The organism is Algoriphagus sp. SE2 (assembly GCF_039563885.1).
GTDB lineage: Bacteria > Bacteroidota > Bacteroidia > Cytophagales > Cyclobacteriaceae > Algoriphagus.
Genome location: NZ_JBCLWJ010000007.1, coordinates 1 through 115,343 on the forward strand (window position 1 = coordinate 1; position 115,343 = coordinate 115,343).

97 protein-coding genes, 2 pseudogenes and 1 riboswitch (1 of these 100 running past the window's edge) are annotated in these 115,343 nt (G+C 36.1%); of the genes and pseudogenes, 58 read left to right on the forward strand and 41 right to left on the reverse strand.

What is annotated here, in order from left to right; translation table 11 throughout:
* The 7 genes from AAGF08_RS10065 to AAGF08_RS10095 all read left to right on the forward strand — a co-directional run.
* On the forward strand, positions 1-998 hold a 998-nt coding region (locus tag AAGF08_RS10065; protein WP_343511032.1), incomplete at its 5' end, for a glycoside hydrolase family 99-like domain-containing protein.
* 407 nt (positions 999-1,405) lie between these two features.
* Positions 1,406-2,392 (forward strand): DUF6090 family protein, encoded by a 987-nt coding sequence (locus tag AAGF08_RS10070; RefSeq protein WP_343511033.1) that lies wholly within the window; start codon positions 1,406-1,408, stop codon positions 2,390-2,392.
* Between the two features lie 313 nt (positions 2,393-2,705).
* Entirely contained in the window at positions 2,706-5,927 is a 3,222-nt protein-coding gene (locus AAGF08_RS10075; RefSeq protein ID WP_343511034.1) for a PDZ domain-containing protein, read from the forward strand.
* Positions 5,928-6,160: 233 nt separating this feature from the next.
* Entirely contained in the window at positions 6,161-6,661 is a 501-nt protein-coding gene (locus tag AAGF08_RS10080) for a hypothetical protein (RefSeq protein ID WP_343511035.1), read from the forward strand.
* 11 nt (positions 6,662-6,672) lie between these two features.
* The gene (locus AAGF08_RS10085; RefSeq protein WP_343511036.1) at positions 6,673-7,068 is read left to right on the forward strand and encodes a hypothetical protein; all 396 of its coding nucleotides are present in this window, start codon (positions 6,673-6,675) and stop codon (positions 7,066-7,068) included.
* The gene (locus tag AAGF08_RS10090) at positions 7,065-7,454 is read left to right on the forward strand and encodes a hypothetical protein (protein ID WP_343511037.1); all 390 of its coding nucleotides are present in this window, start codon (positions 7,065-7,067) and stop codon (positions 7,452-7,454) included. Before AAGF08_RS10085 ends, AAGF08_RS10090 begins: the two co-directional genes overlap by 4 nt.
* A gap of 63 nt (positions 7,455-7,517) precedes the next feature.
* Positions 7,518-8,927: a glycoside hydrolase family 30 beta sandwich domain-containing protein gene (locus tag AAGF08_RS10095; RefSeq protein ID WP_343511038.1), complete on the forward strand. Its 1,410-nt coding sequence runs from the start codon at positions 7,518-7,520 to the stop codon at positions 8,925-8,927.
* A gap of 9 nt (positions 8,928-8,936) precedes the next feature.
* Here the strand turns inward: AAGF08_RS10095 and AAGF08_RS10100 are convergent, their stop codons facing one another.
* A complete protein-coding gene (locus tag AAGF08_RS10100; RefSeq protein ID WP_343511039.1) occupies positions 8,937-10,193 on the reverse strand; it encodes a M14 family metallopeptidase in 1,257 nt (418 codons plus the stop codon).
* A gap of 205 nt (positions 10,194-10,398) precedes the next feature.
* Between AAGF08_RS10100 and AAGF08_RS10105 the strand changes: the two genes are divergently transcribed.
* Positions 10,399-12,246: a prolipoprotein diacylglyceryl transferase family protein gene (locus AAGF08_RS10105; RefSeq protein ID WP_343511040.1), complete on the forward strand. Its 1,848-nt coding sequence runs from the start codon at positions 10,399-10,401 to the stop codon at positions 12,244-12,246.
* Between the two features lie 52 nt (positions 12,247-12,298).
* Here AAGF08_RS10105 and AAGF08_RS10110 read toward each other — a convergent pair whose 3' ends face one another.
* Both AAGF08_RS10110 and AAGF08_RS10115 read right to left on the reverse strand, forming a co-directional pair.
* Positions 12,299-13,639 carry a Gfo/Idh/MocA family oxidoreductase gene (locus tag AAGF08_RS10110; RefSeq protein WP_343511041.1) on the reverse strand — a complete coding sequence of 447 codons (1,341 nt, stop codon included), beginning with the start codon at positions 13,637-13,639 and terminating at the stop codon, positions 12,299-12,301.
* Between the two features lie 73 nt (positions 13,640-13,712).
* The gene (locus AAGF08_RS10115; RefSeq protein ID WP_343511042.1) at positions 13,713-14,480 is read right to left on the reverse strand and encodes a DUF1080 domain-containing protein; all 768 of its coding nucleotides are present in this window, start codon (positions 14,478-14,480) and stop codon (positions 13,713-13,715) included.
* Positions 14,481-14,609: 129 nt separating this feature from the next.
* Between AAGF08_RS10115 and AAGF08_RS10120 the strand changes: the two genes are divergently transcribed.
* Positions 14,610-17,150 carry a M14 metallopeptidase family protein gene (locus AAGF08_RS10120; RefSeq protein WP_343511043.1) on the forward strand — a complete coding sequence of 847 codons (2,541 nt, stop codon included), beginning with the start codon at positions 14,610-14,612 and terminating at the stop codon, positions 17,148-17,150.
* Positions 17,151-17,256: 106 nt separating this feature from the next.
* On the opposite strand, the gene AAGF08_RS10125 is transcribed toward AAGF08_RS10120, so the two are convergent.
* From AAGF08_RS10125 to AAGF08_RS10150, 6 genes and pseudogenes are all read right to left on the reverse strand, one after another.
* On the reverse strand, positions 17,257-18,480 hold the full coding sequence (locus AAGF08_RS10125; RefSeq protein WP_343511044.1) for a M56 family metallopeptidase: 1,224 nt from the start codon (positions 18,478-18,480) through the stop codon (positions 17,257-17,259).
* Positions 18,481-18,485: 5 nt separating this feature from the next.
* On the reverse strand, positions 18,486-18,851 hold the full coding sequence (locus tag AAGF08_RS10130; RefSeq protein ID WP_343511045.1) for a BlaI/MecI/CopY family transcriptional regulator: 366 nt from the start codon (positions 18,849-18,851) through the stop codon (positions 18,486-18,488).
* Positions 18,852-18,983: 132 nt separating this feature from the next.
* Positions 18,984-19,388, reverse strand: a complete 405-nt coding sequence (locus AAGF08_RS10135; protein WP_343511046.1) for an energy transducer TonB — start codon at positions 19,386-19,388, stop codon at positions 18,984-18,986.
* 84 nt (positions 19,389-19,472) lie between these two features.
* Positions 19,473-19,781 (reverse strand): annotated as a pseudogene (locus tag AAGF08_RS10140) (energy transducer TonB); the annotation flags it as partial.
* Positions 19,782-20,030: 249 nt separating this feature from the next.
* Positions 20,031-20,768: pseudogene (locus AAGF08_RS10145) on the reverse strand (M56 family metallopeptidase); the annotation flags it as partial.
* The gene (locus tag AAGF08_RS10150) at positions 20,765-21,139 is read right to left on the reverse strand and encodes a BlaI/MecI/CopY family transcriptional regulator (protein WP_343511047.1); all 375 of its coding nucleotides are present in this window, start codon (positions 21,137-21,139) and stop codon (positions 20,765-20,767) included. The pseudogene AAGF08_RS10145 and the gene AAGF08_RS10150, both read right to left, overlap by 4 nt.
* Positions 21,140-21,787: 648 nt before the next feature.
* Here AAGF08_RS10150 and AAGF08_RS10155 point away from each other — a divergent pair.
* Both AAGF08_RS10155 and AAGF08_RS10160 read left to right on the forward strand, forming a co-directional pair.
* Positions 21,788-25,492: an ATP-binding protein gene (locus tag AAGF08_RS10155; RefSeq protein WP_343511048.1), complete on the forward strand. Its 3,705-nt coding sequence runs from the start codon at positions 21,788-21,790 to the stop codon at positions 25,490-25,492.
* A gap of 3 nt (positions 25,493-25,495) precedes the next feature.
* Entirely contained in the window at positions 25,496-25,867 is a 372-nt protein-coding gene (locus tag AAGF08_RS10160; protein WP_343511049.1) for a response regulator, read from the forward strand.
* Between the two features lie 25 nt (positions 25,868-25,892).
* On the opposite strand, the gene AAGF08_RS10165 is transcribed toward AAGF08_RS10160, so the two are convergent.
* From AAGF08_RS10165 to AAGF08_RS10185, 5 genes are read right to left on the reverse strand one after another with little or no spacing between them, the layout of a single operon-like run.
* Complete coding sequence (locus tag AAGF08_RS10165; RefSeq protein ID WP_343511050.1) at positions 25,893-26,516, reverse strand: protein-tyrosine-phosphatase; 624 nt, start codon at positions 26,514-26,516, stop codon at positions 25,893-25,895.
* Between the two features lie 8 nt (positions 26,517-26,524).
* Entirely contained in the window at positions 26,525-26,998 is a 474-nt protein-coding gene (locus AAGF08_RS10170) for a DUF6428 family protein (protein ID WP_343511051.1), read from the reverse strand.
* Between the two features lie 38 nt (positions 26,999-27,036).
* A complete protein-coding gene (locus AAGF08_RS10175; RefSeq protein WP_343511052.1) occupies positions 27,037-27,375 on the reverse strand; it encodes a metalloregulator ArsR/SmtB family transcription factor in 339 nt (112 codons plus the stop codon).
* Between the two features lie 46 nt (positions 27,376-27,421).
* Positions 27,422-28,252, reverse strand: coding sequence for a DUF4249 family protein (locus tag AAGF08_RS10180; protein WP_343511053.1), 831 nt, complete (start codon positions 28,250-28,252; stop codon positions 27,422-27,424).
* 1 nt (position 28,253) lies between these two features.
* Positions 28,254-30,659: a TonB-dependent receptor gene (locus tag AAGF08_RS10185; RefSeq protein WP_343511054.1), complete on the reverse strand. Its 2,406-nt coding sequence runs from the start codon at positions 30,657-30,659 to the stop codon at positions 28,254-28,256.
* A 143-nt stretch (positions 30,660-30,802) separates the two neighbouring features.
* On the opposite strand from AAGF08_RS10185, the gene AAGF08_RS10190 reads away from it, so the two are divergent.
* The 13 genes from AAGF08_RS10190 to dprA all read left to right on the forward strand — a co-directional run bounded on the left by AAGF08_RS10190 (position 30,803) and on the right by dprA (position 42,834).
* Positions 30,803-31,768 carry a VWA domain-containing protein gene (locus AAGF08_RS10190; RefSeq protein WP_343511055.1) on the forward strand — a complete coding sequence of 322 codons (966 nt, stop codon included), beginning with the start codon at positions 30,803-30,805 and terminating at the stop codon, positions 31,766-31,768.
* Position 31,769: 1 nt separating this feature from the next.
* Positions 31,770-32,414, forward strand: coding sequence for a hypothetical protein (locus tag AAGF08_RS10195; protein WP_343511056.1), 645 nt, complete (start codon positions 31,770-31,772; stop codon positions 32,412-32,414).
* The gene (locus tag AAGF08_RS10200; protein WP_343511057.1) at positions 32,404-33,030 is read left to right on the forward strand and encodes a hypothetical protein; all 627 of its coding nucleotides are present in this window, start codon (positions 32,404-32,406) and stop codon (positions 33,028-33,030) included. The genes AAGF08_RS10195 and AAGF08_RS10200 overlap by 11 nt, the downstream gene beginning before the upstream one ends.
* 116 nt (positions 33,031-33,146) lie before the next feature.
* Positions 33,147-34,325 carry an acetyl-CoA C-acyltransferase gene (locus AAGF08_RS10205; protein WP_343511210.1) on the forward strand — a complete coding sequence of 393 codons (1,179 nt, stop codon included), beginning with the start codon at positions 33,147-33,149 and terminating at the stop codon, positions 34,323-34,325.
* A gap of 57 nt (positions 34,326-34,382) precedes the next feature.
* A complete protein-coding gene (locus AAGF08_RS10210) occupies positions 34,383-35,465 on the forward strand; it encodes a hypothetical protein (RefSeq protein WP_343511058.1) in 1,083 nt (360 codons plus the stop codon).
* A gap of 63 nt (positions 35,466-35,528) precedes the next feature.
* Positions 35,529-36,467: a phosphoribosylaminoimidazolesuccinocarboxamide synthase gene (locus tag AAGF08_RS10215; RefSeq protein WP_343511059.1), complete on the forward strand. Its 939-nt coding sequence runs from the start codon at positions 35,529-35,531 to the stop codon at positions 36,465-36,467.
* A gap of 14 nt (positions 36,468-36,481) precedes the next feature.
* Positions 36,482-36,865: an STAS domain-containing protein gene (locus AAGF08_RS10220; RefSeq protein WP_343511060.1), complete on the forward strand. Its 384-nt coding sequence runs from the start codon at positions 36,482-36,484 to the stop codon at positions 36,863-36,865.
* Entirely contained in the window at positions 36,862-37,791 is a 930-nt protein-coding gene (locus AAGF08_RS10225) for a ribonuclease Z (RefSeq protein WP_343511061.1), read from the forward strand. The genes AAGF08_RS10220 and AAGF08_RS10225 overlap by 4 nt, the downstream gene beginning before the upstream one ends.
* The gene (locus AAGF08_RS10230) at positions 37,788-38,579 is read left to right on the forward strand and encodes a queuosine precursor transporter (RefSeq protein ID WP_343511062.1); all 792 of its coding nucleotides are present in this window, start codon (positions 37,788-37,790) and stop codon (positions 38,577-38,579) included. The genes AAGF08_RS10225 and AAGF08_RS10230 overlap by 4 nt, the downstream gene beginning before the upstream one ends.
* A gap of 204 nt (positions 38,580-38,783) precedes the next feature.
* A complete protein-coding gene (locus AAGF08_RS10235; RefSeq protein ID WP_343511063.1) occupies positions 38,784-40,505 on the forward strand; it encodes a DEAD/DEAH box helicase in 1,722 nt (573 codons plus the stop codon).
* 85 nt (positions 40,506-40,590) lie between these two features.
* Positions 40,591-41,295, forward strand: a complete 705-nt coding sequence (locus AAGF08_RS10240; RefSeq protein ID WP_343511064.1) for a 16S rRNA (uracil(1498)-N(3))-methyltransferase — start codon at positions 40,591-40,593, stop codon at positions 41,293-41,295.
* 86 nt (positions 41,296-41,381) lie between these two features.
* The gene (locus AAGF08_RS10245) at positions 41,382-41,735 is read left to right on the forward strand and encodes a MerR family transcriptional regulator (protein ID WP_343511065.1); all 354 of its coding nucleotides are present in this window, start codon (positions 41,382-41,384) and stop codon (positions 41,733-41,735) included.
* Positions 41,716-42,834 carry a DNA-processing protein DprA gene (dprA, locus tag AAGF08_RS10250; protein WP_343511066.1) on the forward strand — a complete coding sequence of 373 codons (1,119 nt, stop codon included), beginning with the start codon at positions 41,716-41,718 and terminating at the stop codon, positions 42,832-42,834. Before AAGF08_RS10245 ends, dprA begins: the two co-directional genes overlap by 20 nt.
* Here the strand turns inward: dprA and AAGF08_RS10255 are convergent.
* The 7 genes from AAGF08_RS10255 to AAGF08_RS10285 form a co-directional block, all read right to left on the reverse strand.
* Positions 42,831-43,382 (reverse strand): PepSY domain-containing protein, encoded by a 552-nt coding sequence (locus AAGF08_RS10255; protein ID WP_343511067.1) that lies wholly within the window; start codon positions 43,380-43,382, stop codon positions 42,831-42,833. The genes dprA and AAGF08_RS10255 overlap by 4 nt on opposite strands.
* Positions 43,383-44,237, reverse strand: coding sequence for a hydroxymethylglutaryl-CoA lyase (locus AAGF08_RS10260; RefSeq protein WP_343511068.1), 855 nt, complete (start codon positions 44,235-44,237; stop codon positions 43,383-43,385).
* A 133-nt stretch (positions 44,238-44,370) separates the two neighbouring features.
* A complete protein-coding gene (gene metF / locus AAGF08_RS10265; protein WP_343511069.1) occupies positions 44,371-45,324 on the reverse strand; it encodes a methylenetetrahydrofolate reductase [NAD(P)H] in 954 nt (317 codons plus the stop codon).
* The gene (metH, locus tag AAGF08_RS10270; protein ID WP_343511070.1) at positions 45,321-47,999 is read right to left on the reverse strand and encodes a methionine synthase; all 2,679 of its coding nucleotides are present in this window, start codon (positions 47,997-47,999) and stop codon (positions 45,321-45,323) included. The genes metF and metH overlap by 4 nt, the downstream gene beginning before the upstream one ends.
* A gap of 22 nt (positions 48,000-48,021) precedes the next feature.
* A complete protein-coding gene (locus AAGF08_RS10275) occupies positions 48,022-49,071 on the reverse strand; it encodes a homocysteine S-methyltransferase family protein (RefSeq protein ID WP_343511071.1) in 1,050 nt (349 codons plus the stop codon).
* 61 nt (positions 49,072-49,132) lie between these two features.
* Positions 49,133-49,231, reverse strand: a riboswitch (SAM riboswitch).
* A gap of 83 nt (positions 49,232-49,314) precedes the next feature.
* Complete coding sequence (locus tag AAGF08_RS10280; RefSeq protein ID WP_343511072.1) at positions 49,315-50,631, reverse strand: hypothetical protein; 1,317 nt, start codon at positions 50,629-50,631, stop codon at positions 49,315-49,317.
* A gap of 59 nt (positions 50,632-50,690) precedes the next feature.
* On the reverse strand, positions 50,691-54,986 hold the full coding sequence (locus AAGF08_RS10285; RefSeq protein WP_343511073.1) for a PAS domain S-box protein: 4,296 nt from the start codon (positions 54,984-54,986) through the stop codon (positions 50,691-50,693).
* Between the two features lie 230 nt (positions 54,987-55,216).
* On the opposite strand from AAGF08_RS10285, the gene AAGF08_RS10290 reads away from it, so the two are divergent.
* The gene (locus tag AAGF08_RS10290) at positions 55,217-55,537 is read left to right on the forward strand and encodes a YbjQ family protein (RefSeq protein WP_343511074.1); all 321 of its coding nucleotides are present in this window, start codon (positions 55,217-55,219) and stop codon (positions 55,535-55,537) included.
* A gap of 18 nt (positions 55,538-55,555) precedes the next feature.
* Here the strand turns inward: AAGF08_RS10290 and AAGF08_RS10295 are convergent, their stop codons facing one another.
* From AAGF08_RS10295 to AAGF08_RS10310, 4 genes are all read right to left on the reverse strand, one after another.
* Positions 55,556-55,798 (reverse strand): (2Fe-2S) ferredoxin domain-containing protein, encoded by a 243-nt coding sequence (locus AAGF08_RS10295; protein WP_343511075.1) that lies wholly within the window; start codon positions 55,796-55,798, stop codon positions 55,556-55,558.
* The gene (locus tag AAGF08_RS10300) at positions 55,799-57,052 is read right to left on the reverse strand and encodes a DUF819 family protein (protein ID WP_343511076.1); all 1,254 of its coding nucleotides are present in this window, start codon (positions 57,050-57,052) and stop codon (positions 55,799-55,801) included.
* A 64-nt stretch (positions 57,053-57,116) separates the two neighbouring features.
* Positions 57,117-57,752: a CoA pyrophosphatase gene (locus tag AAGF08_RS10305; protein WP_343511077.1), complete on the reverse strand. Its 636-nt coding sequence runs from the start codon at positions 57,750-57,752 to the stop codon at positions 57,117-57,119.
* A complete protein-coding gene (locus AAGF08_RS10310) occupies positions 57,742-58,437 on the reverse strand; it encodes a hypothetical protein (protein WP_343511078.1) in 696 nt (231 codons plus the stop codon). Before AAGF08_RS10310 ends, AAGF08_RS10305 begins: the two co-directional genes overlap by 11 nt.
* 316 nt (positions 58,438-58,753) lie before the next feature.
* Here AAGF08_RS10310 and aceK point away from each other — a divergent pair, with 316 nt between their 5' ends.
* From aceK to AAGF08_RS10330, 4 genes are all read left to right on the forward strand, one after another.
* Positions 58,754-60,481, forward strand: coding sequence for a bifunctional isocitrate dehydrogenase kinase/phosphatase (gene aceK / locus AAGF08_RS10315; protein ID WP_343511079.1), 1,728 nt, complete (start codon positions 58,754-58,756; stop codon positions 60,479-60,481).
* 78 nt (positions 60,482-60,559) lie between these two features.
* On the forward strand, positions 60,560-61,687 hold the full coding sequence (locus AAGF08_RS10320; protein WP_343511080.1) for an alpha/beta hydrolase-fold protein: 1,128 nt from the start codon (positions 60,560-60,562) through the stop codon (positions 61,685-61,687).
* 1 nt (position 61,688) lies between these two features.
* Positions 61,689-63,107, forward strand: a complete 1,419-nt coding sequence (locus AAGF08_RS10325; RefSeq protein WP_343511081.1) for a leucyl aminopeptidase family protein — start codon at positions 61,689-61,691, stop codon at positions 63,105-63,107.
* Positions 63,108-63,109: 2 nt separating this feature from the next.
* Positions 63,110-64,327: an ATP-grasp domain-containing protein gene (locus AAGF08_RS10330; protein ID WP_343511082.1), complete on the forward strand. Its 1,218-nt coding sequence runs from the start codon at positions 63,110-63,112 to the stop codon at positions 64,325-64,327.
* Here the strand turns inward: AAGF08_RS10330 and AAGF08_RS10335 are convergent.
* The 3 genes from AAGF08_RS10335 to AAGF08_RS10345 form a co-directional block, all read right to left on the reverse strand.
* The gene (locus tag AAGF08_RS10335) at positions 64,324-65,091 is read right to left on the reverse strand and encodes a TIGR02757 family protein (protein ID WP_343511083.1); all 768 of its coding nucleotides are present in this window, start codon (positions 65,089-65,091) and stop codon (positions 64,324-64,326) included. The two genes, AAGF08_RS10330 and AAGF08_RS10335, sit on opposite strands and share 4 nt — an antisense overlap.
* Positions 65,091-65,645: a hypothetical protein gene (locus AAGF08_RS10340; RefSeq protein ID WP_343511084.1), complete on the reverse strand. Its 555-nt coding sequence runs from the start codon at positions 65,643-65,645 to the stop codon at positions 65,091-65,093. Before AAGF08_RS10340 ends, AAGF08_RS10335 begins: the two co-directional genes overlap by 1 nt.
* A 118-nt stretch (positions 65,646-65,763) precedes the next feature.
* The gene (locus tag AAGF08_RS10345) at positions 65,764-66,939 is read right to left on the reverse strand and encodes a LysM peptidoglycan-binding domain-containing protein (RefSeq protein WP_343511085.1); all 1,176 of its coding nucleotides are present in this window, start codon (positions 66,937-66,939) and stop codon (positions 65,764-65,766) included.
* A gap of 206 nt (positions 66,940-67,145) precedes the next feature.
* Between AAGF08_RS10345 and AAGF08_RS10350 the strand changes: the two genes are divergently transcribed.
* The 11 genes from AAGF08_RS10350 to AAGF08_RS10400 all read left to right on the forward strand — a co-directional run bounded on the left by AAGF08_RS10350 (position 67,146) and on the right by AAGF08_RS10400 (position 78,195).
* Positions 67,146-68,495: an NfeD family protein gene (locus AAGF08_RS10350; RefSeq protein WP_343511086.1), complete on the forward strand. Its 1,350-nt coding sequence runs from the start codon at positions 67,146-67,148 to the stop codon at positions 68,493-68,495.
* Between the two features lie 28 nt (positions 68,496-68,523).
* Positions 68,524-68,901, forward strand: a complete 378-nt coding sequence (locus tag AAGF08_RS10355) for a cyanoglobin (protein ID WP_343511087.1) — start codon at positions 68,524-68,526, stop codon at positions 68,899-68,901.
* Positions 68,894-69,634 carry a lysophospholipid acyltransferase family protein gene (locus AAGF08_RS10360; RefSeq protein ID WP_343511088.1) on the forward strand — a complete coding sequence of 247 codons (741 nt, stop codon included), beginning with the start codon at positions 68,894-68,896 and terminating at the stop codon, positions 69,632-69,634. Before AAGF08_RS10355 ends, AAGF08_RS10360 begins: the two co-directional genes overlap by 8 nt.
* Positions 69,621-69,908 (forward strand): Asp-tRNA(Asn)/Glu-tRNA(Gln) amidotransferase subunit GatC, encoded by a 288-nt coding sequence (gene gatC / locus AAGF08_RS10365; RefSeq protein WP_343511089.1) that lies wholly within the window; start codon positions 69,621-69,623, stop codon positions 69,906-69,908. Before AAGF08_RS10360 ends, gatC begins: the two co-directional genes overlap by 14 nt.
* Complete coding sequence (locus AAGF08_RS10370) at positions 69,908-72,691, forward strand: hypothetical protein (RefSeq protein WP_343511090.1); 2,784 nt, start codon at positions 69,908-69,910, stop codon at positions 72,689-72,691. The genes gatC and AAGF08_RS10370 overlap by 1 nt, the downstream gene beginning before the upstream one ends.
* Before the next feature lie 86 nt (positions 72,692-72,777).
* A complete protein-coding gene (locus tag AAGF08_RS10375; RefSeq protein WP_343511091.1) occupies positions 72,778-73,494 on the forward strand; it encodes an ABC transporter ATP-binding protein in 717 nt (238 codons plus the stop codon).
* 57 nt (positions 73,495-73,551) lie between these two features.
* The gene (locus AAGF08_RS10380) at positions 73,552-74,100 is read left to right on the forward strand and encodes a cob(I)yrinic acid a,c-diamide adenosyltransferase (RefSeq protein ID WP_343511092.1); all 549 of its coding nucleotides are present in this window, start codon (positions 73,552-73,554) and stop codon (positions 74,098-74,100) included.
* A gap of 44 nt (positions 74,101-74,144) precedes the next feature.
* Positions 74,145-75,212, forward strand: coding sequence for a branched-chain amino acid aminotransferase (locus tag AAGF08_RS10385; protein WP_343511094.1), 1,068 nt, complete (start codon positions 74,145-74,147; stop codon positions 75,210-75,212).
* An 81-nt stretch (positions 75,213-75,293) separates the two neighbouring features.
* A complete protein-coding gene (locus tag AAGF08_RS10390) occupies positions 75,294-75,800 on the forward strand; it encodes a hypothetical protein (protein ID WP_343511095.1) in 507 nt (168 codons plus the stop codon).
* Positions 75,801-75,868: 68 nt separating this feature from the next.
* Positions 75,869-76,970, forward strand: a protein-coding gene (prfB, locus tag AAGF08_RS10395) for a peptide chain release factor 2 (RefSeq protein ID WP_343511096.1) whose coding sequence is annotated in 2 segments (ribosomal slippage) — positions 75,869-75,928 and positions 75,930-76,970 — 1,101 coding nt in all. Because the reading frame shifts where the segments join, the coding sequence is not laid out codon by codon here.
* Between the two features lie 43 nt (positions 76,971-77,013).
* Complete coding sequence (locus tag AAGF08_RS10400; protein ID WP_343511097.1) at positions 77,014-78,195, forward strand: MFS transporter; 1,182 nt, start codon at positions 77,014-77,016, stop codon at positions 78,193-78,195.
* On the opposite strand, the gene AAGF08_RS10405 is transcribed toward AAGF08_RS10400, so the two are convergent.
* From AAGF08_RS10405 to AAGF08_RS10425, 5 genes are all read right to left on the reverse strand, one after another.
* Entirely contained in the window at positions 78,189-79,541 is a 1,353-nt protein-coding gene (locus AAGF08_RS10405) for a M24 family metallopeptidase (protein WP_343511098.1), read from the reverse strand. The two genes, AAGF08_RS10400 and AAGF08_RS10405, sit on opposite strands and share 7 nt — an antisense overlap.
* Positions 79,542-79,609: 68 nt before the next feature.
* The gene (locus tag AAGF08_RS10410; RefSeq protein ID WP_343511099.1) at positions 79,610-80,968 is read right to left on the reverse strand and encodes an MATE family efflux transporter; all 1,359 of its coding nucleotides are present in this window, start codon (positions 80,966-80,968) and stop codon (positions 79,610-79,612) included.
* Positions 80,969-80,971: 3 nt separating this feature from the next.
* The gene (locus AAGF08_RS10415) at positions 80,972-81,514 is read right to left on the reverse strand and encodes an NUDIX hydrolase (RefSeq protein ID WP_343511100.1); all 543 of its coding nucleotides are present in this window, start codon (positions 81,512-81,514) and stop codon (positions 80,972-80,974) included.
* A gap of 57 nt (positions 81,515-81,571) precedes the next feature.
* Positions 81,572-82,054: an Lrp/AsnC family transcriptional regulator gene (locus AAGF08_RS10420; protein ID WP_343511101.1), complete on the reverse strand. Its 483-nt coding sequence runs from the start codon at positions 82,052-82,054 to the stop codon at positions 81,572-81,574.
* A 209-nt stretch (positions 82,055-82,263) separates the two neighbouring features.
* A complete protein-coding gene (locus AAGF08_RS10425; RefSeq protein WP_343511102.1) occupies positions 82,264-83,463 on the reverse strand; it encodes a tol-pal system protein YbgF in 1,200 nt (399 codons plus the stop codon).
* A 74-nt stretch (positions 83,464-83,537) separates the two neighbouring features.
* Here AAGF08_RS10425 and AAGF08_RS10430 point away from each other — a divergent pair, with 74 nt between their 5' ends.
* Positions 83,538-84,188: a sulfate ABC transporter permease gene (locus tag AAGF08_RS10430; protein WP_343511103.1), complete on the forward strand. Its 651-nt coding sequence runs from the start codon at positions 83,538-83,540 to the stop codon at positions 84,186-84,188.
* A gap of 56 nt (positions 84,189-84,244) precedes the next feature.
* On the opposite strand, the gene AAGF08_RS10435 is transcribed toward AAGF08_RS10430, so the two are convergent.
* Both AAGF08_RS10435 and AAGF08_RS10440 read right to left on the reverse strand, forming a co-directional pair.
* Positions 84,245-84,589, reverse strand: a complete 345-nt coding sequence (locus AAGF08_RS10435) for a rhodanese-like domain-containing protein (RefSeq protein WP_343511104.1) — start codon at positions 84,587-84,589, stop codon at positions 84,245-84,247.
* 32 nt (positions 84,590-84,621) lie between these two features.
* On the reverse strand, positions 84,622-85,428 hold the full coding sequence (locus AAGF08_RS10440; protein ID WP_343511105.1) for a sulfite exporter TauE/SafE family protein: 807 nt from the start codon (positions 85,426-85,428) through the stop codon (positions 84,622-84,624).
* A gap of 221 nt (positions 85,429-85,649) precedes the next feature.
* Between AAGF08_RS10440 and AAGF08_RS10445 the strand changes: the two genes are divergently transcribed.
* Entirely contained in the window at positions 85,650-86,453 is an 804-nt protein-coding gene (locus tag AAGF08_RS10445; protein ID WP_343511106.1) for a universal stress protein, read from the forward strand.
* Here AAGF08_RS10445 and AAGF08_RS10450 read toward each other — a convergent pair whose 3' ends face one another.
* Entirely contained in the window at positions 86,454-87,110 is a 657-nt protein-coding gene (locus AAGF08_RS10450) for a Crp/Fnr family transcriptional regulator (protein ID WP_343511107.1), read from the reverse strand. It lies immediately after the preceding gene.
* Positions 87,111-87,687: 577 nt separating this feature from the next.
* Between AAGF08_RS10450 and AAGF08_RS10455 the strand changes: the two genes are divergently transcribed.
* The 10 genes from AAGF08_RS10455 (at position 87,688) to AAGF08_RS10500 (ending at position 99,184) form a co-directional block, all read left to right on the forward strand.
* Positions 87,688-88,950 carry an FAD/NAD(P)-binding oxidoreductase gene (locus tag AAGF08_RS10455; protein ID WP_343511108.1) on the forward strand — a complete coding sequence of 421 codons (1,263 nt, stop codon included), beginning with the start codon at positions 87,688-87,690 and terminating at the stop codon, positions 88,948-88,950.
* Between the two features lie 145 nt (positions 88,951-89,095).
* Positions 89,096-91,510, forward strand: a complete 2,415-nt coding sequence (locus tag AAGF08_RS10460) for a TonB-dependent receptor (protein WP_343511109.1) — start codon at positions 89,096-89,098, stop codon at positions 91,508-91,510.
* Between the two features lie 73 nt (positions 91,511-91,583).
* Positions 91,584-92,210 (forward strand): hypothetical protein, encoded by a 627-nt coding sequence (locus tag AAGF08_RS10465; RefSeq protein ID WP_343511110.1) that lies wholly within the window; start codon positions 91,584-91,586, stop codon positions 92,208-92,210.
* A 78-nt stretch (positions 92,211-92,288) separates the two neighbouring features.
* Entirely contained in the window at positions 92,289-92,540 is a 252-nt protein-coding gene (locus AAGF08_RS10470; RefSeq protein WP_343511111.1) for a FeoA family protein, read from the forward strand.
* A 6-nt stretch (positions 92,541-92,546) separates the two neighbouring features.
* Positions 92,547-94,673: a ferrous iron transport protein B gene (gene feoB / locus AAGF08_RS10475; RefSeq protein ID WP_343511112.1), complete on the forward strand. Its 2,127-nt coding sequence runs from the start codon at positions 92,547-92,549 to the stop codon at positions 94,671-94,673.
* Between the two features lie 170 nt (positions 94,674-94,843).
* Positions 94,844-96,319, forward strand: a complete 1,476-nt coding sequence (locus AAGF08_RS10480; RefSeq protein ID WP_343511113.1) for a polysaccharide biosynthesis C-terminal domain-containing protein — start codon at positions 94,844-94,846, stop codon at positions 96,317-96,319.
* Positions 96,320-96,760: 441 nt separating this feature from the next.
* A complete protein-coding gene (locus AAGF08_RS10485; RefSeq protein ID WP_343511114.1) occupies positions 96,761-97,687 on the forward strand; it encodes a universal stress protein in 927 nt (308 codons plus the stop codon).
* Between the two features lie 120 nt (positions 97,688-97,807).
* Entirely contained in the window at positions 97,808-98,356 is a 549-nt protein-coding gene (locus tag AAGF08_RS10490; protein ID WP_343511115.1) for a sigma-70 family RNA polymerase sigma factor, read from the forward strand.
* Positions 98,357-98,389: 33 nt separating this feature from the next.
* The gene (locus AAGF08_RS10495; protein ID WP_343511116.1) at positions 98,390-98,746 is read left to right on the forward strand and encodes a hypothetical protein; all 357 of its coding nucleotides are present in this window, start codon (positions 98,390-98,392) and stop codon (positions 98,744-98,746) included.
* Positions 98,747-98,749: 3 nt separating this feature from the next.
* On the forward strand, positions 98,750-99,184 hold the full coding sequence (locus AAGF08_RS10500) for a hypothetical protein (RefSeq protein WP_343511117.1): 435 nt from the start codon (positions 98,750-98,752) through the stop codon (positions 99,182-99,184).
* A 55-nt stretch (positions 99,185-99,239) separates the two neighbouring features.
* Here AAGF08_RS10500 and mscL read toward each other — a convergent pair whose 3' ends face one another.
* Positions 99,240-99,662: a large-conductance mechanosensitive channel protein MscL gene (mscL, locus tag AAGF08_RS10505; RefSeq protein ID WP_343511118.1), complete on the reverse strand. Its 423-nt coding sequence runs from the start codon at positions 99,660-99,662 to the stop codon at positions 99,240-99,242.
* Positions 99,663-99,848: 186 nt separating this feature from the next.
* Between mscL and AAGF08_RS10510 the strand changes: the two genes are divergently transcribed.
* The 3 genes from AAGF08_RS10510 (at position 99,849) to pfkA (ending at position 103,381) form a co-directional block, all read left to right on the forward strand.
* Positions 99,849-101,921 carry a S9 family peptidase gene (locus AAGF08_RS10510; RefSeq protein ID WP_343511119.1) on the forward strand — a complete coding sequence of 691 codons (2,073 nt, stop codon included), beginning with the start codon at positions 99,849-99,851 and terminating at the stop codon, positions 101,919-101,921.
* 98 nt (positions 101,922-102,019) lie between these two features.
* On the forward strand, positions 102,020-102,382 hold the full coding sequence (locus AAGF08_RS10515) for a methylglyoxal synthase (RefSeq protein ID WP_343511120.1): 363 nt from the start codon (positions 102,020-102,022) through the stop codon (positions 102,380-102,382).
* A 12-nt stretch (positions 102,383-102,394) separates the two neighbouring features.
* Entirely contained in the window at positions 102,395-103,381 is a 987-nt protein-coding gene (gene pfkA / locus AAGF08_RS10520; RefSeq protein WP_343511121.1) for a 6-phosphofructokinase, read from the forward strand.
* A gap of 29 nt (positions 103,382-103,410) precedes the next feature.
* Here the strand turns inward: pfkA and AAGF08_RS10525 are convergent, their stop codons facing one another.
* The 4 genes from AAGF08_RS10525 to AAGF08_RS10540 form a co-directional block, all read right to left on the reverse strand.
* Positions 103,411-104,916 carry an alpha-amylase family glycosyl hydrolase gene (locus AAGF08_RS10525; RefSeq protein WP_343511211.1) on the reverse strand — a complete coding sequence of 502 codons (1,506 nt, stop codon included), beginning with the start codon at positions 104,914-104,916 and terminating at the stop codon, positions 103,411-103,413.
* A 109-nt stretch (positions 104,917-105,025) separates the two neighbouring features.
* Positions 105,026-106,087 (reverse strand): class II fructose-bisphosphate aldolase, encoded by a 1,062-nt coding sequence (fbaA, locus tag AAGF08_RS10530; RefSeq protein ID WP_343511122.1) that lies wholly within the window; start codon positions 106,085-106,087, stop codon positions 105,026-105,028.
* A gap of 17 nt (positions 106,088-106,104) precedes the next feature.
* A complete protein-coding gene (locus tag AAGF08_RS10535; RefSeq protein ID WP_343511123.1) occupies positions 106,105-108,906 on the reverse strand; it encodes an alpha-amylase family glycosyl hydrolase in 2,802 nt (933 codons plus the stop codon).
* Positions 108,907-108,986: 80 nt separating this feature from the next.
* Complete coding sequence (locus AAGF08_RS10540; protein ID WP_343511124.1) at positions 108,987-110,030, reverse strand: SusE domain-containing protein; 1,044 nt, start codon at positions 110,028-110,030, stop codon at positions 108,987-108,989.
* Between the two features lie 341 nt (positions 110,031-110,371).
* Between AAGF08_RS10540 and AAGF08_RS10545 the strand changes: the two genes are divergently transcribed.
* The 3 genes from AAGF08_RS10545 to AAGF08_RS10555 form a co-directional block, all read left to right on the forward strand.
* A complete protein-coding gene (locus AAGF08_RS10545; RefSeq protein WP_343511125.1) occupies positions 110,372-111,406 on the forward strand; it encodes a LacI family DNA-binding transcriptional regulator in 1,035 nt (344 codons plus the stop codon).
* Between the two features lie 184 nt (positions 111,407-111,590).
* On the forward strand, positions 111,591-114,020 hold the full coding sequence (locus AAGF08_RS10550) for a TIM-barrel domain-containing protein (protein ID WP_343511126.1): 2,430 nt from the start codon (positions 111,591-111,593) through the stop codon (positions 114,018-114,020).
* Positions 114,021-114,056: 36 nt separating this feature from the next.
* Positions 114,057-115,343 carry the 5' portion of an MFS transporter gene (locus AAGF08_RS10555; protein ID WP_343511127.1) on the forward strand. Its footprint extends 33 nt past the window's final position, so the window shows 1,287 of its 1,320 coding nt (coding positions 1-1,287); it begins with the start codon at positions 114,057-114,059; its stop codon lies beyond the right edge, outside the window.

Sequence of the window (115,343 nt, forward strand, 5' to 3'; positions counted from 1 at the left end):
GATTAGTGGAATGGGGAGATCAGCTTAAGGTACTGATGGAAGAAAACGCCAAGCTTCCAAAAGAAAAACAGATGAAATGGGCGATCAATTGGTGTGATGATAGCAATGAACGCTGGATGCATTGGTTAGAAATAGGATCTCCTGATGCGAAAGCAAGAAAAGCTAATTATGAAGGAGAAGAACCAGATAAAACCCTTTATCTCAAGGTTCATGAAAAAATAACCCAACTCTGGATTGATGAATATTTTTCGAGAGATGATTATCTCAAAGAAAAAGACGGTAGACCTATAGTGTATTTCTATTTTCCTCAAGATGCTGAATCCCGAGCTGCATTTTATGGTTTAAAATTGAAGGACCTTTTGGATCTTTCTCAAGCCACGGCTAAGAAATCGGGGTTAGCCGGGATTAAATTTATTGCTGTTACCGCAGGTCCAATGCTTGAAAGGGAAAGATTGTATGGCTTACCTACCCAATGGAAACCCAACAACCCTAATAAGCCTTGGGAAGGTGGAGAATATCTGAATAAACAGTTACTTCAAGAATATGTACCAAGATTGAAAAGCATGGGTTTTGAAGGAATGACAGCGTACGTTTATCATAACTTCATGGAAAAGGATAACAAGTCCTATGCAGATATGAGAGAAACTTATAGAGGTCATTGGAATATGTGGTCTGAGAAATTTAAGAGTGATCCGAATTTCGAATATCAAGTTCCGGTAGCAATGGGATGGGATATGCGTCCGGCGGGTGGCACCTGGCCACAACAAACCGGTTTCCCAAGTGAACCTCAAAAAGATAAAGTACATAGTACGAAGGCAACTTTTTCGGCAAAGCTTCGTGATGCACAGCAAGTATCAAGAAAATACAGACCTAGTAACGGGAACACTGTCATGATTTGCTGTTGGAATGAATATTTAGAAGGGAATTACATCGAACCTACTGAAGGTCATGGATTTGATTATTTAGAGTCTATCCGAGATGTTTTTGGTAAAAAATAGTCTATGCCATTTGTCAAATTTAACTATTGGAATCCATTGAAAAGCTTCTTTAGATTCCACTAAAGAAGTCTTGATTTTTTTGAACGACCATGAGCCTCTAGTCTTAATTCACTATCTCAGACTTTGAAACTTTAAAAAGTAAAAGAATTCACCTTTTTAATTTCATATTCTTGTATTCGTGGAAAAGTAATTGAAGATTAAATATTTTCAATGAGCACCAATAGTTTATCATCAGGTTTTGGCTTAATCCAGTGATGTATCATCTTATTTTCAGATGGTAGGGTTTATCCTTTCTAAATTGCCTGCCCAAAGGAAAGTAAACGAGTAATTTTTATATTTATAATCATCTGTGAATTTTACCTACCCCAGTCTGATGAAAAACGATAATGCTTAGATTCTTTAGAAAAATGCGACAGAACCTGATATCTCAGGGACGCACAGGGAAGTTCATGAAATATGCCGTTGGAGAAATAATTCTCATTACCCTAGGTGTTATGATTGCGGTTCAGATTAATAACTGGAATCAGAAGCGGGTTATTGAGAATGAAGCCATCGTCACGTTGAACAACCTCGCAGACAATTTGCAGGAAGAAGTTTTTTATAATGGCCTGGAAAATGCAGCAGAACGGGTTCTGTTAACGGATTCGCTTTTGAATAATCAACTTACGGTTTCCGATTTTAGACGCGATCAACGCTTATCCGATTTGCTATCTAACTATTTCAGAAGCGAGGTAATGGAGGAAAATATTGAAACAATCCTGATACAGGAAAGTATTGTTCCAAAAAAATACCGATCACTTATTACTTGGATTAAGAACCATAAACTGTATATGGATAATTACACTCGAATCAGGAATGGAATTTCAGAACAGGTTAGGAGAAACGAGATTATAATGGAAGATAACTTTCCGTGGTATTCTTTAGATGACAGCCTTTCTAATGAGCATAAATATCAATTCTACCTGAAGAATCCTTATTTCAGAAACAGGCTGATGAATTTACAAAAAGTTAATAAAAGACTGATTTCAATTTACAGCATTTCAATCTCCCAGAAAGCAGACATTGCGGGAGAAATCAAATTATTAAATGAAAATTTTGGACTGGATGAACTAATAATTTTTTTTAACGAAATGCGCTTAACACGTGCTGAGATGATTGATTGTAGTGCGGGGGACGAAGGGGTCTATCCTTTTTTATTGAGTCACCTGTTTTATAATAATACGATGGATACTTTAACATACACACCAAAACAGTCAAGCGGAGGCAGTGTGAAAATATTACCGAAGCAGCTCGGATTTATTACCCGCACAGATGAAGAATACATTCAATTTTTTTCCGATAATGGCTGTATAAATTTTAAGGTTGAATTAAACGACTATATCATAATAGAATAGTGATTTATGCTCGTTAAATTTTAGTTAAAGCAGCATTACAATCAAAAAAATATTTACCAAACCGATCAAACCCGTTGGGATGCGTATCAAAAAAGCAATGGATTTTCTTTAATGACTATGAGCCTCTTATCTTAATTCACTATCTCAGATTTTGAAACTTTAAAAAGTAAAAGAATTCACCTTTTTAAATTCATATTTTTTTCTGAGCTTGAAAGATCGAAATTTACTCCTCTAGAAATCCAATTGATTATTTTACAGTCAATTTTCATTCATTTTCAGGATTTAAAAACATGACTCCTTATCTCTTATTTTCATGAAAAAAACACTTCTCTTTTTAGCTGCTTCTCTCATGAGCTGGGCTGCTTTTCCTCAGGGTACCCAACTCCTTCGCCAACCTAGTTTAAGTCAAAGCGAGATAGTCTTTGTTTATGCCAACGATCTTTGGAAAGCACCTCGAGCAGGAGGCAATGCCATTCGGATGACGAGCAATGAGGGTGAAGAAAGCTTACCTCATTTCTCACCAGATGGCAATTGGGTTGCATTTACGGGAGAATATGATGGAAATACCGATGTGTATTTGATTCCTGCCAAAGGAGGCGAACCCAAACGATTAACTTGGCATCCGGGTGCTGATTTAGTTACCGGCTGGAGTCCTGATGGCTCAAAAGTCATTTTTTCATCTGGAAGAGAAGGCCATGCAACCCAGGAATCTAAAATTTTTGAGATAAGTGTGGATGGTGGAATGCCAAGTCCAATGATCGTTCCTCGGGCAGTCAATGGTGAAATCTCGCCTGACGGAAATCATGTGGCCTATCAACAAATTTCTTTTTGGGATCCAGAATGGAGAAATCATAGAGGAGGACAGGCAAAACCAATTTGGATTTTAGACCTTAAAAATTATTCCTTGGAAATGACACCTCAAACGGATAAGGAGCGTCATACCGATCCGGTTTGGCTCGGGAATAAAGTTTTTTACATTTCAGAACGAGACTATCTTGCCAATCTTTGGTCTTATGACCCAAGTAACAAGCAAGAGAAACAAGAGACTTTTTTGAAGGATTTCGATATCAAAAGTATTGATGCAGGTCCAGATGCGATTGTTATCGAACAAGGAGGTTATATCCATCTCTACAATCCGAGCAACGGAGAATTAAAGCAAGTTCCTATTACTGTGAATGGCGATTTCCACTGGGCTCGTGAACGTTGGACAAATGTTTCTGGCAATCAACTTCAGAACCCTCAATTATCTCCCACTGGCCAAAGAGCCATCTTTGAATTTAGGGGTGAAATCCTGACTTTCCCAAAAGAAAACGGGGCTGGAAGAAACCTGACGAATTCCTCAAAATCTGCTGAAAGATCCCCAGTGTGGTCACCTGATGGTAAAAACGTCGCTTATTTCTCGGATGAATCCGGAGAATATCAGTTGAAAGTAGCTGATCAAGTAGGGATTGTATCTAAGACAATCAGTATTCCGAATCCAAGTTTTTTCTTCAAGCCAGAATGGTCCTTAGACAATGAACATATTGCTTTTACCGATACGGATTATAACATCTGGATAATCAACGTTAATTCGGGAAGCAGTAAAATCGTGGAGACAGATCGATTCGCACATCCTGATCGTACTATGAATCCAGTCTGGTCACCAGATGGAAAATGGATCTCCTATTCAAGGCTGATGGACAATCAGTTGAAATCTATTTTTGTATATGAAATAGCGAGTGGCAAAAAAATCCAGGTTACAGACACTATGGCAGATGCCATAACCCCGGTTTGGGATGCCTCTGGCAAATACCTTTATTTTCTTGCAAGTACAGATTTTGGATTAAATACAGGGTGGTTGGACATGAGTAGCTATGATCATCCAGTGACCAGAGCTTTGTACCTAGTTGTCTTAAATGCCTCTGATTCCTCTCCACTTCTTCCTCAAAGTGATGAAGAAACTGTTAAAGAAGAAGAAAAAAAGAAAGAAGAAACGGTTACAGTAACAATTTCTGAAGCTGGAATTATGGATAGAATTATTACTATTGATGTTCCAACCAGAAATTATTCGGGTCTTGCAGCGGCACCAGCAAATCAGGTATTTTACATGGAAGTGATTCAGAATGAAGGCACTACCCTCAAGAAATATGATTTGACAAAACGAAAATCAGAAGACTTCTTGCCAAGAGTAAATCAGGTCGTTGTATCCAATGATCGCAAAAATCTCCTTTATCGATCAGGTGGAACGTGGGGCATTATAGAAACTTCTGGATCAGGAAAAAAAGTTGGCGATGGCGCCCTAAAAAGTATTGCTGGGATGAAAGTCAAAGTGGACCCAATGGCAGAATGGCAGCAAATCTATCGGGAAGGTTGGAGATATCAGAGAGATTTTCTTTATGTAGATAATGTGCATGGCGCACCTTGGAATGAAATCTACGAATGGTATAAGCCTTGGGTAGCCTCTGTTAGACATCGCTCAGATATGAATTACATTATCGATATCATCGGAGGTGAAGTGGCTGTGGGCCATAGCTATACCCGAGGAGGTGATTTTCCAGCTATCGACCGTGTGCCGATTGGGTTGTTAGGAGCTGACTTTGAAGTAGAAAACGGAAATTTCAAAATCAAAAAAATCTATACTGGTGAAGATTGGAATCCTGGATTGGATGCGCCTTTAGCACAGGTGGGAGCCCAGGCGGAAGTTGGGGAATACCTCGTTGGGGTGAATGGAAAAGCCATTGAAAAAGGCAGTAATCTCTACACTTATTTTGAAGGAACAACGAATATTCCAACAAAAATTCATTTAAATTCTACGCCTGAGCTAGAAGGCTCAAGAAGCATCTTAGTCGTTCCCGTATCGAATGAAAATCGACTGAGATCAATTGCTTGGATTGAAGGGAATCGCAAAAAGGTGGATGAGCTTTCTGAAGGAAAACTGGCTTATGTCTACCTTCCTAATACAGGCCAGCCAGGGTATACCTCTTTCAACCGCTATTATTTTGCGCAGCAAGACAAAAAAGGTGCTGTCATCGATGAGCGAAACAACGGAGGAGGATCTGCCGCAGATTACATGGTGGATATCATGAATAGAAAATTGACTGGGTATTTTAATTCTAGAGCAAATGACCATCGTCCCTTTACACAACCGATGTCAGGGATTTGGGGGCCTAAAGTAATGTTGATCAATGAACGTGCAGGATCTGGTGGCGATTTGCTGCCATACTTATTTAATAAAATGGAAATAGGTCCATTGATCGGAACGAAAACCTGGGGAGGATTAGTAGGCACTTGGGATACACCTCCTTTCATAGATGGGGGAAGAATGGTAGCTCCACGAGGTGGTTTTTATGATACCGATGGTGAATGGGCCGTAGAAGGAGTTGGTATATCGCCAGATATTCCTGTAGAGCAATTGCCAAAAGATGTCATCGAAGGAAAAGACCCTCAATTGGAGCGGGCAGTTCAAGTTGCTTTGGAATTGCTAAAGACTGAAGGCATCGAATTAAAACCTGAGCCTAAAGCCCCAATTCGATATTTCAGACCAAAAGGAAATTGATCCAGTTATCATAAATCTAGAAAATTGAAATTCTTAATCTTATTTTTCAATAAAAAAATGAAAAGTCTTTAGTAATAAGAATCTTAACTTTATTGCTTTCCCATGAGTTAGATTTTAAGAATTGTAAAACTCTTCTATTTGGTTAAATAAAGAGGGTTTTCCTTTTAAATAATGGATTAATTGGATTATAAAACGATTTTAATGAACTTTAGTCTACATAAACTTTTAATATAATGTTAGATCAATTATTAAACTTAGCTGAAGGTCCTTTGGAAGAAATGCTTTCAGGAATGAATCAATCAAATCCAAAATCTTCAGCAACCGCTTTAAAGGAAACAATTTTTTCAAGTCTCCAAAAACAAGTAGCTTCTGGAAACCTTGAAGGAGTGAAAGAAATGTTTTCGGGAAATGAAACCTCACCTTCTGCTCCGGTGATTAATCAACTGCAAAGCAGCGTATCTGAAGGTTTGATTGACAAACTTGGTATTAGCAAAGAGCAAGCGCTAAGTATAGCTGCCGCAGCACTACCAATGGTTCTAAATTTTTTTAATAAGCGAGTTAATGACGCCCCACAAGACAACCAAGACATCATGTCTTCTGTAGCTGCAGCATTACAAGGAGGTTCTGGAAAAGTAAATCCAACAGATTTACTAGGCTCTTTAATGGGAGGTGGAAAAAATGGTGGAATGGATCTAGGAGGCTTGATGGATTTGGGAAAAGGATTGTTCAACTAAATAGATAAAAAATGAAAAAAATTTGTTCAATACTTTCCACATTAGCTATTCTGGCAATCATATCCAGTCACGAAGCTTCTGCTCAAAAGATCTCCTTACCTTCACCTTCATTTAAAAGTGATATGCTTGGGGCTTTTTCTCCTGATGATGTTTTAAATCTGGAGTCTTCTAAAAAAGATGAATTAAAATCAGCAAACAATAAATTTCTTGATGATGTACTTAAAATTGCGGGAAGTAATGATAGCGATGAAGAGAAAAAGAAATCATTATTAGACTTAGGCAAAAAGCAATCTACTACATTCGAAAAATTATTGGGAAAGGACAATGCTAAAAAATATAAGAAATCAATCAAAAAGAAAATCCGTCCATTTAAAACTAAATATAAACTTGCCACATTAATCTTATGAAAGTATTAAAAATCTTACCCCTTGTATTTGCTCTTTGCATCATAGGCTTCACATCTCAAGCACAAGGATTGAAAGTCCCTAAATTGGACATGGCTTCTCAGGTCCTAGGTATTTTAAATGATACGAAAGGATTGGATCTCAGCTCAGATCAGCAAAGTAAACTTGAAACTGATAATAAAAGCTTTGTGGACAACCTAATGAAAATAAATGGGAGTTCTGCCTCAGATGATGATAAAAAAGCAAGCTTTCTAGGCTTGAAAAACAAAAGAACAAAGTTCCTTACTGATTTATTGGGAAGTGAATTATTCCAAAAATATTCTGGTCAAATACTGAAATCAATCAATCCTCTTAAATCAAAATTAGGATTAGCTGCTTTGGCATTCTGACGTATTTAACAATATTTCTGTAAGCCATAAACAATTTGTTTATGGCTTTTTTTATTTTTCGAAATGATTAAATATCCCCTCTTTTTTATAGTCTGTACATTATTATTCAGTTCCTGCAAAGAAACACCTCATGAAGTAGAATTCTGGTTAACGGATCCTGGACAAAATATAAAACTTGAGAGACAAAAACCTTTGGGCATTCAGGAAGATAAAAATTCTCTTTTGCCACTAGTTGAAATTTCAATTGATCCTAAGTCTACATTTCAAGAAATGGATGGGTTTGGTTTTACATTATCTCAGGGAAGTGCCAAGCATCTTTTAGGCATGTCTGAATCAGTGCGAAAAGCTCTTCTGGAGGAACTCTTTGGTATAAATTCAGATCAAATTGGAATCTCATATTTACGATTGTCAGTGGCTGCTTCTGATCTAAATGAACGTCCATTTTCATACGATGATTTAAATGACTCGTTAGCTACCGACCCGGAGTTAAAATACTTTGATTTAGGTCCAGATCGAAATGATGTCATTCCTGTTTTAAAGGAAATCCTTTCAATTAATCCCAACATTAAGTTAATGGCTTCTCCATGGTCTCCTCCAGCTTGGATGAAAGATAATAAAGATACCAGAGGTGGATCACTCTTGGAGAAGTACGAGGAAGTTTATGCGAAGTATTTGGTGAAATATATTGAGCAAATGGAGGCGGAAGGAATCCATATTGACGCGCTAACAATTCAAAATGAACCACTTCACCCCGGAAACAACCCTTCCCTATTAATGCTCCCGGAACAACAAGCGCGTTTTATAGGATTACATCTTGGTCCAGCTTTCAAAAAGGCAGGTATTGATACGAAGATTATTATCTATGATCATAATGCAGATAGACCTGACTACCCTATTACAGTTTTGAGTGATTCTTTAGCTAATCCTTTTATAGATGGATCGGCATTCCATCTTTACGGTGGTGAAATTGGAGCTCTTTCAGAAGTTCATCGGGAATTCCCTGATAAAAACATCTACTTTACAGAACAGTGGATTGGTGCACCGGGTAACCTTTCAGGAGATTTATCTTGGCATGTAGAGAATTTAATTATAGGAGCTTCAGGAAATTGGGCAAAAACTGTACTGGAATGGAATTTAACTTCAAATCCAACTTTAACTCCGTATACTTATCGAGGGGGCTGTAATCGATGTTTAGGAGCTGTAACAATAGATGGAGACTCAGTCACAAGAAATCCAGCTTATTATATCGTGGGGCATGCGAGTAAGTTTGTATTACCTGGTTCAAAGAGAATTGAATCTAACCTTGCTGAAGGACTACCAAATGTCGCCTTCTTAAGACCAGATGGAAAAATTGTTTTAATTGTTCTCAATAATCAGGAAAAAACTCAAGCATTTGAGTTTTCAACAGATAAAACAGGCTTTAAATCAGAATTAAATAGTGGTGCTGTAGGGACTTTTGTTTGGGATAATTAAGTAGAATTCTTATCTAAAAGTCTTTTTATTCAAAATCTTCATCAACTCATCAGCTAAATAATCCCCCTTCATTCGAATTATATCTCTCGGCGTATTATCTCCGACTTCAAAGGTCATGGACTCAGCTTGATGGACAAAGAAGAAGTAGGAATTAGAAGTGACACTTCGTTGTGTTCCTTCATTTGGTCGGATATTCGGAATGTAATCTGGAATTCGTTTTGAAGACCTTTTGATTATTTTCGGAATTAAACCAGGGAAATTACCTTCCAATTCCTCATTATTTGTATAAAAGATATCTTCCCAAGTTGAATGAAAATCGGCTGCAAAGATGAATTTACCTCCCGTTTCCTGCACTTTATATTCCATAAATTTAGCTAAAGCTTTTGTCTCTGGTTGGTTGAAATTTATCCAATCTCTATTCAAATCTATTCCACCAGCGTTATGTCTCCAATGCCCATTTGAGACCCCATCGGGATTCATTTGAGGCATTACATATAAATTATACTTATTCCTAAACTTAATCGCCTGAGGGCTGTCACTGCATATTCCTTCTATAAAAGCTTGCATTGCCAAAAACCCAGTTAGTTCCGGTGGGTGTTGCATAGAAATCACCATCAACATGGCCTTATCATCAGAATTTCCAATTTTTAGAATTTCCAATGGTCTTCCATGCTTGCTTTCTCCTATTGAAATCAACTCCACAAAATCATGCGCAAGGACTTTATTTTTCCAATCCTGAACATGATCTGTTCCAACTTTATCTTGTGCCGCTATCCAAAGCGTATCTAGGGAACTTTCAACTTTCAAAAAAGCCATTTCAGGTCTTCTTTCCTCAGATTCTGGTTGAAAGAAATCCAAAGAATCTACGTTTGAAAAATTCACTCCATCCAGACTGGATTTAGGAAAATAACGATGAAACCCAATCCCTCCATAGCTAAATTGAATCCAAAAGTCTTCTGGTTTTTCTGACCAAATTTTGAATGCGTACCAGGGACTTGGATTGATCGGTTCATTTTCCGGTAAAATGGTGATCTGAATTAAGGTGTCATTCAAACGGTCCACTCGATTCAATCTTGCCCCATTAAATTCATTGGAAAAGAATACTCCATCCCCTGCATCAAAAGTTTGCTTCTCTTGAATCGAGATCGGTTTATCAACTGTTTCTATAATCTGAATAGGCCCCTGCCCTTCCCATTGTGAAGTTGATTTACAAGAAAAAATACTTGCTAAAGCAAAAATGAATAAGGATGAGTTTCTAAGGTTCATGATCCGAAAATACTATAAATCTACTGATCTAACATCTGGATTTTATTATAAAATTCACTCTCAGATTCCTTCTTTTAAATACATTAGTATTTATTACTAAAATCAAAAATAGCTTTTACTTATTCTGCAAATTTTATTTTTAAAATACCTTTAAATAAGATTATAAATTCTATAATTTCGACTATTACAAAATTAAATTGTGATTATGCGCGATTATTCAATATTTAATACGTTGATTTTAGGCGGAGAATACTTCTCTTCTTTTTTCAATATTTTTTATGTCATCGCCTTCCTTGCAGCCACAATAATCATGGTTTTTGAGGGAGTTAAAAGGAAAATTCCCCTTATCAGTTGGTTAGTCGTATTGGCCTTTTCTAGGCTCTTTTTCATTATTGGCACCAAAATTAACTCTTTCGGTTCCTCTGAATGGTCAATTTTTTTCCAAAGCCTTGTACTTCCGGAGGCTGAAGGAAAAGTTCTAATAGGAGGTGTGTTGTTTGGTTTAATAAGCTTTTTAATTGGAATTAAAGTTTTTAAAATTCCATTCTCGAGTATTGATTCTTTTTCCTTTGCCTTCCCAGTTGGGTTAGCACTGCAACGATTTGGGTGTCTACTCCTTGGTTGTTGCTATGGAACTCCAACCACTTTACCATGGGGTGTAAGATATGGATTTGATAGTCCTCCACATGCACATTATTTCAATCTAGAGTTAATAGAAGGCCTGACTTCTACCACACCGAGTTTACATCCTTTTCAATTCTATGAAATCTTAAATGGAATCGCTGTAATACTGATTCTACTATATTTAAAAAGGAAAATCAAGGTTTCAGGAAATCTATTTTTGGCTTCTTTAGGCTCTTGGGCCTTTATTAGGTTTTTCACAGAGTTTTTTAGAGACCCTAGTGCCCATGCTATGGGAGGAACTATGATTTTTGGCCTCAAATCCATGCAATGGATTTTACTTCTAATCGTAATCTTATCCACTTTAGTCATTATTTATAGAGAAAGCAGGTCCATCTCACTTTCTCAAAAAACAAAAGTACGCTATCCCAATTTTGTTACAGCATTTGTTTTTTTAGGGATTGTGGTAATTATGACTTGGTCTTTAAGATTTTGGTTGAGTTTCGCAGAAATGCTGGCAATGAATTTTTTACTTTTCCCCTGCATTGCCATTTTCTCAGCTCATTATTTTAAAAAATACACAGTACCCCAGTTTCGATGGGGTGTTTTAGCAAGCATGATTTTACCCGTTTTTTTAATGAGTCAGACCTGGAATACGCTTCCAAAAGATAGTACACAAGTAAAAAGCTATGATTTTATTCGAGGTGGTTATTCATCTGGAGACTATTTTTCTACTTCAGTTTACAAAGGTTCAACTACTGGTGGAAATTCAGGATGTGCAAACAATTATCAGTATAATGCCTTCGAGTCCACCTATACTACAGGAGGATTGGGAATCGGAAGATCGAAAATCACAGAAAATGGAATTTTAACCTATGGTATTAATCTTTCTTACGGGAAATTAACTGAAGATAAACTGAGTACAGATCCTATTACCACAAAAAATAAAAGTCTATTTTCCTTGAATCCTTATGTGAAAAAAGATTGGAAATGGATTGGTTTAGGAGGGGGACTGCATATTGGGAGCCTTGGTTGGAATGCGTTTACTGAAAAAGAAGTTGACACTGGTAGTACATCGACATTAATTACAAATACTCCTGTTTATATCCAATCCTATATGAGAATTGGACCTGAAAGAGCCCTCTTCATTGATGGGGGTGTTTCTAATAGTCTCCCTAGTCCATTTCCGGGCATGAGATTTGAAGGCGCAATAGGAACAGGCTTTGGATTACCTTTAGGGAATAAGTTAAGAGTCGGGACCAGCGATTTAGGAACATTCGTTCAAGCTCAGACTATTATCGCAAAGAAGTATTTATTGAACCTGACCTATCAATTTTCTAGTCCTTCAGATCTTCAATTTCCCGGCTATAATGACACTAGAAACAGTCAAATTTTATTGAACTTTGAATACCGTTTCAATTTCCAAAAATAAAACCCTTCAAATTTCTTTGAAGGGTTCGTATTTCGTCATTCGTATTTCAAGTTTATATCTTCGGCAATTCCCACCCGTTATGATAATGAGCCTTAATTAATTGATTTGCTTCTTTATCAGTGAATTGATTTTTTGTTGCATCCCAATAAACTTTTTTACCCGTCTTGTAGGCAATATTTCCCATTTGAGCATTGATTGCTGCGACACTTCCAGTTTGAATCGCACAATTCAGCAAGCTAGGATCATTCGCTTTTACCGATTCAATAAAGTTTTTAGCATGATGATCCAAGGCACTTCCAACCCCAGGAGTATGAGGAACTTCAGCTACTTTTGGAACACGCTGCCCATCTTTGTTTTCGGTTTCAGGAATCACTTTCCATCCCCCTCTATTCACTACCAAAGTTGCATTATTCCCAATAAATGCAATTCCTTCCGTCGTACCATAGTTACCACCATCGATGCCTGTAGCATGTTCCCAAAGCATGTTGAATCCATCGTATTCATACACCGTTTGAAGCGTATCAGGAGTTTCCGAAGCATCATCTGGATAGGCAAATTTACCTCCTGAAGCCATAACGGATTTTGGAGCACTTACTCCCATTGCATAGAGTGCAATGTCAATCTCATGCACTCCCCAATCGGTCATCAATCCTCCCGCATAGTCCCAAAACCAACGGAAATTGAAATGGAATCGGTTTGGATTAAATGGACGCTCTGGAGCAGGGCCAAGCCACATTTTATAATCTACTCCATCAGGAGCTGGCCCATTTGGCAATACAGGAACTGGTTTCATCCATCCTTGATAAGCCCAACATTTTACCAATCGAATTTGTCCGAGCTTTCCTGATTTCACATAGTCAATTGCCTGTGCATATTGAGAACCTGAACGTTGCCATTGGCCAACTTGGACTACTTTACCGTATCGTTCCTGAGCTTTCACCATCAACTGACATTCTTCGATGGTATTTGCAATTGGCTTCTCTACATAGACATTCTTACCTGCCGATACTGCATCGCACATGATCAGGCAATGCCAATGATCAGGGGTTCCAATAATAACAATATCAATATCTGGATCCTCTAAAAGCAACCTATAATCTTTGTATTGTTTGGGTCTTGTTCCCCGAAGTTTGAATACATCTTCAGTTCTTTGATCCAGAACACTTTGATCTACATCTGCCAATGCCACACAGTTCACCTCAGGCAATTTCAAATGGGCGTTCATATTGGACCATCCCATCCCCTTACAACCAATCAGGCCATAATTAAGCTGGTCAGAGGGTTTTACTTTCCGGGTATATCTGCCAAAATCTGCAGCAGTCAGAATATTAGGCATGCTTAAGCCAGCGCCTAACAACATGGTGTTTTGTATAAATCGTCTTCTTGATGACATAGTTTTTGGGGTTATTGAGTGTTGATAAAAAAGGAGCAGAAAAAAAATTATTCAGCTCCTTCATAATGATTAATTAAAGTTTACGAACCCAGATATTTCTAAATCTTACTGGGTTTCCATGATCTTGAAGTTTAAGCGGCAACTCTTCGGGATGAGCTTTATAATTTGGAATCCCTATGTATTCAGTTGGACCTTTTAAAATAACATGATTTTGAACCAAGACCCCATTCATAAGTACTGTCACAGTAGCTGGTGAAGTTACAATTCCATCTTTGTTGAAACGAGGTGCTTTAAAGATAATATCATAATAATTCCATTCTCCTGGAGGTCTAAGAGCCATTGCCAACGGTGTAAATTGCTTATAAATACTACCAGCTTGACCATTCGTATAGGTCTTACTTTCATAGCTGTCCAAAATCTGGACTTCATACAAGCCCATTAAGAAAAAACCTGAATTCCCACGACCTTGCCCTTCACCTACAATTTCCGTTGGAGCAGACCACTCAACATGGTATTGGGCATCTCCAAATGGTATTTTTGATTGAATATCTCCTTTTCCTTTTGTCACAACCAGTTCACCATTTTCTATGGCCCACTCAGCAGGGCTAGAACCGTCTCTAGCGCTGACAAAACCGTTTAAACTTGTTCCGTCAAATAACACTATTGCGTCAGAAGGTGGAGCCGTATTATTTGCACCAGGCGTAACTTTTGGAGGAACGGGGGTATAAAATTCAGTAGCCTCCGGCTTCATTGGTGGTGGAGTCTTTTCTTGTGCACAAGCTAAAAAGCAAATACTAAAAGAAGATAAGGTAAGCGCTAAAGTCAGCGATGTCTTTTTCATACAACAGATTATTTTAGGAAAATTATTAATGAGGATAATTTACTTGAAAATGAGGTCAAACAAAAAACCATTGATGGATTTTTGCCTATTTTCCTCATATTCTAATCGAAATTGAAATAAATTGGAACCATGAAAAAAACACTACTAGCTTTATTTCTTGGGCTTATCCTTTCCACTAACCTATTTGCGCAAGAAAATTATTTCTTCCCAGGTGAAAAATTTGACCCTTCAATACCTTCTCCTTCTGAATTTTTAGGGTATAAAATCGGATCATGGCATACGCGATATGATTTGATTGTTAAGTATTTCGAAAAACTCGATGAGTTATCTGAAATGGCTGAATTAAAAACAATCGGTTATACACACGAACTTCGGCCAAAAATAATCCTTACGATTGCCTCAGAATCAAATATGGGTGATTTGGAAGAAATCAGGTTAATGCAGCTCCAGCTAGCCGATCCAAGTCAACCAAAACCGGATGTCAGTTCAATGCCTTCCATTATACACCAAGGCTATGGAGTTCATGGAAATGAGCCTTCTTCTGCGGAAGCGGCCATGTTATCCGCCTATTGGCTCTTGGCATCCCAATCTGACCTTGCAAAAAATCTAAGACAAAATGCAATAGTTCATTTTGATCCAACTGTCAATCCAGATGGAAGAGATAGACACAGCCATTGGGCAAATTCAAACAAGGGATTCCCTCCTGTTGCCGACCCTTTGGATAGAGAACACAATGAAGTTTGGCCAGGAGGAAGAACGAACCATTATTGGTTTGATTTGAATCGAGATTGGCTGCCTTTGGCACATCCTGAGTCTCAGGCCAAAATCGCATGGTACCACACTTGGTATCCAAACGTGACTACTGATTTTCATGAAATGGGTACCAATAGTACTTATTTCTTTGAGCCTACGAAACCCTTTGGAAGTGAAAATCCTGTTGTACCACGAAAAAATTACGAAGATATCAATGGTCGTTTTGCCCAGTATTTTTCAAAATATCTGGATGAAATAGGAAGCCTATATTGGACTAAAGAAGTTTTTGATAATAGCTATCCTGGCTACGGAAGTACTTATCCGGATATTCATGGAGGACTAGGGTTGGTATTTGAACAAGCTAGTAGTAGAGGCCATTTGCAAGATAGCCAAAGAGGAGAAATCAGCTTTGCCTTTACCATTAGAAATCATGTGAGAAGCTCTTTAGCAACAATGGAGGCTGCATTGGAAAATAGAGAATACATGCATGACTATTTGCGCGAATTCTTTGAAACTGCAGTAAATGAAGGTTCTAAAGACCCTGCAAAAAATTATGTATTTGGAGATGAATTTGATGAAAACAGAAGTGCCCTTTTTGTACAATTTCTGATGGATCATAAAATCAAAGTATATGAAAATGACAATGATATCAACCTTGAAGGGTATAATTTCAAAAAAGGTAAATCTTGGATAGTTCCTACTTCCCAGCCTCAATATAGAATGGTTCGGACCATGTTTGAAGAGGTGACAGAATTTGCCGACTCGGTATTTTATGATGCTTCCACTTGGACAATGGCACATACCTATGGGATGCCTTTTGCAGCAGCTCCCTCATTGAAACCAGGGATTCTTGTGGAAAACAATTCCCCGAAGCCTTTTGAATTCCCTGAGGTAAAAGCATATGCTTATTTGATCGATTGGGCAGATTATTTTGCCCCTAAAATGCTTTTTGACCTTCAAAAAGCTGGGGTACATGTAGAAATAGTAAATAGGCCGTTTACTTCTCAAACGCAAGATGGACCAATCGATTTTGCCGCTGGTACTTTGATGATTCCGATGGGTTTCCAGAGCTTAAGTGAAAGCAATGTTAAAGATGCGCTTAAAACTCTGGCACAAGTAAATCATCAAAAAGTATATGCCACAACTACGGGTTTAAACCTTCAAGGAATTGATCTGGGATCAAACCTAGTTGGTGCAGTGACAGAGCCAAAGGTGATCATGGTTGTTGGAGATGGGGTTTCTAGCTATGAAGCCGGTGAAATATGGTACTTACTTGACTCTAAAGTTGGAATGCCAATCACTAAAGTTAATTCGGATCAAATGAATCGAGTGAATTTATTCGATTATAATACCTTGATCTTACCATCTGGAAATTATAATTCATTTTCAGAAAATGTAGTGGAACATCTAAAGGACTGGATCAACAGAGGAGGAACGGTGATTTCTTTAAAATCTGCTAGTCTTTGGTTGAATCAAAAAGGAATCACAAAAGAAACCTTGGTAGAAAGAGGAGAAAGCACAGACCCAAAAGAGCTACCATTCGCAGTTCGAAGCAATTTTGAGGGCGCTAAAGAAGTTGGCGGAAGTATTTACATGGCAAGATTGGATCTGACACATCCTATCGCTTATGGTTATAAAAGAGAAACACTTCCTGTATATAGAAACAATTCGATTTTTGTCCAACCTAGTAAAAACAAATACCTCACTCCTATTCGCTATACGAATGACCCTCTATTAGGAGGGTACATTTCCGATGCTAATTTGGAATTGCTGAAGCAAAGTGCAAGCCTGATCGTATCTCCTGTTGGTAGAGGAAGAGTTATCAATTTCTACGATTCCCCGAATTTTAGAGGAACATGGTTTGGAACAAATAAGCTCTTCTTTAATGCTATTTTCTTAGGAGACAAAATGGATTAATCCTACAATAAACATCCAAAAAAAGCCAGTCTAGAATCAAGACTGGCTTTTTAATTCAAAAACCCTATGAAAATCTACGACTAATTCGTAGATAATGATAAATTTTTTATCTGATGTAGGTCAGTGTAATAATTCCTGCCAATTTTCCCATAGGTGTTTCGAATTCCACTTCATGTTTAGTTACTAATTCATCATCTGATACTCTAACAATCTCATAATAAGTAATTTCATCACCATTCATTGTTACTACGATCGTATTATTTTCTAATTTCCATGTACCAGATCCATTCATATCCCCTTGACCAGAAGTAATTTTCATACTACCATCTTCATTAAGTGTTAAGGTTCCACCTTCATGTAATGCTCTACCACCCTCTATCATAGCTGACATATCAGGGCCTTCCGTTTGGTCAAATACGAATTCAGTCCCTTCCCATTTTCCAGTTACATCAGATTGGCTTAAAGCCATATTGCATGAGAAAAGTCCTACCATAAGTATCAATAATGGGATACTTAGGAAAAACCTTTTTTTCTGATTTGAACTTGATTTTGCTTTGTTCATCATAATGATTCTTTTTTTAGTTTGAAATTGATTGAAATTATTCATGAATTGAAGTCCCTTTTCTTTTTGTAATTGTTTCAATAACAATCTGGAGTAAGTAATTGGTGAATAATTACTTGTAACTTCCTGATCAGCTTGAAACTCGTGGATTTCCCTAAGCTGCTTTTCCAAAAGATAGATAGCTGGATTGAACCAGAAAATAGCTTTAATTAACTGGAGAAAAAGTACATCCCAAGTATGCCCTTTTTGGATATGCACCGACTCATGCAACAAAATCTGATTGATTTCAGGATCATCCTGTTTATAAGATGGCAGCATGATATAATTGAAAAAAGAGGCAGGAATCATTGTATCATTTATGATTAAAGTCTGATTACCCATCCTAATCGCTTGAGAATTAAAAATCAAGTAAAATGTCTTTAATATGCCTCCTAACAACACTAATAGACGATATATTGCCCCTATTAAATAGATTGATAAAGGAATCAAAATCCAATTGAATGAGTTTACATCTTCTTGGGAGACCACTCGATTTACTTGTCCATCCATCCATCCCAAAGATGAAGCAATTGGTTTTAAGGATGATTGCCCCATCCATTTGAAATCGAAGGAAATCAAAGGCAAAAGAACTGCTGCTGCCAATAAAACCAATAAAGTTACTCTTCCAAGAGAGAAAAAAGTTAGATCTTCAATCAGGATTTTGTAAAACAAAACGACCAGGAATATCCCAATGCTCCCTTCTAACAAATATGTAAATAGAAAATCCATACCCTTTATTTTTTTTCGTATTGATCGATCATTTTCTGTAATTCTTCCAATTCCTTTTCAGAAACCTTTTTCTCTTTCACTAAAAATGAAAGCACATTCTCTACCGAACCATCAAAGAAGTTCTTAACCAAGGAGTTAAAACTCTTTTTTCGATAATCACTTTCTGGAATCAGGATAAAATACTCATTCGTTTTACCATAAGATTTATGACCAAGATATCCCTTTTTCTCCAACACTTTCACCGAAGAAGCTAAAGTGGTATAAGGAGGTTTTGGTTCTGGCAACTGATCTAGAATATCCCGGACAATTGCTCTTTCCAATTTCCAAAAGATCCTCATGATCTGCTCTTCGTTGGCTGTAAGTTCTTCCATGTTTTAAAGGTATAAAAGCTTTTTCAAAAAACCTACGAATAATTCGTAATATCACGATAAATTCGTAATTTTTAACATAAAAAAGCCTCTAAAACATTTTTAGAGGCTTTTTGAAATTTATGAATCCATCAACTAAAGCTTATATTTTACTGGTAGTTGCATTCGAGTATTCACTTTTTTACCATCCTTCTCCCCTGGTGTCCAGTTTGGAAATGACTTCACCACTCTCAGTGCTTCTTCATCACAACCTGCACCTATTCCTCTTAAAATTTCAGGATTAGCTACAGAGCCATCTGCCTGGACGACAAAAGATACTACCACCGTTCCTTCGATTCCTTTTTCTTTTGCTTGCGAAGGATATTTCAAATTCTCACTCATAAATGTCATCAATCCCGACATTCCTCCTGGTGGGATTGGCATGACATCTACTTTTTCATGAACTTCCTGAGATTGAGCATTGCTTTCCTGAATATTCAAGGAAAAAAACATAAATAACATCAGGGTAGAAATAATAATTGGCTTTGCGTTAGTTTTCATTTCGATACTTTTTAGATTTTTATTTTCATTAAATGATTGAATTGAATTAGTAATCTGATTTTTATTTGAGAAAGCAAACTTCACTTAGCTAGCAGATTCTCCCACTTCATCGTTTCCCAGCTTAAATCGAATTGGTAATTTCATTCTTGTGTTTACTGCTCTTCCTCTTTGGCTTCCTGGCTCCCAATTTGGTGCATTTTTTATAACCTGCATGGCTATCTCATTGCAACCTGCACCAATTCCACGAATTATATCTACATCAGAAATTGACCCGTCGGAGTTCACAACAAAGGCTACGATAACAGTACCTTCCACTCCCATTTTTCTGGCTTGTTCGGGATAAGTCAAAGAAGAAGCTAAGTAAGAGTTCCATCCTTGCATTCCCCCGGGAGGATTTGGTTGGTTTTCTACCACATCAAAAATTTCTTGTCCATCCTTTCCCTGAGCCATCCTAGCTGTAATATTTGATGGCCCAATGGCTTTAGCCTGCTCCCCCATTTGAGTTGGGCCTTCTATTTCCTCTTCTCCATTAGTCAAGTCACAAGAGAAAGTAAAAAACATTAATCCCATGATTGGAATGGCCATTAGAAACCGAAGTAACTGGCTCCGGTCAGACTTGGTTTTATTCATCATGATAATTCTTTTTTTAGTTTGAAATTGGTTAAAGTTGTTCATGAATTGCCAACCCCTACCAGCTGTCAATAGCCTTAGAAGTAATCTTGAATATTCTGAATGAGAAAATGACTTAGTTACCCCCTGATCAGCTTGAAATTCATGTACTTCCCGAATTGAGTTTTCAAAAAGATAAATGAGTGGATTGAACCAAAAGACAATCTTGGCCATTTGAACGAATAATAGATCATAGCTGTGCTTTTTGCTCACATGAACAGACTCGTGAAGTATGATCCGCTGCTGATCTTCATCGTCCATTTGAAATTTTGGGAGCAAAATGTATTGAAAGAATGAAGCTGGAGTGAATTCCGGATGAACTGCTATGTATTGATTTTTATGAAAAAACAGATTTGATTTTCCCAATAAAATAAAAGATTGCATAAACCCATAAATCAACCGAAGAGCAGTCCAAATCATCCCAATCAAATAAACTGTAAAAAGAATTTGGATCCAGGAAAAGTTATTTTGCTCCTGACCAGTTTGATTTCCTACCCAAAATTCCGGAAGAGTTACCTCTTGTAGCATCGTTGATCCAGAAACAAGTTTGAAGGAAAGTGTGGGAATTATTAAAGACAGGCCCAACATACTCAATAGTATCGCCCTATTCCAACCGAAAAAGGTCAGTTCGCTCAAAACAACTTTATAAAAAAGAAGTGATACGGCTAGACAGATACTTGCCTCTACTAGATAAGTTATCAATTCGCTCATTTCTTATCTGGGTTTTCGTAGTCATCAATCAGTTTTTGTAAATCCTGAATCTCATCTTCGGAGATATTTTTCTCCTTTACCATAAAAGACAAGAAATTACTAACCGATCCTTCAAAGAAATTCTTTACGATCCGATTGATACTCTTCTTGCTATATTCCGCTTGAGAAATAACAGGAAAAAAAAGATGGGTAGTACCATAAGTCTTGTGACTTAAATAGCCTTTCTTCTCTAATAGTCTAATGGAGGATGCCAACGTGGTGTAAGGAGGTTTTGGCTCAGGCAATTCTTCTAGGATATCTCTTACCAAAGCACTTTCAAGCTTCCAAAAGATTCCCATAATCAGTTCTTCGTTGTGGTTCAATTCATTCATGTCACTAATCTAAAATGAATTTTTTAAAAACCCTACGAAAATTTCATATATCTACGATTATTTTGTTAAAGCTTGCTAAAAGCAGATGAAAAATAATCCCTCAATCCCTTTTAATCTTTTGGATTTATTGGCATTAAACCACAAATCAAAAATTTTTGAAGTCATTTTTTTTACCGATTAGGCTTTGAGAATATCTTAATTAAAAAAAAATCCATTACATTATATTATCAATAAAAATGAGATTGATTTGCTAGTCATAAATAAAAACTCTCCTAACCAAACGGGATAGATTTTGTAACTCAAAAGCAATTTTAAAATCGATATTTAATTTTTGATTAAGCTAATCCATATGAATAGTATTTTTCTAGAGAAGAAAATCAAGTTCTTGAATGAGTAAAATGAACTCCAAAAGTGATCAATTACTTCAAAAAGCACGGAAGGAAGTTTTGAAGACGTTCACGACAGAATGTTCCCTAGACAAATTATTTTATTACCTGTTACCTGAAGAAGGTGATTAAGGAACTGGGTAAGGATCATGGGGTAGATATGACATAATATAAAGTGTTAAGGAATTAATCAGGAAGAAAATAGGAATGACAAGGAAACTATTATGTTAATGAGTATTTCAATAAAACCTGGGATAAAAAAATGAAAATAGTCTATCAAAAAACTTATAGCCCCCTGGTTATATTACTATATATAGTACTCTTGGCATCCTGTCATACTAAGACAGAAACTCCTTTTCCAGAGAATCCATCTGGTTTTACAGAACCAAAGACTCAACCATTTAATTTTCCTGAATTCAAACCTTTTAGTTGGAATAAGCTTGGGAAAGATAGTATGCCAACTGTCACTAAAATCAAATTTAAACTAGAAAATTATCCCTCAAGTCATTTTAGCACATATCATTTCAAACCACTAAAATCCCCGATTACCAAAACTCCTATCAACTGGGACAATCCAGAAGAAATCCAAATCAATCTGGATACAATAAAAAATATCGACGTTCCTTACCTCAAATATATTTTATCTGAGCCTGAAATCACGAATCTTGGCACGCTCACTAAATCAGACGGAACAACCTCCGGAATTATCAGAATTGGTCAGTCTGAAGGGCTGATAGGTAATGCGATCTATTCGGTTTACGATGATCAAAAAGGATCTATTTGGTTTTCCAGTGAGAAGGGCGTTCATCGCTTTAACGGAGACCAATTTGAAAACTATAGCTTTATTCTCCGTAATCTGGATGGAAATATAGATCCTGTTGTAGATATAGGTGAAACATCCTCTGGAAAAATCATGATGGTGGCCAATGCTAGTGGCCTATACTTGGTTGATCCAGTTTTGAAATTGGTAGAACATTTCAAGATAGGAAATAGCTACACCCGTGGAATAGAGGATGATAATGGGGATTTTTGGTTTGGAAACACAGCACAGGGAATCGTTTTATTGGATCCAATAGAAAGGAAGATGAAATATATGAATACTCTCAATCAAAAATTGGGAATATTCTCTGCCGGAGTTTTTATGGATTCACAAAAAAATATTTGGATGGGATACGGAAGCAGTCTTGTTATTCTAAATCCTCAAAGAAATGTTTTCAGGATTTTGGGGCAGAAAGAAGGAATGCTCCTAAACTCCATTGTCTATGAATTTCTGGAGGATAGAGAAGGCACAATTTGGCTTTCTAGCTTTGATGAAAAGAATGCTTATGGGATTTCTCTAAAAGAAAAAACGCTATATCAAATTGGTTCTGAGCAAGGGTTCTACAGCGGGGCTAAAGCTTTTAACTTAGATTCAAAAAACAGGCTTTGGATTACTGATAACGATACAATTACGATTATTGACAGAGAAAAAAATCTCTTGAAAAAAATACCAACTGGAGCGGATTTTCGATCATCTGGTTTACCAAGTGGTAGCTTAACTGATTCAGACGGAAATATCTGGATAGGTACAACTTCCAAAGGAGTTTTACTAATCAATCCTACAGGTATGCTTAGCCAGCATTTCGATAAAAATTCTGGTCTAGCGAGTAATGACACTTGGGGAATTGGTGAAGATTATAAAGGCAGAATCTGGCTAGCAGAATATGATGGAATCAATGTCTATGATCCAAACTTGGAGCAAATTTATTTAGTAAAGTTCCCTGAAAACTTAAGTTTTAATGACCAAAGATCTATCAGTATTTTAAAAAACAATAAAATCCTTGTTGGCGGAGTTAGAGGTTTTATAATAATTGATCTTGAACTTGAGGAGGCAGAGCTTTTTAAATTTGATCAAACTGTAGCCAGAATATTTTGGAAGGGGCTTGAAACTGCTGATGGAAACATTTGGCTCGGGTCTTTGGATGGTCTCTTTAAATATAACCCAACTGAAAAATCATTTTCTTATATCGATGAATATACGGGATTGGCTTCCAACAGAGTATGGTTAGTGGAAGAAGATAAAAAAGGAAATATCTGGCTAGGTAACGATCTGGGAATTAATATCCTGAATAAAGAAAAAGATAAAGTATCCTACTTAGGAAAATTTGATGGATTGACAAGTGATTATGTATCTATGATCACTCAAACTGATGATGGGGAAATACTTGCTGGTAGCGATAATGGGTTTTCAATAATAAATCTTGATTCCATGAGCATAACAAATGTGCTTCCTGAAAATGGAATGCTGCCCCCTGTCATGTACGATATGATTACTTTGAAAGATGATATTTTAATCGGATCTGAAAACGGAATAGTACTAGTCAATCGACCCACTTCGAGAAATCCCGATCAAAAATGGAGATTCTCCAGATTTAGCAAACCTGAAGGCTTTCCTTTTAATGATTATAACCAAGCTACTGCAATCCTAACATCCTCAGGAACCATGTGGTGGGCCGCTGCTCCAATATTATCTGTAATCAATCAAAATGCTGAATTGGATACATTGAGTCCAGAAATAATTATTTCTAATGTTAAGGTAATGGACCAAAGTCCTCAGTTCGTTAATTCAACTTTTATCAAAAATCAACTCAATGAAGGTGACACTATCTGGAATAGTGAACAAACTGCCTTTTTTGAAAAATCTTCTTTTCCTTCAGATTCCAGCGAAGTTGATTATAGCAAAATCCAGTGGGATAGTCTTGATTTAGCAAATCAACTCCCAATTGGAATGACTGTCCCCTATGATCTTAACTCATTCAATTTTAGTTTTATCAATCCCTCTATACAGGGCAGAGACAAAATCGTCTACCGCTACATTCTTGAAGGAGCTGATGAAAATTGGTCGGAACCATCCGATGCAAACAACTCCAAAAACTATTACAATCTCGTTCCTGGCGAATACGAATTTAAAGTTGCTACAAGTGGATTTAATGGAGTATGGAGTGAACCTGCTTCATTCAAATTCACAATTCTACCTCCATGGTGGCAAACTTGGTGGGCTTATCTCCTATTTACAGCATTATTTGCCGCACTAGTTTATGTCATTGTATATGTAAGATCTCAATTGCTCAAAAAAGAAAACAGAATTCTTGAGGAGAAAGTAAATCATCGTACCAAGCAGCTAAAAGAGAAAATTGATGAACTAAAAAATACCCAAACTCAGTTAATCCAATCTGAAAAAATGGCTTCTTTAGGTGAATTGACTGCAGGGATCGCTCATGAAATTCAAAACCCTTTAAATTTTGTAAATAACTTTTCAGAAGTGAATACAGAACTTTTGGATGAGCTAAAAGGAGAAATTGAAACTGGGAATATGGAAGAAGTGAATGCGCTGGTTAAAGACATTATTGAAAATGAAGAAAAAATCAACTTTCATGGCAAGCGAGCCGATGCCATTGTAAAAGGGATGCTTCAACATAGTAGATCAAGTAATGGTCAAAAGGCACCTTCAGATCTCAATGCTCTAGCCGATGAATATTTAAGGCTTTCTTATCATGGGTTGAGAGCCAAAGACAAATCTTTCAACGCAACTTTAGAAACAGATTTTGACGAAAGTATGCCGATGATTGATGTAGTTTCTCAAGACGTAGGAAGGGTGATTCTAAACCTCATAACAAATGCCTTCCATGCTGTTGCAGATAAAAAGAAAACTATCAATGGAACTGAGTTTAACCCCACGGTCAAGATCAGCACAAAAAACTTTGATGATCATGTTGAAATCATAATTTCAGACAATGGAAATGGGATTCCCGAATCCGTTCGTCAAAAGATTTTCCAACCATTTTTCACAACCAAACCCACTGGTCAGGGAACAGGACTAGGACTTTCGCTGAGTTATGATATCATGAGATCTCATGGTGGAGAGATTCAGGTGGATTCAGAACCTGGATCGGGTGCCAAATTCAAACTTATACTACCAAAAAATTAAATTATGAAAATATTAGTTGTAGATGATGAACTAGATGTGAAAATACTTTTTGAACAGCGATTCAGAAAGGAAATCCGCTCGAAAATTGTTGATTTTGCGTTTGCTTTTTCTGGAAAAGAAGCACTGGAATACATTGATAAGCTAAATCATGAAGCAATTCTAATTCTTTCAGATATTAATATGCCAGGAATGAGTGGATTTGAGTTATTGAAAGAAATTAAAGAGAAAGAACTCACTCCAAAACCGATTGTGATGATGATATCTGCTTATGGAGACGAGCAGAATTATAATATGGCAAAAAGTCTTGGAGCAGATGCATTTTTAACCAAACCTGTGGATTTTAAACTTCTAAAAGAAAAACTTAATCTCAATTAAGGTTTTTAAAAAAATTAAATTCAGTTTACTCTTTTACCTGTTTTTTTACCTGACCAAAAGCATAAAATAATTCTGATGCTATCTCATGAGATCGTTCTGAATACATCTTATTTTCTAAAGGAGTCTCATCAAACTTTTTTGGGTCCTCAAACTGTATTGGAATTCTAGTATCAGATCCTGGAATAAAAGGACAATTCTCGTCTGCATGATCACAAGTCATAATTGCTGCAAAATCAACCTTTGGGTTTGATTGGTCATCAAAAACTTTAGAAAATGCCAAAATTGGTTTTTCTTTTTTAGAATAGCTTAATTCATAAATCGGATTATTATCCCCTATTGCTTTGACCTCAAACCCATCTTGGCTTAAAGCTGAAATAGCTCTCGAATTAAATTCTGTCACCTCCAATCCACCGGAAAAACTCTCCACGGGCAAATTGAAATAAGAACCTGCAACTTGAGCCCAGATTTGAGAAAATTGACTTCGCCTGCTATTATGTGTGCAGATAAAATTTAATTTGATCGGCTTCTCTTTTTTTATTTGGGCAATCATGTAGCTTACCAAAGGCTGCAACACAACTTTCCTTTCTTTAGGAATAGCCCTTTTTTTAATAATTTGAATTGTTTTATCAATTCTAGGAAATAAACGCATACGCTAACTTAACAACATCCTCCACCTGGAACACAAGACTCACCTTCTTTAACTTTAAGACTTGATAAACTGACTTTTGGTTTAGAAGTCGGAATCCCACAATTTTCTTTTGCCAAGCAAGTAGTCATCTTGGTAGTTAAATGGAATTCATTATTGTCAAAAGTCAGTCCATATTTGCCTATGGTGTCGGATTGGTACTCTACTTCTACTTCTAAATCTTCCAATTCTAAAACTCTTTCAGATAGCTCAATGATATCCAAAAGTTTATTAGCACCTAGTTTATGGTCAAAATCTCCATCTTCCCAGAGTTGAAATGAAATAGCTTTTTCATTTCTAATTTTGCCACCACAATCAATAAAATGTTTGTTTATCTGTCCTATTTCAGTCACATGGAAATGCGCAGGTACTGAAGACCCATCTGGCAGTTTAAAAACTAATTCTCCCAGACCCGGTAATTTTGATTTGATCTCTGATAATTTCATATTAATTGTAATATTACGATAAATAAATTTAATTTTTTTTAGCAGCAATCTCCATCACCAGATGAAGTCTGATAGGTATCAAAAAGCTCATTAAGCAGTTTTTGCATTTCTTCCCACTTCCTAGTATGAATACAATAACTAATGGATGCTCCTTCTATAGTCCCTTGGATAATTCCAATTTCTTTCAATTCTTTTAAATGCTGAGAAATCGTAGCCTGGGCTAAGCCCAATTCCTGAACAAGTGTACTATTCACGCAGGTATTGGTTTTAAGCAAATGTTGAATGATTGCTATCCTTGCAGGATGTGCCAATGCTTTTGCCAATCTGGCCAGCTTATTTTGGTCACTGGAAAATAAATTCGATTTTGTTACCCCCATAGATATATTGCAATATTACGATAATATATTTAAAAAGTTCTCAATCTTAATCATTTCTAATAAAAACAGTTTCTGTCAAAATGGGAGTAACCAAAAAATAACCGAGCACCTTTCCCTCACCCTCTTCGACAATGATATTAGAGTCAGGATTTTGAGGTGGGGGACTAAAAAGACCTCCATCATTAAAAAGCAAGCCTACTAATTGCGAAAAGAAATCATAGGCATCTTTATTCATTCGAAATAACTCCATTCTAACCTTATCTCCTTCCTCAAAAGGGTAATTTAATTCTAATCCCTCTTCAAAAAACTGAAGTCCAAAGGTATCGTCAAATAAAAGATAATCGTCTCTATCATTCTTTAACGTATCATTTTCAATAACCTTAATCCGGTAAAAATTATTTTCCTCGAAAGGAATTTTTCCAAACACTTTTATATAATATCCTTCATCTCTAAATAACCTTTCTTCTTGATAAGAGTAGTTCAGACTATCTAAAATAGGTGGAGCTAGCATCAGGCCTTTAGATGTGTAATAATTTCCCTCCCAAAAAACCTGAAGTTCGTAGGACTCACCTACGATTGCAGTGTCTGTTTCCCTAACAGGCTTATAACTCTGTGTATCCTCATTGAAATAAAAAGGAATATAGATGGAAGTCCCTTCAATCAAAATCCTAACAAGTGCATTAGAAACCACTGTAATATCTGATGAATCAAAATAATTTTGGGCTAAGGTGATTTTCACTTCATTATAAAAAGGAATATCAGTCCAAATAGCTTCTATTACAGGCACTATTCCATCAATTTTAGCCAAGGGCAGGTTAACTTCTTCTTGACAGGAAAGGAGGAAAAAGCAGAACATTATTAGCCAAACTTTTTTCATGTTAGAATTGAAAATTATAAGTGATAGAAGGTAAGAAAGTAAATAAATAAGTCATGACAACACTTTGGTTCCTGGATACAACAGGCCCATCCACTTCTGGGTCATAATTAATTTTATCATTTATTATTTCTCTAAATTCATAAGCAAATGGATTTTTCCTGCCATAAAGATTATAAATACTAAAATTCCAGCTTCCTCTCCATTTCCTCCCCTTATCTGGATTTTTCCATGTAATGGATGCATCCATTCTGTGATAATCCGGGAAACGATCCTTATTTCTGAAATCAGAATACAAAGGAACGTTCTGATTATCTACCCCATAAGTTCCTACCGGAAATGAAACTGCCTGCCCTGTCGTGTAAACAAATGTCAAACCTGCTGACCATGCTGGAGAAAATTCATGATTCAACACTAAGGTGATATCATTCGGTCTATCATATCTTGGATTATATCGCTCTCCAAGACTTATTCCTTCTATAGTTCTCCAAGTTCTTGAATAAGTATAAGCCAGCCAACCAGTAGTCTTACCTACATTTTTACGCAATAAGAACTCTACTCCATAAGCATATCCATCTCCACTTAGAATTTCTGTCTCAACCTGATCAGTAAATAAAACTGAAGCTCCATTTTTTAAATCAATAGTATTTCTAATATCTTTCGCGTAGGTCTCTACGGAAAACTCCCATCTATTCTGATTGAAATTCCTAAAAAGCCCAAGAGAAATTTGATCCGACCTTAGTGGTTCCATGTATTTTCCTGCCAAAATCCATCGATCAATTGGCAGGCCTGCAGAGCTATTTGAAGCTATTTGCACATATTGATAGTTTCTGTTATAAGCGGCTTTAATAGAAAACTCATCATTGACAAGGAATCTAAATGCTAATCTAGGCTCCAAACCTTGATAAAAGTGCATTGGTTTCAAGACTCCAAAGCTGACACTGTCAGTCAATTCTGCTTCATCAGTGGGAATCCCTCCTTCATAAAAATAATCAACTCCTTTGCCCACTTGGTGGTACATACTCCACCTCAAGCCAAACTCAGTACTTAGTCTAGGTGAAAGTTCAATTAAACCTCCTGCAAAAACACTGTTTAAAAAGCCATTTTTAGGATTTGTCGAAATAGGCTCTATCGCACTACCTCCTGCTGGATCTAAACCAATCGGAGCAAAATGATAAAACTGACTTTGGAATCCCCAATAGGTCTGGATTTTATCTGAATTCATCAAACTCCATTGTCCTTTCATTCCAGATTCTGATAATTTATTTTCCCAAGTAAAGCCAGCATCTGGATCATCAAACTCAACCTGATAATTATAACGGGAGTGATAGAGATCTAAATCAAAAAAGGAATTTTCAGATATGGTATGACTCCATTTTGAAGAAGTAACCCAATTCCTCCATCCTAAGCCAAATTGCTCATCTAATCCCAAAAAGTCGCTTCCTTCATAGCTGGAAAGTGTGATTTTATCCTTCTCTCCTATCCTAAATGCAAATTTGGCACTGAGATCATGAAAGTTCAATTTATTGTTTTTGATGTCCTCATTACTGGAAAGCTTTAAAAACAAATCTGCATAAGTTCTTCTTCCTGATATCGCGAAAGTAGATTTATCAGAAAACAAAGGTCCATTAAGCATAAAACGAGAAGAAATACTTCCTATTCCTCCTTCTCCATGAATTTGTTCATTATTCCCCTCCTTAAGGGAAACATCAATCAAGGAGGACAACCTACCTCCATAACTTGCAGGCATATTTCCTTTATATAGATTAACCTGATCTAAGGCATCAGGACTAAATACTGAGAAAAACCCAAAAAAGTGGGAAGGATTGAATACAGGAGCACCGTCTACTTGAACCAGGTTTTGATCGGCAGAACCTCCTCTAACAAAAAGCCCTGTCGTCCCTTCTCCAGCAGTTTGAACTCCTGGTAAAAGCTGTAAGCTTCTCAGCAAATCAACTTCACCAAATAGTGCCGGAATATTTTTAATCGTTTCAATGGGAATAGAAGCTTTTCCGGTTTCAAGATTTCTAATTTGTTCATCAGGTCTTCTTTCTTGAATGATTATTTCATCCAAAGACATTTCCAAAGGTTTTAAAAAGAACCTGATCTCTTTTTCCGCCTCATTTTCGGAAATATTTCTAATTGACTTTTCGTAGCCTAAATAGGAAACCACCAACCTAGAGGGAAGTGCTCGCTTTTTCAGTTTAAACTTCCCATTCAAATCAGTAACCACACCCGAATTAAGGTTGTCTTCCCAATAAACATTGGCGCCAATGAGGGGATCTGAATTAGATGCGTCTAATACCGATCCGGTAAAATATTCATCATCTTGAGCTAACAGAGAACCTGTCAACCCAAATAATAATATCCAAATAAATAAAAGATTTGAAAGCCTGCTAAAAAGTTGCATTCTTGGTATAATGGTGATTAAACTCCTTTGTTATACTCATTCCTAAAATTAATGTTTGTTAATTTTTCATTTTCTTGGCGATGCATTAAACCACTCGTTTTAAAGTCGCTTTTAAAGTAAGGTTTATTTTATAATTTCAGGCCATGATTTGGGCATATCCCGACGTAAAACTCACTCTCTTTCTTGCAGGTCTTTTTAGCTTGCTCTATTTTGTTTATCTATTCCGGTACTGGTCTATAAATAAAAGGCTGGAAGTAGAGAAAAGAAGACTATTTACTAAAATGGTCCTTCGGACTACTTATTTCGCGCTATTTCTTGTGGCATTTGCTGGTCCATCTATAGGTACATCCACAAAGGAGATAAAAGAAGAAGGTAAAGATATTTTCATTGCGGTGGATTTATCTCAATCCATGAATGCAACGGATATTGGACCAAACCGGCTTCAGCGTGTAAAGTACGAGTTGAAAGAGTTCACCAAAAGCTTTCCATCTGACCGAATTGGTTTAATTATTTTCAGTTCTGAGGCTTTTTTGCAATGTCCTTTGACTTTTGACCAGAGTGTTCTTCAACTTTACATCGATGGTTTAAATACAGGACTCGTCCCAAATTTCGGGACAGATCTCAATGCCCCACTTAGAATAGCATTGGAAAGATTTGAACAAGATGAGAGTCAGGAAGTCAAATCAAAATCAATTATTTTGATTTCTGACGGAGAAAACTTTGGAGATGAATTAGAAAGTATTGGCACCCAATTAAATGACCTAGGAGTTAAGGTGTTTTCTTTAGGAATTGGTACGGAATCAGGCAGTACGATTCCTAGAGGAAATGGCGTAGTAATTGATCCTCAGACCGGTCAACCTGCGAAAACTGTTTTGGAAAGAACTCCTTTACAGCAGATCGCTGCCGAAACTGATGGACAATATTTCGAAATCTCCGACGAAGTTCAGGAAGTGGGAGATTTAATTAATAGACTGGAAAGATTAGAGGGAGGAGTTACTGGCTCTAGAATTGTAGAGGCATCTGCTAATAAATATTTTTATTTTCTACTAGCAGCATTAGCCTTATCTTTAATCGATATGATTTTACCAATCAAAACCATCAAGTTATAATATGAGCTGGAGCAAAGTTTTGTTGGCATTATTGGTTTTTATTCCTAGTTCATGGACAAGGATATCAAGACTTAACTCAGCTATAGAAGAAGCTGAAGAGAGTTATTCAAAAACTGAATATGAACTGTCAGTTGAAAAACATTTAGGGTTAATCGAAAATTTCCAATATTCCTCATCAGAATTGGATTTTAACCTCGGCTTGAGTTATCACTACGCTGAAAAGCCAGATGAGGCAGCAGCTTCTTACGATAAGGCATCTATTTCATCCAATAAAATGCTTTCCTCATTTGCATTCAATCAATCAGGCGTTTTACTTGGAAATAAACAAGAATATGAAGCTGCATTGAATAAGTTTCAATCAGCCTTAATAAAAGATCCAACAAACGAAGTAGCCAGATATAATTACGAAATGCTTGCCCGCTGGATGCAGCGAGACGAGGAAAGAAAAAATCAGGATCAGAATAAACCTGAGCCTTCTGAGTTTGCAAAGCGTAAAAAAGCTGAGGCCGATCGCTTAGTGGAACAATTTAGATTTAAAGATGCGTTGAATTTAATGAATGAAGCTTTACAGCAAGATGAAACTGTTGCAGCCTATCAGGAGTTTATAAGTAGTCTAACAGAAGTCACAGAAATCGATGAAAAATAAAATTCTATTACTTCTTGGTCTTTTTACAGGAATCACATTTGGGCAATTACAAGCTCAAACTGCCGGTGATTATTTCAATCGGGCTGCGAGGTCTTATGTGAAAACTGAAAAAGAATTAGCATTAAACACAGTTAATGAAGGGTTGGGGAAATATCCAAGTGATGCAAAACTGCAAGCATTAAAGGAAAAGCTAGAAAAAGAGCAGGAAGAAGATCAAGAAAAGCAAGATCAGAATCAAGATCCTCAACAAAATCAGGATCAGCAGCAAAAAGACGAAAATCAAAAAGGAGAAGGCGAACAGTCTGAGCAAGATCAGCAACAACAAGATCAGGGCGAAAAAACTGAAGAGGATAAAGCTAAGGAAGGACAGGAAGGAGATCCTTCCGAACAGACTCAAGATGATGTTGGGGAAAATGCAAATGATCAAAAGGATGCAAATTTAGCTGATCGCCAAAAAGCTATGGAGGAGTTTAAAGAAAAACTTAAAGCAATGAATTTAACTCCAGAGCAGGCTGCACAAATTCTGGAAAGTATGAATGCCGCTGAACTCCGTTATATCCAACAGAATAAAAAGAAACCTACCCAAAGGCCAAAAAGAGGGATTCCTGACTGGTAAATCGTTAGTGGATTTTTAGTCATTTCGACCTTCTCGATAGCTATCGAGAGGAGAAATCTCCGCAACTAAGTCTTAACCTTTCGGAATATCACTAACTCAAAACCCAAATAAAGATGATCAAAGAAGTATATATCGTTTCAGCTGTAAGAACCCCACTGGGAAGTTTTGGAGGGAAGTTGGCTGGATTAACTGCAGTGGAATTAGGTAGTATTGCTATCAAAGGCGCACTTTCAAAAAGTGGAGTAAAAGCGGAAGAGGTTCAGGAAGTTTTCATGGGGAATGTTATTTCTGCAAATCTTGGACAAGCCCCTGCACGCCAAGCTGCAATTGGCGCTGGAATCGGCTATCAGGTTCCCTGTACAACTGTAAATAAAGTCTGCGCATCTGGTATGAAAGCAGTTATGTTTGGAGCCCAATCCATCATGTTAGGAATTAATGACGTGGTAGTTACCGGAGGAATGGAAAGTATGTCTAATGTTCCTTTTTATGTTCCAAAAGCCCGATTTGGTTACAAATATGGAAATGCAGAGTTTGTGGATGGCTTGGTAAAAGATGGATTATTTGAGGTGTACTATAAATTCCCAATGGGAAATTGTGCTGATAATACAGCAAAGGAAATGAATATTAGTAGAGAAGCACAAGACGCCTATGCTATTCAATCTTATCAAAGATCCTCCGATGCCTGGGCGAAAGGCTATTTCAAAGATGAAGTGGTACCAGTAGAGATGAAAGGCAGAAAAGGTGAAACCATTATTATAGATGAAGACGAGGAATATAAAAATGTCATGTTTGACAAAATCCCTTCGCTCCGACCAGTTTTTGATAAAGAAGGAACAGTAACTGCTGCAAATGCTTCCACGATGAATGATGGAGCTTCTGCATTAATTTTAGTAAGCAAAGAAAAAGCCGAGGCTTTAGGATTAAAACCATTGGCAAAGATCAGAGGATTTGCAGATGCCGCTAAAGACCCACTTTGGTTTACAACAGCACCAGCTTTAGCTATTCCAAAAGCAATCAAACATGCAGGGCTGACTAGTGAGGATATTGATTTCTATGAAATAAACGAGGCATTTTCTGCGGTTGCTTTAGCAAACCAAAAAGAACTAAACTTGGATAATGAAAAAGTTAATGTCTATGGAGGAGCTGTGTCATTAGGACATCCACTTGGAGCTTCAGGTGCTAGAATCATCAGCACTTTAAATTCGGTATTGCATCAGAAAAATGGACAGTTTGGTGTGGCTGGAATTTGTAATGGAGGAGGTGGAGCTTCCGCAATTGTCATCGAAAAGCTTTAATTTCAAATCATCATCTTCCACAAGACCTACAGTCTAACGGTTTCTTGACACCAATAAATGAAAGTCTTTTTCATCCTAATAGTATCCTTTCTATCATTAAGTCCTATTTATGGGCAAGACACAGTACGGACTTATTATGGGGGTGATTTTCCGATTTTGAAAGAAATCTTTGTAAAGGTAAATGGACTTGCACAAGGGAAAGTTCAAAGGTTTGACGAGGACGGCAATCTGATCCAAATCGGAAATTTAAAGGACGATAAAAGAGATGGTTATTTTTATGATTTAAATCCATCTACGGGAGATACTACACGCATCACCCAGTTTGTAAACAATGAAAGAACCGGTCCTAGCAAAAGTTTCTATCCAAATGGACAAATCCGTCAGGAATTGACCTTCGAGTCTGATAAAATACAAGGTTTGGTCCTGACTTACTGGGGAAATGGACAACTACAAGACAGAACAGTCTTCAAAAACAATAAACCTCATGGATCGAGTGAAAAATACTTTGAAAATGGGGTCCTTGCTTCAAAAATCAATTATACTGAAGGAACTTTAGATGGAGCATATGAGGAGTTTTTTGAAGATGGAGCTCCCCATATAGTATCAAATTACCTTGATGGAGATTTAGATGGTAGAGAAACTGTTTATTTCCCCAATGGAAATATCGAGGCGATTAGAGATTTCAAAAAAGGAGAACTACATGGACTCTATGAACTTAATTATCCTAGCGGAAAAGCTCTGAGACGAGGCACTTATAAAAGAGGCCTTATCGAGGGTGAGTTAAATGTTTATTACGAAACAGGAGAGTTGAAAGAAAAAGGTCTTTTCAAAAAAGGGATTCCGTTAGAAGCATATGAGGAATATTATAAATCAGGAAAATTGAAAGCCAAAAGGACATTCGATAATCAAGGTGAAGCACTAAAAGAAATTACCTATTTCGAAAATGGTCAGGTGAATTTTGAGCTAAATTACCTCAATGGGCAACTAGAAGGTGAAACCAAAATATTCAGGGAAGATGGTTCTATTGAAGAAATCCGTCGTTATAAGAATGGAGAAATAACAGGTAAACAGGAATTCTATGATAAAGATGGAAATCTGATTCGAATTGAAGAAAATAAAAAAAGCTTTCAAAAATTATAAATTTTAGAATAGTGAGAGAAAGAAAGGCAAAGCTTTTTCTATTTTTGCCAAAACCGAATTAGTATGAGCAACGCGATAAAAGAAACTCAATTCCAATTCCCAGGTCAAATCGGGTTTTATAAAGGAAAAGTAAGAGACGTATATATTTTCGAAAAAGAACTTGTCGTAGTTGCTTCAGACAGAATTTCTGCTTTTGACGTGGTTTTACCAAAACCTATCCCGTACAAAGGACAAGTACTAAATCAGATCGCCGCCAAATTTCTTTCAGCCACATCAGACATTGTTCCTAATTGGGTGACTTCTACACCCGATCCGAATGTGACCATTGGTAAAAAATGTGAACCATTCAAGGTAGAAATGGTAATTCGAGGATACATGGCTGGTCATGCGGCTAGAGAGTATAAATTAGGAAAAAGGTCACTTTGTGGAGTGGAACTCCCCGAAAACATGCGTGAAAACGATCCTTTTCCTGAGCCAATCATTACTCCTACTACTAAGGCATCAGAAGGACATGATGAAGACATTTCCAAAGAGGCAATACTTTCACAAGGAATTGTCAGTAAGGAAGATTATGAAGTGCTTGAAAAATATACTCGTGCTCTTTTCAATAGAGGTCAAGAAATGGCTTCCGAAATGGGCTTAATTTTAGTTGACACCAAATATGAATTTGGTAAATTTGGTGATGAAATACTTCTTATAGACGAAATTCATACCCCAGATTCTTCTCGTTATTTCTATGCAGCTGGTTATGAAGAAAATCAGGAGAAAGGGCTTCCTCAAAAACAATTATCCAAAGAATTTGTAAGACAGTGGCTTATCGCAAATGGATTCCAAGGCAAGGAAGGCCAATCTGTGCCTGAAATGACTGACGAAATTGTAGAAAGCATATCTGATCGTTATATTGAGCTCTTTGAAAAAATTACAGGGGAAAAATTTCAAAAGGCCGAAACAAAACAAATTTCAAATAGAATCGAAAAAGCAATACTTGCCCACCTGGGTTAATCTTTAAAAATGATATGAAATACTCTATAGATAAAAAAGAACAATATGTTGTGTTTTCTCCGTTGGAGGAGAAAATTGACTCCTTAATTGCCCCTGCTTTAAAATCCGAGATTTTAACGATTCAAGCAGAAGGATATCCGCACATGGTCCTTGACCTAAGCGATGTTAAATATGTGGATTCCAGTGGTTTAAGCGCATTACTAGTTGGAGATAGGGAGTTTGGTCGAAATGGTGGGATTTTTATTCTTTCGGGCGTTCAAGACCATGTGATGAAGCTTTTGAAGATTTCTATGCTAGATAAAAAGCTTACTATTGTAAGTACTTTAGAAGAAGCTGGTGAAGCTATCTTTATGCATGAAATTGAAAGTGGAGAAGAAGAAGAAGAGGAGGAGGATTGATCCCAGACTTTGAAGTCACCATTCTAGGAAATACTTCCTCTATACCTGTTCATGGAAGAAATCATACCTCACAGGTAATTCGCTTTGGCCAGGAGCTTATGCTTCTGGACTGCGGCGAAGGCACTCAAATGCAACTCAGGAGGTACAAAATCAAGTCTTCCAAAATTTCAAATATTTTTATTAGTCATCTGCACGGTGATCATTATTTAGGCCTTATAGGATTGCTTTCCTCTTACAATCTGTCCAAAAGAACAAAGCCTTTAACAATTTTTGGTCCACAAGGTTTGGATGAAATTATTACAGTTAGTTTTCGCTGGAGTAATACAAAGCTTAATTACCCGCTTAGCTTTGTTCAAACAGAAACCACAGGATTAAATCTTTTGTTAGATAACCCTCAGTTTACTGTGCACAGCTTTCCCCTTAAACATCGCTTACCAACCACTGGCTTTTTGGTAAGTGAAAAATCAGGATTCCGAAATCTGGTAAAAGAAAAGCTTCTCCAAAACCCTATTTCATTGGAGGCAATTCATTCTATTAGAAGTGGGAAAGATTATGAAGAAACGGATGGGTCAATTGTTAAAGTTTCAGACTACGCTTATCCTATGCATCGCTTAAGAAAGTATGCATTTTGTTCAGACACAATTTTTGATCCGAATATTACTTCTTACATCAAAAATGTAGACTTGCTTTATCATGAATCCACTTTTATTTCAGATGATCAAGCAAGGGCGGCTGAGACTTTCCATAGTACCAGTGCTCAAGCCGGCAAAATAGCTTCCATTTCTGGAGCAAAGCGATTATTATTAGGACATTTTTCTTCCAGGTATGTAGATCTTAGTCAAATGCTTATTGAAGCTAAAGATGTATTCTCAGAAAGTATTTTAAGTGAAGAAGGACAAACCTATTCCATAACTTCCATAGAATGAATAAATCTCAAAGTTCCAGAAAAACCAATCTATTCATCATATTGGGCGGCATTTTTCTTACAAATGCGATTTTAGCCGAGATTATAGGCGTGAAAATTTTTTCAGGTGAAAAGACATTAGGATTTGAACCAGTAAACTGGACTTTTTTCGGAGAATTTGTTTTAGACTTTAATCTGACGGCAGGCGCAATAATATGGCCTATTGTTTTTATTACTACAGATATTATTAATGAATACTTCGGAAAAAAAGGAGTCCGTAAAATCAGTTTCCTGACCGCTGGCTTAATAGCCTATATATTTTTAGTCATTAGTGTTGTGGTAAGATTAGTTCCTGCAGATTTTTGGTTGGAAGTAAATGCAGAAACCCCTTCTGGAAATTTCTTTGATATTAATTACGCCTTCAATACCATCTTTCGTCAGGGAGGAGGAATTATTATTGGATCATTGACGGCATTCTTATTAGGTCAATTAATCGATGTTTATGTATTCCAAAAACTTAGAGAAGTTACCGGAGAAAAAATGATTTGGCTGAGAGCTACTGGATCTACATTTGTTTCTCAATTCATAGATTCATTCGTGGTTTTGGGTATAGCATTTTATATTTTCGGAAACTGGAGCTTAAGCCAAATTATTGCAGTTGGAATCATGAACTACATTTATAAGTTTGTAGTAGCTATTGTTTTGACTCCCCTACTCTATCTAGCACATGGATTGATAGATAAATATTTGGGAAAAGAATTAGCGGAAGAAATGATTGAAGAAGCCACAAAAGACAAGTCATTCATTTAATAACCAAATATTTTTTGTTTGAGCCCCTATATTTTCACTAGTACTTTAATAAACTTTTGAAAAGAAGTTTGATATCCAAATATTTTATTCTACTTTTGCACCGTCAATAAGACGTATAATAATTTTTCTAAGCCGTGAAATCCTTACTGTCGCTTGTCTGGGATAAACACTAGGAGTACATGGCAAGAAAAGTAAGGACACATCATGGAAAATACACTCAAGTTCTCTGACTTGGGAATTTCTAACGAAATTCTTAAGTCTGTGGAAGAGATGGGTTACACCCAACCTTCCCAAATTCAATCACAAGCTATTCCTTTCCTTTTACAGGGTAGAGATGTCATAGGACAGGCTCAAACTGGAACTGGTAAAACTGCAGCTTTCGCGATCCCTATCATTGATATGGTAGATCCGGAATTAAATCACCCTCAAGCAATCATTCTTTGTCCAACACGTGAACTAGCAGTACAGGTGGAAGGTGAAATACAAAAGCTTGCAAAATTCCACAGAAGAATTAATTCAGTTGCCATTTATGGAGGTGAATCAATCGACAAACAAATAAGAACGCTTAGAAGAGGAGTTCAAATTGTAGTTGGAACTCCAGGCCGGGTTCAAGATCACATCAACCGTGGGACTTTGAAATTGGAGAATGCTGGAATCATCATTTTGGATGAGGCGGATGAAATGTTAGACATGGGCTTCAGGGATGATATCGAGACGATTTTACAGGAGATGCCGGAAGAAAGACAGACAATTTTCTTCTCTGCAACTATGGCAAAGCCTATCCTTGATCTGACAAGAAAGTATCAAAACAACCCTGAAATAATCAAGGTTGCAAAGAAAGAATTAACGGTAGATAGAATCGAGCAGGTTTACTATGAGGTGAAGTCTTCATTAAAGCTTGAATTGATGGCCCGTTTAATGACTGTAAATAATTATGCGTTGAGCGTAGTTTTCTGTAATACAAAGCGTATGACAGATGAGGTAACAGAAACATTGGGTTCTAAAGGAATTCTTGCCGAGGCATTACACGGAGATCTTTCGCAAGCACAGCGTGATAAAGTAATGGGCAAGTTCAGAAAAGGTCTTTGTACTGTACTAGTTGCAACAGATGTAGCTGCGAGAGGAATTGATGTAGATAATGTAGAAGCGGTATTCAACTACGACCTACCTTTAGATGAGGAGTATTATGTACACCGAATCGGAAGAACGGGACGAGCAGGAAAATCAGGAACTGCTATCAACTTTGTTTCTGGAAGAAGAGATGCAATGAAAGTTCGTGACCTGGAGCGTTTCACCAAGGCCTCTATTAATAAGATGACTCCTCCATCCGTTTCAGAATTGATCGAATTGAAAAAAGTTCAGTTCGCTAAGGATGTTCACAGAGTATTAAGCAAGGAAGAAGACAATCAGATTTTTGAAGCTACCATAGGTCAATTACTGACAGAAGGTTTATCAATCGAGCAGATTGCTCTAGGTTTGATGAAACTTCACATGGGAGATGCTGTCAAGGAAATGAGAGATAAAGACTTCAGCTTGGATTCTTATGGAGACAGAAGAAGAGAAGGAGGAAGAGAAAGATTCAGCAGAGGTGAGAGAGGTTCAAGTGATCGATCAGGCCGAGGAGAAAGAGGTGGAAGAAGAGAAGGTGCACGTGAAGGAGGAAGAAGACCTGACAGAGTAAGAGAAGCTAATATGGCTCGTTTATTCATCAACCTTGGTAAAAGAGATAGAATAAGACCTAACGATATTGTAGGTGCAATTGCTGGAGAAGCAGGCGTACCAGGAAGATCTATTGGAGGGATTGATATCTATGACAACTTCTCATTTGTAGATGTTCCACAAAAAGATGCTGATCATGTCATCAAAGTCATGAAGCACAATACTATCAAGGGGAAAACCGTTAACATGGAGATCTCTAAAGGTTAATTTGATTAAAAGGTTTTTTTGGTTAAAGCACATTTCTTCATAGGAATGTGCTTTTTTTATATAGACTAGTTTTTAATTTTGACTTATGCAGCTATTCTTTCAGGAAAACATTACCCCTCCTTTGATTAAACTAGAACCAGATGAATCCAAGCATCTTACCCGTGTTCTTCGAAAAAAACAAGGAGATCCTGTTTCAATTACGAATGGTAAAGGAGAACTTTTTGAATGTGTGATTTTAGAAGCTGATCAGAAAAAAACAATACTTAAGGTCCTTCATTCAGCTACAGTTCCAAAGGACACCTTCCACATTCACTTAGCGATTGCTCCCACTAAAAGCCCAGATAGAATGGAATGGATGGTAGAGAAAATAACAGAAATCGGCTTTCATGAATTGACTCTTTTGGAGACCATGAATTCCGAAAGAAGTTTTTTAAAAACAGACCGTTTGGAAAAAAAGATAATTTCCGCCTGTAAACAGAGCTTAAAATTCAGGATTCCAGAACTTAATCCAATCCAGAAACTGGAGAACTTGATAGGGTCAAAGAAATATGATGATTTTGAAAAATTTATCGCATATGTAGATGAAAATCATGATCATCATTTGATGGACTTAGCGAAGCCTAATGGAAACTATCTCGTTCTAATTGGCCCTGAAGGAGATTTTGATCCAAAGGAAATAGAAGAAGCAATAGCCAGGGGTTTCAACCCAATATCCCTTGGAAAGAGCAGACTAAGAACAGAAACAGCAGGGCTGACAGCAGTACAGATTCTTCAAGTACTAAATCGATAATTTTTCCGTTTTTTTTTCAAACCTTAAATTGATCCTAGAACATTATTGATCAATTTGATTAATTTAGTGTCAAACAAATTTTTACTGTGCCATACAAGGAGCGAGAAATAGAGAAGAAATATTATTCTATTGGTGAAGTTGCCCAAATGTTCAAGGTTGCCCCTTCACTGATACGCTATTGGGAAGGTGAATTTGAAATCATCAATCCGAAAAAGGATAAAAAAGGAAATCGTCGCTACGTTAAAGATGATATTCAAAAAATCAAGTACATCTATCATTTAGTAAAAGAAAAAGGATACACACTTCAAGGTGCTCAGGAAGTTCTGAAATCTGGCAAAGAGCAAGGTTTTGACAAAGTAGCAGCCATTCAAAAGCTTCAGGAAATCAAAGATTTTTTAATAAATATCAGGGACGAATTCAATGCAAAATCCAACTCATGATGAGCTTCGTTATTTTATAGCCCTCTGGTTGGCTCCTAAAATTGGACCAGGAATAATTAAAGCAATTATTGCTTATTCAGGCTCTCCCAAGCGTTTTTTTGAACTCACGAAGGGGAAAGCCGCGAAAACTCCAAGAGTGGGTGCAAAACTTCTGGAGATCAGAAACCAAGAAATAAATTTGCTCAAAAAAGCTGATGAATTAATTAATCTATGCGAAATCAAAGGTTATACTATTCTTACTTCAATCCATCCCGCCTTCCCAAAAAGATTTAAATTCCAAGAAGATAGTCCCGCTTTACTTTTCACCCAAGGAAATGCGGATTTTAATATGGAAAGGTCTGTGGGAATAGTTGGAACAAGAAGCGCCACAACTTATGGGAAATCCACTACCAGAAAAATTGTGGAAGATTTAGCAATCTATCAACCTACCATAATTTCAGGATTGGCATACGGAATTGACATAGAGGCACATCGAGCAGCTCTTCAGATGGACTTACCAACTTTAGCAATTATGGGTTCGCCTATTGGTCAAATTTATCCTTCAATTCATAGAAACACTGCCGAATCCATAAAAGGAAATGGAGCACTATTAAGTGAATACCCACCGGGAAGCAGTATGAATCCTGGCAATTTTCCAGCAAGAAATCGAATTATTGCAGCACTATCTGACGCTTTAATCGTAGTGGAAGCTGCAGAAAAAGGGGGTGCTTTAATTACTGCTGAAATAGCCTTTTCCTATGATAAAGAAGTTTTTGCTGTACCTGGAAACCTGCAGTCACCTTATAGTGAAGGATGTAATAAGTTAATTAGAAGCATGAAGGCGAATATTTATACTGGCCCAAACGATATTGCGGAAGCTTTATTCTGGAGTAAACCCGGAGAAGTTAAAATCAAAAAGCCAATAATCAATTTAGAAATTAGAGACCAAGAGGATAAATCCATTTTAACCTTGTTATTGGAAAAAGGAGAAGCAGAAATCGACCAAATTAGCATTCTAACTGAAATTCCACTTGGAATTCTCTCCTCAAAACTGCTTTCATTAGAGTTCGAAGGAATTATCAAATCTCTTCCAGGGAAAAAATATAGACTATTAAATTAAGGTTGCTTTAATTTTCGAATCCTCTTTGGAAAATACCATAAGTAAAATCCACTGATACTCATTAAAATCAACCCCAAAGATGTCAAGGTTGAATAAGTAAGTTTTACTCCCTCGCCTCCTGTCCAATAATAATCGACAATACTACCATCATGGACTTTTTCAATCCAGTCCGAATGTCGAGTGTCCACAGATAGCAGGGCTCCTGAAAATCCATCTACCTGAACTTCTGAAAAATGAGTTTTGAAAGTAACTTTTGCAATTCCCTTATCCGGTCTAATGTCAATTCGATCTACCTCTGTTGATTCTCCTAAACTATCCATCACAGATTGGGCCACGGATATCATCTCTGCCGGTGAAATCCAGTCTTTTTTGATTTCAGATTGTGATTTAATAGTTGGAGGTAAAAGCTCTACTTTCTTTTTCCAGGCTAAAAGAATAGAAGTTATCCCAATTATGAAAAAGAAAATAATCAAAGGGATGCCGAGCCATCGGTGAAAAACACGATAAAGCCGTAGTGCTTTTACTTTTGATTTTATTTGTTTTGACATTTAAATCTCTGAAAAAACGTATTGCGTTAATTTCATGGCTTCTTTTAGCTCTTGTTTATTTATGTCTAAATCATGACCAGCAGATTCTAGCGTCTGTATTATTACTTCTGTAGCCATGTTTCCTACAAGTTCGTTTTTTGCCATAGGGCAACCTCCAAAACCACTCAAAGCTCCATCAAATCTAGTACATCCCCCTTTTAATCCTGCAAGTACCTTTTCTTCTATTGTTTCCTTTGTGCTATGTAGATGAGCTCCAAACTCAATGTGAGGAAAAGCCTGAATTTGAACTTGAAATAATTTAGTAATCAATTCAGGGCTTGACACACCAATTGTATCAGAAAGAGAAATGATTTTAACTCCTAATTCATCCAATTTTTCAACAAAGTTCGCAATTATCTCAGGAGAATATTCTTCTCCGTAAGGATTACCAAATCCCATGCTTAAATAGGTTACCAAGGATTTACCTTTTACCTCACAAAGGATTTGGATTTCCTCCAACTCAACTAGTGCTTCTGAGATGGTTTTATTTGTATTTCTTTTTTGGAAAGTTTCTGAAACAGAAAGCGGGAATCCCAAGTAATCAATTTCCGGAAAATTGCAGGCATCCTCAGCTCCTCTTAGATTTGCAACGATAGCAAGAAGTTTTGACTTGGAGTGATGAAGGTCTAACAAACTCAAAACCTCTTCGGTATCTTTCATTTGAGGGATTGCTTTTGGACTTACAAAACTCCCAAAATCGATTGTATCAAAACCGACTTCCAACAATTGATTGATATAAGCAGCCTTAATAGCAGTATCAATAAAATGGGGAATACCCTGCATTGCATCTCTAGGACATTCAATCAATTTAATCATGGTCAAATTTACTAAAGATAAGTTAGGCAGACATTGAAAATTATTTAAATGTGTGGTTTATATATTTAAGTTACCTCACAAAAAAACCCACCTTGAACAGGAGGGTTTCTTCATTTTATAGCGTCAAAGATTTTTAGAATACTTCTTTTGCGATAGCATAAGTTGTGCTGGCCTTGCTCATTGTATAGAAATGAAGAGAGGGAACATTCGCCTTAATCAATTCTCTACATTGATTAATAGACCATTCAATTCCTACCTCTCTAACTTCAGAATTCGTCTTACATTTTTCTAATTCATCCATCAAAGCGTCTGGTAAATCCAAAAAGAATGTTCTTGGCAACATTGTAATTTGACCAATAGTAGTTATGGGTTTTATCCCAGGAATTATAGGTACCGTAATACCAGTTTTTCGAACCTGTTCTACAAAATCAAAATATTTTTGATTATCAAAAAACATTTGTGTGACAATATATTCAGCTCCTTTTTCAACTTTTTCTTTCAAACGTTTTAAATCAAATTTCATGGAAGGAGCTTCAAAATGTTTCTCTGGATAGCCCGCTACTCCAATACAAAAATCTGTATGAAAGCTGGCTTCTGTTTCCTCATGTAGGTATTTCCCGTTATTCATCCGAACAATCTGCTCAACCAACTCACTCGCATAGTTATGTCCATTTGGCTCAGGAATGAACTTACCTTCGGTTTTTGGAGCATCCCCGCGCAGTGCCAGCACATTTTCAACCCCAATAAAATTCAAATCTATCAGTGCATTTTCTGTTTCTTCCTGAGTAAATCCCCCACAAAGTAAATGTGGAACTGCATCGATATGGAATCTATTCATTATAGCAGCACAAATCCCAACTGTTCCCGGACGTTTTTTGGTGCTGATTCTTTCAAGTAATCCATTTGGATGTTTCTTATAAATATATTCCTCTCTATGGTAGGTCACATCTACAAAAGGCGGCTTAAACTCCATTAATGGCTCAATACCTTCTAAAAGTTGCTTTAAACTTTGACCTTTTAAAGGAGGTAAAATTTCATATGAAAAAAGCGTTTCATTCGCGTTTTTCAAGTGTTCAGTTATTTTCATATAGGTTGAGAAGCAAGATTAAGTTTGGGCTGATAAGCTAAATTAGGAGAAAGCAATTTCTCTGCTTCTTTGAGAGAAATCCCTTTTCTCTCAGCATAATTTGCAACTTGGTCTTCACCAATTTTGCCCAATCCAAAATACTTGCTATTTGGATTAGCAAAATAAAATCCAGAAACAGATGATGTCGGGTACATCGCAAAACTTGAGGTGAGCTCAATTCCAATATTTTTTTCCATGTCTAGCAATCTTGAAATTTCAACCTTTTCGGAATGCTCTGGACATGCAGGGTAACCTGGGGCAGGTCTGATCCCCAAATATTCCTCACGGATTAATGCATCATTTGACAATGCTTCCTGATTGGAATAACCCCAATATTCTTTTCTGACCAATTCATGTACATACTCAGCCGCCGCCTCGGCCAATCTATCTGCGAGGGCTTTAAAAAGAATATCATTGTAATCATCTCCCGCATTTTGAAATTCGGCAAGTTTAGTTTCCATACCTGTACCTGCAGTTACCGCAAAACATCCCAAATAATCGATTTGATCAGGATGAATATAATCTGCTAAAGAGCGATTTGGTACTCCCTTCCCCTTTTTACCTTGCTGTCGAAGGAAATGAAACTCCCCTATTTGTGCTCCGGATTGATCTAAAACTTTTGCATCATCTTCCACTCTCATTACAGGATAAATCCCAAAAACTGCATTTGCAGAAAGCCATTTCTCTTTAATTAAGCTGTCTAACATCTGATTTGCATCGTCAAATAACTTTTTAGCTTCCAACCCAACAATTGGGTCTTCCAAAATCTTTGGATACCTACCACTCAGCATCCAGGTGCTAAAAAATGGAGTCCAGTCAATATATTTTCTTAAAACACTTAAATCAAGGTTTTCTAAAACGGTATTTCCTAATTTCTTTGGTTTATTTGGATTGAAATTTTCCCAATCAATAACTACAGGGTTAGCCTTTGCCTCTTCATAGGAAACCAGCTGCTTCAAAGATTGCTTTGATTCATGTTCCACTCTCAATTGAGCATAAGTTTCTTTTATCTTTAATCTATATGACTCTTTCGTTTCCTCTGAAATTGCTTCTCCTGCAATAGGGACAGACTTACTCGCATCAGTGACGTGAACAACCGTACCGCTGTAAACTGGATCAATTTTAACAGCAGTATGAATTCTAGAAGTAGTTGCTCCGCCAATTAAAAGAGGAATTTTCAAACCTTGTCTTTCCATTTCTGATGCAACGTTGACCATCTCATCTAGGGAAGGGGTAATTAATCCACTTAAACCAATGATGTCTACTTTGTTTTTAATGGCTTCATCAATAATTTTTTGTGCATCTACCATCACACCCAAATCAATAATCTGATAGCTATTACAGGCCAAAACAACCCCAACGATATTTTTTCCAATATCATGAACGTCTCCCTTGACTGTTGCCATAAGGATTTTTTTAAGGGAACTTTCCTCTTGGCCTTTCTCAGGTAAAGGCATAAATGGTTCTAGATAGGCTACGGCCTTTTTCATTACCCTAGCCGATTTTACAACCTGAGGAAGGAACATCTTACCTTCTCCGAATAGATCGCCTACCACATTCATCCCATCCATCAAAGGCCCTTCTATTACCTTCAAAGGATTTTGAAGTTCTTGTCTAGCAGCTTCCGTATCTTCGATTATGAAATCTAAAATACCTTTAATCAAAGCATGCTCTATCCTTTTTGAAACAGGGTCTGATCTCCATGCTTCATTAACTATTTCTTTTTTACCAGAAGACTTAACTGTTTCAGCAAAGTCCAAAAGTTGCTCGGTAGCATCCTCTTTTCTATCAAAGAGGACATCTTCTACCTTTTCAAGTAGGTCTTTTGGGATATCATCATAAACTTCCAACATAGTAGGGTTAACTATCCCCATATCCATTCCATGATGAATTGCATGATATAAAAAAGCTGCATGCATAGCTTCTCTAACGGGATTATTCCCTCGAAAAGAGAAACTCACATTACTCACTCCACCACTCACTTTCGCTCCTGGAAGATTTTCTTTGATCCATTTAGTAGCTAAAAAGAAATCCAAAGCATTTTTCTTATGCTCATCCATTCCAGTAGCAACAGGGAAAATATTGGGATCAAAAATTATATCCTGAGGATTGAATTTAACCCTGTCAACCAATATCCTATAGCTTCTTTCACAAATTTCAATTCTCCTCTCGTAAGTATCTGCCTGACCATTTTCATCAAAAGCCATTACAACAACCGCTGCGCCAAACTTTTTGATCGTTTTTGCCTGAGCAATGAATTCCTCTTCTCCATTTTTCAAGGAAATAGAATTTACAATTCCTTTACCTTGGATACATTTCAAACCCGCCAAAATAATTGACCATTTTGAGCTGTCAATCATGATGGGGATTCTGCTTATTTCAGGTTCAGAAGCTATTAAGTTTAAAAATTTAACCATAGCAAACTCCCCATCAAGCATGCCTTCATCCATACAGACATCCAAAATTTGTGCTCCTCCTCTTACTTGATCAAGAGCAACTTCAAGGGCCTCGTCGTATTGCCCATTAAGTATTAATCTTGCAAATCTCTTTGAGCCGGTTACATTGGTTCTCTCTCCGATGTTTACAAAATTGATTTCCGGAGTTAAAACCAAAGGTTCTAGTCCAGATAATTTCATGTATTGTTTAGTACCCTTCACCTCAGTCTAATGTTTCTTCTATTTCTTCTTCTATTTTTCTTGGCTTGTAGCCATCAGATAATTGCGCCAAAGCAGCAATATGTTCTGGTGTCGTCCCACAGCATCCTCCAAGAATATTTAGCAATCCTTCTTTTAAAAAGTCTTTTATCTGATTTGCCATTTCATCAGCTCCCTGATCATAAGTACCAAACTCGTTGGGAAGTCCGGCGTTCGGGTATGCACTTACATAAAAAGGAGATTTTTTAGCTAAAACTTTTAAATATGGTCTTAATTCCTTAGCTCCTAAAGCACAATTTAAACCTACCGAAAGAAGCGGGACATGAGAAATAGAAATTAGAAATGCCTCGGTCGTTTGACCAGAAAGTGTTCTTCCCGAGGCATCCGTAATCGTTCCCGAAACCATGATTGGAATTCCCCCTTCTCTTGGATCCAAAGGAAGTCCACGCTCCTCAAAAACATCCTGAATAGCATAAAGGGCGGCTTTCGCATTCAGTGTATCAAAGATAGTTTCTACCAATAAAATATCAGAGCCTCCATCCAGCAATCCTCTCACTTGCTCAGCATAGGCCGTGGCCAATTGATCAAAAGTAATTGCTCTATAACCAGGGTCATTGACATCAGGAGAAAGTGATGCTGTTCTGTTAGTTGGACCTATTGCGCCAGCCACAAATCTTGGTTTATCAGGATTTTTGACAGAAAATTCATCTGCAATTTCACGGGCTATTTTTGCTGACTGGAAATTGATTGAATAAGCCAAATGGGCCAACCCGTAATCTTCCTGCGCAATTGAAGTTCCTGAAAACGTATTGGTTTCAATAATATCGGCTCCAGCCGTCATATAATCAGCATGTATTGCTTTAATGACATCTGGACGGCTAAGAGATAATAAATCATTATTACCCTTTAGCGATTTAGGATGGTTCTTTAATTCAGGAGTTCTAAAATCTTCTTCTACAAGAGAATAACGTTGGATCATTGTACCCATGGCACCATCCAAAATTAAAATCCTTTTAGAAATTTGCTGAAGTAATAGTTCGGTTCTGTTTTGCATTTTAGTTTATTCTTCAAAAAGCTAATCGAGCAAAACACGGAAAAAAGTACCAGGACTCTTCCGCTCATCTATTTCCGCAATTTCGGAATGGGAATTAGCACCTTGATGACAGGTTGCTAAGACGTCGTAGGGCCCTTCCCTCAGTCTTTCTCGATAAGCTGACCAAAGGTAATATCATTTTGCTAATAAAACAGGCTACTTGATCAATTTTGATGACCAGTTTCCCAATATTATTACAAAATATTAAGGTCTTACCCCAACTCCAAAACTCAAATACGGTGCTGACATGTATGAAGACATACTATAATCTCCAAGTTTATAATTGGCTAGAGGTAATTCATATCCAAAAGAAGTATTTAATACAAGATCAAAAAGATTCCTTTGCCCGATGGGAATTCCATACTCTACAAAAATCTCAGGTTTAGCCATTAGCCCACTATTTTTTAAATAACCATCAAAAGCTCTTTGCTCAAATAATTCTGGGAAATTAGGCTTTCCTTTTTGAGTGAGTGTATACCGTATATTTCCATATCCTAAACCAGCCAATCCACCGATGGCAATATTTTTAAATTGAATGATTTTCATCCCTAGGTTTCCATAAACCCTTAAACTATTTAATGAATGATTTCGAAGGTTATTTGCCTCTCCGCTCATAGCTAGATTAAAAACATCAGCACCATAAAGTAGATCTCCACTTTCTCCAAGAATTCTTAATCCCAAATTTGAAGGAGAACCATCAAAAGGATTTAGGCCTGCACTCTCTAACTTTTCATTAAAACCATTCGGACTGGTAAAATGTATTCCATTCAACAAGTAAAAACCTATACTCGCATCTTTATAAAAGAAATTTCTATCCGGTAAAGTCAAACCTGCCCCAACCCTGATAAATGCTCCGCTTTGGGCATTTTCAAAAGAAAGCTCATTCAAGTTCCATTTCCCTTCAAACGGACTAAAAGCGTATCCCAACTTCAATAATACTTCAAGTGCTTCTTCCCTTCCCGGTAAGTCAAAATCATAACTTAATTGGAAGCCCGTTTCTGTTAAAAAATTACCGTAGTACTGGCTCCCTTTTTGAATATCTTGCTTCCTCAAAATGAATCCCTGTGAAGGATTAGATAAAAACTCCTCTAAGTTTTGACTTGAGTTTTGAGGTAACATTTGAAAATTCAAAAAACCTGCCCCAATAGACATATAATGAATTAATTGAAACTTTGACTCCTCAATAAAAGCATACCCAATATTTAATAGAGCCCTCGAGGTTCTATAATTGATCTTAAAGTCATCAAATTCACTTTTCATACCCCGGTTATGATAAAGCTCCATACCAATGACAAAGTCATTGTATCTAGCTTGATAGCCTAAACCTACCGTATGATATTTATTTCTGAGGCCTGTCAATCCTCTATCCTCCAACAATTGATCAAACTGTCTTAGTTTTGCTCCTGAAGTTCCTGCCATTACATAAAAAGAAGATCGTTTGGTAACAATACTCTGAGCAGAAACCTTACAGGAAAGACCTGTAATCAGAATAAAGAGAAAAAGACGCGAAAAAAGGGGCATGAAGTTACTCTGTTTGAAGTCGACACTCTGGTCTTGTTCTTTTATAGGCAAAATTAATGCTAAATAGAATTTTCTGGATTATCTTTTCTATTTAGTTGCTGAATTAATTTTCCGTAGAGCACATCAGGATTAAAGGGTTTTGGGATGAAATCATTAAACCCGATGTCGGTCATCTCATTTTTCACTTCATTTAAAGAGGTAGCAGTTAAAGCTAATATTGGGACGTTTCTTTTTTCTTTATTCGAATGACAACGAATAGCCTTTGCAGTAGAAAAACCATCCAAAACTGGCATTTGAAGGTCTAATAAAACCAAATTAAAATCTCCTTTATCAAATTCCTTTAAAGCCTGTTTCCCATCCGAGGCAATAACCAAATTCCCAACATTCCATTTATTAAGGAATTTTTGAATAAGAATCTGGTTGACATAATTATCTTCTGCAACTAATATTGAAGCATTGGTCAAGGATTTAACAGTACTGATTGAAACATCTTTCGACTTGGTTTTAGAGAACTCATCAATTTTAAATCTCGCTGAAAATTTAAAAATACTGCCTTTACCCTCCTCTGAACTTACGGAAATTTCACCACCAAAAAGGGCAACAAGCCTTTTTACAATCGCTAATCCCAATCCCGTACCTCCATACTTTCTTGTGGTAGAAGTTGATGCCTGGGTAAACGCTTCAAAAATAGTCTCAATTTTGTCAGCCGGAATCCCGATCCCAGTATCCTCCACAGCAAACTCTATTAGAGTACTATCTGATTCTCGAACTAGCTCTTTCAAATCAATTTTTACATATCCATTTTCAGTGAATTTGATAGCATTAGATATTAGATTATTAATTATTTGACCAAGTCTAACAGGGTCTCCAATAACTTGACTTGGTATCTTCGGGTCTATGCTGAACTTTATTTTAATCAGCTTTTCATTCGCATGAAAACTGTGAGAGTGAACAATTCTTGAGATCACATTTTGCAAATCAAAAGGAACCAATTCCAGCTCAACCTTTCCAGAGTCTATTTTGCTGAAATCCAAAATATCATTGATCAGAGCCATTAAATTCTCTGCTGAAAACTGAAGGGTTTTTAAATTTTCTAATTGATCAGGTCTTGGGTTACCTTCGACAAGCAAATGGGAAAGCCCAATAACTGCATTCATAGGAGTCCTGATTTCGTGACTCATAATTGAAAGGAATTGGGACTTGATCAAAGATGCTTGTTCCGCATTTTCTTTTGCTTTAAGCAATTCCCTTTGAGCCTCTTTTAATCTTGAAATATCACGAGCGATTCCAGTATAATATTTTGACTCACTGTTTTTATCCTGAATCAATTTTCCATTGGAATTAAAAACTTTATACTCTCCATTTTTATGAAGTAATCTAAATTCCAAAAACTGATTTTGAGCAAGGAAATTATCTGTAGAATCCAACATTTTTTGAAATTCACCCATATCATCTGGATTTAAAAAGTCAAAAATACTCCTTCCTATTACATCCTCTGTTTTATAACCAAGGTACTGATAAACGTTTGGAGAGACATACCTCAGTACAAACGTCTCAGTCAATGAAAAAATAATTTCGGTAGACTCTTCCACTAAAGTCCTGTATTTTTCTTCAGATTGAATAAGATCGATTTTTGCTTGGTGTTCATCAGTAATATCCCTAATGATACTAAGTACAAACTCAACCTGACCTTTTATTATGATCGGTCTAAATGTTCTTGAATAATATCTTCCCTTTATCGGAAACTCTGATTCAATAATTTCCCTATCATAATAAACTCGATCTAGTAGAGCACTTACTTCTTCATAGGGTGTCAGGTGAATTTCCCATAAAAACTTTCCCTCAAAATCTTCACGCGTGATACCCCAATGGTCAAAATTAGTCCCTTCAGCAACGATATATTTACGCTCTTTATCCAAAAGAAAAATATTGGTACCAGGAATATTTGAAGCTAAGAGTCTATACTGTCTATCCCTTTCTTCACTAATCCTCTCAAGGTTCTTCCTGTCGTTAATATCTTGGAGAATTCCTTCATGAAGATAAATCTTACCAGTTTCATCTAACACTTCTCGGGTTTGATCTTCTACCCAAATGTATTGGCCATCTGATTTCTGCAATCTATAAGATCCAGAAAATGACTTTATGCCTTTACTTGTTTTTGTGGTATAAGCTTTTTCTCTTATTCTCCTGGCATCTTCAGGATATAATAAATCTAGAATTGATTTCTTTGAATCAATTAACTCTTTTGAATTATATCCGAATCGATTAATATTTTCTGAGATGTATACTATTCGAAAATCATTATTCGGATCTACCCGAAATAAAATTGTGGGACTATTTTCTACAATTATTTTAGCCCTATTTGCCAGTTTCTCGGTTTCGTACTTTTCGGAAAGATTTCTTAGCACGAAGGAAAAACCGATTTTTTCATTTTTTTCAGAAAGAATTGTTTGAACAGATAACTCAAAAGGTTCTTTTTCTTTATCGCCAATTTTAATGTAAATCTCCTTTTTCCAAACTGATGAATCACCTTGGATAGAAATAAAATTTTCAAGACTTCTATCAGAGTCATAAAATTCAAAATAGTTGTATAAGCTCCCGATTAATGGTTCATTTTCTCGGGCTCCACATAGCTTTTTCGCAGCCTCGTTGACATAAATGAGATTTAAATCAAGTCCAGTAACTACAATAGGATCGTTAACCTGCGTCAAAATTTGAGATTGTAATAACAGGTACTCTTCGGATGCTCTTTTTTCTGTGATGTCAGTACAAAACCCGAAAACTTCTACACTTTGATTAAAGAAATGATGTCTAGCATCAATTTCATAACTTACAATTACATCACTTTTTTCTGGTGAAAGCATTCTAAATTCTCCCGATGTAGGACTTCGTAACTCAATAGTCTCTCGTAAGTTTTTAATAAAGCTTTTTCGATATGCCTTCTGGATGTTATAAATTAATGTTGAAAACCTCGCATAAGTTGGTTTATCCCCTAAACCGAACATTCGTGCCAACCCTCCTGAAAAATGAAAACTATTCCTAGTTGGGCTATATCTCCAAGATCCTGACCTTGCTAATAATTCGGTGGTTGCAAGTAAATTCTCATTTCTCTCGATTCTTTGAAGCATTTGACCGCCCTGATATGCAGCAAACAAAATATCCCCCAGTTGCCTTAAAATTTGAAGTTCACTTTCATCAGAAATTATATCTTCATCCTCGAGCTCAACCAACAAAACACCTTTCAATCGAAGAGAAGAAATCATTGGGATCAGTATAATTGATTTTTCTTTGGATGATTTAATCAATTTAACTTTTCCGAAATTTGGGGAACTAGGTATTTTTTCGATAATACCATCCAAATCGGTAAGATCAAGAGTTTGAGTATTCTCTCCCTTTGGGTTTTGCCATTCCGTTAAAATCTCAAACTTCTTATTTTCCAGATTTCGAAGTATAACCTTAGAGCAATTTGCATTTAGTGAAGTACTTAGAATAGTAAGGACATCTGTAAAATTCTTATTTAAATCTTTTAAATTCTCATTAATAAGATGGTGAGAAATTTTATTAATTATATTTTCAAATTCTAATCGTTTTTGAAGAGAAAAATCCGATTGGATATATTCTGTTATATCTCTTGCGCTAAATAGAATTCCTTTGATATAGGGATGATTTCGTAGATTTTTAGCATAGCTTTCAATGTATATTTTCTTACCACCCTCTCTATGAACCCAGAAATCAATATTTACCTCATCCTCCGATTCGAATACACTTTCAAAGCTACCTTTGACTAATTCTATTATTCCAGCGTCAATAAACTGTTTAAAATTTTTACCGATTATGTCTTCAACCTTAAATCCTAATTTATTACCTACGTTTGGGCCAATAAATTTATAATTCCCTTCAACATCCAAAATTGAAATCAAATCATGGGTGTTATTCAGGATACTTTCTAAATATCGAAGATTAAAAGATTCACTTTCCAAAGCTTCAGCTTTAGGATTACGAAGCATAGATTCAGTATAGAACTTTGTTCGAACCCCTTTTAAAATTAAAAATCGATCCTGATAGCTTGAAGGTAGCGGAACAAAGCTCCACTCAAACAAAACATATTCGGATGACTTCGATTGCAGCGATTTAAAAAATGTAAAAGGCTCTAATTCTTTACCCTGAAAATATTGCGCTATCTCTTTAATTACATCAGGATATTGAATGAATTTCCTCCAGTCTTCTTCAAGAAAATTAAAGTTTGATTTAAAATAAGCATTGAAAAAAATTATTTCTTCAGAATCGATCATAAATAGCGGTTCGCTCATTTGGTCGAAAAAATCCGAAATATCAAATTGTTGGAACATTGTCATACCTTAATCACTTTAGTTATTCTAAAGTCATTTCATTAAAGTTATTAAATGATTCATAATATGGCTAAAAGTAAACTAACTTTCCAATAGGCCTTTCCATTATTTAATTATCTCTAAATATTCTCTAAGCAGAAATTCTGTTTTCGGGAGAATCAAGAAATTAACAAACCCTATTTTCAATTTTCTCGTGTTAAAATGAACGAGATCAATTTTAAAAATAAAACTAACTTATGATTATTTCAACCACACCAAGCCTTGAAGGTTATCAAATAGAAGAATATTTGGGAGTTGTTTCTGGCGAAACAATTATCGGTGCAAACGTATTCAAAGACTTTTTTGCAAGTATTACCGATATAGTAGGCGGAAGATCATCATCGTATGAGCAAGTCCTACGAGAAGCAAAAGCCACGGCCATGTCTGAAATGGAGATGCAGGCTAGAGTTTTTGGAGCGAATGCGATAGTCGGAATTGATTTAGACTACGAAACAATCAGGGATGGTATGCTGATGGTCACAGTCAGTGGGACAGCAGTTAAAACTTCCAAACTATAAATCTAAAGTCCTGAAAATTCAGGACTTTTTTATTTGATGTAATACATTTTCAATAGTTGCCTTTTTACAAACAAACTCTCCAATTATCACTACAGGAGCTGATTTGCAGTAATCCATACATTTCGTCTTAATCAGTTTGCACTGTCCTCTCAGTTCTTTTGATTTTATCTCTTCCCTAATTTTTTTACGAAGCGTTTTCGATCCTGATTTTATACAATCGGATCCTCCACAAACAAATATGAGTTTTCTTTTAGATTCCATTTACCCCCCTGATACAGCCTGCATCATTAATCCACAAAGGTAAGCCCCATAGGTACCAGCAGCATATCCAAGAACAGCTAACAATACTCCAACAGGTGCTAAAGATGGATCAAATGCTGAAGCTACTATGGGAGCAGACGCCGCACCTCCTACATTAGCCTGTGATCCAACTGCCACATAAAAGAACGGTGCCTTAATTATAAAAGCTACAATTAACATGACAAGAATATGGAAGAACATCCATAAGATTCCTATTAAAAACAAAATTGGTGAATCTAATACAGCTCCAAGATCCATTTGCATGCCGATCGAAGCAACAAGAACATATAATAAAACGCTTCCTACTCTTGATGCTCCAGAACCTTCGAGATTTCTTGCTTTAGTAAATGAAAGTAATAAACCCAAAGTGGTGGAAACAACCACAATCCAGAAAAAAGCAGAATCTAAAGAATACTGGCTTAATTGAGGATAATTCTCTCCAATCCAAGGTGCCATACCATCTGCAACCCAATGAGAAAACCCGGTTATCCCAAACCCGACACCTAGAACTACCATGGTGTCAGAAAGAGTTGGGATTTTCATAATACCAGCTCTAAACTTTTCAATCTTATCCCGCAATTCATAAATAGCAGAACTATTTGCTTTGAATTTTTTGTCAATCACTTCTGGTTTTCCTGCCCAATACAGTAAAACTGCCATCCATAAATTAGCCACCAAAACATCCACAGCAATCATTTGACTGAAAAGCGAAGGACTGGCTCCAAAAACTTCAAGCATTGCAGTTTGATTTGCACCTCCACCAATCCAAGATCCAGCTATAGTAGCCAACCCCCTCCAAATTTCGTCTGGCCCGCTCCCTCCCAATAATTCTGGTTGAATAAAACCTACAGTAGCTAATGCCAGAGGTCCACCAATCATAATCCCAAAGGTACCAGCCAAAAACATGCTCAAAGCTTTTGGACCAAGCTTTAAAATACTTTTCAGATCAATACTTATGGTAAACAAGACAAGTGAAGCGGGAAGTAAATACCTGCTTGCCACTTGATAAATCCCAGAAGTTTCGCCAGAGATCCATCCAAATGAATTAAACAACGCAGGTATAAAGTAGCATAGAAGAACAGTGGGGACGATCCCATAGAATTTTCTCCAAAAAGTATTTGTACTTGCCGATGTAGCAAAGACAAAGGCTAAGATTGCCATCAGGATGCCAAAGACAATAGCATCATTTGTAAAAAAGGGGGTGTTTTCTTCCATGGTTCGAAATAAGGCGTGAATTACTATAATACCAATAATTATTACCAGAAAATAAAAAGTTCAGCTACTTTCCATTTTCCATTATTCGGAGGAATTCACCTAATATCATGGCGGTTGCTCCCCAAACTACCTCTTTTTCAATATCAAAATAAGGTGTATCAAGCCTGAACGACTCGCTAATCTCTAATGTTTTTTGTTTTAAAATGTCTGGAGAAGACAAATTTCGAATGGTAGTTTGAATAATTCTTTCTACCTCCTTTTCCTCTGGAATAAAATCAGGCTTTGAATTAGTAAAACCCAAAACAGGGGTAACTAAAAAATTGCTTGGTGCAATATATAAATCAGTCATTTTACCCAAAATCTCAACCTCTTCAGGATTTATTCCAACTTCTTCAGAAGCTTCTCTCAAGGCAGTATAAATTAAATCTGGATCTTCCAGCTCCATTTTTCCTCCAGGCAAGGCAATTTGACCACTGTGAACTCCATCGTATTCAGGCCTTTTTATCAAAGGAAAAAACACTTCTTCTTGATCCGGATAAAACAATAATAGAACAGCACCTTTTCTATGGTTTTCAGGTCTTTTTGGATCAAATCTTTTTTTATTAATCGGCTTGGGAGACATGTTAATATGTGCTTCAATCCCAGGCAAAGGAATTTCCAAACCATTTTTAATGATCCTTATAAAATCATCAAACTCCATTAGAACTCAAATCTACTTTTTTAATTTTTTGATTTATATAAGATTCTGTCTCATAATCAGGAGCGACCTTAGGTGACTGAAATCTGTGAACTTTATGTCCATCTAATTCTATCACCCATGCCATTGGTCTAAATCCTGCTTCTTCTTGGAAATAACCAAAAACAACAAAAGTATTGCTGTTTATCCACAATCCTTCTTCAAACATACCGGAAGGCCCCATAAACAAAAGTCGCTCTTTCATCCCATCCTCACGATACCAAATAACCTCTGAATCCGGATTAAGAAAAGGAGCTTCTATCCCGTCTTGAGCTTCAACTTTATAGCTATATATGTCCATTGTACCGTTTCCTTCCGGATGAGGAATTTGGTATGGAAAAAGTGGATCGTCAGGAAGAATTGGATTTTTTTCCGGCATTTCCATAGGATCAATAGTATCAGTTTGAATTAATAAAAAATCCGACCCTTCAAATCCATCAATTTCTTCCGCCCAATGTTCTTTCCAATCAGGTTCCTTAAGCAAACCAACTTCGAGAAAACTTCTCAATTTTCTAGACTCTTCTTCATCGACTGACAGAATAGATTCAGTATTTTCTGTCTCTGGCTCTGAAGAATCACAAGAATAAAATAATCCTGCACATGTCAGTAAAACGGAAATTTGAAGTCTAATTGAAATGGTAACTTTCATGTAACATTAATAGGAGAAGTTGAAACTAATCTAGAGTTATTAAAAAACAAAAAAGGCCTGGATAAAATCCTGGCCTTTTCCTGCTCTCAAACCTATTAAACCTATTGTAGATATTCAATTCATGAATACTTGCGAAAAGTAGAAAATGTTTTTATTTCCTCCAAACAATCGATTGCGAAAGATTTTCAAAATTTTATTTCCCCCTATTTATTTGATGTTAACAGCCTAAAAATCAGGATAAATAATTTCGGTGAATCTCAAAATATTTTTAACTGTATTAACTTGGCGAGTTCAATATTGAAATTTATCTTTTCTCATGTCAAAATCCCTTGATTATCAGATTGCAGAAAAAATCTTTAATGGATTCCTAACCTACATCAAATCCTTTAATGCTTGCACCCGATTAACTCCAAAATATTTTAGTGAAAGAAATTGGCAAGCTATCCAATTAAATCACAAGCAAAGACTTCGTCTTTATAAGGATTTACTTTTTCCACTTGCGGCATCTTGTAAAGAATCACTTGCTCATAGAAGTACTGACAGATCCCTTTGGACTTCCATAAAAACGGAATATGCACAACTAATTTCAGATTTGCAGGAGTTAGAAATAGCAGAAACTTTTTTCAATTCCGTGATTCGCAAGACATACGAAAATGTAGAAATCGATGAGGACCTTATGTTTGTAATGGAAGGTCATGATTTTTGTGGTATCAGAGAAAATTCAGATCTCATAAGAAACTATCCCAAAGGTCTGGGATTAGACAAGATTATTCGACAGATTCTGGATGACTTTGATTTTGGAGCACCTTTTATGGACAAAGAGAAGGATATCAAATTTCTAATCGAAGGAGTACAAAAAGTTATTTTAACCAGATATAAAATAGATTCAGAAACAAGAACTCAACTATTAAAATCAATTTTTTATAGAAATAAAGCGGCCTATTTAATCGGAAGAACATTCGTTGGAAAGAAATGGATGCCTTTTATTATTCCCATCATGCACTCCAAAGATGGAATATTCGTAGACACGCTGATTTTTGATCCAAATTTGATGAGCCATATGTTTAGCTTCACCAGATCATATTTTATGGTAGAAGCAGAAGTGCCTTCAGAAATTGTCGCCTTCTTGAGTTCGGTAATACCTCACAAAAAGATTCATGAATTATATAATGCGATTGGATTCAACAAACATGGAAAAACGCTTTTTTATAGAGATTTTCTTCACCATCTGGATCATAGTGAAGATCAATTTGTAGTTGCTCTAGGTATTAAAGGAATGGTAATGACAGTGTTTACACTTCCTTCTTTAAACATTGTGTTTAAACTAATTAAAGATCATTTTGAACCACCTAAAAATATGACTCGACAGGAAGTTCGAGAGAAATATAAATTAGTCTCACTTCATGACCGAGTGGGAAGAATGGCTGATACACATGAATTTGAATATTTTAAAATACCAAAAGAAAGAATCAGTCCTGAGTTGATTCAGGAGTTAAGAAACACCACAAACTCTTTGTTAAGATTTACAGATACACATATGGTTTTCAAACACTTGTATACTGAAAGGAAAATGGAACCTTTAAATCTTTACCTTGAGCATTGTGGAACTGAAGAAGGAAAAAAAGTGGTAGAAGATTATGGAAGAGCCATATTACAATTGGCTCAGGCAAATATTTTTCCGGGTGATATGATGACAAAAAACTTTGGTTTGACCAGACAAAAAAGAGTCATTTTTTATGATTATGATGAAATTGAATTTTTAACTGATATGAACTTTAGGGTGAAACCTAAAGCTGAAACATATGAGCAGATTTATGCTCCAGAACCATGGTATTCAATTGCCAAAAATGATGTCTTTCCCGAGGATTTCAAAAGATGGATGATAGGAAGAAAAGACTTAAAAGAACACTTTCTAGCATATCATGAAAACCTGTTTTCTCCTGAATATTGGCAGGGAATTCAAAAAAGAATTGAAAAAGGCGAATTGATTCATGCATACCCTTATCCTGAAGAAATCAGATTTAGACCTGGACTTAAAATCTAAGCATTCACTTTTTTCTTCTTACATCGGTAACAAAAGTCTATTTTTGCAAATGGCTCACCTGCCCATCTCACTATATCTATGAGTATTGAAGTAAAATCTAAAATCAAATCAGTGACTAAAAAAGGAAGGAAAATCATACTCCAAACACCTCAGGATGATGATAGGCCTGTTTATATTTCCGGAAACTTTAACAACTGGGAAACTCAAGACTATAGATTTTTGATGACAAAGCTGGCAAAAGGGAAATATGAGTTTTCTTTTCCAGACAATCCAAAGTTTCAGAAAGAGTTAATCTATAAATTTACAAAAGGTGACTGGTCGGAGGTAGAAATTGATAAATATGGAAACCGGACTCCTAATCGACACTGGAATGACAAGAAAACATCCAGAATTGAGAAAGTAGCAAAATGGCGGAAAAATTGGCTTCCTTACCGCCCCAGCCAACTTCCAAAAATCCATTTAATTTCGGAGGAATTTGAAATTCCCCAATTGAATAAAACCAGAAAAATATGGGCTCTGCTACCTCATGACTATGAAACTAGCGAAGAAAGCTATCCTGTTTTATACCTTCAAGATGCCCAAAATCTTTTTAATGAGGAAACCGAATTTGGTAATTGGCAGATTGATAAAAAATTAGCTGTAATGTCTGATTATGGAATTGGTAAAATCATTATCATAGCAATAGAGCATGGTGAATCCGAAAGACTTCAAGAATATAACGTAGGTAAGACTTTGCTAGGAAAAGGTCATGGCAAAGAGTATATCCGTTTTATAACTGACACCTTGAAACCATTTGTGGACAAAACTTTTCGTACCAAAAGCGAAAGGAAATTTACTGGGATTGGAGGGAGTTCCATGGGAGGTTTAGTCAGTATTTTCTCAGGTCTAATTTATCCTGAAGTATTTGGAAAACTTATGATTTTTTCTCCTTCCCTATGGGTCATTCCTAAAATTAAGTTGGGCTTTTTGGATTTTTTTGAACCAATGGATACCCGGATTTATTTATACGCAGGAGGAGACGAAAGTGAAACGATGGTTAAACACGTTACAAAATTTCGAAATAGGATTTTGAAAAGAGAAAGCCTCCAGGGTAAAATGAAGGTTCATTTGAGTATTAATCAAGAAGGGAAACATAACGAACAATATTGGAGTGATGAGTTCCCAAAGGCCATTGAATGGCTGTTTTATAGCAATAAAGAAGAGTAAAATGCAATTTTATATAAACCCCCGTGATTTCGAAGGAAATTCAATTCATATCATCCCTGTTTTAGAGAAAAGAGTTGATGAAATTTTGGAAGGAAAACTCCAATCTAAGATTAAACCCTCTCTTTTTTCAGGTAAGAAGGATACAACATTTTTATTAGAGTCGGAGGAAAAAGTTTTTCTCCTAATTGGGTTGGGGGAAAACCCTAATTCTTGGGAAATAGAAAAATCATTTCGAAGAATTTTATCGAAAAACCAAGATTTGGTCGAAAAGAAGATCACATTGAATTTTCATGATTTAATTTCAAAAGACTTAATTGAAAATGCACTGGTAGGCTTTCAATTGGGATCTTATTCCTTAGGTTTTTATAAAAAGCAAAAACCTAGGGATTTTGGAGATCTAAAAGTGAGCATTCTATCGAATCATAAAACTATTGAAAAAATAGCCTCGCGTTCACAAAAAATCGCAAAAGCAAAAATGGAGGGATTCAAGTTGGTAGATTTACCTCCAAATGAATTAACCCCAGAATATCTAGCAAACTGGGCCATCGAAAAGTCAGAAAACTTAAAGATAAAAACAGAAATCTTTAATGAGGAAAAAGCAAATAAAGAGGGTTTAAAAGCATTTCTAGCAGTAGGCAGGGGAAGTTCAAAGCCTTCAAAATTCATTATCCTAGAATATAGAAACCCCAATGCAAAATTTCATCTAGGCCTAGTGGGAAAAGGTGTGACCTTTGATACTGGTGGTTTAAATATAAAAACTGCCGGAATGGTTTACATGAAGTCAGATATGGGAGGAGCTGCTGCTGTTTTGGCCGCAACACAATTAATTGCTGATCTGGAATTGGAAATAAATCTGACCACCATAGTACCGGCAGTTGAAAATTCAGTGGACAAAGATGCATATCTACCCAGTGAAGTTATTGGGTCGCATGCCGGATTAAGTATTGAAGTGATAGATACAGATGCAGAAGGAAGGTTAATCCTTGCAGATGGACTCTCTTTCATGGTTAAGAATTACAATCCGGATCAGTTAATTGACTTTGCTACATTAACAGGTAGCAGCGTTTCAACTTTTGGTTACGAATGTGGAGCATTGTTTTCTAATGATGAAATATTAACTAAATCACTTCAAGACGCAGGCTTGGAAAGTGGTGAGAAGGTATGGCCTTTACCTCTTTGGGAAAACTATAAATCCGAAATGGATTCAGAAATAGCGGATATTAAAAATTATAATGGAAAGCCTATTGCAGGAGCCATCACAGCTGCCAAATTCTTAGAAGCCTTTATTCATGAGCATAAAAAATGGGCTCATTTAGACATTGCTGGCGTAGCCTTTGGTGATAGCGAATTTTCAAAAACCAAATCAGGAACTGCTTTTGGTGTAGGATTATTGCTTAAATTCATTGAAAATCAACTTTAAGTATGGAAAATCAAGGAAAGACCTTTTTATGTATCTCTAATTTCTTTAAGGGAAACGCATTTATTATACAGCTTAAAAAGCAGGGGAATAGAGTGTTTCTAATTACTTCTGAGAAATTGAAAGATAAACCATGGGCCTTCGAATACATAGATGAGATTTTTTATATGCCGGGTCAAGACCTTGATTGGGACTTGGACCTATTACTCAAAGGTGTGGGAGGATTAATGAAATCCCATAAAATTGAAAGCATTATTTCGTTGGATGATTATGACGTAGAAAAAGCCACGTTTCTTAGAGAGAATTTGAGAATACCAGGAATGGGACAAACTACGGGTAGATATTTTAGAGATAAATTAGCCATGCGAGTAAAGGCTAAAGAATCAGGCATAAAAGTCCCTGCTTTCTCGTCATTATTCTATGATGAAGACATCAATCATTTTGCAGATAATGTAGCTGCACCTTGGGTTTTAAAGCCTAGGTCTGAAGCCTCTGCAAATGGCATTATCAAGGTGCATAATAAAGATTCCCTTTGGAAACATATTCATGAGCTTGGAGAAAATAGGCTTTATTATCTAGTAGAGCAATTCAAACCTGGGGATGTCTTTCATGCAGATGGTTTGCAATTGGAAGGTAAAAATTTATTCTGCTGTGTATCAAGATATTTGGCTACTCCTATGGAAATTTCACAAGGTGGTGGAATATTTAGAAGCGCAAATATTCAGTACAACTCTGATGATGACAAAGCAATCAAAAAAGCTAATGCTTCAATCATGAAAGCTTTTGGGATGAAATCAGGTGCTACTCATACAGAATTCATAAAATGTAAAGAAGATGGGGAAATTTATTTTCTAGAAACTTCTTCACGAGTAGGTGGCGCACATCTTGCAGAAATGGTAGAGGCAGCTTCAGGTGTCAATCTTTGGGCAGAGTGGGCAATAATTGAAGATTGCTTAGCTAAAAACAAAAAATACAATCTTCCTAATGTCAGTAAAAATTATGCAGGCATAGTTTTGACCTTAGCAAATGTAGAACATCCTGATTTAAGTAGTTTCGACGACGACGAGGTTTATTTTAGAGTTCCTCTTGAATACCACGCGGGATTAATAGTTAAATCTAAAAAACAAGAAAGAGTCCTTGAGTTATTGGACAATTATGCTGCTAGACTTTCTGACGGAATCTCTACTGTAGCAGATGCTCCTGAATTAAAGAAGTTCCATTAAAACTTCTCTTCTATTCCCAATCCAAAAAGTGCAAAATCATACTTAACTGGATCGATTGGATCAAATTCCCGAAGTCTCTCTGTAAGTTCTAACGCTGTGAGCCAATCGGTTTGCTTTCTGGTGATCATCCCTAACTTTCTTGCCACTCGATCCACATGCAAATCACATGGACAAATGAGTTGGGAAGGTTGAATTCTTTTCCATATTCCAAAATCAACGCCATTATTATCAGATCTAACCATCCACCTCAAATACATATTGATCCTCTTGCAGGCAGCTTTCCTTGCCGGGGTAGCAACGTGTTTCCTTGTCCGTGGAGGCGAATCTGGAAGATGAAAAAAATATTCATGGAAAGATTTTAATATATTTCCCATTGCATTTTCTTCCTCACTCCAGCCAATCATAAATGCCTCTTCTAATGATTCATGGTTTCGATAAAACCAGGACAAAAAATGAATGAAATATAATGTATCAGTATCATTGAAGGTTCTATGCTTGAAACTTAAAAATGGCCTCAAATCCTGTTCCTCATGGTTTAATAAAAAATCATGAGGAGCATTATCCATTAATTGGAAAAGCTCGTTGCATTTGTTAATAATGGTTTTGCGTTGTCCCCAAGCTAAAATAGCAGCAAAAAATCCTGATATTTCTATATCTTGATTTTTAGTAAACTTATGAGGAATCGAAATAGGGTCATTTTGAATAAATCCCGGGCGATTATATAAATTTACTTTTTCATCTAAAAACCCTTTTAAATCCTGCATCAAAGTGCAACTTTCACTTCCCCACCCTGCGTGCCATCAAACCATTTAAAAGACAATTGATTATCGACTTTTTCTGAAACATGCCAATCAAAGCATTTGATGTTTGTAAGAGGTTTTAGACTATCTTCTTCAGGATTATAAAGGCAAATGTCAAAATCCGGCAAATTTTTAGATTCTGTACTATTCCATTTTTCTATGATAAACCCTTCGTCAATAATCCGCACTTTATTACCAAATACAAAATCACTTAGAACAGTTGGAACACCGTCTTTCCTTCTTAGTTTAAATCCTGACGGACCAAACATAATTTGTTTAAAAAGCTTCGCTTCCAATAGGTCATTTGAAAAAGGAAGAGTTTCCCATTCCACATCTTTTAATACAACTTTTCTTCCCTCAGGTTTAATCCTTGTCAGAACACTAGAAAGTAAAGAGAATATGTAGGTAATCCCTATAAATAATATCCCAAAACTTGCTAGAATCGGATAACTAATCACAAATATCAGATTCCAAATGAATCTAAATATATGGTGAAAGAAGAGTTGTACTTTGTTCATTAGACTGAAAACTTAATACAAAATTAGGCCTCAATAGAGGATAAACAAAAAATTAAGTCTATTTACAAAATAAAAAACCCGGCAAAACTGGGTTTGACCTTTTAATTTTACTCAAGATTTAATACATAACCTCGACAGGGAACCTAGGATTTACTGCCTTCAATTGATCATAAGCAGCCTGAGAAAGCTTAATCACAAGTTTTGCATTATCACCTGTTTCAGGAAGAGTCCCTACCACGCGAGCAAATATAGTTATGTCATTTTCTTCATTCTTTATCCTCATAATCGTTCCAACAGGGGCAGTCCTATGAAGAACTAAATATTTTTTATGTCCACCGGTACCTTCTATCAATTCTGCCTGTCCGGTTTCTTTGATGTTTTTAAAACCCCCAGAAGTGTTTCCAGAATTTTCAGAAACATTCATTTCATCAGCGTTTGAAACGACTCTTGGAGTTCCTACTATTGGAACACTAGAAGGGCCAACTTCGCCCCTACCTACTTTAAGTGATTGGCCAACTCTTACATTATTGGAAGTTAATGCATTCCAAGTTATCAAATCCTCCACTCTTGCCTGATAGAGATTAGCAATTGAAAAAAGCGTTTCGCCTGATTTAACTTCATGCGAAACCCATTCTCCAGGCGCAATAGCAACACCATTTGCTACCGTTTTCGCAGGTACAGTTTCTTCAACCTCAATTTTTTCTGGTGCTGGCTTAGCCTTCTCTTCTTTCTTCTCTATCACTTTTGGCGACTCCACTTCTTCTTTTTTTACTGGAATTGTAGAAGTTTTAGTTGCAACTTTAGGTGTCGAATTTTCTTCAGTCACTGCTTTAACAGGAGTTTCCACAGCAGCCACCGGCTTTTTTATAATTAATGCTTGGCCGACGCTAAGATCGTTCCCTTTGAGTTCGTTCCATTCCATCACCTCACTTACAGAAACTCCATAAGACTTTGAAATTGAAAAAAGAGTTTCTCCTGGTACCACTTTGTGTAAGCTTGCCCCTTTTGGGATTTCAGATTTTGCAATAAATGGAACTCGGATGGTTTGTCCTATTTTAAGTCCTTGCTTTAATACTTCATTGGATTCAATAATTTCACTCACAGGAGCAGCATATCTTCTGCTAATACCAAAAAGAGTTTCCTTTGGCTCGACAGCATGAAGTATGTAGGTTTTATCTCCAAGTTTCTCAACCCCCACTGAATCAACTTTCGCAATATTCAAAGCAAATGAAGAAGAAGATAGAAGAAGAAAATTTAAGAATAAGAATAAAGGGAATTTCGATCCGAAAATCATAATAAATTTGGGCTGTTAAATTAAATACGTTCTAGATAGTAGATTAATTTGTCCTTTGGAAAGAAACAAGAATTATGCTAGAAAGCAATTATTGCAAGATTAATCTCTTCTTGAGAAGAAAAGCAAATTACGAATCAAAAAATGATAAAAGCACTAGTTTCCGGCTCCTTTTTGTATATTTTCTGAGCAATCTCGTATTAGTAAATATGAAAACCCTATTCATTTACATTTTCTCTCTTCTATTGGTTTTTCCGGCTATCTCATATGGACAACAAACCCCAATAGATAAAATTTTTACATTTAAAATCGATACCGATATCGATCCAGCCATGAATCGAAGAGTTAAACTCGCGCTGGAAAAAGCTGAAAATGAAGAAGCCGATTTAATAATCATAGAAATGGACACCTATGGGGGTGCCGTTAATGATGCAGATGATATTCGTACCATGATTCTAGAGTCCAAAATCCCTGTTTATGTTTATATAGATAAGGATGCCGCATCTGCTGGCGCGTTGATTTCTATAGCTTGCGATAAAATTTTCATGGCGCCAGGAGGAAGCATTGGTGCAGCAACTGTGGTTAACGGAGTTGATGGCGCAGCTGCGCCAGATAAATACCAATCATATATGAGATCTATGATGAGAAGCACTGCGGAAGCAAAAGGAAGAGATCCTAAAATTGCCGAAGCTATGGTTGATGAAAAAATTGAAATAGAAGGAATCACTGAAGCCGGGTCAGTAATTACATTTTCAGTTTCAGAAGCTGAAAAATATGGTTTTTCAGATGGTGTTTATAATTCTTTTGAAGATCTAATTCAAGGCCAAGGTTTATCCGATTCAGAAGTAATGGCCTATGAAACTGATTTAGTAGAACAAATAATAGGCTTTTTCCTGAACCCTGCGGTAAGTGGATTTCTGATTTTGATCATCATTGGAGGAATTTATTTTGAGTTACAAACTCCAGGTGTCGGTTTTCCTTTGCTCGCTTCAATAATTGCTGTAGTCCTATATTTCACTCCTTACTACCTAAATGGATTAGCAGAAAACTGGGAAATTATTGTTTTTGTAATAGGAATAATTTTATTAGCTCTTGAATTGTTTGTCATACCGGGTTTTGGGATTTTTGGAGTCTTGGGAATTACCTGCATACTAGCTGGGTTAGTTTTAGGAATGCTTCCAAATCAAAATTTTGATTTCGAATTTGTTCCTGCTGCAGACCTTTTTGCCGCCTTACTTACTGTGATTTTGGCTGCAATAGCTTCTGTTGGAATTGTTTTCTGGCTAACTCCTAAAATAAATGAGTGGAAAGCTTTTAGTGCAATTACCTTGGCCGGAACTCAGCAGAAGCAAGACGGCTATACTTCAACCTTTTATTCAAATGATTTACTTGGACAAGTAGGAAAAGTACATTCCCGTTTAAGACCAAGTGGAAGAGTAGAAATCGAAGGGGAAATTTATGATGCCTCTTCCAGAGGTGAATTTCTGGAAAAGGGAGAACCAATCATTGTAATTTCTACAGAAGGTACTTCATTAAAAGTGAAAAAATATGAGGCATAAACTTTTTGGAAATCCTTAAGTTTGAGCGATGAATCCATTTCAGTCTGTTTATGAATTAATCGGAGAAGATCAAATCCGTAAGCTTACCCATCTTTTCTATCTGGAAGTAAAGGGTAATGAATCTCTAAGAAAACTTTATCCTGAAAAAGATCTATCTCCTGCGGAAGAGAGGTTATTTCTGTTTTTGGTTCAGGTATTTGGAGGTCCTCAAACTTATTCTGAGCAACGGGGTCATCCAAGGTTACGAATGAGACATCTCAAATGGAAAATCGATGGAGAGATGCGAAATCATTGGCTAAATGCTATGATGAGTGCTATTGACCAGCTGAATTTAGACCCAAATGTAAAAGAGCTAATGCTTGGTTATTTTATCAAGGTGGCAAATCACATGATCAACCATGAATAAAATATTCAGAAGGATTTATTCGATCTATGCTGCATTAATCTTTGCTTTAAGCTTTCTTCTAATTTTCCCTTTTATTCTCATTTGTATCTGGGTTCCTGGCTTTAAGAAATTCGGAAGAAAAATAAACCGTTATTGGGCAAGATTTTATTTTAGCATAATTTTTCTTCCTGTAAAAATTGAGAAAAAAACGAAGCTTGAAAAAGGAAAATCATATATCTATATGGCGAATCATTTTAGTTATTTAGATATTCCAATGATGGGATTTATCCCAGGAGATGTACAGTTCGTCGGTAAAGCATCAATTAGGAAAGCCCCCCTATTTGGTTATTATTTCAAGCAATTACATATAGCTGTAGATAGAGACAGACTAAAAAGTAGAGCTGAAACCATGAAAAGAGCCATTGTGGCCTTAGAGAATGGAAGTAGCTTAGTCATATTCCCAGAAGGTGGGATTTTTTCAAAACAGCCACCTCATATGATTCCATTTAAAAATGGGGCTTTTAAAATTTCTATTTCTAAACAAATCCCAATAATCCCTGTCACTTTATCTTTTAATCATCTAATTTTGCCCGATGACGGAAAGTTTTTGCTAAACCGGATGCCTGCAAAAATGGTGCTTCATGAAGCTATCTTTCCATCCGAAGAAGATACGGAAGAGACACTCAACCGAACATGTTTTGAAGTAATTCAAAAACAATTGAATAAAGACTCTGAAATCTATGAAAATCGATAAAACAACGATAAAAAAAATTTCCCATTTGGCTCGACTTGAATTTGATGAAAGTAGTGCCGAAAAAATGTCAAAAGACATGAGTCAGATTTTAGACTGGGTAGAACAACTCAATGAAATCGATACTGAAAATATTGAACCTCTGACGACCATGTCTTCTGAAGTTAACGATATGAGGGAGGATATTAGAGGTAATCACTTAGACCATGAGGCTGGTTTAAAAAATGCTCCAAAGAGAGATTCTGATTACTTTAGGGTTCCAAAGGTGATGGATTAATGGCAGATAAGAACTCTGAGATTTCACACTTGTTTAAAAACATTTCAGCCCTCCTATTAATAATTTCCGGAGGTTTTTTTGCGCTATACTTTCTTCTATTTGACTCGCTTCCTTATCAAGTTATCAAAAGTTCTACTTTCCTTGATAGGATCATAATTCCATTTGACTGGGTTCAAATAGGTCCAATTTCTTTTCCAATCAATGTAGATAACTACCTTATTTTTCAAGAATTTAAAGCTTATCCAAATTCACCCCAAACAATTGAATCTCTTTTCTTTTTTGGGATTGTTTTTCTTGTTTCTGTTTCCTTTTTGACTGCACTCACAGAATTCAAAAAACTCGCCATTGTAGCTGGAGGAATCGGGTGGATAGTGCTGATTACCCTTTGCAATCTAAATGGACTTAACATTGGCGGAGCTAGCTCAAATATCCCTTTGATCATCGTATTAATCGGAACTTTGGGTCCAGTAATAACTCTACATATTTGGGGTCAAAATTTATCATTCATTCTAAAATGGCTAGCTGTTTTTCTAAGTTTCGGGATTTCAGTTTTTCTACTTTCAAAATTAAGCCCTTTAGAAAGCCCTATTATTTATATTTCAGAATATTCTACCATTCTGGCCTTGGGGTTATCTATAGCCTGGATTTTTTGGAACGGACATAGCTTTGTTTCTGGAACCTATATCCTACTTGCAAGAATGAATAAAAATGTGGGAATCAAAATTTCCAGGCAAATCGCAGTCATTTCATTAGGCTACCTGACAGCTTTATTTATTCTTTTCATGGAAATGACAGGTGATATAGTGGTCCCATTTTTCGGATTCTCTCCGCTTTTATTACTCATTCCATTGGGCGTTTTAGGATGGTTTTCCCTAGACTCAAAAATAGCTCAAATACCAAATCTGGCTGCCTCCGGTAATATTTTGAGAATATTGCACCTTTTGGGATTCGGCTTGGTGCTTTGGCTATCATGGAAACTAATAATTTCAGGAAATCAACCGGGAGAAGAATTCCTAAAACATCTTCTATTGTATAGCCAAATAGGTTTTACCCTATTTTTTATCGTTTACCTTTTCAGCAATTTTTTATCGATAATGAACTCAGGGAAAGAAATAGACAAAATTCTTTATAAACCCTATTCCCTACCTTACTATCACCTTAGGATTGGAGGGTTAATGGCTATTTTGGTTTTAACTATTTATGCTGAAGGTATTGTAGCAGTTCAACTTAACTCCCTCACAAATAATATTCTCGGGGATTATTATTACCAAACTAATCAAAAGTTAGAAGCCAGTATATTATATGAAAACTCTTGGGCTAAATATCGAAAAAACCATAAAGCGAAGCATCTAACTGCCCAATTGCTTTTTGAACTAAATCAGCCAACACTTGCAAAACAGCATTTGGAAGAAAGCTTTGCAGAATATCCTCAAATAGATAACATCATACTTTTATCCAACCGACTTCATCGGGAAGATAAAATCTTTGAATCAATTTTTTATTTAGAGAAAGGACTTGACATATTTCCCGGTGAGCCCCATTTAACTAATAATTTGGCGCTTTTTTACATAAAAGTAAATAAACCTGAAGAGGCGATAAGCTTACTGGAGAATAGAAATCAAGACCATGAAATCTTGGCATCAAACCTCCAAGCAATAAAAACTAAACTTGGGGTGAAAAGTGAAAATACAAAATTTCCCGAAAACTTAATCGGACAAATAAATTTACTGGTAAGCAAGAATGCATTGGCAGAGAGCCCAAATGAAGAGCTCAAAAACCAAATTAAAAACGCTCTGGGAGAAGTGAAAAACCCAATGATTATTCACGCAGGTTGGAGAAGTTTTTATTCTGAAAAAAACAATCCTGATCCCACAGCTGATTTGAAGTATTTAGATTCACTGAGCAAAGATCCCATTATGAGTGATTATATAATGGATGTTCAAGAAACTGCTGTAATAAGAAGTTTGGGAGCTGGGAGAATAATTGAGGCCGTAAAAAACCTCAACGGCTTAGCTTTTAGAAATCCGAACTCCGCAGGATACTACCTTAGTTTATCTTCTCAAATCCTAGCTCAAAACCTTGATTTCAAAAAATCAGCTAGAGAGTTATTGGTAGCTGAGGAAAAAGGATTTCAAGCTTTCCAGCCTCAGCATTTAGCCATATTATTTTTATCTGGATATAATGGAAATATAGAGTTAATAAGAGATAAATATCAGGTGATTTCACCTACTTATTTGAGAGATGATACTGATAGTATTTTGAGTAGTTACTTCCAGTTGATCACGAATTTTCACGAGTCATTTCCTCAAGATTTATTTATAGCATGGGATGAGTTCCCGGATAATGAATTGAAAACTGATTTTACAGTCCGACTTTTAAGCTATAAATCACATGGTTTGGATGAAACCCAACTAGAAATTCTAGGAAACTATCTGAAAACAAAAATCGAAACTGATGAAAATTTGAATTCTTTTTTTTCAGATCCTGATTGGGAAAATGAAAATGCATTAGAAGCTTTTGCAAACTGGCTTAAAGTTGAAAATGATTTAACTGCAAACCCTTACTTCACTTCTTTAATCTTAGCTGCCGCAGAAAAAGTTGAGGATCCTTTAAATCAATATGAATTATTGAATGAAATGTCTCAATTTAATCATGATCCCTTATTATGGCAGAAAAAAATACAGGCCGCAAAAAAATTGAACCTTGATAATTATGTAAATGATGCATTAATTGAAATGAGCAAATGGGTGCCAGAATCTAAAATGGAAAAATTAATTTTTTAAACATCATTTAATATTTCACGTAATTTCACAAGACTCTTTTTACTTTTCTCACTGACAAGGCTTATCTTGACAAAAATTTAATATTCATGTCCAGAGTAATAGAAACCCACGAAATAAACAAAACCTATAAAATGGGTGCTGAAATAATTCAAGCGCTCAAGTCTATTTCTATCACCGTAGATCGTGGAGAGTACGTAGCATTTATGGGACCATCTGGATCTGGAAAATCTACTTTGATGAATATTATTGGTTGCTTGGACACGCCAACTTCCGGCACTTATATTTTGAATAATAAAGATGCCAGTGATATGAGTGAAAATGAGCTTGCTGAAATTAGAAACAAGGAGATTGGGTTTGTTTTTCAAACATTTAATTTATTACCAAGAGCATCCTGCCTTGAAAATGTAGCTTTACCATTGGTTTATGCTGGTTTTAGTAAAGAAGAACGTGAAGAACGTGCGTTTCAAGCCCTTTCAAATGTAGGCTTAGGAGACAGAACGAAACATAGACCGAATGAACTTTCAGGAGGTCAAAGACAAAGAGTTGCAATTGCAAGGGCTTTGGTGAATGATCCAAGTATTATTCTTGCCGATGAACCGACCGGTAATTTGGACTCTAAGACTTCTTATGAAATCATGGAACTATTTCATGAATTACATGCTAAAGGAAATACCATCATTATGGTAACACACGAAGATGATATTGCTCATTATGCACACCGAATCGTAAGATTAAGAGATGGATTAGTGGAATCTGATACAATTAATCCAAATCCTACCAGAGGAGTTACGATGCACGCTTAATAATCCATTTTTTTACAAATAGATTATTATTTTTGTCAGAACGAAATATTGTTCTGAATGAAAATCTACACAAAAACTGGAGACCAAGGAATTACTTCTTTATTAGGAGGAAAAAGAATCCCAAAATCTGATTTAAGAATAGATGCTTATGGGACAATAGATGAGCTCAATTCATTTATGGGTTTACTCAGAGATCAAGAGGTAAATGACAAAAGGTCTGAATTATTAAAGGAAATTCAAGATAGATTATTTACCATAGGGGCTGATTTAGCTACTGTACCTGGAAAAGAAAAGGTAAAAAAACCTGATCTTCACGAAGAAGATGTCGAGCTTTTAGAATATGAAATGGACAAAATGGAAGCTTTACTTCCACCTTTGACCTCTTTTATATTACCAGGAGGAAATCAATCAGTTTCATTCTGCCATGTAGCTCGGACAGTATGTAGGAGAGCTGAAAGAATCGTCGTGGAATTGGCATCCTATGAGCCAGTTTCAGAATTAGTGATCCAATATTTAAACAGACTTTCAGATTTTCTGTTTGTTTTAGGAAGATCAATGGGAAAAGAACTTGGAGCTGACGAAGTGACTTGGAAGCCCAGAATTTAATTTGAAAATGATGCTGGAATGTTCCAGTTATAAGGCATAATATTATGAAAACATCGCTTGCCATACCGGTTGAAAAAACTACATCTTCTCGCCTTCCACAGACAGATTTTTCCAATTTGGTTTTTGGAAAAACTATCAGCGACCACATGTTCGTTGCTGATTACATAAATGGAGAATGGACTAATCTGAAAATCGAGCCATATGCACCGTTAGTATTAAGTCCCGCCAATGCAACGCTGCATTATGGACAATCTATTTTTGAAGGTTTGAAAGCATATAAAAATGACCAAGGCGAGATTCTAGTTTTCAGAGCTGATGCCAACTGGTCTAGAATGAATGAATCAGCAGAAAGAATGTGTATGCCTTCTATTCCTGAGGAAATTTTCATGGAAGGTATGATGCAATTATTGGAATTAGATAAAGCATGGGTGCCTAGTGGAAAAGGTTCTTCACTTTACATCAGACCATTCATGTTTGCTATGGATGACTATATCGGTGTAAAACCATCGGAAAAATATAAGTTTATTATTTTCACTTGTCCAGTTGGAAATTACTATAGTAAACCTGTCAGCGTAAAAGTAGAAACTGTTTTTACTCGAGCCAATGAAGGGGGGACTGGGGCAGCAAAGACTGCTGGAAATTATGCAGCATCTTTATATCCAGCCAGAAAAGCCCAAATGGATGGATATGATCAATTGCTTTGGACCGATGGAAAAAGTCATAGTAAGATTGAAGAAAGTGGGACTATGAATGTTATGTTCAAGATCGATGGGAAATTAATAACCGCTCCTACGGATTCAGGTACTATTCTAAAAGGAATTACCAGGAACTCAGTAATTCAACTTGCCAAAGACTGGAACCAACAGTTAGAAGAAAGGTTTCTATCAGTTCAAGAACTAGAAACGGCACTAAAAGAGGGAACATTGGAAGAAGCTTTTGGAACTGGAACTGCGGCTACCATAGCACATATTGAAAGAATCAATGTAAATGGTAAAGACTATATTCTACCTTCAATTTCTTCAAGTTCATTTTCTAAAAGGGTGCTTGCAGAACTGGATGGCATTAAATATGGATCTATTAATGATCCTCATAATTGGATTATTAAAGTTTAATATTATGCGGGAACATAAATTCCCGCTTTTTTTATGAAAAAAAAACCTGTTTTGCTAACTATTAATTGTTTAATTAGCTGAATGAAAAAACTAATCCTTTTTTCTTTTTTCATTTTTCTCAGTTCGATTGCTTATTCGCAATCCAAAGACTTTATTTTATTAAAAAGAGGCGCGAATCAAAATTCTCAAATCCGTTATTACCCTGGTGAAGAAATCACCTATAAAAGCAAGAAAATCGGCTATTTCATAACAGACATAATTGAAAAAGTTGATCAAGATTATATTTATATGAGTGAAAACATTATTTCACCATTGGATATTGAAGAAATTGATATTCGCCAGAAGGATAAAAGAAATAGCACTTTACGTGCTTTTAATTCTTTAATTCTTGGAGCTGGAGTTATTCTAGTTTCGGTTGATATGATCAACAGCGTTTATCATAGTGGAGAAGTTTCCATAGATAAAGGAGTTGGAATCACCTCGGGCATTTTAATGGCTACTGGACTGGCTATGTTGCCGTTGCGCTACAAGACTTTTAAACATAAAGGTCGTAACCACATACAAATTATTTTAATGCGAATGGATTAATCGTATTACTCTAGCTTTAACAGATTTTTTTTCTGAATTTTGAATTTTAAAAAATCACACCTAGACAGATGACTTCAGAACAACTGAAAGACTTGAAAGCTCGCACCTCGGCTTTAAGGAGGTATCTTTGACTACGATCGTAAGAAAGCAGAAATAGAAGATTTTGAGGCAGTTTCAGCCCAACCTGACTTTTGGAACAATCCAGAAGAGGCAGAAAAAACAATGAAACAAATCCAAGCACGAAAGACTTGGACATCAGCTTATGAAAACCTGGCAACAATAATTGGAGACCTTGAAGTACTGTATGAATTTTACAGTGCTGATGAAGTTTCCGAGGAAGAAATCAAAAAAGAATTCGAAAAAGCCAAGAATGTCGTTGAAGAACTTGAACTGAAGAAAATGCTTTCTTCAGAAGAAGATCAACTAAACGCGGTTTTAGAAATCAATCCTGGAGCTGGCGGAACTGAAAGTAATGACTGGGCTTCTATTCTCATGCGAATGTATATCATGTGGGGAGAGAAAAATGGTTATAAAGTCAGAGAGGTTGATGTTCAGCAAGGAGATGTCGCAGGAATCAAATCCTGTACGCTTGAGTTTGAGGGGCCCTTGGCATATGGATTTTTAAAATCAGAAACAGGGGTACACCGTTTGGTTCGAATTTCCCCTTTCGATTCAGGAGGAAGACGCCATACTTCTTTTGCCTCTGTTTATGCCTATCCAGAAGTTGATGACTCCATTGAAATAGACATCAATCCTGCAGATATAGAGTTACATACTTCTCGTTCGGGAGGAGCTGGAGGTCAAAATGTTAACAAAGTTGAAACCAAAGTTCAATTAACTCATAAGCCAACAGGGATCGTGGTAGTTTGCCAGATAGAGAGATCTCAGCTTGCCAACAGAGAAAAGGCAATGCAAATGTTGAAATCAAGATTATATCAATTAGAAGTAGAAAAAAGAAATGCTGAAATTGCTAAAATCGAATCTTCTAAACTTCGGGTAGATTTTGGTTCACAAATCAGAAATTATGTGCTTCATCCTTATAAATTGGTGAAAGACGCAAGAACTGGATATGAGACTTCTGATACGCAACATGTTTTAGACGGAGGCTTAAATGAATTTATGAAGGCCTATCTCCTAGCCCAAAGTGAAGAAGAAGTTAAAAAAGATTAAGTGAATGGCCAGAATACTTTCTGGCCATTTCAATTTTGGTAATATGAAAATTCTCCCCTCCTTTTTTACGTTGGATTTTTTTCTTCTTTGCATAAGTTCATTTTTATTTTTCTCATCCTTCAACATGATAATCCCAGAATTACCAGCTTATCTAAGTTCGCTGGGTGGGGAAGAATATAAAGGATTAATCATTTCACTATTCACTCTTTCTGCAGGTTTATCTAGGCCATTTAGTGGAAAGTTGGCTGATACTATTGGCAGAAAACCGGTAATGGTCTTTGGGGCGACAGTTTGTTTTGTATCAGGTCTTCTTTACCCTATTTTAAGTTTTGTCGGCGGCTTTCTCTTCTTAAGATTCCTTCATGGCTTTTCAACTGGTTTTACTCCAACCGGAATCTCTGCCTATGTTGCAGACATAATTCCTTTTCAAAAACGTGGAGAGGCATTAGGGCTTCAATCTCTTTTCGGATCATTAGGAATGGCAGCTGGGCCAGCTATTGGAGGCTGGATTGCCACCATTTGGCCTATTGAAATTTTATTCTATTGTTCTGCTTTCACCTCAATTCTATCCATCCTAATAATTATTAGATTAAAAGAGACTTTAGTAAATCAAGTGAAAATAACTCCTGGTTTATTCAAACTAAAAAAAGGGGAAATAATTGAAAAAAGAGTGATTTTACCTTCCACAGTTCTCTTATTATGTGTTTTTTCTTTTGGAACAGTTCTTACCATCATCCCGGATTTTTCAAGCCATCTTGGAATCCAAAATAAAGGATTATTTTTTGCTGTTTTCACCATCTCTTCTTTAGGTATCAGGTTACTTGCTGGAAAAGTTTCTGACAGATTTGGAAGAATTCCAGTTTTGAGGGTGGCGAGCCTATTAATGGTTCTTGCCATGATTTCCATCGCTTTTTCAAACAGTAAGACGTTATTCATGACTTCTGGAGTACTTTTCGGTTCAGCTGTCGGCATGTATAGCCCTACAGTTACAGCTTGGGTTGTTGATTTATCATTAGATAATTTTAGAGGAAGAGCCCTAGCTACCATGTACATAGCATTGGAGGCAGGAATCGGGATTGGAGCAATAGTCTCTGGCTTTTTGTTTGCCAATCAGCCAGAGAATTTTAATTTGGTTTTCTTGACGGCAGCAGGATTTGCATTTATCGCCTTCATTCTTTTGCTCTTTTCAAGGAAAAATGGCAATCTCAGATTATTAATTCATTGATTTAGATAATCTTGCTTTCTTGGAATCGGTAAGATGTTTTTCTGACGACCATTAAAATAAATTACTTTTTCGCCATTAAATAATGCCCCTTCTTCTAACATTATTCTTACTTCTTTATTCCACTCTTCCACAAAAACCACAGCATTAAGTTCAATTGCATAGCCTGTGTTGGCATGGAGCGGAAAATCTCCAGCTCCAGGGGTATCACCCTGATTATCCCACATCCCGATGGTAGGACCTGCTGAGTGACCATAATAGCCCAGTGGATGGGTATAAATACTCCCTATTATACCCTCCGCATCCATTTGCTTTCTTGATTCTCTTAGAATCTCATTACCAGTTCTACCTAAGACAAAATTTTGAGTTAGTATATCCTGAACACGGTTGCCAGCTTCAAAAGCTTTTTGTAAAAATTCAGGAACTTCAGTTTCACCAAACCTTAAAACATAAGCCATTTCTTGCGTATCTGTATTCAACCTAAGATAAGTAATCCCAAAGTCTATATGTAGAAGATCACCTGGCATGATTACCTGAGAAGGTGGTTTGCTCGCAAAGGATCTATTTGCTTCCTGAGAGGAAGGATCGGGTCGTTGAATATCAACTGATGGATGAAACCAAGTATCAAGTTTCATAGATCTAATTTTCTCTCTGTACCACCAAACCACATCATCTGTAGTTGTCACTCCCGGAGTAATTACACTTTCTGAGAGACCTTCTTGCACGATCTGATGAGCTAACTCTTGAATATGACGATAGGTAGCAATCTCAGCAGGAGTTCTGGTTTCGAGCCATCTTACTGCCAGCGTTTGGGCAGAAACTATTTTTGGCTTTAGATTATCAGGAAGATAATCATGAAAAATCTGATATTCATTCATTGTTAAACCATCCGCATGGCCATAATCCTTGGCATAATTCAATCCGATCTTTTCAGGATTTTTCTCCTTGATCAAATCCATTAAAGCCTCCCATTGATCCGGTTGGCTTTCCGGATCCCAAGCCCTTTTAAATGCTTTTCCAACATCATATCTTGCCACCGCATACGTTTCTACTGCTGCATTGGGAGTGGGTTGATACATAACTAAAATAGTTCTTCTTCGAGCTGCCATCCAGGTTGCAGGAAGTAATTTTCGGATCACGGGATCTTCATTATATTCTCTGGAAATTACAACCCACATGTCTATTCCCGTTTCAGTCATCAACTTGGGTAATAGATTAGTAATTCGGTCATCCAGCCATCCGTCTATTACTTCTGCTTGCTCTCTTTGAGTGAGAACAGCAAAATCTTGAGCAGAAATACTTTGGAAAATTGATAACACTAGTGCTAGTGTGAGAAACTTTTTGATCATATCCAGATTATTTAATCCCTGAATATAATTCAATATTACTTTTTAAAGGATAAAAATGAAAAGAATGGTCAAACTGTTGGTAAGGTCGGTTTAGAAAATAAAATTTTTCTCTGACTAAGTTTTCTAAACCTATAATAAAGAAGTAAGGCCGTTATACTAAGCCCAATCAATAGACCATACCATATTCCTTTTTCCGCATAGTCAAATTTAAATGCTAAGAGATAACCTAGTGGCAAACCAATGACCCAATATGCGACTAATGTTACCAAGGTTGGAATTTTAACATCCTCCATTCCTCTCAGTACACCTAGGCCGATTACTTGGGCTCCGTCAGATAATTGAAAAAGTCCGGCAATAATCAATAAAGAGGCAGAAAGAGAAATTACTTCTGGATCATCTATATAGAGAGTTGGTAGATAATTTCGAAATACGATGAAAATCATGGCTGTTGTAAACATGAAAATCATGGCCATTGCATAAACTACCATTCCTGCCTCTTTCATAGCTTTAATATTTCCTCTTCCAATCTGATTACTTACCCTTATCATACCAGCAGTAGAAAGGCCAGCTGCCATCATATAACTAATCGACGCCAAATTCAAGGCAATTTGATGTCCTGCCAAAGCATTGACTCCCAACCATCCCATCATAATTGCAGCTGAACTAAAGGCACTTACTTCAAAAATGTATTGGAAACCCGTCGGTATTCCAACATTTAGAATTCGACTAAACATAGGTAAACTCCAATTTTTGAGCCACATAGAAAGATTAAAAAGTTGATATCGCTTTGACTTTAGTACATACCAACCCATCATAATTGGCATTAGTATTCTTGAAACTAAAGTTGCCCAACCAGCCCCCATTAACCCCATTTCCGGTGCACCCAATTTTCCGAAAATCAACACCCAGTTAAGGAATACATTAACTAGATTGCAAAAAATAGTAATGTACATTGCTTGTTTGGTCTGGGATAATCCTTCAGCAAATTGTTTGAAAGTTTGAAAAATCATGAAAGGAAATAAAGATGCCGTAATAACAAACAGGTATGGCACTGTCAATGCGACGACATTATCAGGTTGATCTAAAAAATGCAAGCCTTGTACAATAATTAGTACAAAGGAAGTAAGCAAAAAACTGGTAATAATATTTATCCAGAGACTATGTTGAAATAAATTGAAGATTCTTTTATTCTTTCCTTTTCCTTCAGCTATGGACACCAAAGGAGTTACCCCCATTGAGACACCCATTCCAAACATAAGAATCACAAAAAATATACTATTTCCTAAGGACGCAGCAGCAAGAGGTAAAGCTCCAAGTCTGCCTACCATCATAGAATCGGCTACACCTACAGATACCTGACCCAACTGACTAAGCATTACTGGGAAAGCAAGGTTGAAGGTAATCCTGAAATGATCCTTGATTGTCATGAACTATATTCCAAAAACTCTTGCTACTTTTAAGATACCAGCAACACTGATTCCATCAGTAATTTCACCATTTAAAACCATTTCAAGAGCTTTCTTGAATGGTAGTTTTTTAATGGCTAAAATCTCCGTTTCTTCAAATTCAGTTTCTCCTTGTTCAAGGTCCTGAGCTAAGTAAACAAACCCTTCCTCATTCGTTACAGAATTAGAAGTATGAATTTTTAATATTTCCGTCCATTTTTTAGCCGTAAGACCAGTTTCTTCCTTAAGCTCTCTTTTCGCACTTTCTAGAATATCAATTTCAATCGACCCCCCTCCCATCGGAATTTCCCAAGAATAGCAGTCTAATGGATAGCGATATTGACCAATAAGCCATGTGTTACCTTCTTCATCAACTGGAATAATACCTAAAGCTTTATTTTTGAAATGAACCTTACCATAAATACCTGGATTTCCAGCAGGGTTAATAACCTCATGCTCTTCCACTTTGATCCATGGATTTTCATAGATCTGTTTAATTTTTTGGGTTCTCCAAGGGTTTTGTTCCATAATATTCAAAAAAAAAGGGGTGACAAATAGCACCCCTTTTCAACTCCTTATTAAAACTTATGCTGGGATTGGAAGTACTTTCGAATCTTTGAAGGTAGACAAAATCACCATTGATTGCATTGAGTCTACTTCTTTGATCTCAGAAACTTTTTCTAGCATCAATTTCTGGTAGGCTGTTATATCCTTAGAAATAATTTTCAAGATAAAATCTCCAGTTCCCGTTATGTGATGACATTCGATCACTTCTGGAATTCCATTTATTTCTGTCATAAAGGCATCAATATTACCTTTATTATGCCCAATCAAGCTTACTAAAACAAAAGTACTTACTCCAAGACCTATTTTTTCAGGATCAAGTTTAGCATGATAGCTCTTTATAATTCCGGACTGCTCTAATTTTTTCACTCTCTCTAAAGTAGGTGCAGGTGAAAGTCCAATATCTTTGGATAGTTGAGCGTTTGTAATCTTAGCATTACCCTGAAGAATTTCTAGAATCCTCCTATCAATTTTATCAAATTTAATTCTTACGCTATTATCCATGATTTCCGTTTTTACAAAATTTTCTGTTGTGCAAAATTATAATAATTGCTTAAAATTTTAAAGCGTTGTGATATATTTTAATACTTAAATTCGAAATTTTATTAATAAAACGAAGGCTTTTAACAAAGATTCCTATAAAAATACCTTGGTCCTATAAAAATATTCAAATTTTCTCTTGTTCTACTAGGAAAACTACGAGAGAAATTAATTTAAAGTTTATTCTTTTTGATAAAATCTCTTGCTTCTTGATGAGCGGGGTGTTTTCGCTTTGCATAACGTTTCACCTCTTTAAAATACTTCTTTGCCAAAGCTTTGTTTCCGGCAGCTGTTTCCATTTTACCTAGTTGAACTAAAGCATGCAAGTAATAACCGCTTTCTTGGGACTCTGATTCCTCCCCATACGAAACTGTTTTTAAATAATATTTTTTAGCTTCGGCCATATCCCCTATCCTCCTGTTAAATTCAGCAATATAAAATGCTGCATACCTACCAGAGTTTGCCTCGTATCCAACTTGTCCAGATTCAATTCGATCTAAAATTTGAAGGGATTGGTCAAAGGATTCCACCCATCTTCCCACCGTGTATAAATGTCTGGCATAAGAACGATGAAAATAGGGGTTGTTAGGAAATTTTGAATGCAGATATTCTGAAATCCTCAATGCTTCATATGGCTTCTTTTCTTCAGAAGCATAAAGTCTGAACAAAAAATATTGTGCTTCTACCCGAGTGTAAAAAGCATTCGTGGCAACTTGTTCCAATTGTTGTAACCCGAGCTCTTTATTTCCTTTTGGAAAAAGTGCCATGACAGGTCTCAACAATGGATAATTTTCCGGAATCCAAACGGAGAAATAATTAAATAGTGCATCTCCTAGTAATAGTTCTGGATTAAATTCTTCTTCCCCTCTACTTAGCTCCATATATTTAAGAGCATTTCTACCTCCCCAGGCTGCTTTAGTCCATTTCTTTCTTTCTGAGTACAAACGACTTTGAAAACCATATCCTGCAGCTAAAAAGAAAGCTGCTTCTTTGTTAGTTTCATCCTCATCATAAATAGCTTCTGCCTTTTCTATAGCCCTATCTAAATATTCTATAAAAATATCATCATACTTTTCATTAGTCACATCAACCTCTATCCTCCACCAATAACCTAAAGCCATCAAAAAATCAGGTAATGGATGATCAGGATATTGATATGCCAATACTGCAAAGTCCCTTTCGGCAACAGGAAAATCAAAATCATACATACTATTTATAGATTTTGTCACTCTAAACTGTAAGCCCTTATCCAGCAGTAAATATCTAGACGGTTCAACTCCAAACGTATCTAATGGAGCCGATTGGCTAAATGCTACTACTTTGCTGAAAAGCAAGATTGAAAACAAACAAATAGTAATTATTTTTTTAATCATGATCCTTTAATGACTTTGCAAAATTAGATGGAATCCCAAACATTATTTTAGATTTGGAATAGAAACCTCTAAAAATGGCTAAACCACTCACTCCAGAAGCACAACGTCTCAAAGACATAATAGATTTCGATAAAAGGACTTATTTTTTCATTTTAGTAATAATCTTTTTGACTATCAGGTATTTAACGAATTCCTTGATACTAGAATCCATTCCAGATTATGACTCGCTTGAGAAGCGAGGGGATTTTATGATTTTCCATATTTTTAATGCTCTTAATTATATCTGGACTCCTTTTGCTTTGCTTTGGAAGTTCACAGCAATTGCTTTCCTCTTTTGGGTTGGAGCATTTTTTCTTGGGTTTAAAGTTCCGTATAAAGAGCTTTGGAAATTTGCATTGGTAGCAGAAGTAGTTTTTATTTTCCCCGAATTAATCCGGTTATTGATTTTTTTAGACCCATCCTCGTCAGTTACTTATCAAGAAATAGATGAATTCAGAGCACTTTCTGTATTATCTCTTTTGGGACCAGAGAATATTGCTGAGCAATTCCATTATGCCCTAGGCACCATAAACGTTTTTGAAATCCTATATGGAATCCTTTGGATTTATGGTTTTCACATGATTAGCAATAGAAGTCTTGGAGAAAGTTCCATAGTTGTTATTGTTTCCTACTACATACCTTTGGCAATTTGGCTTACGTTTTATATCATGGTATATAAAGGTTAAAAAGTAAAAAAGAGCCTCTGAGGCTCTTTTTATAAATGCTTAAGATTTTTTCCTGTTTATACTGTTCCAAATGGCCATGAAATTAAACCCTTTTCAAGGTTTTTAACATTTTCAAATCCAAGTTCTATCATGATTTCACAGGCTATTTTACTTCTATTTCCAGATCTGCAGTAAACCAAATAGTTTTTTCCTTTAGGAAGTTCCTCCATTAGAGTTTTAAAATCGCTTCTTGAAACATCAAAATTAATAGCACCTGAAATCTTTCCTCCTAAAAACTCCCCAAAAGACCGTACATCCAAGATTACAGTGTTACTGGATAGGCTAAGATCATAGAATTTACCAGATGGGACATTCTCGTAATTTCTATGACTTGAAATTGAAGAGTTAATCACTTGTTTCATCTTTATTTTTTAATCAGCATCGAAATCCATAGTTAAACAAAAATCAATTCTTTGGATATTATATAAATTCCCATTGCTAGCACAAACCATCCAAACCCTTTCTTCAAGGCTTTTTCATTTATTTTTTTAGAAAGTGCACTTCCAATAAAAATTCCCACTACAGATAAACCTGTAAATATCAATAGCATCATCCAATCAATTGGCTGATTGGCAACGTCCCCTAGAAAACCTATAAGAGACTTGGCTGCAATGATCAATAATGAAGTTCCAACTGCCTTTTTCATCGGAAGTTTTGCAAGCAATACCAATGCAGGAATAATTAAAAATCCACCACCGGCACCAACAATCCCTGTCACCAAACCTACAAGTAGTCCTTCAATTGCAATGAGGGGAAAATTAAATTTTACTTCAGATTCCTCACTACCTGCCTTAGTCTTTTTCTCTTTGATCATTGAATAAGAAGCTGCTAACATAATAATTGAGAAAAACACCATGATTCCCACGCTTTTTGCAACTTCAAATCCTCCAAGGGTGAATAAAGGGTCAGGAAGAGCTGGGACAAGAAATTTTCTTGTTAAAAAAACTGCAATAAATGAGGGAATGGCAAAAACCAGTGCAGTTTTATAATCTACCAATTGCTTCTTCATATAAGTAACTGAACCCACAAGAGAGGTACTTCCTACAACAAAAAGCGAATAAGCAGTCGCTAAAACTGGCTCAACACTTAAGATGTAGACAAGAACAGGTACAGTCAGAATAGAGCCACCACCTCCAATTAGTCCAAGTGATACTCCGATTATTATTGCGGCGGCAAATCCTAATAAATTAATTAAGTCCATATTTTTTTATTCATAATTGACATGACAAAAGTACTATAGCTGTATGCTGTAAGTAGTGACAAATGTTACATTCGATTTTTAAAAGTATTTTTTTAACTAAAAAAAACTTAGATTCTTTTAACCTTAATAAAATAAATATTCTAAATGCAATCCTGATTTATATCATAGATAGGAGTAAACTTTTTTTGTAATTTAATTGAAAATTAAATGACCCTCTGACCATGAAAATATTAGTTCCCATTGATTTTTCTGAAAATTCAAAAAAAGCACTAGACTTTGCAGTTTCCTTAGCTAAAAAGAAAAATGGATCAATTACAATTCTTCATGTAATAGAAGCAATTTATGATTTTGCTGCCCAAGCTGCAATCGTAATAGAAGGTATGCATAGAGATGCAGAATCATACCTTGAAGAGCTAGTTACATTTTATAAAAAAAAGGATGTTCAAATCAAGGGGTTAATCAAAGATGGTACTGTCTCAATTATGACTTCTAAAACAGCAGAAGAAATAAATGCAGATCTGATTGTAATAGGCACCCAAGGAAAAACCGGAATCAAGCGTACTTTACTGGGAAGCACATCAATCGATGTTATCAAAGCTTCCGAATGTCCTGTTTTATTAATACCAGCTGATGCAAAAGTTGAAAATATTGATAAAGTAACTCTTGCCTTGGAGTTTTCTGATCATGAAGAACAATTTTTAGAAAAAGTAATCCAAATGAGTAAAAATTGGGAATTGAAATTGGATTTTCTCCACATTGAAATCCATCACAATTTCAAGGAGGAATTAACATTGCTCGGTTTAGAAACTTATGTTAATAATAAATATCCAGAACTCGAATCAAAATTAGAAACTTTGAAATCCGAAAACTTAATTGAAGGCCTTGACAAATACCTTGGAAAACATAAAAATGTAATCTTAGTAATGTGCCATAACCAAAAAAATATTTGGGATCAAATTTTATCCAAAAGCAAAACTATTCAGATGGCGTATCACACTCATGTGCCCTTATTAATTATGAATTGATCATTTACTAATCAATTCCTCAAAATCGTCTCGGATATAAATTACATTTCGACCAAGTTCTATCCATTTCTTTTTTTCAAGCTGCTTTAATAATCGGGAAATCACTTCACGAGAAGTACCTAACTCATTTGCTATTTCCTGATGCGTTGTATGTAGCTCATTTGCTTTATGCTGCTTCATTTTAGTGACGATATATCGCATCAACCGCTCATCCATTCTTTTAAAGGCTACAGCATCCAAAGCCACCAACATTTCCTGAAATCGGCTTTGATAAGTATTTGACACAAAATCTTTCCACTGTCTATATTGCTCGGTCCATTGTTCATGAACTGATACAGGAATTCCTATTAACGTGGTATCCTCTTCAACTATTGCTTTTATTTCACTTGGTTTAGATGCTGAGCAGCAGGTTAAAGAAAGCGCGCAAGTCTCACCGGCATCCAAATAGTATAAAAATAATTCTTTTCCTTCTTCATCCATTCTCAATATCTTAATTGATCCCTCTAAGACTATTGGCACCATTTTTATAAACTGCCCTGGCTCCATTAATACTTTGCCTGCATGCAAATGAAGAATTTGACCTTTATCCAAAATATCCTGAAGTAATTTTGGGTCTGTGAAATTGGGTAAATAGGATTTTAGCTCTTCTTGATTCATAATAATTAATAAAAAATCAAAGTTACGTTTGAATAAAAGGACTTAGGTGATTTACATCACACAATACAAAAAAAAAACTTTCCTCTTAAGGTACAAAAAAGCTCCTAAATAATTCTGAATATATCCGAGGCTAATTTTTCTAATTGATTGTGCAATAATCAAATGAGTAAGGAAAATTATTTTACTCAAGAAAATAGATTTATTAAAAAACTAGACAAAAAAAATGACTTTTACCCTTTTAAATAAAACCGAAAGGTTCGAATCACCTTGAATTTCGCTTTTTAATAATATTCTCTTTTAAAATAAAATAATGGGCTATTGCTTTATCAAAATTTTTAGAATCAATATACGAATTCAAACCTGACTCTTTAAGCCTCAACTAAGTACAAGAATCCTGTTCTTGATTTTTTTTAGGAATTGAAAAAAGGCACTTTGAAAAAAAGAGCATATACATTGAAAATTTCTGGATTGAATTCAATATTTTAATAAAAAAGCAAAGCGATCTTACTTAGGTGATAAATGTCACCTTTTACTTTCCAAAGTCTTTTTAAATTTCTCAAAATCAAGTTACCAGCAAATGAACCACTATCAAATTCTTATTATCGGCGGAGGAACAGCAGGAATAACTGTAGCAGCTCAACTTAAAAGGAAGGATAAATCCCTTTCTATGGCAATCATAGAACCCTCTGAAAAACATTTCTATCAGCCTGCATGGACATTAGTAGGTGCAGGAACATATAATTTTAAAGACACTGAAAGAAACGAGGCAGATTATATTCCAGATGGTGTTGACTGGATAAGGGATTTTGCCTCTGAGATTGATCCTGATTCAAATTCTGTAAATACAAAAACTTCAGGCAATATATCTTATGAATACTTAGTCATTGCACCTGGTCTGGTTATGATGCCTGAATTATTGCCAGGATTACCTGAGGCAATGGAAAAAGGAGTTGTTTGTAGCAATTATACCGATCCGGAACATACGTGGGAGTTGCTTCAAAAGTTTGAAGGAGGAAATGCAGTGTTCACCCAACCTACTACCCCCATTAAATGCGGTGGGGCACCCCAAAAGATCATGTATTTAGCGGAAGAGCATTTCAGAAAATCTGGTGTTAGAGATAAAAGCAATGTTGTCTTTGCAACACCTGGCACAGTGATTTTCGGAGTACCTGACTTTGCTAAAACATTAAATAAAATAATTCATGATAGAGATATTATTTTCAAACCTTTTTATGCACCAGTCAGAATAGACCCCGATAAAAAAGAAATCTTTTTTAAATACATAAAACCAGGAGAAAATGGTCCTATAATTACTGAAGGCAATAAAATCGGAGAAGAAATAGTTGGGGATTCTGAAATAAAAATATCTTTTGACTTCCTCCATTTAGCACCACCACAAGGAGCTCCGGAATTTATAAGAAACTCTATCGTTTCTATTCAAGAAGGAGCTAACAAAGGATGGATTGATGTCGACATACATACCTTACAGCATAAAAGGTTCTCAAATATATTTTCATTAGGAGATGTAGCTGCTCTGCCTACAGCAAAAACTGGAGCAGCTATCAGAAAACAGGCACCTGTCGTAGTAGAAAACCTATTAAAATTGATTCATAGTAACCATGTAGGTTCTGCATCTTATAATGGGTATTCATCTTGCCCTCTAGTTACAGGCTATTCAAAAATGGTACTCGCAGAGTTTAAGTATGACAATATTAGGGACAGTGACCCTTTGATTTCGAAATTTGTAGATACCACAAAGGAACAATACTCTATGTGGCTGCTTAAGAAATACGGGCTCCCCTTCATGTATTGGAATCTGATGCTTAAAGGAAAAGCATAACCTGAAACCGGTCTAAAACAGACCGGTTTCTTTATTTTTAAGCCTTCCATACTAATTAATCACTTTTTATCTAAAGGAAGATTTAATTGTAGTTACAAACATTTACTTTTCAACTTCCTGACCTAGTAAATTCCCTTAACCCTTTATGAGGAAGAAATATCAATTCTTATTTTCCCTAATCTTCTTTGTTTGTATCACCTCTTTTGGGCAAGTCTTGACTGTCTATGATAAAAACACAAATATCCCCTTACCCGGAGTTTTAATTTTTGGAAATGAACCCTATTTAAGTTCAATATCAAATTCTAAAGGTCAAATAGATATTGAAATTTTTTCAAATCAAGCTATGGTTCATTTTCAAATGTTGGGATATGAATCTTCCTCATTTTCGATAAAAGAATTAAAAGATGCAGGATATAATGTTTATCTAACACCTGGTCTGATTCTAATGGATCAAGCTATTGTTTCTGGAAGCAGATGGAGACAAAGCAATCAGGACATTCCCGGAAAAGTCAGCGTGTTGAACAAAGATTTACTTCAATTGAGATCACCTTCCAACACCGCAGACTGGTTGGGGAGCAATGGAGATGTATTTATCCAAAAAAGCCAACAAGGAGGAGGAAGTCCTATGATAAGGGGTTTTTCTGCAAATAGATTACTTTATGCAGTAGACGGAATACGAATTAATACAGCAATTTTCCGGGGAGGTAATCTTCATAATGTGATTTCACAAGATCCATTGGCAGTACAAAATACCGAGATATTATTTGGCCCAGGCTCAGTGATGTTTGGAAGTGATGCCTTAGGAGGCGTCATGGCCTTTGAAACAATAAAACCAAGTTATTCAGATTCAGGACTTTCGGTAAGCGGAAATTTATTTGGCCGATTTTCTTCAGCCAATAATGAAAAATCTTTCCATGGGGATATTTCATTTTCTAAACAAAAATGGGCCTTTTTAACAAGCATTTCTCATTTTGATTATGGGGATCTAAAAATGGGGAAAAATGGACCTGATGATTATTTACGCCCATGGTATGTAGTACCATCTCAAATTGAGGATCAGGTATTGGAAAACCCAGACCCTCGGAAACAAGAGACAAGCGGATATTCTCAGTTAAACTTGATGCAGAAAATCAGGTTCAAACCCAGCAATAAAACGGATTGGGAATATGCATTTCATTATTCAAAATCTTCAGATATACCACGATATGATCGTTTAATCGAAGGTACTTTGGAAAAACCAAAATATGCAATTTGGAATTACGGGCCACAAATTTGGATGATGAATCAATTAACGTTGAATCAATTAGGGGATGGTCGACTATATGATCAAATGAGTTTAAAAATTGCCCACCAATATTTTGAGGAGAGCAGGCTAAATAGAAGATTTAACAACTCTAGTTTATTTGATCGGCTAGAAAAAGTAAATGCTTTGTCTCTAAATGCAGATTGGGTGAAAAACATTAATCAAGAGAGCTTTTTAAGCTACGGAATTGAAACCGTTTATAATGGGGTCGAGTCCACAGGAAAAGAAATAAATATCCAATCGAATGATGAGATTCCAGCGTCGGCCAGATACCCAAAATCTAATTGGACATCATTGGCTATTTATAGTACTTACCATGCCCATTTATCAGAAAGATTAAAATTACAAACCGGATTAAGGTTTAATCAGATTTTACTTTCAGCTGATTTTACCTCTAATTCAGAATTCTTCCCACTTCCCTATCAAAAGACCAAAAATAATAATAGTGCTTTTACAGGATCCTTAGGTCTAATTTTTACCCCTAGCACCACATGGCTGATTTCCCCTCAATTTTCTACTGGATTTAGAGCTCCAAACGTGGATGATCTTGGTAAATTTTTCGACTCTGAGCCAGGTGCTATTATCGTCCCCAATCCGGATCTAAAACCAGAATATGTTTATAATGCAGAAATCAACATAAATAAATTTTGGGGAAACTTCTTGAAAATTGATGCCTCTTTATTTTACACTATTATGGATAATGCGATGGTGAGAAGACCATTCCAGTTAAATGGTCTTGATAGCATTCCTTATGAGGGAGTTCAGAGTAAAGTTTTGGCGATTCAAAATGCTGCCTCCGCCACAGTATATGGTATACAAGCGGGAATCGAGTGGTCACCTACTCAAAATTGGCTTTTTTATTCCAAAATAAATTGGCAAAAAGGGGAGGAAGAGCTGGACGATGAAAGTAAGAGCCCAACTCGCCATGTCGCTCCACTTTTCGGACTAACAAGACTAACATACTCGAAGAAAAAATTAAAAGTTGAATTTAGCAGTATATACAGTGGAAAAGTGAGTTTTGAAGATATGCCGGTAGATGAGAAAGGAAAGCCTCAACTCTATGCAAAAGACGAAAACGGAAATCCATATTCGCCATCATGGGTTACATTCAATCTAAATGGTACTTATAAAATCACAAAATTCATTGACCTAATGGCAGGATTAGAAAATATTGGAGATAAAAGATACAGGCCCTATAGTTCTGGCCTTTCGGCAGCAGGTAGAAACTTTATTATTTCTTTAAAAGCTAATTTCTAGAAAGTTATCTCAAATAATTCTACAAATTATTCATTGAATTTCACAACTTTGAATAGTTCAAAAGTTTAGTCCAATGAGAAGTTTTTATAAAAATTCACTGGCTACGGTCAGTCTATTTTTACTTTTAGCTCTGATTCCTATTTCTTGTGATTTAGTATGTACCGACAGCTGTGGTTGCGGGTCTAAAACACAGATAAGTGATTTTAAAATTATTTCACTTGAAATGTTAACCGTCAACACTGATGGTGAAGAATTAAATCCGGAAATACCCCAACCATACAAACAGATTTTAAAGACTTTAAAGATAAAAGACATTGAAATAGTTTCGGCAATTGAGTCTTCTAATTTTGGATTGCCTGGTGTTGCTTATGCTTGTTCACCTATTCCACCAAAATCTCAAGAAAGGCTTGAAGATTTAAAATTATTTAATTTAAAAGAGGTTGAGCTGGGAGATGGTACCGTTTTAAAACCCGGTGATCTTTTGAATGACTTTTTTGAAATCAATTATTTTTCAGCTTCTGATACAAAGCCAATACAAGAGTTCGTTTCTGAAAACATCATAATTTACTTGGATGATTATTATAAATTATCTTTTATAAAAGACCCTGGAAAGGAGGTAGTTATCGAGTTTAGCATGCAACTTATCTTTGAAAATGGAAGGACTATTTCAGTGAATAATGAGAAGCTAAGTATTAAATAATCCTAAGTAATAAAAAAAACTGATAAAAATCTTGTTTATTTTTCTTTAGATTCATTCCAAATAGTTCTATTTTTACGCATGGGATATCACCCAAATAGACCTATGCCTATCACTGCTGATACAATGACTGCGTCCAGATCTGCCATAATAAGGGAGATCATATCATCACCCCTCAAAATTAATTTGATGGAACTTGGCTTTTTGCCTGGGAAAACCATCACTTTAAATCATGCTGCCCCAATGGGAGGTCCGATGGCTTTTCTCATGGATGAAACCCTTTTGGCTCTCAGAAAATCTGAAGCTGCCTTGATTGAGGTTCAATTGCTATAAACTTTCATGTCTGAGTCCACTATTCGATCTACAATTCGAACTCCTAAAATAGCCCTAATCGGAAATCCGAACGTTGGAAAATCTACGATTTTTAATCAACTGACCGGGTTGAATCAAAAAATCGGGAATTACCCGGGAGTAACGGTCGATAAAAAGACGGGTTGGATGAATTTTGATGGAGAAACTTATGAGATCTTAGACCTTCCTGGCACCTATAGTTTATACCCTAATTCTGAAGATGAAATAATTGCCCATAGAGTATTAAATCATATTGACAAGGAAAAAAGACCTGATTTTGTATTGATGGTCATTGATTCCTGTCAGCTTTCGAGAGGGTTGTTTTTAGCCACTCAGCTAATCGATTTAGGAATTAGGCTAGCCATCATTTTAAACATGGCAGATTTAGCTGCCAAGAAGAACATAGAAATAAGGAATTATGAGATCTACAAATCCCTCGGCGTACCCATATTAAGTACTGATGCTAGAGGAATTAAAGGATTAGAGCAGATTAAGTCACTTATACACGAAAAGAATTTCAGTGTAGAATCCTCATATTTAAATATTTCGGAGGTTATTCCTCAAAGTTTAATAAAACCAATAAGAGAAAAATTCGACCTCAAAAATGATTATAGAGCATATCAAATGCTCCGTTTTGGTCCCAAAGACCGATCTATCAATCCAGAGGATAGGTTATGGATTCAGTCCCTAATTACCTCTCAAAATTTTGATTTAGAAAGTGCACAACTCGAGGAAACTACGTTGCGATATAGAAAAATCACCTCTTTAGTAGAATCCTGTGTGGTCAAAAAAGAAGTGAAAAAATCTGCCTCGGCTTTAGATCGAATTTTTCTTCACCCTATTTGGGGCTATGTGATTTTTACAGGAATACTTTTGCTGATTTTTCAAACAATTTTTACATGGGCTTCTGTCCCGATGGACCTAATAGATGGCTTATTTGCCGAAATCAGTGGATGGGTTAATGATATTTTACCCGCAGGACCTTTGACAAGCTTGATTTCAGAAGGGATTGTACCGGGAATTGGTGGTGTGGTTATTTTCATTCCTCAAATTGCTTTATTATTTGGTTTCCTAGCTATTTTGGAAGACACTGGATATATGTCACGAGTGGTTTTCCTAATGGACAGGTGGATGCGCCCTTTTGGCCTCCATGGAAAGAGTATAGTCCCATTAGTTTCTGGAGTTGCATGTGCCATACCAGGGGTTATGGCTGCTAGAAATATTGGAAACTGGAAAGAGAAAATCATTACTATTCTTGTAACTCCGTTAATGAGTTGCTCGGCAAGACTCCCCGTTTATGTGATCCTAATTGGGTTAGTAGTTCCAAATGAAAATTTTGGATTTGTAAACCTCCAAGCAATTACGCTACTCGGACTTTATCTACTTGGAATAGTAGGTGTTTTGTTTACGGCATTACTATTAAAATTCATTCTTAAGTCAGAAGAAAAAAGCTTTTTGATGGTAGAATTGCCGACTTATAGAACCCCAAGGTGGAAAGATGTGGTTTTAACCATGTATAATAAATCTAAAACCTTTGTAACGGAAGCAGGTAAAGTGATCCTTGCAATTTCAGTGGTCTTATGGGTTTTGGCAACTTATGGTCCTCCTTCAAAAATGGAGGAGATAAGACAAGAGGGTGAAAAGAAGTTAGCTCTAGCAACAGAAGATCAGTATGAGTCGATTCAAGCAGAAACCTCGTCTCTTCTTTTAGAAAACTCCTTTATTGGCATAATGGGAAGAGGAATTGAGCCAGTGATTAAACCGCTCGGTTATGATTGGAAGATAGGAATAGCATTAATCACTTCATTTGCTGCTAGGGAGGTCTTTGTCTCAACAATAGCAACTATATACAGTATTGGTGCGGATGTGGAAGATGAATTGACCATTAAACAAAAGCTTGATCAGCAAACCAATCCAGTAACAGGAGATAAGGTATTTAACAAAGCTACCGCATTTTCTCTAATGGTATTTTACGTATTTGCAATGCAATGCATGAGTACAGTTGCGGTGGTTTATAGAGAAACCAAAGGATGGAAATGGCCGTTAATTCAAACAGTATACATGACGGCATTAGCTTATTTTGCTGCATTATTTACTTATAACATATTTTCTTGATTATGGTACAGGGGATTTTAGTAGGACTTATGGTATTAGCAGCCTTAGCTTTTTTAGGTAAAAAATTCTTTGTAAAAACCAAGACAGAGCCTGGTTGTGATAAGTGCTCTAAAAACTAATCTTAGGGTTTATTAGCCTTATTTATCAGATTTTTTGATACTTTTAAATTCATGGGCAAAGTAGCCAGTCAGAGTATTCAAACCACCATTTTTTCTTACTTAGGTGTTGTCATAGGATATGTTAATGTGCTTTGGCTTTATCCCTATGCATTAGATGCATCCCAATTAGGAACTTTTCGAACGATACAGGATTTAGGATTACTTTTTGTCCCATTCGCCCAGTTGGGTGTTGGACATGGAATTACTCGTTATTTCCCACAACTTAAATCCAATCAATCAGCTTTTCTAAGCTATGGAATAGTACTTTCTCTTACTGGTTTTGCCGCAGTAAGCGCGATTTTCTTGGGATTCAAAACTCAAATTATTATTGTATTTGCAGTTAATTCTCCAGAAGTAATTGACTTTTTTGGAATCGTATTATTGATCACCCTATTCGCGTTACTAAGTAGTATTCTGGATGCATATAGTCGTTCCTATTTAAAAATAGCAGTACCTACTCTCGTTCGGGAGGTTTTTCTACGTTTACTCACAGGTATTCTTGTTGGATCATATCTTTTAAAATGGATCTCTTTTACGCAAGTAATGCAGGGCTTAGTGATAGTATATGGTTTGGCTTTGCTAGGCGTATTAGGCTATTTGCTTTGGTTGGGAGTATTGATATTGGATTTCCATTGGAATACATTTCCAAAAGGTTTCCGTAAATCCTTTATCGAATTCAGCCTAATTACCTTCTTAGCTACTGCAGCTTCAACCTTAATTATGAAGATTGACAGTATCATGGTAAGTTCTATGATCAGTCTAGAGGCAAATGCGATTTATACGATAGCATTTAGCATGGCGCTTGTAATTGAACTTCCCCGACGGGCAATCTCCCAAGTAGTGATGCCGGTGATAGCAGACCATTTTGCTAAAGGAAATCTTGAAGAAATAAATAAGTTATATAAGCAAATTTCAAATCGTCAACTCTACATCTGCTTACTTCTTTTTATAGGAATCTGGGTCAACTTAGATGCTTTGTATTTCTTTATTCCAAACCAGGAAATCTACTCGACTGGGAAGTATGTGGTAGTATTAATAGGAATAGGTAAACTCTTTGATGTTGTATTCTCTGTAAACAGTGAAATTTTGGTATTCTCGAAGCATTACCGCTTCAATCTAATTGCCACGATCAGCATGAGCATATTAATTATTGGGTTGAATTACCTTCTTATTCCAATTTATGGAATTGAAGGAGCCGCACTAGCCTCAGTTGCAGTGATGTTTTTATTCAATTTGGTGAAGTATCTATTTCTTAAAATCAAATTAGGTTTTGATCCTTTTTCAAAAGAAACATTAAGAATAATTTTAGTTGGTTTTATCGCTTTTGGTCCTGGATATTTTACTTTCTTTTCCTTATCCCCTATTCCCAATATTATCGTAACAAGCTTATTAGTTACTGGATTATATTTTTTCTTTTCAAGAATAATAGGTGTAGGAAATGAAGAATGGGAATGGGTAAAAAATAAAATAAAAAAGTCCGGATCTTAGAGTGTTGCAAACCTCCTACTTGACAAGATTTGAGCTGCCTGTTAACCGCAAACGTCCACTGTTATCCTGAATCTTGCGAAACGAGGCCCCAATTAGTATTGGGGTGAGGCCTGTTTTTGGGAAGGGCTTCACTCGGTAAATTTGTAATTTGTGAAGTTTGAACATGTCGGCGACCCGGACCTGTGCAAATATACGGTTAAATTGCAGGGAGGTTGAAACGAATCTGACTTTATTCATGAACAATTGACGAATGGTATTTATTTTTCTTAATATTATTTCAATTTTAAATAATAGAAAATCTATAAAATCATTGATTGCGCAGAACAACTGAAAACCTATTAAAGTAAGAAAAATTAAAATATTCAAAATATTATTTTATTAATTCTCTAAATATTCTTTTGAATCCAATTAAATTTGCAGTCTCAAATCCCTGGAAGCACTATGTACCTGATAAAAAAGCTGATAGTTTGTCTTGATCAAAGCCCGTTGGATCAAACCTTGGTTCAATACGCAGAATTTATAGCAAAAGTCAATCAGACTAAAAAAATATATTTTGTCAACGTAATTAAAAATTTAACTATCCCAAAAGAAGTTTTAGAGGAATTCCCAAATCTCGTTGAAAATATGATCAATGAAAGAAAGGAGTCCATGGAGTCTATTGTAAAGGAACACTTTAAACATACAAAAGGCATTTCTTTCAGCTTTGTTGTCAAAGAGGGATCTTTGTCAAAGAAAATTTTAAAGCTTTCTGAAGAAAAATCAGCAGATATGATTCTGATAGGTAGAAAGGTAAAGCTTTCCGGAACGGGCGTAGCTTCTTTGAGATTGGCGAGAAGAGCAAGTTGTTCTTTATTGATAGTTCCCGAAGGCAGTAAACCTAAATTGACAAAACTTCTTGTACCCAGTGATTTTTCTGAATATTCTAAAGATGCGTTAGAAGAAGCTATCATGATAGCTGAAAAACATGGGAAAAATAATTTAGAAGTTATTTGTCAAAATGTATTTTCTGTACCATCTGGCTATCATTTTACAGGAAAAACCTATGAAGAATTTACACAGATAATGCAGCTTCATGCAGAAATCAATTACAAAAAATTCATTAGGAAAATTGACACCAAAGGAATAAAAATCACACCGATCTATACAAAAGATGATGATGACGATCCAGTAGAAGAGATCGTATCAAAAGCGGTGGAAATTGGAGCTGACGGCATAATAATTGGAGCAAAAGGAAGGACAGCAGCGACTGCACTATTCATTGGCAGTATGGCTGAAAGGTTAATTCAATATAATGAAAGCTTACCGCTCCTTGTAACAAGGCCGAAAGGGAAAAATGCGGGTATTCTCGATTACATATTAGAAATATAAATTCTAACATACGATTTAAAACCTTCAGTTTCTGAAATAAAATCCGGACTGAAGGTTTTTTTGTTTAAATTTTTTTTTCAATAAACTAAACCACGATGTATTTTTTTAGTCTAAATCTTAATGATGAATAATAGGGATCAGGAAATTTTATTATTAATTAAAAATCCCCTAAGCCGTGAAATGGGTTTCCGACAATTAATTCAAACTTATCAAAAAAAAGTATATCATGTCATTAGAAGAATGGTATTGATTCATGAAGATGCGGATGATCTAACCCAAAATACATTTATAAAAGCATATCACCATATTGATAAATTTCAAGAACAATCAAGTCTGTTTACCTGGCTTTATCGAATAGCCACTAATGAAACTCTCACATTTTTGGAAAAGAAAAAGAAACGGTTTTTCTTTTCGATAGATGATTATCAAGAGAGGCTAGAATCCTTTTTGAGTCAACCAGAACATTTTGATGGTGATCAAATTCAACAAAAATTACAAAAAGCAATGCTGTTGCTTCCTGAAAAACAGAGATTAGTGTTTCAGTTAAAAAATCAAGAAGATTTAAGTTATGAGCAAATATCAGAAATCACAGGCACTAGTATAGGTGCATTGAAAGCTAGCTTTCACCATGCAGTAAAAAAAATTCAGATTAGCATTTTGGAAGAATAAACCATTGTTAAAAAAATCAGTCTAACCTATAGAATGAATAAAATACCGAAAATAAACGACCTAAAATCACCAGAGGGTTACTTCGAAAAATTACCCGAACAGATCGTTTATAAGATAAATAAAAAGGAAGATTATCCATGGATTAAATGGGCAGCTTCTATCATCGTATTTCTAGGGATTGGAATTTGGCAATTGAATAATTTCAATTCAACCTCAGAAGAGCTACTGATGGATCAGCAAATTAATCTGTATATAGACAGCCAATATTGGACTGCTGAAGATGTGCTAAGCATGTCAGATAACCCTGAAGAAATATTAAATGAAATTATTCAGGATGAAAACCCCTTTATAGAAGATGTCTCGGTTGAACAAGAAGAAATCTGGTTTTAGAAAATGAAAAAATACATCCTATCTATACTTCTTACCCTATTTCTTGGAGCAACTTACGCACAAAGAGGTGGGGAAAGATATGATCCCGAAAAGTTAAAGGCGGCAAAAGTAGCCTACATTACTACCAGGCTAGATCTTAATGCTAACCAAGCAGAGAAATTTTGGCCTATTTACAACGAGTTTAATGATAAAAGAGAGGCTATGATTCGTGAAATGGCCGAATTAAACAATAGAAGAGATATACAATTGTCTGAAGAAGAAGCAAAAGTAAGAATCACTAAAAAATTTGAAATTCAGCAAAAGCTTTTAAATGAAGAAAAATTATTTGTTGATAAAGTTTCAAAAGTCATCTCCTATAATCAGATATTTCTTCTGAATGGTTTATCCCGTGATTTTGCCAGATATATCTATCAAAGGCAAAGAAAAGATCGTCAATAAAAAATGCCCCCAATAAGTGTCTAACTTTTTAGGGGCACTTCAAAAGCCGCTTTTTTTATTTTTCTTTTTTCAAGAGATCTCTAATTTCTTCTAAAAGAACTTCAGATTTTGGTGGAGCTGGTGGTGGAGCCGGTGCTGCCTCTTCTTTCTTTTTCATGTTGTTTATAGTTCTTACAGCAAGAAAAATCACAAATGCAATGATGACAAAATCTACAACATTTTGAATAAATGAACCATAATTCAATGTTACAGCTGTCGTAACAACTTCACCAGCATCATCTACAACAGCTTCTTTTAAGACAACTGCCAATTCTTTAAAATCCACACCCCCTAACAACATTCCGATTGGTGGCATGACAATGTCATTGACAAAGGAAGAAACAATCTTTCCAAATGCCCCACCAATAATCACTGCGACTGCAAGGTCGACGACATTGCCCTTCACGGCAAATTCTTTAAATTCTTTTAGCATTCCCATATATAAAAGAGGTTAATGGTTGATAATAGACTTGAATATTTCACTAATTTCTTTCACAAACAAGAGTTTAAAAAAACATCCTATATTCTTTCTCATTTTTTTCGCTTTTGTACCCTCCTTCTTACAAAAATTGGGGAACCTTCAAGAATAATTTTTGATTAACATTGCAGCATTGAATCACGAAATATGAAACCACCTATAGCGGTAAAGAAGCCAAAAGTTCTAGAAATACATGGGCATCGGCGCATTGATAATTATTATTGGATGCGTGAAAGAGAAAATCCTGAAGTAATTGATTATTTAAATCAAGAAAACGCTTACCTCAAAGAACAATTAAAATATACGGAGGAATTTCAAGCTGCTCTTTTTGAGGAAATTAAAGGAAGAATCAAGGAAGACGATCAAAGCGTTCCTTATTATAAATCAGGTTATTACTGGTATGCACGCTATGAAAAGGGCTCCGAATACCCTATTTATTGCCGTAAAAAGGATTCACTTGACAATCCAGAGGAAATTATTTTAAATGTCAATTTTTTAGCAGAAGGCAAAAGTTATTTTCAAGTTGGAGGAACCTCCAGTTCCCCAAATCAGAATATTTTAGCTTTTGCGGCTGACGAAGTAGGGAGAAGAATTTATACCATTTACTTTAAAGATTTAAAGTCTGGAGAAATTTTATCTGAGTCTATCCCTAATGTAACGGGAAACTTAACTTGGGCTTTAGATAATAAAACGGTTTTTTACTCCAAACAAGACCCCGAAACACTAAGATCAAACAGGATTTACAAACATGTATTAGGGACATCTATCGAAAATGATGAGTTAATTTTTGAAGAATTTGATGAAGAGTTTTCTTGTCATGTGGTCAGCACTAAATCAGAAGAATATTTATTCATCCATTCCGAGAGCACTATTTCATCAGAAATTAGATTTATACAATCGGATAGACCTAACGATGAATTCCAACTTCTTCAAAAAAGAATCCCTTATTTAGAATATGCCGCTGATCATTACGGAGAATATTTTTGGATTCGTACAAATGAAAATGCCCAAAATTTCAAAGTTGTTAAGGCACCAATCTCTTCTCCCTCTAAAGAGAACTGGGAAGATGTCATCCCACATAGAGAAAATGTTTTACTTGAAGATTTTGATTTATTCGCGGATTACTTGGTCACACAAGAAAGAAGTAATGGCTTAGTTCAAATATTAATTAAACCTTGGGATGGCTCTGAAGGGCATAAATTAGAATTTGATGATGAGACTTATACCGCATGGATAAGTACTAATCCCGAATTCAATACTGAAATTTTAAGGTTTGGGTATAACTCCCTTGTTTCACCTTCCAGTATTTTCGATTACCATATGGCTTTAAAGACAAAAACCCTATTAAAGCAGCAAGAGGTAGTAGGTGGTTATAATCAAAACCTTTACCAATCAGCTAGAATATGGGCCAAAGCTGCAGATGGGGTAATGGTTCCTATTTCTTTGGTGTACAAGAAAGAATTATTTAATCCAGACGGTAAAAATCCGCTTTTATTATATGCTTATGGCTCTTATGGGTTTAGTATGGAAGCCTTTTTCTCATCAAGTAGATTAAGCCTGTTAGATCGAGGATTTGTATTTGCTATTGCCCATATTCGAGGAGGAGAAGATTTAGGTAGACATTGGTACGAGGATGGTAAAATGCTTAAAAAGAAAAATACATTTTTGGATTTTATCTCCTGTGCTGAACACCTTATAAAGGAAAAATATTCCTCCACCCCGCATTTATATGCAATGGGAGGAAGTGCTGGTGGCTTATTAATGGGAGCAGTTATGAATATGAGACCAGACCTATTTAACGGAATAATTTCAAGTGTGCCATTTGTGGACGTAGTTTCTACTATGCTAGATGAAAGTATTCCATTGACAACTGGAGAATTTCAGGAATGGGGTAACCCAAAGGAGAAAGAGTATTACGAATACATGCTTTCTTATTCACCATATGATAATATTGAGGCAAAAGCATATCCAAATTTATTGGTAACATCCGGTTTGCACGATAGTCAAGTACAGTATTGGGAGCCCACAAAGTGGGTAGCTAAACTTAGAGAATTAAAGACAGATCAAAATCTTTTACTTCTACACACGAATATGGAAGCAGGACATGGAGGTGCTTCGGGAAGATTTAATGCTCTTAAAGAATTGGCGATGGAATACACCTTTTTATTTCATCTTGAAAAAATCGTTCCTAGGCCACAAAAAAAAGAATTTCAAGGCTAGACAGTCCTATTTTATAAATTCACGTTTAATTAATTTATCCAAAGCTATAAAAAAGGATTTTTTTCTAACTTTGGCTCTAAACCTATTATATCCTATACATGAAAATTGCTCTCATTGCCCATGATGGAAAGAAAGCCGACATGGTTCATTTTTTAAGCAGGTTCCGGGAAAAACTCGAAAAAGCAGATGTTAATCTTGTTGCAACCGGCACTACTGGATCACACATTGAAAAATCTGGTTTTGAAGTAGAAAAATTATTATCAGGCCCTTTAGGTGGTGATGCTCAAATTGCATCTTTGGCTGCCCAAAAAGAACTTGATATGGTTATTTTCTTTAGAGACCCCTTGGATAAACATCCACATGAGCCAGACGTTCAAATGTTAATGAGAATATGTGATGTTCATAATATTCCATTGGCTACCAATCCTGCTTCTGCAGAATTAATGTTTAAAAGCCTATAATATAAACCTTAAATGGAACCTAAGACTATAAAAAAAATTGGTGTTTTGACTTCAGGTGGAGATTCACCTGGAATGAACGCTGCTATCAGAGCCGCTGTAAGAGCTGGATTTTATTATAATTTGGAAATGTATGGTATTTATCGCGGTTATGAGGGACTAATCCAAAACGATATTAAAAAGCTCGATTCAAGATATATTACTCATGTTTTGGAAAGAGGAGGTACTTTCTTAAAATCTGCCAGAAGTGCAGAATTTAGAACTCCTGAAGGTCGAAGTAAAGCCTATGAGAATATTAAAGCTCATGGGATAGATGCCTTGGTAGTAATCGGAGGAGACGGTTCATTAACTGGTGCACATTTATTTTTTCAGGAATATGGAATTCCGTCGATTGGATTGCCAGGGACAATTGATAATGATTTATCAGGAACAGATTCTACCATTGGATTTGATACTGCATGTAATACAGCCATCGAAGCAATTGATAAGATCAGAGATACGGCTACTTCCCATGACAGATTATTCTTCGTAGAAGTTATGGGAAGAGACGCAGGATTTATTGCTATTAATGCTGGAATTGGGAGTGCTGCGGCGGCTATTTTAATTCCGGAAAAGAAGATGCCTATTGATCATTTGGTAGATAAACTAAAAATTAGATCTAAGGCCAAAAAATCCTCCAATATTGTGATTGTGGCAGAAGGTGGAAAAAGTGGTGGTGCAGGAGAAATTGCTGAAAAGGTAAAAAAATTCCTTCCCTCTTATGATATCAAAGTTACCATATTAGGACATTTACAGCGTGGTGGAGCGCCATCATCATTTGACAGGTTACTCGCGTCTAAACTTGGAGTAGCAGCAGTAGAAGGCCTCCTTCAGGGTAAATACGATGTGATGGCAGGATTAATTAATAATAAAGTAGTCTACACCCCTATCAAAAAAGCCATTATTGATGATAAATCAGTAGATGAAGAAGACTTCAGGATTGCCAAAATCTTGTCAACCTAATTAAAGAAGGAGCTCTTAGGAGCTCCTTCTTATTTTTCTAAGAAAATAGATGAATTTTTCCCTAAACTCACTTTTCCCCCGGAGAGCACCACATCGCCTAATTGGTAATAAGAATTTTCAAAACCTTTTGGAAGATCAATTTCAATAGCTGAATCACCAATATTATGAAGAATAAATAATTCCTGATTTTCTGAATTTCTTTGATAAGCCATGATGGGCTTGGGAAAAGTTTCATTAGGTAACTCCAAAGCCCCAATAGCTAAAGCAGGACTGGAATTTCTTAAGTGAATAATATCCTTATAATGATTGAAATAACTTGACGGATCTTCTTTTTGCAGCGCTAAAGGAGTCACGGTTTTATCTGTAGAATATACAGGTTTGATCCAGGTGGCTCTTCCCTTATCTTTTGATTGGACATCCCAGAGAAATGGCTCTCTGATTTGTTCATCTGGCTTTAAGCCCAGCATTCCTATTTCCTCTCCATAATAAATATAAGGAGCTCCCGGCATGCTCATTAATATTGCAATGGCCTGTTTGTATTTCTCCGAATCCGCATTCAATTCATTCAAAAGTCGGGGTTGGTCATGATTCGACGAAATAGTGGCATCAATAAAATCAGGAGTGATGCTATTATAATAATCCAAAACTCCCTTTTCTTTATTCACAAGCAACATACCATCTTGCTTATTAAGGGATTCAATCAATGTATAATGAAAGTCAAAATTAAACAAGGCTGGTAAACCTGGTAGAAATGGAGCAACCACTTCTTTTTTGTCATAAACTTCTCCCACCAAATAGACATCAGGCTTAATTTTAGTCATCTCAGCTCTAAAATCTTTCCAAAATTCATGATTATCAGCCGCCCTGTCGTCAGGATAGATATGCTTTGCTGCATCAAGCCTAAATCCATCTACTCCTACCTCTTCTAACCAAAACCTTCCAATATCATAGATTTCTTGTCTTAGTTTTGGATTATCAAAATTCAAATCAGGCATACCACCAATGAAAAATCCATAGTAATAGTCTTCACCAAATCCAGGATCATGCCATTGGGTAATATTATCAGAATCAAGCGTTATGACTTTTTTCTCTATAAAATCCGCAATAGTGTCTTTTTGAGCCCAAACATAATAATCCCGATAAGGATTATCTCTCCCCTTTTTTGATTCCTTAAACCAAGGGTGCTCACTACTGCTATGATTTATAATCAAATCAATGATAATTTTAATATCTCTTTGATGTGCCTCATCCAAAAGCCTTTTAAAATCATCCATAGTTCCATAATCAGGATGGATAGCCTTATAATCTGTCACATCATATTTATGGTAGCTGGGAGAAGGCATAATAGGCATAAACCAAATTGCATTGGCACCCAGCTCAGAAACATAATCCAGCTTTTCGGTAACTCCATTTAAATCGCCTATCCCATCTCCATCTGAATCATAAAATGATTGGACAAAAATCTCATAGGTAACACCAGCTTTTGGCCAATAATTTTTTTCAGAATTAGTTGGCTTTTGATCACAAGATGACATATATGCTAGTCCAAGGAATAGGAGGATTAAATTGAGTTTTGACATATAATTTTAGAGTAAAAATAAAAAGTCACTTTTAGATAAAGTGACTTTTTAAATTTTGTCAGAATTAATTTCTATTTACAGCATTAAGCATATCAAAAGCCAACTCAAGTCTTTTAACGAAGTTTTCTTCGCCTTTACGAAGCCAATTTCTTGGATCGTAATACTTCTTGTTTGGACTGTCAGCTCCCTCAGGATTTCCCAATTGAGTCTGAAGATATGCCTCATTCTTTTTATAATTATTTAATACACCTTCCCAGAATGCCCATTGCATATCAGTATCAATGTTCATTTTGATAGATCCATAGCTATTCGCCTCTCTGATTTCCTCTACGGTTGATCCTGATCCACCATGAAACACGAAATTCAGTGGTTTTCCAGATGTACCATACTTCTTATTAATGAAATCCTGAGAATTCTTAAGAATTATAGGCTTCAAACTAACGTTCCCTGGTTTATACACACCATGAACATTCCCAAAAGCAGCAGCAACGGTAAATAAATCACCGATTTTTTTCAAATGCTCATACGCATATGCCACTTCTTCCGGCTGCGTATAAAGTTTAGAAGAGTCAATATCAGTATTATCTACCCCATCTTCTTCTCCGCCAGTTACTCCAAGTTCAATTTCAATAGCCATGTCCAATTTTTCAAATTCTTTGAAATATTGACAAGAGATCTCTACATTTTCCTCAAGGGGCTCTTCTGAGAGATCAAGCATATGTGAACTGTATAAAGGTTTTTTGTGCGTAGCGTAATATGCTTTTCCAGCTTCCAAAAGTCCATCAATCCAAGGTAATAACTTTTTGGCTGCATGATCTGTGTGCAAGATAACTGGTACGCCATAGGCCTCAGCCATCAAATGCACATGATGCGCACCTGAAATTCCCCCTACTATACTTGCTTGTTGTTTATCGTTAGGCAAAGATTTTCCTGCAAAGAATTGGGCTCCGCCATTAGAAAATTGAATGATGACAGGTGAGTTTACTTTTTTGGCTGTTTCCAGCACAGCGTTTACAGAGTTTGTATTTATCACATTTACTGCTGGCATCGCAAACTCGTTCTCTTTTGCGTAAGCATAGAGATCTCTAAGCTCTTCACCGTATTTTACTCCAGGTTTAAATTTCATAGGAAAATTAGATTTGATTAATTCTTAATGAAACGCTTAAATAGCGCTCTTTTCGTATCGAATGCTTCAAAGATATAAATCCCTGTCTGAATATCCGTTACATCCAATTCTAAAATTTCTCTCCCAGTTTGAGAAATACCTTCCATTAAAACCCTTCCTGTCATATCAATTATCCTATAATTTGTCCCTGACATTTCAATTGGAAGTCTTATTTTCAATTGACCTTTTGTGGGAACAGGATAAATTTTTAAAGCTTCAAAATTTACAGTTTCTTCTGGAACAGCTGTAATAAAATCTTCTTGAAGTATTCCTTCAATAGGTGTCTCCAATTTCTTGTCTGTGAACAGATAAAACTCGCTGGGTCTCATATTGAAGTTTACAGAAGTACTTGTTACTTCGATTTCTTCACCAGTAAAATAATTATACCAAATACCAGTTTTGGGGAAATTCAGAGCAATATTTCCAGTGGTTGTCAAACCGAAATTCCCATGCATAACCACATCCATATCCTCACTTTCAAGAATTATTGATTTCAAAGCCCCGTTTAATGTCAATGTGGTTTTTTCAGGCTTGTTAAAGACAGCATGTTCAGCTTTCAGCTTGATCATTTCTTGATAAAGCTGGAACAAACGCTTCCGCTGCGGATTATCCAAATATTGCCATTTGGTGGGTTTGATACCTAAGCGATCATTATTCAGTTCTTGGTCATATCCAAATTCACCAAATTGCCAAATCATTTTTGGGCTAGGTATCCCAAAATAAAAGGCTGTCAGAAGTTGGTTTCTATTAACTGCATTTTCTATTTGCTTGAGATTTATTGGAGATGTGGCACCAAAATTTAAAGTCTCCCACATCACTCGCTCTTCATCATGACTTTCTTGATATGGCACTAAATTAGGTTCGTTCCAACCACGAGACCCATAATATGCCCAGTTGAAATCCTTATTTTGACCTTTTGCCATCTCGCGAAAATCAAAATTCATATTTCCCCAAAACATCAATCCATAATCGGCTAACTCCTTTTCTTCACTATTATCTGCCAAATGTTCTAAAATAACATAGGCATCAGGATGATTCGATTTGATTTTATCATAAATATGCTTCCAAATCTTTATTCGAGAAGCATCGTATTGAGACCACTGCCCCACATTGGAACCTGAAACTACTTGAGTGAATCCCTTGCTTAAATCAAATCTAAATCCATCAACTTTATATTCTGTCAACCAGTAATTATTTACAGAATCTACAAAAGCTTTTGTATAGTTACTTTCGTGATTGAAATCATATCCTACATTAAACGGATGAGTAGCATTTCTATTAAACCAAGGGTTATCAGGCGTAGGAGCACCAAACTCTCCATCATTAAAAAGTCTAACCATAGGATTCTGTCCAAAGGCATGATTTAACACCATATCCAATATGATTACCATTCCTCTGCCATGTGCAGCGTCTATGAGACTCTTTAAATCATTTTTTGTGCCATAGTATTTGTCAGGAGCAAAGAAAAAGGAAGGATTATATCCCCAAGAAATATTCCCTTCAAACTCTCCAATAGGCATCAATTCTATCGCATTAACGCCTAATTCCTGAAGATAATCGAGTCTTTCTTCTACTGCTTTATAGGACCTTCTATCATCAAAATCTCTGACCAGTAATTCATAAATTACCAACTCTTCTGAATCAGGTTTATCATAGGATGCATTTTTCCAAACATAGTTTTCCTGAGCCGTTTGAAGATAAGTAGCCTGATACTGTGTTTTTCCAGATGGATAGGGTAAAAGACCTGGATATCTTTCTTGGTTAATGATTTCCTGATCATATTCAGGGTCCGAAGTCTTATCTGCATATGGATCTCCTATCCGGATTTCTCCATCCACGAGATACTGAAAAATGTATTCCTTTTTAGGAGTTAGCCCCGTGATTTTCAACCAAAAAATCTCCCCATCAGGAGTTCTGTTCATTTGATAAGATGGTGTAATAGTCCAATCATTAAAATCACCTATAACATTTACTAGCTTTTTTCCAGGAGCATTTAATGCTAAAATAACATCCGTATCTGAGAGATAATTGATTCCTAATTTGGCTCCTTCTGGTAATGGAGAAATGTTAGTTGCTGAAAAAACCTCAATCATAAGTGTTTCAGAATCTTCATTAGTACCGTTTTTTGCTAGTGCTATTAAATTGTAACTACCCGCTTGGTTGGATGAAAAAGTATATGATAGCGTTTGAATCCCTGATTCGCTCTTTACCTGAACCTCATCCAGTATAAATGAAATATCAGATCCTTGTTCCTTGGTTTCTACTGTAAAAGTAAAGCTCTCTCCTACTTCTAAAGAAATGGATGAAGTGTTAGGTGAAGTGAAAACTACCTGAAAACCTTGTGTTAGGTCTACAAAAATATCCCCTCCACTACTACTTTTTCCTTCTTTTGAGCCATCTGCATTTCTAAAAACTAAGCCTAGCCTATAAATAGTTAAGCTATTGGGGTTATCAAAAAATGTATTCGGGGTCAATTCAAAAGTGTAAAGGTTTGCTTCACCTTCCACTTTTGTCATTTTAGCTTTCGCATCGGTTGACCCCCACTCAAATGGCACTATTGACCAAGTTATGGATTCTTCACTTTCTGTAACAGCCCCTATGTGAATGTAAACGTCACAGTCACAATCTTTTAATCCTCCTGTACCTTTGGAAGCATCAAAAATGATCTTTACTGAATTTTCAGCACTTGGAAGAGCAGGTTCAGTACTTACTTGACCTTTGACTGTAGAAGTCCATAATATAAGTAAGAAGAGAGGTGCAAATGAGAAAGTGGTTTTCATTGGTTTTATTCATAAAGTCTGGCTCTGGAAATAAATCCAAAGCCGGAATGAATTAGTTTTTAGCTTTTATAAAAGCTCGCTTAATTTTTAGTTAAAGTATATGACACTTCTCCAGGTACATTAAAATTTAAGGTAACTGTGTAATTACCTGCTTCAGCAACAGGGATATTATCACCATCTTTAACAAGTGCGCCCTCTTTTGGGCCTAAATTAAAGTCCCAAGACTTATTTGCCCTAAACTTCATTTCTCCAGCATTCAAATCTGTAGTGATTGTTAAAACATTCAGGTCTTTATCGTAATTCATGGGAGTCTCATTATCCCAGCCGCCAGATGTAGCGTCACCGATAATTCCCCAAAGTTTAGGATCTGAAAGCGTATAGGTTTTAGTTGCTAGATCAACACTAATCTCATAGGTTCCAAATTCTGTCACCTTGATATTAGATGCATCTGCTTCAGAATCCAAGGTACCATCTGCTCCTGAATCACCATAGTTTTTACCATCTACCCAATCTGGCTCTTCAGTAAATTTAAATTCACCACTACCACCGAGAATATGGATAAACCCTGTAAATGTTTTATTAAAAGCCACCGATTTTAATGTCGTATTGAGGTTGCCTGGGTTCCATCCTTGATAATCACCAGGGACATACATTAAGGGTAATGCAACAAAAGTATCATAAGGAGTAACAGCTATCGTTACTGTTTCTCCGTAAATTGGAGAAAGTGGCTGAGCAATAGTTGATTTTACTCTGAAATCAACATTTGAAGCCGTTTCTAGTGGCAAACCTTTTGCGATTAATTCGTCATTGAGTTTCTCTGTCTGAATCTCAATCACATTGGTTTTGGAAGACCCAAGTTCAACTGGATTCGCAAAACCAGCACCAGCTTCATCCATTTCAAGATAATACGTAACATCTCCCTGCATTCCAAAATCCGCAGAAGTGACAGTAAATGTAATTAGAGACTCTGGTTCATCACTATTCAATACAAGAGATGTTCCACTAGAAGGATCCGACAAATAAGATCCTGTTTGATTAATTATTGGAGGCATCTCGTAATTTTGACATGCCCATAAAAGAGGTAGTAATAGTACTACCCGACCGATTTGTCTAAGTGTTTTCATTGATTTTGGATTTGTAAATTGATTTTTAACCTCTTAGAATAATTAAATTTTTTATATCAATAATATAAAATGGACCCCAATAAGATTTACCGGATCATCTTCTTTTTAATTAGTGCTAAGAAATTTTAGAGGAAAGAAAATTAAAACACAAGTGTTGAAAGGCTGTAACTAAAAAACTTTTTAAAGCAAACGTTTGCGGTTTCGTTTGCATAAAAAATATATTTTTAAAACTAAAAATATAAAACATGGGTTTTTAAATTTTCTATCCAAATTTAAATAGATTGCTTTCTGTGGATGTATGTTTTTTGATCTATATTAAAATATTAGAATAATATAATTTTATGAAATTAGGACAAGCTACGATTAAGGACATTGCTAAAGAGCTGAAAATCTCTGTTTCCACTGTATCAAGAGCATTGAAGGACTACCCGGGAATTAGTGACGAAACTAAAAGAAAAGTTAAGGAAGTCGCTGAAAAAATGAATTATAGGCCTAATGCAATTGCGCTCTCCCTTCGTAAAAGTAAATCATTCACTATAGGGGTAATTATTCCAGAGGTTGTTCATTTCTTTTTCTCTACAGTAATCAGTGGAATTGAGGAAGTAGCCAATTCTAGAGGTTATAATGTTATTTTAACCCAAACCAATGAAAAGATTGAAAGAGAAAAGTCAAGTATAAATACTATGCTATCTAATCAAATTGATGGCTTTATGATCAGTTTTTCAAAGGAGACAACTAATTTTGATCATTTTTCAAAACTACTTGATCAAAATTATCCCATTGTATTTTTTGATCGAGTTCCTGATATTCCTCAAGCAATAAATGTAATGGTCGACGATTATCAAGGTGCTTATGACGCCACAGCTCATTTAATAGCACAAGGATATGATCAAATTGTCCATTTAGCAGGACCAAAAAATCTAAGCATTTGTCTCGAGCGGGAAAGAGGATATCGAGATGCTTTAACAGCAAATGGTATTTCTATAAATGAAAATTTTATTGTTGAGTGTCATTTAGGGACCCCAGAAGAAAGTAAAGAAATCACTCAGGAATTGTTGAATAGCTCAAAAGAAAGACCAAATGCAATTTTTGCTAATAATGATATTGTAGCTGTTGGTGCTATGATGGCCTGTAAAGAAGCTGGTCTAAGAATCCCAGAAGATATCGGAATTGTTGGGTTTAGTAATTGGCAGATTTGCTCCATGTTGGAACCCACTCTGACTTCAGTTTACCAGCCGGGATTCAATATTGGAAAAAAAGCAACTGAGTTACTTTTAGATATGATCGAAAAGAAAATTGAGCCTGATCAAATTGACTCCCCCATCATTTTAAAAACTGAGTTAATCCCCAGAAAATCGTCTCAACGAATGAAATAAGAAAAAAAATCGATCTTTTTTCACTTTTGTTTGCAAACGTTTGAATAGGCTTGATTTTTCAAATAAGCCCCAAACAATTCAAAAAGATGGTAAAAAGTCATATTCCATTGCATGCATACGATTTCAACTAATCAAATTCGTTCCTATTTTAGCAAACCTCCTGACAATTTACGGAGGCAAACACATGACATCAACCCAAAAAAACGCAAACAATTCCGCTCGATTCAAACCAATGGGTTCAGTGACCTTTTGGGAAGATACTTCATCAGGATTTTTAGGAAAAACTGAATCCGGGAATTTTCAAGTAACTGTTTTTAAGTCGGGAGTGATCCGGATTCAAGCAAGCCCTTTTGACAATTTTGACCCCAATCTTTATTCTATTATTTCCCTTCCGGAAAAAACGGATTATTGTTTAGAGGAAAAATCTGGGATCATTGAGCTGACTACTTCAAAGATTAAGCTAAAACTTAATCTTAAAAACTTTAATTTCTCTTTTTTCGACCTCAATGATAATTTAATCAATGCAGATGATACGTTTGGAACTTCATGGATTGGTTCAGAAGTAACCTGCTATAAACAAGTTCAAAAAAACGAGAAGTTCATTGGTTTAGGGGAAAAAACCGGTAATCTGAATCGGTTTGGAAAAGCGTTTGTCAATTGGAACACCGATTATTTTGCTTATGGTGTAGAAGATGATCCTTTATATATGAGTTTCCCATTTTACATAGGAATTCATGAGAAAGGAGCCTACGGGATTTATTTTGACAATACACATAAGTCAACTTTTAATTTTGGAGCATCTACTGATAGATTTATTTATTTCAGTGCAGAGGATGGAGACATGGATTATTATTTTATTCATGAACCTTCAGTATCCGAAATAATTTCTACCTACACCACCTTGACAGGGAGAATGGAAATGCCTCCAAAATGGGCCTTAGGCTATCAACAATGCCGCTATTCTTATTATCCGGACAAGGAAGTTGAAACTTTGGCAAATACATTTCGAGATAAAAAGATCCCCGCGGATGTAATTTATCTGGATATCCACCATATGGAGAAATACAAGGTTTTCACCTTTGATGGAGAGAATTTTCCCGATCCAAAAAGTATGATATCAAAGCTCAAACAATTGGGTTTTCGTATAGTAGTAATTTTAGATCCTGGAATCAAAAAAGAGGAAGGTTATATTCCTTATGATGAAAGCCAGCAAAATGGATTGTTTGTAAAATATCCAGATGGCCAGAACTATACAGCACAAGTATGGCCTGGATGGTGTGGATTCCCTGATTTCACAAAACCGGAAACCAGAAAATGGTGGGCCGAAAAAATGGAATTTTATACTGAAGCTGGAGTTGACGGATTTTGGACAGATATGAATGAGCCTGCTTCTTGGGGGCAATTCACTCCTAATTTGATAGAGTTTGATATGGATGGAAACCCATCCTCTCACAGAAAATCAAGAAATATTTATGGGATGCAAATGGCCAGAGCAACTCAAGAAGGGTCAATGTTGCAAAAACCTAATGAAAGACCTTTTGTATTAACAAGATCCGGATTCTCTGGTATACAGCGCTTCGCAGCAGCTTGGACCGGAGACAATCAAGCGAGTGACGAACATATGCTTGCAGGTATCCGATTGGTAAATAGTTTAGGTTTGACTGGGGTATCTTTTGCAGGTTATGATGTTGGAGGATTTGCCGGAGAAGCTAGCAAGGCTCTTTTTGCAAGGTGGATGAGTATTGGTGCATTTGCTCCTTTTTATAGAGCTCATTCCATGATCAACAGTAAAGATTCCGAGCCATGGTCATTTGGAGAGGAAGTCGAAGAGATATCAAGAAACTACATAAATTTAAGATATCAACTCCTTCCAACTATTTATAGCAAGTTTAAAGAGTCATCAATAAGCGGGTTACCCTTGTCAGCAAGTCTTGCAATTGACTACTCAAATGATCCGGTAATTTATCAATCTGCATTTCAAAATGAATACATCTTTTGCGATAGTTTCCTGATTGCTCCAGTAGAGAGCCAAAAGGTAATTACAAAGATTTATTTACCACAAGGAGATTGGTATTATTTGTATTCAGATAATTTTTATAATGGGAGCGAAATTATTTTCCAAGACTGCCCATTGAATTATTTACCGGTGTATGTTAAAGCAGGAAGTATTTTTTCCATGCAATCTGCTGGTTGTACCAATACCAGTCAAAAACACGATGGCATCCTAAGAGTTCACTTATATGCTGGAGCTGATGGAGAATTTAATCATTATGAAGATGATGGAATATCCTGGGATTTTAAAAAGGGCGAATTTCATGAGAGAAATTTGAGATTTAATGCCAAGGAACATGAATTCATTTTCGGTAAAGCTGAAGGGAATTACCCAAGTGAATATTCAAAAATCAAAATTTACTTTCATGGCTTCGATAACCAAAAGGTAAAATTGAATGGTGCTATCAAAAAGTTGAAATATGAAACTTATTCTTTCTTGAATAAACTCACAGAATTCGATCCATTACCAGAATCGGAACATCCATTTTTTGAGATAGAGTCATTACCCTACCTAGAAATAGAATACACGAATAATCAAATTGTTATCAGTGATTTAAAGTAAAAATCAATCTATCTACACATTCACTAAATCTTCCAAATGACTCTAATAAAAAAAGAATTGAGTTTCTGGCAAATCTGGAATATGAGCTTTGGATTTTTAGGAATCCAATTTGGTTTTGCACTTCAAGGAGGGTTTATGTCAAGAATCTTTCAGACACTTGGTGCGGATAAAGATACAATTCCGTTTTTATGGATTGCTGCTCCACTCACAGGTCTATTAGTGCAACCAATTGTTGGCTATTTAAGTGACCATACCTGGTCACCAAGATTCGGTAGGAGAAAACCTTTCTTCTTTGTTGGGGCAGTTTTAAGTACGATTGCATTATTCTTTGCCCCCTACTCCTCTGGCCTATGGATGGCTGCCGGTGCACTTTGGGTTTTAGATGCTTCCATAAACATTAGTATGGAGCCCTTTCGAGCTTTAGTCGCAGATAAACTTCCTTATTCTCAACGTTCTTATGGTTTTGTTGTCCAGACATTAATTATTGGTATTGGAACATGGATAGCATCCAATCTACCTTGGTTTATGACCAAAATCGGGGTTCCTAATACTGCAGCACCAGGAGTAATTCCTGACTCTGTAAAATATGCATTCGCTATTGGAGCATTGGTATTATTCAGCTCAATATTATATACAATCCTGACCACAGATGAATACCCCCCTGAGGATTTAGAAAAATTCAAATCAGAGAAAAACAAAGGATTTCTTCAAGGGTCAAAAGAAATATTTTCCAATATCTCGGGGATGCCCAAAGTGATGAAGCAGTTGGGGGTAGTCCAATTTTTTTCATGGTTTGCTTTCTTTACTATGTGGAGTTTTGCAACTCCCGCGATAACAGAACATGTTTTTGGAGTGACAGATACAAGTAGTGCCGCTTATAATAATGCTGCTGATAATGTTGGTAATTATTTGGGTACCTATGGGCTTGTCTCGATGATTTATGCGCTAATCCTGGCCTATTTCACCAGTAAATACAAGATCAACAGAAAGCTTCTACATTTATCTAGTTTGGTTGCCGGCGGATGTGGATTTATCTCCATCTATTATATAAATGAACCTTGGATGCTTCATTTAAGCTTTACGCTGGTTGGAATTGCCTGGGCAAGTATTTTGTCAATGCCTTATGCAATGCTATCGAGTTCGGTGAACCCAAAGAAAATGGGAGTTTTTATGGGGATATTCAACATGTTTATAGTGATTCCCCAAATTGTAGCAGCCTTAGGGGGAGTGAATTTTCTTTATAAATTGATCTTTGGTGAAGATGTAATTAATACCATGCTTTTAGCAGGACTGTTATTAATATTGGCAGGGTTAAGCAACCTT

What these genes read in the sequence shown, in the direction of transcription:
- AAGF08_RS10095 (WP_343511038.1), top strand. Translation starts at nt 7,518, where the DNA reads ATGATTAAATATCCCCTCTTTTTTATAGTCTGTACATTATTATTCAGT.
- AAGF08_RS10345 (WP_343511085.1), bottom strand. Translation starts at nt 66,939, where the DNA reads ATGATTTTCGGATCGAAATTCCCTTTATTCTTATTCTTAAATTTTCTT.
- AAGF08_RS10220 (WP_343511060.1), top strand. Translation starts at nt 36,482, where the DNA reads ATGAAATACTCTATAGATAAAAAAGAACAATATGTTGTGTTTTCTCCG.
- AAGF08_RS10300 (WP_343511076.1), bottom strand. Translation starts at nt 57,052, where the DNA reads ATGGAAGAAAACACCCCCTTTTTTACAAATGATGCTATTGTCTTTGGC.
- AAGF08_RS10120 (WP_343511043.1), top strand. Translation starts at nt 14,610, where the DNA reads ATGAAAAAAACACTACTAGCTTTATTTCTTGGGCTTATCCTTTCCACT.
- AAGF08_RS10320 (WP_343511080.1), top strand. Translation starts at nt 60,560, where the DNA reads ATGAGTATTGAAGTAAAATCTAAAATCAAATCAGTGACTAAAAAAGGA.
- AAGF08_RS10085 (WP_343511036.1), top strand. Translation starts at nt 6,673, where the DNA reads ATGAAAAAAATTTGTTCAATACTTTCCACATTAGCTATTCTGGCAATC.
- AAGF08_RS10515 (WP_343511120.1), top strand. Translation starts at nt 102,020, where the DNA reads ATGAAAATTGCTCTCATTGCCCATGATGGAAAGAAAGCCGACATGGTT.
- AAGF08_RS10490 (WP_343511115.1), top strand. Translation starts at nt 97,808, where the DNA reads ATGATGAATAATAGGGATCAGGAAATTTTATTATTAATTAAAAATCCC.
- AAGF08_RS10325 (WP_343511081.1), top strand. Translation starts at nt 61,689, where the DNA reads ATGCAATTTTATATAAACCCCCGTGATTTCGAAGGAAATTCAATTCAT.
- AAGF08_RS10130 (WP_343511045.1), bottom strand. Translation starts at nt 18,851, where the DNA reads ATGGAAGAACTTACAGCCAACGAAGAGCAGATCATGAGGATCTTTTGG.
- AAGF08_RS10100 (WP_343511039.1), bottom strand. Translation starts at nt 10,193, where the DNA reads ATGAACCTTAGAAACTCATCCTTATTCATTTTTGCTTTAGCAAGTATT.
- AAGF08_RS10495 (WP_343511116.1), top strand. Translation starts at nt 98,390, where the DNA reads ATGAATAAAATACCGAAAATAAACGACCTAAAATCACCAGAGGGTTAC.
- AAGF08_RS10540 (WP_343511124.1), bottom strand. Translation starts at nt 110,030, where the DNA reads ATGAAAACACTTAGACAAATCGGTCGGGTAGTACTATTACTACCTCTT.
- AAGF08_RS10550 (WP_343511126.1), top strand. Translation starts at nt 111,591, where the DNA reads ATGACATCAACCCAAAAAAACGCAAACAATTCCGCTCGATTCAAACCA.
- AAGF08_RS10180 (WP_343511053.1), bottom strand. Translation starts at nt 28,252, where the DNA reads ATGAAAAAAGTTTGGCTAATAATGTTCTGCTTTTTCCTCCTTTCCTGT.
- AAGF08_RS10425 (WP_343511102.1), bottom strand. Translation starts at nt 83,463, where the DNA reads ATGATTAAAAAAATAATTACTATTTGTTTGTTTTCAATCTTGCTTTTC.
- AAGF08_RS10125 (WP_343511044.1), bottom strand. Translation starts at nt 18,480, where the DNA reads ATGGATTTTCTATTTACATATTTGTTAGAAGGGAGCATTGGGATATTC.
- AAGF08_RS10310 (WP_343511078.1), bottom strand. Translation starts at nt 58,437, where the DNA reads ATGAAAGTTACCATTTCAATTAGACTTCAAATTTCCGTTTTACTGACA.
- AAGF08_RS10470 (WP_343511111.1), top strand. Translation starts at nt 92,289, where the DNA reads ATGGGATATCACCCAAATAGACCTATGCCTATCACTGCTGATACAATG.
- AAGF08_RS10455 (WP_343511108.1), top strand. Translation starts at nt 87,688, where the DNA reads ATGAACCACTATCAAATTCTTATTATCGGCGGAGGAACAGCAGGAATA.
- AAGF08_RS10415 (WP_343511100.1), bottom strand. Translation starts at nt 81,514, where the DNA reads ATGGAACAAAACCCTTGGAGAACCCAAAAAATTAAACAGATCTATGAA.
- AAGF08_RS10545 (WP_343511125.1), top strand. Translation starts at nt 110,372, where the DNA reads ATGAAATTAGGACAAGCTACGATTAAGGACATTGCTAAAGAGCTGAAA.
- AAGF08_RS10460 (WP_343511109.1), top strand. Translation starts at nt 89,096, where the DNA reads ATGAGGAAGAAATATCAATTCTTATTTTCCCTAATCTTCTTTGTTTGT.
- fbaA (WP_343511122.1), bottom strand. Translation starts at nt 106,087, where the DNA reads ATGAAATTTAAACCTGGAGTAAAATACGGTGAAGAGCTTAGAGATCTC.
- aceK (WP_343511079.1), top strand. Translation starts at nt 58,754, where the DNA reads ATGTCAAAATCCCTTGATTATCAGATTGCAGAAAAAATCTTTAATGGA.
- AAGF08_RS10190 (WP_343511055.1), top strand. Translation starts at nt 30,803, where the DNA reads ATGATTTGGGCATATCCCGACGTAAAACTCACTCTCTTTCTTGCAGGT.
- AAGF08_RS10350 (WP_343511086.1), top strand. Translation starts at nt 67,146, where the DNA reads ATGAAAACCCTATTCATTTACATTTTCTCTCTTCTATTGGTTTTTCCG.
- AAGF08_RS10235 (WP_343511063.1), top strand. Translation starts at nt 38,784, where the DNA reads ATGGAAAATACACTCAAGTTCTCTGACTTGGGAATTTCTAACGAAATT.
- AAGF08_RS10185 (WP_343511054.1), bottom strand. Translation starts at nt 30,659, where the DNA reads ATGCAACTTTTTAGCAGGCTTTCAAATCTTTTATTTATTTGGATATTA.
- gatC (WP_343511089.1), top strand. Translation starts at nt 69,621, where the DNA reads ATGAAAATCGATAAAACAACGATAAAAAAAATTTCCCATTTGGCTCGA.
- AAGF08_RS10105 (WP_343511040.1), top strand. Translation starts at nt 10,399, where the DNA reads ATGCGCGATTATTCAATATTTAATACGTTGATTTTAGGCGGAGAATAC.
- feoB (WP_343511112.1), top strand. Translation starts at nt 92,547, where the DNA reads ATGTCTGAGTCCACTATTCGATCTACAATTCGAACTCCTAAAATAGCC.
- AAGF08_RS10160 (WP_343511049.1), top strand. Translation starts at nt 25,496, where the DNA reads ATGAAAATATTAGTTGTAGATGATGAACTAGATGTGAAAATACTTTTT.
- AAGF08_RS10380 (WP_343511092.1), top strand. Translation starts at nt 73,552, where the DNA reads ATGAAAATCTACACAAAAACTGGAGACCAAGGAATTACTTCTTTATTA.
- AAGF08_RS10535 (WP_343511123.1), bottom strand. Translation starts at nt 108,906, where the DNA reads ATGAAAACCACTTTCTCATTTGCACCTCTCTTCTTACTTATATTATGG.
- AAGF08_RS10340 (WP_343511084.1), bottom strand. Translation starts at nt 65,645, where the DNA reads ATGAACAAAGTACAACTCTTCTTTCACCATATATTTAGATTCATTTGG.
- AAGF08_RS10385 (WP_343511094.1), top strand. Translation starts at nt 74,145, where the DNA reads ATGAAAACATCGCTTGCCATACCGGTTGAAAAAACTACATCTTCTCGC.
- AAGF08_RS10405 (WP_343511098.1), bottom strand. Translation starts at nt 79,541, where the DNA reads ATGATCAAAAAGTTTCTCACACTAGCACTAGTGTTATCAATTTTCCAA.
- AAGF08_RS10295 (WP_343511075.1), bottom strand. Translation starts at nt 55,798, where the DNA reads ATGGAATCTAAAAGAAAACTCATATTTGTTTGTGGAGGATCCGATTGT.
- mscL (WP_343511118.1), bottom strand. Translation starts at nt 99,662, where the DNA reads ATGGGAATGCTAAAAGAATTTAAAGAATTTGCCGTGAAGGGCAATGTC.
- AAGF08_RS10285 (WP_343511073.1), bottom strand. Translation starts at nt 54,986, where the DNA reads ATGACAATGTTCCAACAATTTGATATTTCGGATTTTTTCGACCAAATG.
- AAGF08_RS10290 (WP_343511074.1), top strand. Translation starts at nt 55,217, where the DNA reads ATGATTATTTCAACCACACCAAGCCTTGAAGGTTATCAAATAGAAGAA.
- AAGF08_RS10410 (WP_343511099.1), bottom strand. Translation starts at nt 80,968, where the DNA reads ATGACAATCAAGGATCATTTCAGGATTACCTTCAACCTTGCTTTCCCA.
- AAGF08_RS10480 (WP_343511113.1), top strand. Translation starts at nt 94,844, where the DNA reads ATGGGCAAAGTAGCCAGTCAGAGTATTCAAACCACCATTTTTTCTTAC.
- pfkA (WP_343511121.1), top strand. Translation starts at nt 102,395, where the DNA reads ATGGAACCTAAGACTATAAAAAAAATTGGTGTTTTGACTTCAGGTGGA.
- AAGF08_RS10110 (WP_343511041.1), bottom strand. Translation starts at nt 13,639, where the DNA reads ATGTCATCAAGAAGACGATTTATACAAAACACCATGTTGTTAGGCGCT.
- AAGF08_RS10155 (WP_343511048.1), top strand. Translation starts at nt 21,788, where the DNA reads ATGAAAATAGTCTATCAAAAAACTTATAGCCCCCTGGTTATATTACTA.
- AAGF08_RS10200 (WP_343511057.1), top strand. Translation starts at nt 32,404, where the DNA reads ATGAAAAATAAAATTCTATTACTTCTTGGTCTTTTTACAGGAATCACA.
- AAGF08_RS10080 (WP_343511035.1), top strand. Translation starts at nt 6,161, where the DNA reads ATGTTAGATCAATTATTAAACTTAGCTGAAGGTCCTTTGGAAGAAATG.
- AAGF08_RS10305 (WP_343511077.1), bottom strand. Translation starts at nt 57,752, where the DNA reads ATGGAGTTTGATGATTTTATAAGGATCATTAAAAATGGTTTGGAAATT.
- AAGF08_RS10445 (WP_343511106.1), top strand. Translation starts at nt 85,650, where the DNA reads ATGAAAATATTAGTTCCCATTGATTTTTCTGAAAATTCAAAAAAAGCA.
- AAGF08_RS10240 (WP_343511064.1), top strand. Translation starts at nt 40,591, where the DNA reads ATGCAGCTATTCTTTCAGGAAAACATTACCCCTCCTTTGATTAAACTA.
- dprA (WP_343511066.1), top strand. Translation starts at nt 41,716, where the DNA reads ATGCAAAATCCAACTCATGATGAGCTTCGTTATTTTATAGCCCTCTGG.
- AAGF08_RS10070 (WP_343511033.1), top strand. Translation starts at nt 1,406, where the DNA reads ATGCGACAGAACCTGATATCTCAGGGACGCACAGGGAAGTTCATGAAA.
- AAGF08_RS10435 (WP_343511104.1), bottom strand. Translation starts at nt 84,589, where the DNA reads ATGAAACAAGTGATTAACTCTTCAATTTCAAGTCATAGAAATTACGAG.
- AAGF08_RS10330 (WP_343511082.1), top strand. Translation starts at nt 63,110, where the DNA reads ATGGAAAATCAAGGAAAGACCTTTTTATGTATCTCTAATTTCTTTAAG.
- AAGF08_RS10165 (WP_343511050.1), bottom strand. Translation starts at nt 26,516, where the DNA reads ATGCGTTTATTTCCTAGAATTGATAAAACAATTCAAATTATTAAAAAA.
- AAGF08_RS10525 (WP_343511211.1), bottom strand. Translation starts at nt 104,916, where the DNA reads ATGTCATCTTGTGATCAAAAGCCAACTAATTCTGAAAAAAATTATTGG.
- AAGF08_RS10115 (WP_343511042.1), bottom strand. Translation starts at nt 14,480, where the DNA reads ATGAAAAAGACATCGCTGACTTTAGCGCTTACCTTATCTTCTTTTAGT.
- AAGF08_RS10420 (WP_343511101.1), bottom strand. Translation starts at nt 82,054, where the DNA reads ATGGATAATAGCGTAAGAATTAAATTTGATAAAATTGATAGGAGGATT.
- metH (WP_343511070.1), bottom strand. Translation starts at nt 47,999, where the DNA reads ATGAAATTATCTGGACTAGAACCTTTGGTTTTAACTCCGGAAATCAAT.
- AAGF08_RS10440 (WP_343511105.1), bottom strand. Translation starts at nt 85,428, where the DNA reads ATGGACTTAATTAATTTATTAGGATTTGCCGCCGCAATAATAATCGGA.
- AAGF08_RS10430 (WP_343511103.1), top strand. Translation starts at nt 83,538, where the DNA reads ATGGCTAAACCACTCACTCCAGAAGCACAACGTCTCAAAGACATAATA.
- AAGF08_RS10280 (WP_343511072.1), bottom strand. Translation starts at nt 50,631, where the DNA reads ATGCCCCTTTTTTCGCGTCTTTTTCTCTTTATTCTGATTACAGGTCTT.
- AAGF08_RS10255 (WP_343511067.1), bottom strand. Translation starts at nt 43,382, where the DNA reads ATGTCAAAACAAATAAAATCAAAAGTAAAAGCACTACGGCTTTATCGT.
- AAGF08_RS10210 (WP_343511058.1), top strand. Translation starts at nt 34,383, where the DNA reads ATGAAAGTCTTTTTCATCCTAATAGTATCCTTTCTATCATTAAGTCCT.
- AAGF08_RS10465 (WP_343511110.1), top strand. Translation starts at nt 91,584, where the DNA reads ATGAGAAGTTTTTATAAAAATTCACTGGCTACGGTCAGTCTATTTTTA.
- AAGF08_RS10390 (WP_343511095.1), top strand. Translation starts at nt 75,294, where the DNA reads ATGAAAAAACTAATCCTTTTTTCTTTTTTCATTTTTCTCAGTTCGATT.
- AAGF08_RS10510 (WP_343511119.1), top strand. Translation starts at nt 99,849, where the DNA reads ATGAAACCACCTATAGCGGTAAAGAAGCCAAAAGTTCTAGAAATACAT.
- AAGF08_RS10260 (WP_343511068.1), bottom strand. Translation starts at nt 44,237, where the DNA reads ATGATTAAATTGATTGAATGTCCTAGAGATGCAATGCAGGGTATTCCC.
- AAGF08_RS10370 (WP_343511090.1), top strand. Translation starts at nt 69,908, where the DNA reads ATGGCAGATAAGAACTCTGAGATTTCACACTTGTTTAAAAACATTTCA.
- AAGF08_RS10275 (WP_343511071.1), bottom strand. Translation starts at nt 49,071, where the DNA reads ATGCAAAACAGAACCGAACTATTACTTCAGCAAATTTCTAAAAGGATT.
- AAGF08_RS10400 (WP_343511097.1), top strand. Translation starts at nt 77,014, where the DNA reads ATGAAAATTCTCCCCTCCTTTTTTACGTTGGATTTTTTTCTTCTTTGC.
- AAGF08_RS10500 (WP_343511117.1), top strand. Translation starts at nt 98,750, where the DNA reads ATGAAAAAATACATCCTATCTATACTTCTTACCCTATTTCTTGGAGCA.
- AAGF08_RS10355 (WP_343511087.1), top strand. Translation starts at nt 68,524, where the DNA reads ATGAATCCATTTCAGTCTGTTTATGAATTAATCGGAGAAGATCAAATC.
- AAGF08_RS10090 (WP_343511037.1), top strand. Translation starts at nt 7,065, where the DNA reads ATGAAAGTATTAAAAATCTTACCCCTTGTATTTGCTCTTTGCATCATA.
- AAGF08_RS10195 (WP_343511056.1), top strand. Translation starts at nt 31,770, where the DNA reads ATGAGCTGGAGCAAAGTTTTGTTGGCATTATTGGTTTTTATTCCTAGT.
- AAGF08_RS10450 (WP_343511107.1), bottom strand. Translation starts at nt 87,110, where the DNA reads ATGAATCAAGAAGAGCTAAAATCCTATTTACCCAATTTCACAGACCCA.
- AAGF08_RS10485 (WP_343511114.1), top strand. Translation starts at nt 96,761, where the DNA reads ATGTACCTGATAAAAAAGCTGATAGTTTGTCTTGATCAAAGCCCGTTG.
- AAGF08_RS10175 (WP_343511052.1), bottom strand. Translation starts at nt 27,375, where the DNA reads ATGGGGGTAACAAAATCGAATTTATTTTCCAGTGACCAAAATAAGCTG.
- AAGF08_RS10135 (WP_343511046.1), bottom strand. Translation starts at nt 19,388, where the DNA reads ATGAAAACTAACGCAAAGCCAATTATTATTTCTACCCTGATGTTATTT.
- AAGF08_RS10170 (WP_343511051.1), bottom strand. Translation starts at nt 26,998, where the DNA reads ATGAAATTATCAGAGATCAAATCAAAATTACCGGGTCTGGGAGAATTA.
- AAGF08_RS10230 (WP_343511062.1), top strand. Translation starts at nt 37,788, where the DNA reads ATGAATAAATCTCAAAGTTCCAGAAAAACCAATCTATTCATCATATTG.
- AAGF08_RS10215 (WP_343511059.1), top strand. Translation starts at nt 35,529, where the DNA reads ATGAGCAACGCGATAAAAGAAACTCAATTCCAATTCCCAGGTCAAATC.
- metF (WP_343511069.1), bottom strand. Translation starts at nt 45,324, where the DNA reads ATGAAAATAACTGAACACTTGAAAAACGCGAATGAAACGCTTTTTTCA.
- AAGF08_RS10335 (WP_343511083.1), bottom strand. Translation starts at nt 65,091, where the DNA reads ATGCAGGATTTAAAAGGGTTTTTAGATGAAAAAGTAAATTTATATAAT.
- AAGF08_RS10360 (WP_343511088.1), top strand. Translation starts at nt 68,894, where the DNA reads ATGAATAAAATATTCAGAAGGATTTATTCGATCTATGCTGCATTAATC.
- AAGF08_RS10150 (WP_343511047.1), bottom strand. Translation starts at nt 21,139, where the DNA reads ATGAATGAATTGAACCACAACGAAGAACTGATTATGGGAATCTTTTGG.
- AAGF08_RS10075 (WP_343511034.1), top strand. Translation starts at nt 2,706, where the DNA reads ATGAAAAAAACACTTCTCTTTTTAGCTGCTTCTCTCATGAGCTGGGCT.
- AAGF08_RS10375 (WP_343511091.1), top strand. Translation starts at nt 72,778, where the DNA reads ATGTCCAGAGTAATAGAAACCCACGAAATAAACAAAACCTATAAAATG.